Genomic DNA, 113,046 nt, shown 5'->3' on the forward strand with positions numbered 1-113,046 from the left:
TGCGGCCTGCCAGCGGCAGCTGCCCGGAAACCCTGTTGTCCTGCATCAGAGCCAAGGCGGCCGCGAAGATTGCCTCGGGCTCGGGCAGCCTGCCGGGACCGGAGTCGGAGCCGGTGAGCCGGCCGCTGGCGGGTTCGAGGACGGTGACGCCACGGCCGCGCAGCGTTTCCACGTTGGCCCGGGTGGCGGCATGAAGCCACATTTCGGTGTGCATGGCAGGCGCCATCAGTACGGGACCGCTGGCCATCAGCAGGGTGTTGGTCAGGAGGTCGTCGGCGTGGCCGCCGGCGGCACGGGCCAGGAGATCCGCGGTGGCCGGAGCCACGACGATCAGGTCCGCCTCATGCCCCAGGCGTACGTGGTTGACCGACGGAACGTCGTCGAAGACGCTGTTGCTCACGGGGTTCCCGGACAGGGCTTCCCAGGTGGCCGCTCCCACAAAGCGGTTGGCCGCCTCCGTGGGGATCACCGTGACGTTATGTCCGGCTTCAGTAAAAAGCCGGAGGAGCGATGCCACCTTGTAGGCGGCAATCCCTCCCCCGACTCCGAGGACTATGCGCACGTGACCTCCGTCAACAGGCAGTCTTTTAAGCTGCGGAGATCTACTCTGCAGGTTCGATCGGCGTGGAAACGAGCTTGCCTTCGTTGATCTCGCGCAGGGCGATGGAAAGCGACTTCTCGTTCAGCTTGGTGTCAACCAGCGGACCCACGTATTCGAACAGGCCCTCGTGCAGCTGGGCGTAGTATGCGTTGATCTGACGTGCACGCTTGGCACCGAAGATCACCAGGCCGTACTTGGAATCGGCTGCCTTCAGCAGCTCGTCGATCGGCGGGTTGATGATGCCTTCAAGGTTCGTGGACACGAATTCTCCAAATTCTAACGGGCTGATCCGACCCGGCGGCTAGTGCGGGTGCGGGGTCAGCCCCATGAGTGAAACAAGCTCGTCCGCTGCGCGTCGAACGTCATCATTGATGACGGTGTGATCGAACTCCGGCTCAGCGGCAAGTTCTAGTTTAGCGGTTTCCAGTCTCTGCTGCTGTTCCTCGGCTGTTTCGGTGCCGCGGCCCACCAGCCGGCGGACCATTTCCTCCCAGCTGGGCGGCGCGAGGAAGACGAACTGCGCCTCCGGAACGGCCTGTTTGACCTGGCGCGCGCCCTGCAGGTCTATCTCCAGCAGGACAGAACGGCCATCAGCGATCGCGGCGTCCACGGTGCTGCGGAGCGTCCCGTAGCGGTTGCGGCCATGGACCACAGCCCACTCAAGCAGCTCCCCGCCGGCCACCAGGGCATCGAATTCCTCGGCGGACTTGAAGAAGTAATGGACCCCGTCCTGCTCCCCCGGGCGCGGCGCGCGGGTGGTGGCCGAGACGGAAAGCCAGACTTCGGGGTAGTTGTCCCGGATGTAGGTGGACACAGTGCCTTTGCCAACAGCCGTCGGGCCGGCGAGGACTGTCAGTCCCGGTTTCTTGCTCACATATTCCTTTGGGCGTTATTCGGATGGGCGTGTTTCTCGTTCATAAAATCTACCAGCGCCCGGCGCTGGTGAATGCCGAGTCCCCGCAGCCTGCGGGACGCGGCAATGCCCAGCTCGTCCATGATGGCGGCCGCCGTGACGCGGCCGACACCGGGCAACGCCTCCAGCATCTCGGAAACCTTCATCCGGGCGATGGCGGAATCGCCGTCGCCGGCAGCGAGGAGGTCCGCCACGGAAAGCGTTCCGGACTTCAGCTGCTCCTTGGCTTCCGCCCGGGCAGCCCGGGCCGCTGCCGCCTTCCCCAGGGCGTCCGCGCGTTCCTGGTCTGTCAGGGGCCGCAAGCTCACTCAAGTCACCCCCGAATCGTCCCATCTGAACAACGGCAAGGGCCGTTGGAGTCCTCCTGAACCTACCCTTTGCCCGGCGCGGAAATCAATGGATCAGCTGGTCAGCAGGGGTTCCAGCGTACGCAGTGCAGCATCCCGGAGTCCGGCGGCGGAGGGGCCCGCTGAGAGGATGTCGCGGCTTGAGGTGCCCAGGACCTGCGAATAGGCGGCACCGAACGTTGCCCGCAGATCAGCAGCCGTGGCGCCCTGCGCGCCGAGCCCGGGCGCGAGGATGATTCCGCGCACCGCGGCCAGGTCCAGCTGGAGGTCCTGCAATGCAGCGCCTACGGTGGCGCCAACCACCAGGCCCACCGAGCCCAGGGTGCCCGGGTAGCGGGCGTTTTCCCCGGCTGCCGCCTCGGTGATCCGGCGCGCCACGGAATCCGCGCCGCCCACGTGCTGGACGGACGCGCCTTCCGGATTGGACGTCAGTGCCAGGACGAAGACGCCGCGGCCGTACTCTGCCGCAAGGTCCAGCGCCGGCCGCAGCGACTCGAAGCCGAGGTAGGGGCTCAGGGTCACCGAGTCCGCGGCCAGTGAAGAGCCGTCCCGGAGCCAGGCGTCGGCGTAGGCCGCCATGGTGGAGCCGATGTCGCCGCGCTTGGCGTCCGCAATGGTCAGCACGCCGGCTTCGGCAGCAGCTGCGAGCGTACGTTCGAGTACAGCCATGCCCACGGAGCCGTGGCGTTCGTAGAGCGCCACCTGCGGCTTCACGGCGGCAGCGAGCGAACCCACTGCCTCCACGACGGTGAGCGAGAAGCGTTCCAGGCCGGCGGCGTCGTCGTTCAGTCCCCAGGCCTTCAGCAGCGCCGGGTGCGGATCGATCCCCACGCACAGCGGACCGCGGTCCGCCATGGCGCGGCCGAGCCGGGAGCCGAAGGACTGCCGGCCGGCCGTCATTGCTGCCGCTGGCTCAGCCATTCTGCAGGGCCTTCAGGTTCTCGGCGTGTTCCTGCAGGCTGGTCACGGACCATTCGTAGGTGCGCTGCGCTTCGATGGCCTGGACCGCTGCATTGAACTCGGCCACCGTGGTGATGCACGGAATGCCGATGGAGGTTGCCGCGGCGCGCAGTTCGTAGCCGTCGATGCGGGCCTCGCCGCCGGAGGGCGTGTTGAAGACCATGTCGATCTCGCCGGCGATGATGAGGTCCGCAATGGTGCCTTCACCCTCGGCGCTGCTGCCCTCGGCGACCTTGCGGACCGGGGTTGCCTGGATGCCGTTACGGCGCAGGACGTCCGCGGTGCCGCCGGTGGAGACGATCTCGAAACCGAGGTCGGAGAGGCGCTTCACGCCCATGATCACCGAGCGCTTGTCCCGGTTGGCCACGGACACGAAGATCTTCCCTTCGGTGGGCAGCGCGTTGTTGGCGGCGGCCTGGCTCTTGGCGAAGGCGGTGTCGAAGTGCTTGTCGATGCCCATGACTTCGCCGGTGGAGCGCATCTCCGGGCCGAGGAGCGAGTCCACAACCTTGCCCTCCGGCGTGCGGAAGCGGCTGAACGGCAGCACGGCTTCCTTGACCGAGACAGGGGCGTCGAACGGCAGGGTGGAGCCGTCACCCGTTTCCGGCAGCATCTTGTAGGCGCTGCGGAGCTGGTTGATGGTGACGCCGGTGCCGATCAGCGCCGCCGCCTTGGCCATCTGGACGCCCGTGGCCTTGGACACGAAGGGCACCGTGCGGGAAGCGCGCGGGTTGGCTTCGAGGACGTACAGGACGTCCGAAGCCAGGGCGAACTGGATGTTGATGAGGCCGCGGACGCCCACGCCCTCGGCGATGGCCAGGGTGGCCGTCCGGACGCGTTCGATCACGTTGTTGCCCAGCGTGATCGGCGGAAGGACGCACGCGGAGTCGCCGGAGTGGATGCCGGCCTCTTCGATGTGCTCCATGATGCCGCCGAGGTACATATCGGTTCCGTCGTAGAGCGCGTCGACGTCGATTTCGACGGCGTCCTCCAGGAACCGGTCGATCAGCACGGGGTGCTCGGTGGTGATCTCGGTGGCGTTGGCGATGTAGCGGGAGAGGTTGGGCTCGTCATAGACGATCTCCATGCCCCGGCCGCCCAGCACGTAGGACGGGCGCACCAGGACCGGGTAGCCGATTTCGTCGGCGATCTTCTTGGCGTCCTCGAAGGACACGGCGGTGCCGTTCTTGGGCGAGATCAGCCCGGCCTCGTCCAGCACCCGGGAGAAGGCGCCCCGGTGTTCGGCGAGGTCGATCGCTTCAGGTGACGTGCCTAGGATGGGCACGCCGGCGTCGGCAAGCTGCTGCGCGAGCTTGAGGGGGGTCTGGCCGCCGAGCTGGACGAACACTCCCATCACCCCGCCGGTGCGCTCCTCCGCCGCGATGACTTCCAGTACGTCCTCGAGGGTCAGCGGCTCGAAGTAGAGGCGCGTGGAGACGTCGTAGTCGGTGGAGACGGTTTCCGGGTTGCAGTTGACCATGACGGTCTCGTAGCCGGCCTTGCGGAGCGCCATGGAGGCGTGCACGCAGGAGTAGTCGAATTCGATGCCCTGGCCGATGCGGTTGGGCCCGGAGCCCAGGATGATGATGGACGGCTTGGAGTGCAGCGCAACCTCGTCCTCCTCGTCGTAGGACGAGTAGTGGTACGGGGTGTAGGCGGCGAATTCGGCGGCGCAGGTATCCACGGTCTTGTAGACCGGCCGGATGCCCAGGGCCTGGCGGACACCGCGGACCACGGCTTCCGGGTTGTTGGTGAGCGCGCCGATCTGCTCGTCGGAGAAGCCGTGGCGCTTGGCGCGCTGCAGCATTTCCTGCGTCAGGGCGGTTGACTTGCGGATCTCCTGCGAGATCTCGTTGAGCAGCTGGAGCTGGTCAAGGTACCAGGGATCGATCTTGGTGGCCTCGAAGAGCTGCTCCACCGTGGCGCCGCCGAGCAGGGCTCGCTGCACCTGGTGCAGGCGTTCGGTGGTGGGCCGCTTGGCCTTTTCGATCAGCTCCGGGACTTCCCATTCCGGAACGTGGCTGAAGTCCAGCTGCGAACCCTTCTGTTCCAGGGAACGCAGGGCCTTCTGCAGCGCTTCGGTGAAGTTGCGGCCCATGGCCATGGCCTCGCCGACGGACTTCATGGTGGTGGTGAGGGTGGGGTCCGCTGCCGGGAACTTCTCGAAGGCAAAACGGGGAACCTTCACCACTACGTAGTCGAGCGTCGGCTCGAAGGAGGCCGGCGTCTTCTGGGTGATGTCGTTGGGGATCTCGTCCAGCGTGTAGCCCAGGGACAGCTTGGTGGCGATCTTGGCGATCGCGAAGCCGGTGGCCTTGGAGGCCAGCGCCGAGGACCGGGAGACGCGCGGGTTCATTTCAATCACCACGACGCGTCCGGTGTGCGGTTCGACGGCGAACTGGATGTTGCAGCCGCCGGTGTCCACGCCCACTTCGCGGATGACCGCGATGGAGATGTCGCGCAGGCGCTGGTATTCACGGTCCGTGAGGGTCAGCGCGGGAGCCACCGTGATGGAGTCGCCGGTGTGGACGCCCACGGGATCGAAGTTCTCGATGGAACAGACAACAACAACGTTGTCGTTCTTGTCCCGCATCATCTCGAGCTCGTATTCCTTCCAGCCGAGGATGCTCTCTTCGAGCAGGACCTCGCTGGTGGGGCTGTACTGCAGGCCCTGGCCGACGATCCGGCGCAGGTCATCCTCGCTGTAGGCCAGGCCGGAGCCGAGGCCGCCCATGGTGAAGGACGGGCGGACCACCATCGGGTAGCCGAGGTCCTCGGCAGCCTTCAGTGCTTCGTCCATGCTGTGGATGATGTGGCTGCGGGCGGACTCCGCGCCGCAGCGCTCCACAACGCCCTTGAACTTCTCGCGGTCTTCGCCGAGTTCAATCGCCGCGATGTTCGCGCCGATGAGTTCCACGTTGTACTTTTCCAGCACACCGTTCTTGTCCAGCGCAATGGCGGTGTTGAGGGCCGTCTGGCCGCCCAGGGTGGGCAGGATCGCGTCCGGACGTTCCTTGGCGATGATCTTCTCCACCACCTCGGGGGTGATGGGCTCCACGTAGGTGGCATCCGCGAACTCGGGGTCCGTCATGATGGTGGCCGGGTTGGAGTTGACCAGGATTACACGCAGGCCTTCCTCCTTGAGGACGCGGAGAGCCTGGGTGCCGGAGTAGTCGAACTCGGCGGCCTGGCCGATCACGATGGGGCCGGAACCGATGACCAGGACGCTCTTAAGGTCAGTTCTCTTGGGCATTACTTCTTGTCCTCAGTCTTGGATTCGGTGGGAGTCTTTGTGGACGCTGCCTTCTTCGTGTCCGCCATCAGGTCGATGAAGCGGTCGAAGAGGTAGGCGGCGTCGTGCGGTCCCGAGGCTGCTTCCGGGTGGTACTGCACCGAGAAGGCGGGGATGTCGAGGCAGGAGAGGCCCTCGACGACGTCGTCGTTCAGGCTGACGTGGCTGACTTCGACGCGGCCGTACCGCTCCTCGGGAGCCTGGGTGGCGCCGTCGAGCGGTGCGTCCACGGCAAAGCCGTGGTTCTGTGAGGTGATCTCCACCTTGCCGGTGCGGCGGTCCATGACGGGCTGGTTGATGCCGCGGTGTCCGTAGCGGAGCTTGTACGTGCCGAAGCCGAGGGCGCGGCCCAGGATCTGGTTGCCGAAGCAGATGCCGAAGTACGGCAGCTTTTCGTCCAGCACCGAGCGGAGCAGCTTGACCTGGTTGTCCGCCGTGGCGGGGTCGCCGGGGCCGTTGGACATAAAGAAGCCGTCCGGGTTGACCGCCTGGACGTCCGCCAGGGTGGCGGTTGCGGGCAGGACGTGGACGCGGACTCCTCGTTCGGCGAAACGGATGGGGGTCATGCGCTTGATGCCGAGGTCGATTGCGGCGATGGTGAAGCGCGGCTCGCCGTCCCAGCCCCAGTCCTTGGGCTCCACCACGTAGGCCTCGTCAACGCTGACTTCCTCGGCGAGGCGGGAGCCTTCCATGGGGGCGCTGGCCAGTACGGCGTTGAGGAGTTCCTTGTCCGTGGCGCGGGCGGCTTCGCCGGAGAAGATGCCGGCCCGCATGGTCTTGTGCTCGCGCAGGTGGCGGGTGATGGCGCGGGTGTCTACGCCCTGGATGCCCACGATGCCCTGTTCCACAAGCTCGTCGTCCAGGGAGCGCTCCGAGCGCCAGTTGGAGGGCCGGCGCGCCGCATCGCGGACAATGTAGCCGGCCACCCAGATGCGGCGTGATTCGGCGTCGTCCTTGTTGACGCCGGTGTTGCCGATGTGCGGTGCGGTCTGCACCACGAGCTGGCGGGCGTAGGAGGGGTCCGTGATGGTTTCCTGGTAGCCGGTCATGCCGGTGGCGAACACCGCCTCGCCGAGGGCGGTGCCGGTGGCGCCGTAGCTGGTGCCGCGGAACGTGCGGCCGTCCTCGAGCACCAGCACCGCGGGCGCGGAAGCCCCTCGTTCAGGTGCAGTATCTGCGTTTGCTGTTACTTCGGTTTCTGTCACGTTGTTACTTTCCACTATCGGCATCTGCCTGAGGGGCTGCGGAGATCAATTCTTGAAAAGCTGCGAGGACCGCGGGTTTGTCGGCGGCGCGGCGGGTCCGGAATCCGGTATCGAGTTCCCGGCCACCCAGGGTCCAGCTGGCCACCAGGAGTCCGTCTTTCTCGACGAACTTCCCGGCCATGCCGCTGTCCTGGCGGACTCCGGTGAGCCGGTCCGCCGGGATGAAGAGCGGCGCGGCGCCGGAGCGCTCGAACAGGACACCCTCCGGGTGCACGGTGAGTTCGGCGTCGGTGCGGATCCCCAGGCCGTGGACGGCGATGCGGTCCAGCCAGTCGCCGGCCGTGGTGGTGGCAACATACTGGCCGTCGGCGGTGGCCAGCGGCAGGCTCAGCCCGGCCGGGACCGCGGGCAGCTGTTCGACGTCGGACTGGCGCCGCAGGCGGTTCCGCCAGCCAACGCCGAGCAACACGAAGACCACCGCAATGATCGCCAGCATCGCGATTCCGGGGAGTACTTTGTCCATCAGTACCCGCCCGCGGGGGCCGTTGATTCGCCGTGGGGCCCGTGGCGGTACGGGGTGTTGAGCTCGCCGTTCAGGACGGTGGGGTGGCCCTTGAAGAACGTTGCCACCACCCTGCCCGGGAGTTCCCTCCCGGCGAACGGAGAGTTACGGCCCATGGTTGCCATCTTAGAAGGGTCCACGGTCCAGCGCGCAGCCGGGTCCACCAGCGTGACGTTGGCGGGTTCGCCTACTTCCAGGGGACGTCCCTGGTCGGCCACCCGTCCGATCACGGCAGGAGCGGTGGACGTCACCCGGGCGAAATCCTCCCAGCCCATGAGGCCGGTCTCGATCATGGTCTCCTGGACCACTGACAGCGCCGTTTCAAGGCCGGTCATGCCCATGGCCGCCTGCGCCCATTCGCACTCTTTGTGTTCGCTGGGGTGCGGGGCGTGGTCCGTGCCGACGACGTCGATGGTGCCGTCCGCCAGGGCGGCCCGCAGCGCCTGGACGTCAGAGTCCGTGCGCAGCGGCGGGTTGACCTTGTACACGGGATCGTAGCTGCGGACCAGTTCGTCGGTCAGGAGCAGGTGGTGCGGCGTCACTTCGGCTGTCACGTTGATCCCGCGGGCTTTGGCCCAGCGGATGATCTCCACCGAGCCGGCCGTGGAAACGTGGCAGACGTGCAGCCTGGACCCGACGTGCTGGGCCAGCAGGACGTCCCGGGCAATGATGCTTTCCTCTGCCACTGCCGGCCAGCCAGTGAGCCCGAGAACGGCGGAGACGTCGCCTTCGTTCATCTGGGCGCCGGCGGTGAGCCTGGGTTCCTGCGCGTGCTGTGCCACCACGCCGTCGAACGCCTTGACGTATTCAAGCGCACGGCGCATGAGCACGGGGTCGTGGACGCAGATGCCGTCGTCGGAAAAGACGCGGACCTGGGCGCGGGAATCTGCCATGGCACCAAGCTCGGCCAGCTGTTCGCCTGCGAGGCCGACGGTGACCGCGCCCACCGGGCGGACATCCACCCAGCCGGCCGTTCGTCCGAGGGTGTGCACCTGTTCCACCACGCCGGCGGTGTCCGCAACAGGGTTGCTGTTGGCCATGGCATGCACTGCGGTGTAGCCGCCGAGGGCTGCGGCGCGGGTGCCCGTTTCCACCGTTTCGGCGTCCTCCCGGCCGGGCTCGCGGAGGTGGGTGTGGATGTCCACCATGCCGGGCAGCGCCACCAGGCCCGCGGCCTCGATGACGGTGGCTCCGTCAGCTGCGTCTGTGCCTGCCAGGTCGGTGCCCCGTGCGGCGATGATGCCGTCGCGGATCAGGAGGTCTTCGGCTGCGCCGCCGAGAATCGATGCGCCGCGGACGAGGTAGGCCCCGGTGGTGGCTGCATCCTGTTGATCGTGTGCCATCAGTGGCTCTCCTTGGTGGAATAGGCGGCGTTGGTGGTGGCAGCTGGTTCGCGGGTGTCCCCGGAGAGCAGCAGGTACAGTGCGGCCATCCGGACGGACACACCGTTGCGCACCTGTGCCAGCACTGTGGAACGGGGTGAATCCGCGGCTGCAGAGGAAATTTCCAGTCCCCGGTTCATGGGGCCCGGGTGCATGATGATGGTGTCCTTCAGGCCCAGGCTGTCCAGGGCGCGGAGGCGGTTGTCGTCGAATCCCCAGCGGCGGGAGTATTCGCGGGTCGTGGGGAAGAAGGAGGCATTCATCCGCTCCCCCTGGACGCGCAGCATCATCACCGCGTCCACACCCTTCGCCAGGGTTTCGTCCATGTTGTAGCTGACGCTGCACGGCCATTGTCCGACGCCGATGGGCAACAGGGTGGGCGGCGCCACCAGGGTGACCTTTGCTCCGAGCGTGCGCAGCAGCCAGACATTCGAGCGGGCCACGCGCGAGTGCAGGACATCGCCGGCAATCGCGACGCGCATCCCTTTCAGGTCCGCCCCGGCAGACGGCGTCCCGTGCAGCCGGGCCCAGTGCCGGCGCATGGTGAACGCGTCGAGCAGCGCCTGGGTGGGGTGTTCGTGGGTGCCGTCGCCGGCGTTGATGACAGCGGCGTCGATCCAGTCCGTGGCTGCCAGCCGGTGCGGCGCACCGGAGGCCCAGTGGCGGATGACGACGGCGTCCGCGCCCATTGCGGCGAGCGTCTGGGCCGTGTCCTTGAGGGATTCGCCCTTGGAGACGGAGGACCCTTTGGCGGCGAAGTTGATGACGTCCGCGGAGAGCCGCTTCGCTGCGGCTTCGAAGGAGATGCGGGTGCGGGTGGAATCCTCGAAGAAAAGGTTCACCACGGTACGTCCCCGAAGCGCGGGAAGCTTCTTGACTTCCCGGTCACCCACCGCCGCCATTTCCTCTGCGGTGTCCAGGATGCGGATGGCGTTGGCCAGGCTGAGGTCTTCCGTTGAGAGCAGGTGTTTCATGCGCCTGCCTCGATGACCACTTCGTTGACGGGCGTGCCGTCCACGGAATCGGTCTCTTCGAGCCGGACCCGGACCTTTTCGGAGGACGACGTTGGGAGGTTCTTGCCAACGTGGTCCGCGCGGATGGGCAGTTCGCGGTGCCCGCGGTCGATCATGACGGCAAGCCGGACGATGCGCGGACGGCCGAGGTCCACGATGGCGTCGAGCGCTGCGCGGATGGTCCTGCCCGAATAGAGGACGTCATCGATCAGGACAACAACCTTGTTGTCGATGCCGGTGCGGGGAAGTTGCGTGGGGTACGGCGGCCGGGTGGGCTGGTGGGAGAGGTCGTCCCGGAACATGGTGACGTCCAGCTGGCCGACGATTGCGGCGGCATCCACGGTGGAATCGGCGGCGGCGATTTTCCTGGCCAGGCGGACGGCCAGCGGGTAGCCGCGGCGCGGAATGCCCAGCAGCACCAGATCCTGGGAACCTTTGTTGGCCTCGAGGATCTCATGGGCGATACGAGTGAGTGCACGGTCAATGTCCGCAGAGTTGAGCACAACCCTGGCCGGAACCGGTGCTTCTGTGACTGATGTCAACGCTCGTCTCCCCTTTCCCCGCCTCACGGGACGGAATTAAAAAAGGAACATTTGCCCTTCAAAATTACCACACGCTGCATCCCCGGCCCGCTGCCCGCCGGGCGCCGGTAAGGCGTTTAACATCACACCCGGCCGGTGGTGAGGGCTGCCACGTCCCCGCGCCTGTCGCCTTGGTAGCGGCAGTTACAGGGACATAGGCTCAGTTCCATGACATCGAACGCGCCCTGGCCGCAGCACGATCCGTCCGGCGGCCACGGATCCGGGCAGCAGCCCGCCTGGCCCCGGCAGGACCTTCCGCAGCAGACCAACCCCACCTGGATGGGCCAGGTCCGGCCCGATCATTACCATGCGGCGCCTGCCAGCAACTACGCGGCTGCGGTGAACACCATGATGCCTCCGGCCGCCGTGCGCAGCCGCTCCGGTGCAGGAGTGATCGGCCTCGTGGGCGGCGGCGGCTTCCTGGCTTTCGCCAGCCTCTTCCTGGTCCTCCCCTACCTCGTGGGCAACACCGGCGTCACCGGGTTCGTGATCGGTTTCATCGCTTCCCTGATTCCCTTGAGCGCCGTACTCCTGGCCGTCTACATCATTGACCGCTGGGAGCCCGAGCCCAAGCGCCTGTTGCTCTTCGCCTTCGTGTGGGGCGCCGCCGTCTCCATTTCCGTCACGCTGCTGCTCCAGCCCGTCTTTGCGCTGGCGGCGGCGGCGCCGCCTGTCGGCATGGACTACACCACCTTTGCCGTCACCGTGCAGGCTCCGGTGGTGGAGGAATTCGCCAAGTCCCTGGGCCTGTTGCTGCTCCTGGTGCTCGCGCGAAAGCATTTTGACGGTCCCGTGGACGGCGTGGTGTTTGCCTTCACCATTGCCGGCGGCTTCGCCTTCACGGAAAACATCCTCTACTTCGGCCGCGCCATTGCCGAGTCCGCCACACCGGGGACTGACCTGGCGATGGTGTTCTTCCTGCGGGGTGTGATGTCCCCGTTCGCCCACGCCATCTTCACGGGCACCACGGGACTCATCCTCGGTTTCGCTGCGCGCCGCTGGCACCCCGGGTTGTCCGTCGTGGCGTTCGTCGTCGGGCTGGTCCCCGCGATGCTCCTGCACAGCATGTGGAACAGCATGGGACAGGACTTCCTGGTGCAGTACATCGTGGTCCAGGTACCCATTTTCCTGGTGGCAGTCGTCGTTATTGTGCTGCTGCGCGTGGCGGAAAGCCGGCTGACCCGGCAGCGTCTCCTGGAATATGCCGCCGCTGGATGGTTCACGCCGCGGGAAGTGGAGATGCTGGCTACGGCCGGCGGACGCCGTTCCGGGGTCCGCTGGGCGAAGCAGTTCGGCCGGGGGCCGCAGATGAAGGCTTTCCAGCGCTCCGCCACCCGGCTTGCCTTCATCCGGCAACGGATCCTGAGCGGGCGGGACGTTCGGGCCCACCAGTTGGACGAACACCGCCAACTCGCGGAAATCGTGGCCCGCCGGGACGCCGTGCTCCGCTAGCGGGCGTAAAGGAAAGGACCGGCACCCGCCTGTAGCGGATGCCGGTCCTTTGTCTTGTTGCTACGCCAGCAGCGAGGGCTTCAGCTGCTGGAGCCGGCCGAGCAGGCCGTTAATGAACGACGGCGACTCGTCCGTGGACAGCGTCTTGGCCAGGGCGACTGCTTCGCTGACCGCCACGCCGTCGGGAACGTCGTCGTTGTAGAGCAGCTCCCACGTGCCGATGCGCAGGATGATGCGGTCCACCGACGGCATGCGTTCCAGCGTCCAGCCCTGGGAGTAGGTCTCCAGGAATTCGTCGATGGCAGCCTGGTGGGATACCACGCCTTCGACGATCTCAAGGGTGTAGGGGTTGACGATCTGGTCGGTTTGTTCGCGGCGCGACCGCAGCACATCGAAAGCCGAGAGGGAGCGCTGCTCCGCCTCGAAGAGAACATCCAGGGCCCGGTTACGGGCCTTACCGCGGGCGCTCACTAGTCGCTGACCCGGCCAAGGTAGCTGCCGTCGCGGGTGTCGACCTTGACCTTGGTGTTGTTCTCAACGAACAGCGGCACCTGGATCTCGTAGCCGGTTTCCAGCGTGGCCGGCTTGGTGCCGGCAGAGGAGCGGTCGCCCTGCAGGCCCGGCTCGGTGTAGGTGATTTCGAGCACGACGCTCGGCGGAAGTTCGATGTACAGGGGGGTGCCTTCGTGGATGGCGATGTTGACCATCTGGTTTTCGAGCATGAAGTTCGTGGCGTCACCCACGGTGGCGCCGGAGACGGTGATCTGGTCGTAGTCCTGGGTGTCCATGAACACGAAGTCTGCGCCGTCCTGGTACAGGTACTGGTAGTCGCGGCGGTCCACCGTGGCAGTCTCGATCTTGAGGCCGGCGTTGAAGGTCTTGTCAACCACCTTGCCGGACATTACGTTGCGCATCTTGGTGCGGACGAAAGCGCCGCCCTTGCCCGGCTTGACGTGCTGGAACTCGATGATGTTCCAGAGCTGGCCCTCAAGCTTCAGCACGGTTCCGTTCTTGATGTCGTTTGTGGTTGCCACGGGTATCCTCTGGTTTGTATCTGACTGCTTCTAGCCGCCAGCCGGTTATGTCAGGCAGGCACGCCAAAAGGCAGCCAGCGAGTATTTGTCAAAAATCCAAGAACCATTCTACCGGTAATGCCGGCGGGCTGCTGCGACGGCCCCTAGGACGACATTTCCAGGACTTTCCTGGCCCGCTGCAGCGCAACGGTGGACGAGTAGATCAACGCCGCGTCCGCGGCCCCCGCTACGCGCAGGTCCAGGGCCTTGGCGAACTCGTCGACAGCCGCTGCGGTGTTGCCGCCGGCGTAATAGGCACGTCCGAGGTGCTGGTGCGCCATGGCCTCCAGCTCGGTGCCCTGGACCTCTGCCAGCAGTTGGCGGTAGAGATCCACGGCACGGTCATAGCGCTTGGAAACCCGCAGGACCTCGGCTTCGAAGGCACGGAGCCGGAAGGACTCGGGATCGTTGTAGCGTGCTTCGGCCAGGAGCTCCGCGGCATCCCCTGCGTGGCCTTCCGCCAGGAGGACCATGATGCGGTCCGCGGGGTCGGAGGACGCCTGCAGCGCCAGGTTGCAGGCTTCTTCGTTGACGATTCCGGGCATGAGGGTGTCAGGGTTGATCTTGACACCCGGGAACCCGCCGTCCGGCCACTCGCTCGTGCCGCCCATGGCATCAATCATGACGTCGCCCATCATCAAGAGGCAATCTCCTGGTACGCGGCGAACAACAGGGACGTGTCCGGAACGTCCAGGATTCCCGGGCGTGCAACGCCGTCGAGGACCACAAAACGGAGGAGGTCGCCGCGGGACTTCTTGTCCCGGCGCATCCCGTCCAGCAGCCCCTGCCACCGGTCCCGGCGGTAGGTGATCGGGAGTCCGAGCAATTCCAGGATGGTGCGGTGGCGGTCGGCGTCGGCGTCGCTAAGGCGCCCCACGCTGCGGGCGAGTTCAGCCGCGAACATCATCCCCACCGACACGGCCGCGCCGTGGCGCCAGGAATAACGCTCCACCAGTTCGATCGCGTGGCCGAGGGTGTGACCGTAGTTGAGGATCTCGCGCCGGCCCGTTTCCTTGAGGTCCTCAGACACGACGTCGGCCTTCACGGCGATGGCGCGCTCGATCAGTTCGCGGAGGACTGCCGACTGCGGGTCGGTCACGGCGGACGGGTCCTTCTCCACGAGGTCCAGGATGGCGGGGTCGGCGATGAACCCGCACTTGATGACCTCAGCCATGCCCGAAATAAGCTCGTTCTTCGGCAGCGTGGTGAGCGTATCAAGGTCGGCGAGGGCCGCGGCCGGCGGGTGGAATGCACCCACCAGGTTCTTGCCCTCGGCCGTGTTGATGCCGGTCTTGCCGCCGACGGAGGCATCCACCATGCCGAGGAGGCTGGTGGGCATGTGGATGACCTTGACCCCGCGGAGCCAGGTGGCAGCCACGAAACCTGCGAGGTCCGTGACGGCGCCGCCGCCGACGGCGACTACGGCGTCCGAGCGGGTGAAGTCGTTTTGTCCCAGGACCTGCCAGCAGAACGCGGCGACCTGGATGTGCTTGCCTTCTTCGGCGTCCGGGATTTCCGCAGTCAGCGCAGTGAAACCGGCCGACTCCAGTTCGTCGCGGACAGTGTCGCCGGTGAGCCGCAGGGCACGCGGGTGTATGACCAGGACCCGTTTGACCCGCTCCCCCAGCAGCGCCGGAAGGCGTTCAAGCAGGCCGCGGCCCACAACGACGTCGTAGTTCTCAGCCGGCGACTTGCCGGTGACTTTGATGACGGTTGATTCGCTACTCACTTTTCAACTTCCTTTGTTGCGGCCACTGGCTCCGCCGCCGCGGTCTGTACCGCCGCGTACTCACGCAGCGCCTCTTCGAGCCGATGCCCAAGATCCGCGACGGATCCGTGGCGGACATCGAAGACAAGGTCGGCAAGCCGTTCATACACGGGCTGGCGGGTGGCGAAAAGCGCACGCCAGCGTCCCATGGCGTCTCCGGCCAGGAGCGGACGGCCCGAGTTCCGGGCAATCCGCTCGGAAACCGTGTCGGCGTCGCACTCAAGGTAGACAACGGTGCAGCGCCGAAGCAGCTGCTGGGTGCCGGAGTCGAGGACGGCACCGCCGCCGAGGGAAATGACGGTTCCGGTGTTCGCGGCCTCCTCGATGATGCGGGCGACGGTCCGGGCTTCAATTTCCCGGAACGCACGCTCGCCGCGGGCGGCGAAAATGTCCGGAATGGTGCCGTGGTTTTCGACGATCACGACGTCGGTATCCACAAAGGCCGCCCCCAGCTGTTGCGCAAGCTGGTGGCCGATTGCCGATTTGCCGACGGCCATGGGTCCGATAAGCGCAATGGGCCGCCCGGCCGCAGCGCCTTTCCTGCTGCTGGCCGGCACTACTGGCCGATCGAGTCCAGGGACGCCGGAATGTTGTCCAGGTAACCCTTGATATTGCGTGCCGTTTCCGCGACCGAGTCGCCGCCGAACTTCTCCGCCACTGCCTCGGCCAGCACCAGCGCCACCATGGCTTCAGCCACTACGCCGGCGGCCGGAACAGCACAGACATCCGAGCGCTGGTGGTGAGCCTTGGCTGCTTCCCCGGTGCTGACATCGATGGTCTTCAGTGCGCGCGGAACGGTGGCAATGGGCTTCATCGCCGCACGGACGCGGAGGACGTCGCCGATGCTCATCCCGCCTTCGATGCCGCCGGCCCGGTTGCTGGTGCGGATGATCCGGCCGTCGGAGTCCTTGACGATTTCGTCGTGGGCGGCCGAGCCACGGCGGGAGGCGGTCAGGAAGCCGTCGCCCACTTCAACCCCCTTGATGGCCTGGATGCCCATCAGGGCGGCGGCGAGGCGGGAGTCGAGCCGGCGGTCCCAGTGGACGTAGCTGCCGAGGCCGGGCGGAAGGCCGTAGGCCAGCACCTCCACCACTCCGCCGAGGGTTTCGCCTTCCTTGTGGGCGGCGTCCACCTCGGCCACCATGGCGTCCGAGGTTTCCCGGTCAAAGCAGCGGAGGGGATCCGCATCCAGGGCGATCACGTTGGCGGGTACGGGCAGCGGGCGCCCTTCCGGCACGGCGACGCTGGCGATGGACACCGTGTGGCTGACCAGTTCGATGCCCAGTTGCTTGAGGAACTGCGACGCCACGGTGCCCAGTGCGACGCGGGTGGCGGTTTCGCGGGCACTGGCGCGCTCCAGTACCGGGCGTGCTTCATCGAAGCCGTATTTCTGCATTCCCGTGAAGTCCGCGTGGCCGGGACGCGGACGCGTCAGCGGTGCATTGCGCGCCTGGTCGGCGAGGACTTCAGGGGCAACCGGGTCCGCAGACATGATCTGCTCCCACTTGGGCCATTCAGTGTTGCCCACCTGGATGGCCACGGGGCCGCCCTGGGTCATGCCGTGGCGCACACCGCCGAGGACGGTCACCACGTCCTGCTCAAACTTCATCCGGGCACCGCGGCCGTAACCGAGGCGCCGACGGGCCAGGGCATCGGCGATCTGGCTGCTGGTGAGTTCAACACCGGCAGGCACGCCTTCAATAATTCCGACCAGTGCCGGTCCATGGGATTCACCGGCAGTCAACCAACGCAACATAAAATCCATCCTGCCACGTAGGGCGGTTAGAACACTCGTCGGGGTGCCCCGACTGCGTCACACATCACATCTATGACTTCGGCCGTGACGCGGTCGCCGAGGCCGCTGAAGAACCGGACCTGCTCCACCGCCTGGTACAGCAGCATCTCCAGGCCGGGAACGACGGCGCCTCCTCCGTCCTGCCAGACCGAGGCAATCCGGCTGGGCCAGGGATCGTAGGCGACATCCAGCAATACCCCGGGAGTCCGGGTCCCGAGGGCCGCGAGCTCATCGGCCAGGGCGTCCGCCCCGCGGGGCGGGAGCGTGGTAATGACGACGTCGGCGGCGGCCATTGCCGCGGCCGCCCCGGACAGCGGCAGGATGCGGACAGAAAGGCCCACACCTTCGGAGGCGGCGCGGGCTTCCGCCGCCCGGCCCACGTCACGTACGAAAACATCGGCAGACGGGGCGCCGAGATCCTTGAGCGCAGCGATCGCCGCGGCAGCGGTGCCGCCGCCGCCCAGGACAACAGCTGACGGCGCGGACACCACGCCGGCATGCTGCACGGCGTTGACGATGCCTGCGACGTCGGTGTTGTAACCGATCCGTCGCACTGATGCCCCGTCGGCTTCAAACACAACGGTGTTGACCACTCCGAGGATGCCGGCCACGCCGCGCACCTCATCCACCTCGGAAACCATGGCGGTCTTGAGCGGCATGGTGACGGACAGGCCGCGCCAGCCGGGCTCGTCGCGGACCGACGCCATGAACGCGGGAAGGTCCGCGACGGTCACATCGATGGCGGAGTACTCGACGTCCACGCCCAACCGGGCGTAGGCAGCGCGGTGCAGGGCCGGGGACTTTGAATGGCCGATCGGGTGCCCAAGGACGGCAGCCTTCAAGGTCACGTGCAACGTCCTGCGTTGGCGGCGCACCAGGCGTTGTACTGCTCCACATACTGGTTGTGCTCAGCCAGCGTCTTGGAGAACTTCGTCTCCTTGGTGTCCAGGTTGATGGTCACCCAGTACATGTAATCGTTCGTCTTCGGCTTGGCCGCCGCATCGATGGCGTTCTTGCCCGGCGACCCGATGGGGCCCACCGGAAGTCCCTGGTTGGCGTAGGTGTTGTAGGGGTTCGACTTGTCAGCCTTCTGGTCCTCGTCGATGTGGAAGCTCTTGATTCCCAGCCCGTAGGTCACCGTCGCATCGGACTGGATCAGCCCGGCCGTCTCGGTGTTGTTCGGCTTGAGCCGGTTGTAGATGGCGCCGGCCACGTCGCCGTACTCGGCCTGCCCGCCCTCGGCCTGGACGATGCTGGCGACCGTGACCACGTCGTATTGCTTCGCGGGATCGGTGACCCCCTGGGCCTTGAGCTCGTCGGTGGTGGTGGTCACGAGGTTCTGGAGGATCTCCTTGGCCGGCGTCCCCAGCGGGAAGCGGTGCTCGCCGGGTGCCAGATAGCCCTCAAGGTTCTTGGCCTTGGCCGGCAGCCCGAACTGGGCCGGGGAATCGCTGAGCGTCTTGAGCTGGGCGATCGGAATACCCGACCCCTGGGAGATGGCCTGCAGCGATTCGCCGATCCGCAGTCCGGCGCTCAGGGCAAAGTACATGACCTTGCCTTCGCCCTTGCCCAGCAGCACGGCCACGGCGTCGGAATTCTTCATCTCCTGGCGGAACTGGAATTCGCCCGGGGCGATGGTGCCGCCGGAAGCCGTGAGCTCCCGCAGGAACGTGTCCGCGTTCGCGACGACCTTCTGGTCAGCGAGCTTGGTGGCAACGGACCTGGTGCCTTCACCCGGCTCAACGGAAACATTCACCTCGCCGGTGCCCGGCCCCGGGTAATCGGCGATGGTGTCGCCGCCCAGCAGGGGTTTGAGGAACTGGGCTCCTACCACCAATGCGGTGACGAAAACCGCCAGCGTCAGCAAAAGCGCCAGCCAGCGGCGACGGCGGCGGACCTTTTTCGACTTGGCCGGAACGACAGCCACTGACGAACTGCCAGCCATCAGCTGGTGTGCCGGCTCCTCATAGTGCTCGTCGGGGTGCTCCCCCGCCGCGTAGAGGTCGGCGTCGTCGTAGACATGGTGCGCCTCGTCCTCGTGGTGCCCTGCGAAGTCGTGGTGCCCTGCGTCCTCGTGGTGCTCCGCGTAGTCCTGGTGCCCGGCGAAGTCGTGGTGCTCCGCGTAGTCCTGGTGCGCCCCGTCCTCGTGGTGAACGGCGTCTCCGTGCTGCTCAGCCGGCGCCCCATGGGCATGCGGAGCCAACTCCGCGGAGCTTTCGTGGTGCACAGTCCCGTCGTGGCGAAGTTCCGCGTCCTGCTGGACTGTGGGCGGCTCCGCCGGCATGGCGGGCGGGACCTGCGGCGAGTGGCCGGTTTCGAACGCCTGCGGTGGGACCACGTCATTGCCTTCGGTGGTCAGGGATTTCTCCCTGGCACGGACTTCCTTGCGCGTCAGCTGACGTCCGGAGTCACTGAATTCCTCACCTGAGGACTCGCCGCTGTTAACCGGGCTCACTGTTGCCTTCCATTTTCTGAAGATTGCACATTGACTCCGGGGACTGCCCGCTCAGCGTTTTCCGCTGCGGCGTCCCCGGGAAGCCCCGGCTGGGAGACCGCGAACACGCGGCTTCCCACATCCGTTCCCCTGGCTTTTTGCATGTCGATTGCGTGCTGGAGTATTCCTGCTGCCGCAACCTGATCCACTACCTTACGGTGGTTCCGGCTGCTCATGCCAGCTTCGTGCAGGTTGCGGTGGGCCGTCACCGTGCTCAAGCGCTCGTCCACGAGCTGTACCGGAATGTCACAGCCGTTGGCCGCAAGCGCGTCCGCCAGCAACTCCGCGTAGTCCGTCGCCATCCGCGCCGAAGCATGCTCTTCGCCCTTGAGCGTCCGGGGCAGCCCGACGAAGACCTGCACGGCACCAAGCTCGGCGGCCAGGGCCGCAAGGACACGGACATCCGTATTCTTCCTGGCGTTCCGTTCCAGCGTCTTCAACGGTGTGGCCAGGATGCCGTCAAGATCGCAGACGGCGACGCCCACACGGACCGTGCCTACGTCCACCCCCAGTTTGATGCCCCGGGGGTAGGCGTCGGTTGCAGCAGATTGATTCACGGTTCAGCTATCGCCTCGTAATGGCGTCCACGACGGCGGTCAGCGCCGCCGGCACCTTCGACGCATCGGTACCGCCGCCCTGCGCGACGTCGTCCTTGCCACCGCCGCCGCCGCCGAGGATTCCGGCTGCGAGCCGGACAAGGGCTCCGGCCTTCACGCCCGCCGCGCGGGCCGCCTCGTTGGTGGCGACCAGGATTACGGGGCGGTCGTTGCTTACACCGGCCACCGCAACTGCGGCGGCCTCGGAGCCCAGGCGGCTGCGCAGGTCGAGGGCCAGCCCGCGGAGGTCGTCAGCGCCGCTGACCTGTCCGGCGTCATGCGCAATGACCTTCACCCCCGCAGCGTCCTTGGCCGTACCGACCAGCTGCGCAGCGGCAGCGGTCAGCTGCTCCTTGCGGAGGCGCTCCAGTTCCTTTTCCACGGTCTTGAGCTTGGTCAGGGTGGTGGCAATGCGGTCTGCCAGCAGGCCTGAGGGCACCTTCAGCATCTCGGTGAGCTCCGTGACCAGCGCGCGCTCGGCGGCGAGGTGGCGGAACGCCTCCATTCCCACGAAAGCTTCCACGCGGCGGTTGCCCGAGCCCACGGACTGGTCGCCCAGCAGGGACAGGCTGCCGATGAGTGAGGTGTTGGCCACATGGGTGCCGCCGCAAAGCTCGCGGGACCAGGCGCCGTCGATCTCCACGACCCGGACTTCGTTGCCGTAGTTCTCGCCGAACAGCGCCATGGCGCCGAGGGCCTTGGCCTCGGCCAGGGCCATTACCTTGGTCTCCACCTGGAAGTTGTTGCGAATGGCAAGGTTGGAAACTTCTTCGATCTCGGAGCGCGTTGCGGCGCTGAGTCCCTCGCCCCAGGCGAAGTCGAAGCGCAGGTAGCCGGCCTTGTTGTAGGAACCGCGCTGCAGGGCCTCAGGGCCGAGGATCTGGTGCAGGGCCGCATGGACGATGTGCGTGCCCGTGTGGGCCTGCTCTGCGGAGTGGCGCCGCTCGCGGTCCACCGCTGCCTGCACGAGCGAGTCGGCACCGATTTCGCCCTCGCGGACGATCGCCTTGTGCACGCTCAGGCCCTTGACGGGACGCTGGACATCCAGGACCTCGACGACGAATCCGTCACCCGTGATGAGCCCGGTGTCGGCGGCCTGGCCGCCGGCTTCCGCGTAGAACGGGGTCTCTGCAAGGACGAGCTCGATTTCCTCGCCCGTGGAGGCCTGGGACACCTTGCGGCCGCCGGACAGGATGCCGCGGACCTTGGACTCGCCTGCGAGCTCGGTGTAGCCGGTGAAAACCGTCTCACCCTCTGCCAGCAGCTCCTGGAAGGCGCTGAGGTCGGCGTGCGCACCCTTCTTGCCCTTGGCGTCCGCCTGGGCGCGCTGGCGCTGCTCGAGCATCAGCTTGCGGAATTCGGGTTCGTCAACCTTAAGTCCGGCTTCTTCCGCCATTTCCAGCGTCAGGTCGATCGGGAAGCCGTAGGTGTCGTGCAGGGCAAAGGCATCGGCACCTGAGAGCGGCCGGCCGGCTGCCTTGGAATCCTTCACGGCGTCCTCCAGGCGGGCCGTGCCGGACGCGATGGTCCGCAGGAACGCCTTTTCTTCGGCGTAGGCGATGCGGCTGATGCGGTCGAAGTCGGTCTCCACCACCGGGTAGACGCCCTTCATGGCGTCGCGGGAAGCGGGGAGGAGATCCGGCAGGCAGGCCTTTTCGACGCCGAGCAGGCGCATGGAGCGCACGGCACGGCGGATCAGGCGGCGCAGCACGTAGCCGCGGCCTTCGTTGGAGGGGGTGACGCCGTCGGCGATCAGCATCAGGGCGGACCGGATGTGGTCCGCCACCACCCGCATCCGGACATCGTCGGTGTGGTGCGGATCGTCGGCGGACTCGGCCGAGGTGTATTCCCTGCCGGAGAGTTCAGCGGCCTTGTCGATGACGGGACGGACCTGGTCGGTCTCGTACATGTTCTCGACGTCCTGCAGGATCATTGCCAGGCGTTCCATGCCCAGTCCGGTGTCGATGTTCTTCTTGGGCAGTTCACCCGTGATGTCGAAGTCCACCTTCGAGCGGACGTTGTCGATCTGGTACTGCATGAACACGAGGTTCCAGATTTCAACGTAGCGGTTCTCGTCGGCAACGGGGCCGCCCTCGACGCCGTAGGACGGGCCGCGGTCGTAGTAGATCTCGGAGCAGGGGCCGGCCGGGCCGGGCTGGCCGGTGGACCAGTAGTTGTCCGCCTTGCCCATCCGCTGGATCCGTGCGGCGGGCATGCCGGTGTTCTTGAGCCAGAGCTGCTCGGCCTCGTCGTCCTCTTCGTAGACGGTGACCCAGAGCTTCTCGGGCGGCAGTCCGTATCCGCCGTCGTCAACACTGGTGGTGAGCAGTTCCCAGGCGAACTTGATGGCGTCTTCCTTGAAGTAGTCGCCGAAGGAGAAGTTGCCGCACATCTGGAAGAAGGTGCCGTGGCGGGCGGTCTTGCCAACTTCTTCGATGTCGCCCGTGCGGATGCACTTCTGCACGCTGGTGGCGCGGTTGTAGGGCGCCTCTTCGCGGGCCGTCAGGTACGGAATGAACGGAACCATGCCGGCCACCGTGAACAGCAGGGAGGGGTCGCTGGAGACCAGTGATGCGGAAGGCACCGCCGTGTGGCCCTTACTGACAAAAAAGTCGATCCAGCGCTTGGTGATCTCCTGCGACTTCATAACCTGGTTACTTACCCTTCTTGGTGTACTGCGTGTAGTTCTGATGCGTGTGGTTCACGCAATGAAACGCCTGGCTGCCCTGGCACATGCCGGAGCCACCGGTTTAATTCTCCCCTACGCCGGGCATTGCGATGTCCGCGCGGGTACCGGATTGGCTACCGGGCCGCCCTGGGACGGCTTTTGGCGCTGCGGGCTAGCGGCGCACCAGGTCCTGGCTGTCGATGCCCAGCGCTGCCCTCAGGTCCGTCTCCCGTTCCTGCATGCCGTCGCGGACTGCGTCAGCGAAGTCGTAGATGCCGTCGGCCAACCGTCCCACCGCGCGGTTGAGGCCTTCGGGGCCCAGGGTGGACTGGGCCTCGGTGATCTTGCGGAAGGCGATGACGCCAATGGCGACGCCGATTCCCATCCAGAGGATTCTTTTCATTGAGTGCTCCGTCGGGATTAGCGGCTGCGGCGGCCGGTGGCGGGTTTCTTCTTGGCAGAGAGGGCGGAGCGGACTCCGTAGCTGAAGGCTGCCACCTTGATCAGCGGAGATCCCACGGTTGCCGCCACAAGGGACGAGAGTGCGGAGATATTGGCTGAGGCGTCCGAGACATTGGATGAGATGCCGTCAACTTTTTTGAGCTGCTGGTTCGTGGTGGAAACCGTGGCGGTGACTTCGTCCATGAGGGGCGTGGCACCGTCGCTAATGGAACGGATGGACGTCCGGACTTCGTCAAAAACCCGTCCGAGCTTCAGGATCGGCACGGCGAGTAGCAGCACGAGGAGCGCAAACACCCCTGCCGCGATCAGGCCGGCAATATCGCCACCAGACATAGACGTTCATCTCCTTGTATTTCCGTGGACTGCTGCGGGTTCGGCACTGGTCCGTGGCCGCTCTTGCGGAACTCCCCCCAGTACCTTACATACAAAGAAGCCCGCGGCGCTTGCCACGGGCTTCTTTGGATACGCTGCTTTTATTTAGCGTGCGTAGAATTCGACGACGAGCTGCTCTTCGCAGGTTACGGGAACCTCGGAGCGCTTCGGGCGGCGAACCAGGCGTGCCTGCAGGGCGTCAAGCTTGACGTCCAGGTAGGCCGGAACCTGGGGCAGGACGTCGCGGTGAGCGCCGGCTGCTGCAACCTGGAACGGAGGCATGGTTTCGCTGCGGCTGTGGACGTGGACCAGCTGGCCCTCGCCGACGCGGAAGGACGGGCGGTCAACGCGGATTCCGTCAACCAGGATGTGGCGGTGCACAACCAGCTGGCGGGCCTGGGCGATGGTGCGGGCGAAACCGGCACGCAGCACGAGGGCGTCGAGACGCATTTCGAGCAGTTCGATCAGGTTTTCACCGGTCAGGCCCTTGGTGCGACGTGCTTCTTCGAAGGCACGGGTCATCTGGGCTTCGCGGATGCCGTACTGGGCGCGCAGACGCTGCTTTTCGCGCAGACGTACGGCGTAGTCGGAGTCCTGCTTCTTGCGGGCACGGCCATGCTCACCGGGGCCGTACGGGCGGCGCTCCATGTACTTGGCGGCCTTGGGGGTCAGAGCAATGCCGAGTGCACGCGAAAGGCGTGCGGTACGGCGAGCACGAGTGTTGTTAGCCACTTGTGTCCTTCCAATATCTGCGGTGTGTCAGTGTTACTGGCCTCCACGATGGAGAGCATCGGCCAACCGCTGCCTTTTGCTACTGGGCACCGGCCGACAGCCCACCAAAAACATCAAGACAGCATGAAATGCTGAATAATCAGTGGATTGTGCGTCCGTGCCTTGCCAGACAACGAACTATCCTACCATGATGCGGCCGGCCGCCCCGGCCGCCTGCTGTCCGGGCCGCCTTCAGGTCCGCGCGTGGCCGCCGTGGCTGGCCCGGCCGAAGGAAGCGGCGCCCAGGAACTCGACGGCGATGAACGGCTCGCTACCCACCACCCACTCATCATGCCCGGGAGGCAGGGTGTACGTGTCGTTGGCGCGGATGACGGAACGGACGCCGTCGGAGGTTTCCACTTCCAACACTCCGGAAACGCAGAAGCCGAGGTGGTTGTGCTGGCAGAAGTCGGTCTTCTCGAAGGGCTTGATGCTTTCGGACCACCGCCAGCCGGGAGCAAGGATCAGCCGGGCCACCGAATAGTCATTGACGGTGACGAGGTCGAACTCCGCTTTGTCGGGGCAACGCTTTTTGTCCGGGACATCGAAGGACTTCACGGACATTGCTGTGACGAAATTTACGGACATGTGACACGACCTGGGAGATGGGAGGGGGCGCATGAGGGTTGTGCCAAGGCGATTCCGTGCCGGCCGCCGACTTGGGGCCTGGGTGTATGAACAACCGGCATGTGTGCTGATGTCCCCCTCAAGACACGCACGTACAACAGATCCATGCTGACGTAATTCAACGTTAGCCCTCCGCCGCCGGAAGTCAACGGCACATTGTCCCGGCCTGTCCGGACAGGCCGCTCAGCCGCCGCGGATGATCTTCCGGAGCCGCTCCAGCCGGGTGGAAATATCGCGTTCGGCGCCGTTGGCCGTGGGCTGGTAATAGTCCCGGCCAACCAGGTCGTCCGGCGGGTATTGCTGGGTGGCAACCCCGTGCGGGGCGTCGTGCGCGTATTTGTAGCCCTGCCCGTGACCGAGCTGTTTGGATCCGGGGTAGTGCGCGTCCCGCAGGTGGGCGGGGATGCCGTTGCCCAGGCCGGCGCGGACATCGGCGGTGGCTTTATTGATGCCCATGTAGGCGGCGTTGGACTTCGGGGCCGTTGCCAGGTGGACCACGGCCTCAGCCAGCACGATCCGCCCCTCGGGCATGCCGATGAGCTGCACGGCCTGCGCCGCCGCGACGGCGGTCTGCAGGGCCGTGGGGTCCGCCATCCCGACGTCCTCCGCGGCCGAGATCACGATGCGCCGGGCGATGAACCGGGGGTCCTCCCCTGCTTCCAGCATGCGGGCCAGGTAGTGGAGTGCGGCGTCCACGTCGGAACCGCGGATCGATTTGATGAAGGCGCTGGCGACATCGTAGTGCTGGTCCCCTGCGCGGTCGTACCTGACCGCGGCAACATCCAGGGCGCGCTCGGTGTGCCGCAGTTCCACCGTGACGGGACCGTCGTCGGCGTCGTCGGCATCACCAAAGGCCACTCCGGCGGCCGCTTCCAGCGCCGTCAGCGCACGGCGCGCGTCGCCACCGGACAGCCTGACCAGGTGGGCCAATGCCTCCTCGCTAAGCGTCACCGTCCCGTTAAGCCCGCGGGAATCAGCCACGGCCCGCTGGACCAGTCCCTCGATGTCGGCATCTGTCAGGGGGCGGAGCGTCAGCAGCAGCGAGCGGGACAACAGCGGTGACACCACCGAGAAGGACGGATTCTCTGTGGTTGCGGCCACGAGCACCACCCAGCGGTTTTCGACCCCCGGCAGCAGCGCGTCCTGCTGGGCTTTGTTGAATCGGTGGATTTCGTCGAGGAAGAGCACAGTGGTGGTTTTGTACAGGTCCCGCGCCGTGAGGGCTTCGTCCATGACCCGGCGAACATCCTTCACGCCGGCGGTGATGGCGGAGAGTTCGACGAACTTCCGCCCCGGCCCCTTGGCGATCACGTGCGCCAGAGTGGTCTTGCCGGTGCCCGGAGGGCCCCACAGGATGAGCGACGTCGGGCCGGCCGGGCCCGCCGAATCGGCACCGGCGCCGGCGGCCAGTTGGCGCAGCGGGGACCCCTGCCCCAGCAGGTGCTGCTGGCCTACCACGTCATCCAGGGTGCGGGGACGCATCCTGACCGCGAGCGGGCTCCGGGGCTGCGTCCGGCCGGCGGCCGGCCCGGAAACTGCCGACCCGGACGGCGTCACCGTCCCGCCGTCGTCGTCGTTGTCCGGCCCTTGGCCAAAGAGATCATCCACATAGATAGGCTACTTCTAGTTCAGGACGCCCCTAGCAACGGAGAACCACGCGATGCCTACCCCAGAGTCCCGTGTGGCGTTCGTCTCCGGTGAACGGCTGCCGGGGTGGGTGGAGCGGTTTGCCGCAAGTCACGGCCCCCTGGTGGAGGAAGAGCTCGACGGCGGCCTGCAGCTGTCCGCTGCGGACGGTGCCGTGGCGCTGTTGCAGCCGCCGTGGCCGGCGGACGGCCGGCCCGGCCGTGGCGGGGACGCCGTGGCGCGGATTGCTTCGCTGGCGGCGCAGTCCCGGACGCTCGGGCTGGTGCTTGTCCGCCGGGGCGGGTACTCAGTGGCGGTGGTCCGTGACGGCGCAGCCCTGGCCTCGAAGACCGGCACCCGCCACATCCAGTCGAAGACTGCTGCAGGCGGCGGGTCCCAGCAGCGGTTCGCCCGGCGCCGCACCAACCAGGCGGACGCCTTGGTGGAGGCGGTCGCCGGGCACGCCGACCGGATCTTCGCGGAGCACCGGATCGAATATCTGGCGCCGGGCGGCGACCGCGCCCTGGCCGGGCAGGTCCTCGCGGAACCCGTGCTGAAACGCTACGCGGCGCTGTCCAGGCTGCCGTTCCTGGACGTCCCGGACCCGCGCGCTTCTGTGGTGAAGCAGGCTGCGGCCGCCGCGTGCTCGGTCCGGATCCTGGTGACCGACCCGCCGGCTTAGCACCGCATACTCGTTGGCCACTCAAGCAACAGGGGTCTCAGCAGCCTACTCACGTAGATAATGCTCCCTTCGAGTGCATGCCCGAAAAGAACAAGTAGTCACCACTCGTTTCTGCCTTTCATTCCCAAAGTTAGACTCGCTCATCAATTCATCTCGGGTCTGGAATAACTGCGGGGGTAGATCAGTGGATGCCTTTTTGGAATTATTACTGCACGTTCCGCGTAAACTGCGCCGGACTGCTTTTATATTGCTCCCAAAAAGTTTGATAATGGTGGCGGGTGCGGGGCGATGAAGAATTCACCTCGAAAAACCACCATCATTGCCGCGACGCTGACCCTCCTCTTTACCGTGAACTGTTTCGCCGGCGACCCACTGGTCGCGTCTGCGGCCGAACCCGTCAATCTTGTCAAGAATCCTTCCGTTGAGGCAGGCACCGGGTATCCCACCTGCTTCAAGGCCTCCGGCTGGGGCACCCCTGGAAAGTGGTCCTTCGCCGAGGGCCGCAATGGCGGCCGGTCCTATGCGGTGACGATCTCCGGTTATACGCAAGGGGATCGAAAACTACTTCAGACGGAGAGCGCGGATTGCGCCCCGGCGGTCACGCCGGGACAGAGCTACGAGATGGGCATCTGGTACAAGTCCACCGCACCGGTTTCTCTCACGATTTTCCGGCACACAGCCCAGGGCTGGAGCTACTGGGGTGATGTCGAACGGCAGGCACCGGCCGTCGGCTGGACGCTTGCCGCGGCGGTGACGCCGGTAATTCCGGAAGGTACCGACCAGGTTGCCTTTGGCCTTTCGCTCGCGGCCAACGGAACCCTGGTCACCGACGACTATTCCCTCATGCAAAGTGCGGGCACCGGCCCAGTGGGTAACACTGGAGAACTGATTGTTAATGGCAATTTGGCTGCCGGGGCACAATTGCCAACGTGCTTTAGCATCGGCGGTTGGGGGAACCGCCAGCTCACCTCTTCACTTTCCACTGACGTCCCCGTGAATTCACCAGCAGGCACGCGGTCGCAAGATCTGACAATTTCGTCCTATGTTTCCGGCGACGCTAAACTCATTCAATCGGAACAGGCTGGCTGCGCACCCGCGGTAGTGCCCGGAGCCCAGTACGACCTCGAGGTCGACTACAAGACAAATGCCGTTCCCGGCACAAACCTGACTGTCTTCGCTCACCATGCCACCGGGTGGCAATACTGGACCGACTTGAAGACCCTGCCGGCCAGCACGGCCTGGACGACTGCCCAGGCACGGACTCCAGTGATACCCCAAGGCGTTGACCGGATCTCCTTTGGCTTGTCCCTCAGTGCCAACGGGTCCCTCAAGACCACCAACTACTCAATGATGAAGTACGATCCTGCACCGCCGCCGGTTACCGGCGGACCGGACCTCGTCGGCTCCTGGGAGGTGCTGACCACCGAGCTTCCCATCCGTGCGATCCACTCGACTCTGCTTCACGACGGACGCCTGCTGCTCGTGGCGGGTTCGGGCAACGACGGGGCAGCCTTCACCGCGGGTTCGTTCAAGGCCGTGGTCTGGACACCCGGCACCAACACCTTCCAAGACGTCCCCATCCCCTACGACATGTTCTGCGCCGGTCATGTCACCCTGCCTGACGGCAAGGTCCTGCTCGCCGGCGGCACCGAAGCCTTCCCCGCCAACACTGACGGGCCCACCGCCTTCAAGGGCGCGAAAAAGAGCTACTACTTCGATCCCGCCGATAACCAATTTCACCAGATCGGTGACATGACCGGCGCCCACTGGTACCCGTCGCTCACCAAGCTCGGCAACGGGGACGTCTGGTCGGCCGGCGGCATTGACGAGCAGGCCCAGGGAACTGTCCTCACGGAGATGTTCGATACCTCGGCCATGGACTGGCTGCCGCAAAACCAGGTGCCGCAGACCTGGAGCTACTGGGGCACCTACCCGCACATGTTCCTGCTCGACGACGGCAAGATGTTTTACACCGGCGGACATACCTTCGGAAACGGCCTCCCCGGCACAGGAGCCCGGGTGTACGACTGGACTACGGCCAGGATGTGGGACGTTCCCGGGCTTCGGCAAAAAGACATGAGGGACCAGGCAGGTTCCGTCTTTATCGGGCCTGCCCAAGACCAGAAGCTGATGATCGTGGGCGGCGGAAATACCGACGGAAACACTCCAAGCATCAACCTCGTGGACATCATCGACTTCAAGCAGGCGGCCCCCGCTTATGTACCCGGCCCGGATCTCCCCGGCCCCGGCAAGACCTACGTCAACCTCGTCAACCTTCCGGACCGAACGGTCCTGGCAGCGAACGGCGCACAGCTGAACCGTGCAGGAAATGTCCAAACCGCCTCTCTCTACAACCCCGCGACCAACTCGTGGAAGGAGATCGGGGCCGACCCGGTGGGACGCAACTACCACTCGACGTCGATCCTGTTGCCCGACGGCAAGGTGGCCATCATGGGGTCGAATCCGCTGGATAACTCCTTTGAACTGCGGATCTCCGTGTACAGCCCGCCCTACATGTTCAAGGGAATCCGCCCTACGGTCACTGCCATTCCTGGATCAGCAAGTTACGGGCAGACCATCGAGCTGGGGGTCACGGGAAACGTGGCATCAGCTTCCCTCATGTCGCCGATGTCCGCGACCCACCAGACGGACACCAACGCACGGCTCGTCGACCTTCCCATTGCGGGAACGGGCGGCAGCCGCACGGCCCAAATACCGAACAACCCGAATCTCCTTCCGCCGGGGCCCTACATGCTCTCAGTCCTCGACACTAACGGCGTCCCGAGCATCTCCAAGTGGGTGTGGATCTCATGACGACTCTCAAGAAATCAAACCGCGCCAGGCACTGGACCGCTGTGCTTGCCACTTCCGGCCTCGCCGTGGCGGCAGCAGTGACATGGGGCGGCATTTCGGCCGTCTCAACCGTGGCAACGGTTGATGCCGCCACGCACCGGACGGCGGCCCCGGTGCTGCCCGTTCCGGAACCGGCAGCAGTCTCCGGTACCACGGCCGGGTCGCCACACCACGGCCCCACCGCGGCGCCACTCGGCGGACAACCGCAAGAACTGCCGAAGCCTGCCGGGAACGACAGCCCGGCGGCGGCCCGCGCGGACGAAGCCACTGGAATCGGCAGCAGGGCAGAGGTGTCACTGAATGAGGCGGCAAACGCGGAAGTCGGTCCGGCAGCAGGAGCCAGTCGCGATGCCAGGGACCGTTCCTCCGGCCTCGCGGAGCAGGCGGCCGTGGACCCGGCAGCGGTGCTGGGGTCCCGGGAAGTTTCCCTTGGCGGCTGCCTGCCCCAGTACGGCGAGGACGGCCAGTGCCTGCCCGCGGTTCCGCCGAGCCAAAGCCAGCACCTCCAGGATATGAAAAACGCCGGCCTGGATCCCGGTTCAATGGCGCACGACTGGAACTGCGCCGAAGTCCGCGAATACTTCCCGAATGGCATCGCCGTCCGGCAGGTAAGCGTCGACCCCCAGAAGCTGGACCCGAACGACGACGGGATGGCCTGCGGCCCCGCCGACTGACCACCAGCGCTAAACCCCGCGCTGACCGCCTGAACTTCATCCCACGATCCATTCCGAGCCCGCCACCTTTCATTGGAGCTACCCCATGCCTGTTTCCGTGCTGGCCAGCGCCCTGGTCGTCCTGATTGCTTTGGCTCTGTTCGCCATTGCGTTGTCCACCCTGTACCTCAACACGTATGCGTGGTGGGATCCCAAGACCCAAATCCGCACGTCCTACTCTGGCCTGCAGGAGTCGGAAGCGTGCTCTTTCTCCCTGATCATGCCCTGCAGGAACGAGCGTGAGGACGTGATGCGGGCAACCCTTTCAGCGCTACTGGGTCAGACGCATTCCCGTAAGGAAGTGATCATCTCGGTGGGTCATGACGACCCGGAGACCGTTCAGACGGCGCATGCGCTCGCCCGCGAATATCCGGACTTCGTCCGCGTCAGCGTGGACGTCAGCGAGACCAAGAACAAACCGCGGCAGCTCAACAAGGCGCTGTCCATGTGCCGCAACAGCGTGGTGGGTGTGTTCGATGCCGAATCGATAGCGGCGAAAGAGTTGCTCGCACACATCGACAGCGTCTTCGCAACGAAGAACGCAGACGTGGTCCAAGGGGCCGTCCAACTCATCAACTACCGTGACACCTGGTACTCACTGCGTAACTGCCTGGAGTACTTCACCTGGTTCAGGTCCCGGTTGCATGCCCACTCGCGGCAGGGGTTCATACCCTTGGGCGGAAACACGGTGTTCATTAAACGTGAGCTCCTCGACGAAGTCCGCGGCTGGGACGGGAACTGCCTTGCCGAGGACTGCGACCTGGGTGTCCGACTGTCCACCCTCGGGCGGAAGATCATCGTTGCCTACTCCCCCGAACTGGTCACCCGCGAAGAAACTCCGGACACCCTGAAGGCCCTGGTGCGCCAGCGGACCCGCTGGTCGCTGGGCTTTATGCAGGTCTTCGCCAAAGGCGACTGGAAGAACCTGCCCACCCGAAAGATGCGTGCCATTGCCTGGTGGACCCTGATGCAACAGCACTTCATGGCCTTCGCCGGCGTCTGCATTCCCGTGGCAATCTTCGCAGCCGTGTGGGGCGGGTTCCCGCTCGTTGTCACGCTCGTGGCTTTCCTTCCCCTGGTCCCAACCCTGGCGACCATTGCCTTCGACATCTGCATGCTCCAGGAATTCGGCCGGGACCATAAGTTCACCATCACCTGGTACGACTACTTGCGCCTGATTGTTGGCACTCCCCTTTACCAGCTGGTGCTTGCCTTTTCCGCCCTGCGCGCACTGATCAAGTTCATCCGCCGCGACTTCGGCTGGGAAAAGACCGACCATTCCGGCGCGCATCTTTCCTACCTCGAACCCGCAGTGACCGCAGCTGTCCGTCCCTAGATTCGGCACTGTCCGTCAGTGCATCAAGCCAGACTAAGAAGGAAGAAATCATGGCAGTTGCGGAGCTCGAACCGTCCGTCATAGAACGCAAGACCAGCGGTTCACCCCAGCACCGGGGCCCGGGACCCGATGCACCGTTCTCGCTGACGCAGCTTTCCTTCTGGGACCGCGTCACGCTGTGTCTGCTAACTGCAATGGCAGCTGTTCTCAGTCTGTGGAACCTGACCGGCGCTCCCAGCTACCAGGACGACGAGGGGACATATACAGCCCAGGCCTTTGCCGTTCATTCCGGAAGTCTGGCCCCGTACACGTACTGGTACGACCACCCTCCGCTCGGGTGGATACAGATCGCGGCCATTAATTGGCTTCCGACATTGCTGGGCCTCGGCGACGGGACCGCGATCGGTGCAACGCGCTACGTCATCGCTGCATACTTCGTTGCCAGCGCTGTCCTGCTCTACATGGTCGCCAGGCGCATGAAGGTCCGCGTTCCATTTGCCGCCCTGACCACCGTGATTTTTATCCTTTCTCCGCTCTCCCTAGTCCTTGGACGGCAGATCTACCTCGACAACATTGGGGTCCCTTGGCTGTTGCTGGCCTTCTACCTTGCCCTGTCATCCCGCGACGCCCTGTGGCACCACGTGTGCGCGGGCATCTGCTTCGCCGTCGCAGTCCTTTCCAAAGAGACCCTCGCGATTTTCGGACCGGCGCTGCTGATTGCGCTCATGTACCGTCCCCGCTGGAGCAACCGTTCGTTCTCCGTGGTTGGATTCCTCACGGTAGGAGGGCTGATACTCGCCTTCTACCCCCTGTCGGCGCTGCTGCGGAACGAGCTCTTCTCAGGACAGGGCCATGTTTCCCTCCAAGACGCCCTGACGTACCAGTTCCTGGAGCGCTCAGGGTCGGGAACGATTTTCGAAGCCGGTTCCAGCCGTGCGGAACTGTTGGCAGGCTGGCTCTATTTCGACAAATACCTCATTGCAGCCGGTCTCGCCGCAGCCGTCCTCTGCCTGCTGAGAAAACAGTCGCGGGTGTTAACGGTGGCCATCTTTTCTTTCGCCATCCCGATAATCGTGGGCCAAGGTTACCTGCCGGCGATGTACATCATAGGAGTAATCCCCTTCCTTGCCTTAGCGCTCGGCACCGGCGTCGACATTGCGTGGTCCTGGCTGGAGAAGCTCGGCGGGGCCCGACCGGACCTTACGCGACGACTGCGGGCAGTATTTGTGGCGGTCCTTTGCTCCGCTCTGGTCCTCATGTCCGTGCCGCAATGGTTCGAACAGGACAGGGACCTGCTGACGGCCGAAAATAACGCCAACTGGCGGCAGACCCTCTCCTGGGTTCAGGACAACATCTCCCGCGAGGACGTCGTCCTGGCCCCCTACTCCATGTGGTACGACCTCAATTCCAGCGGGTGGAACGATTCCTGGACCATGATCGCCACGGAGAAACCTGACCTTGACAAACAATTTGAAACAGCCCACCCCGACGGCTGGCAGGAGATCGACTGGATCATCGTCGGACCGTCTGTATCGGCCAACATCGACAGTCTGGGCCTGAGCCGGGCAGCTTCCGCCCTGAGCCACTCCACGCCTGTCCGGACGTTTGGCGAGTGGACTATCCGCCGCGTGGAAGTTCCCGTCCCACCGCGAACCAACGAGCGATAGGAACAGCTGCAGTGAGACTTTCGGTGATCGTACCTACCGCCAATGAAGCACCCAACATCGAGCAGCTCGTCAACCGTGTGGCGGGGGCCTGCAAGGACCTGGATGCCGAAATCATTTTTGTTGATGATTCCTCCGACAACACGCCTGAGGTCATTTGCCGTGCCGCAACGGCTGCGTCGCTCCCGGTCCGCTTGATCCACCGGGCAGAGCCCAATGGCACTTTGAGCGGCGCCGTCGTCGGGGGGCTGCAGTCCAGCTCAGCGGACTACTGCCTTGTCATGGCCGGTGATCTCCAGCACCCGCCTGAGATGATCCCGGTCCTGCTTGCGGAGCTCGAAGGCAGCGGCAATGACGTCGCCCTGGCCTCCCGGTATTGCGGTCCGGGAAGTAGCGCCTACGGGCTCGCCAACCTTTACCGGCGGATAGTCTCCGGCAGTGCATCGCTGCTGACACGATGTCTGTTCCCGTCGAAACTGGGCGACTGCTCCGACCCTTTGACCGGTTTCTTCGCGCTGCGCCGCTCGACCGTGGATTATGACCGGCTCCGCCCAGGTGGATTCAAAATCCTTCTTGAGATTCTGGGAAGGCATCGCCTGGCTATCTCGGAAGTTCCCTTCATCTTCGAAAAGCGCGCGGCCGGAACTTCCAAGGCAGGCGTCCGCGCGGGCATGGGCTTCCTCCATCAGCTCTTGCATCTCCGCGTCGGCCGGGCCGGGCTTTTCGCAGGCGTCGGCGCAGTCGGCGCCGTCCTCAACCTCCTGATTATGGGCCTTCTGCTGGCTGCAGGGTCACACTACGTTTTAGCGGCCATTGTCGCTGCGGAACTAACCATCGTTTCGAACTTCCTGATGCAGGAACGACTGGTTTTCGGCGCAACGCTGCACACAGCGAATTCGCGGACGACCCGTTTCCTGTACTCCTTCGGGTTCAATAACGCCGAGGCACTGCTCCGGCTGCCCATCCTGATGTTCGCCGTCGAAACGCATATGATCAACAGCGTCATTGCCCAGGGAATTACTCTTCTGGCCGCGTTCACCTTGAGGTATCTCTACCACTCCAAGGTCGTCTACCGGTCAAGGCAGGCTACACCGGCCGCGGCCACCGCGCTGGGCAGCCGTCGCGAGCCTTTGGTGCCCCGGGCGCAGGGCGACCCTGTCGTGTAAGGAATCCGGCCACGACTGATACCATTTCGACGGTTCCGTGCCCATTCGACCTTGCTGCGACAACAGCTTAAACACCGGCCGGACATCCAGTGCGCAGGGAACCGTCGAACCGGGCGTGCTAGTCCTCGGGTGCCAGGGTGACGGTTACTCCGTTGAGTTCCCGGCTGAAGTCGAGCTGGCAGGAGAGCCTGGAACCGCACTCCTGGTAGCCCTCCGCTTCGACGAGCAGTTCCAGTTCGTCCTCGCTGCGTTCACCCAGCGTGTCGAAGACCTCCTTGTCGAGGAAGACGTGGCACGTCGCGCACGAGGCGGTGCCGCCACAGGAGGCCAGGACGGGCAGGTCGTTGTCACGGAGGGCCTCCATCATCGTCTGGTCCGGCTCCCATTCAAGGCGGTGGGTGGAGCCTTCGCGGTCGATTACGGTGAGTTCGTTGTTGCTCATGCTGGTGGTTCCTTTAGATTCGGGCCGGTGCAAGGTCGGCGTGTGCGGGAGCGGGGTCGTCGAGAATGGTGTCCGCAAGGGGGACGCCGGGGTCCGCCGCGAGCCCTGGGTCTATCAGGGCTCCCTGGGCGATCAGTTTCCGGGCCGGCCGGAAGTCGGCGAGGCCTGCGACGGTGTCCACCGCGGCGAGGCGCCCGTCCCGGGCATAGATCACGGAGAAACTGCCGCCGGCGGGATCGCCCCGCACGATCACGTCGTCTTCCGGACGGCGCACCCCGGCAGTTTGCAGCCGGACGCCGTGCTGGACGGTCCAGAACCAGGGGATTTCCGGCGCTGCTGCCGGCTGGCCGGTGATGTGGGCGGCGACCCGGTCTGCTTGCGCCTGGGCGTTCTGGATGCATTCCAGGCGCTGGCTTGCGCCGTCAATCGGGCTGGTGAACCGGGTGACGTCACCGGTGGCGTAGATCGCCGCATCGGACGTCAGGCAGTCTTCATCCACGAGGATGCCGTCCCGGCACTCGAGACCGGCTTCCGCGGCGAGTTCCTGGTTGGGGATGACGCCGATCCCGGCCAGTACGACGTCGGCGTGGAACACGGCGCCGTCGGCCGTGACCACGCGTTCGGCGCGCTGGCCGCCTTCAATTTCCGTCACCGCTGCGCCGAAGACGAACCGGACACCGTGCCGCTCGTGGAGTTTTTCGAAGTGCCGCGATACCGGCACTGAGGTGACGCGGCTCATCACCCGGTCCTGGAACTCCAGTACCGTGACGTTGCAGCCCTTCGCGGCCGCCGCGGCGGCTACTTCCAGGCCGATGTATCCGGCACCGATGATGGCAACCCGTGTTCCGGCCACCAGGAGCCGCTTGAGCTCCAGGGCGTCGTCCCGCGTTCTCAGCGCCTGCACCCCGGGAAGGCGGGCGCCGGGCACCGTGAGGGGGCGGGCCCGGGAACCCGTAGCGAGGACGAGCCGGTGGTAGGCGTGGCGGCTGCCGTCGGACAGGAGAACTGTCCGGCCCTGCCGGTCAACCGATTCGACGGCGGCGCCGGCAACACGCTGGATGCGCTTGTCCTGGTAGAACTTCTCCTTCCGCAGCACGGCGGACTCGTCGGGCGCGCCGGCCTTCAGGAGTTCCTTGGACAGCGGGGGCCGTTCGTAGGGTGTCTCTTTCTCCGCGTCGAGCAGCAGGATGCCGCCTTTCCAGCCCCGGGCCCGGAGCCCGGCGGCCACTGCGACACCGGAATGGCCGGCCCCCACGATCACCACCGGCGCGGTGGCCGCAGATGCGAAATGGGCCATGTGGTCCTGGATCGCTGTCTGCTCACGCATTGGACTCCTCCAACAGGACGTGGAGGTGTTCAGGACCCGAGTTGGTCAGATTGTTGCCCCGTACGTATTCAATGGGCTTCTCCGGGTCCAATGCCAGGGATCCCAGCCTTTCGGCGAGGAGCTTCACGGTCACCAGGACCTCAAGCCGTGCAAGGGGCGCGCCGAGGCAACTATGGACGCCGTGGCCGAAGCCGAGATGGCCGTCGGTGCTGCGGTCCATATCGAAGCGCTCGCCGTCGGGGTATTTGTTGCTGTCCCGGTTAGCTGCGGCAGGCAGCAGCCGGACGATGGCGCCTGCCGGAATCGTCACCCCGGCAACCTGTACTTCTTCCGTGGTGATCCGGCTGGCCCGCTGCACCGTGCCGCGGTAGCGGGCAAGTTCTTCGACAAAGAGGTTCGCATCCTCCGGATTCCTGCGGATCCGTTCCAGCAGTCCGGGCTGCTCGCTGAAGACGCGGAATGCATTGGCCAACAGGATGGTGGTGGTGTCGTGCCCGGCGACGAAAACAAAGGCGCAGAGTTCCTTGGCTTCCTTCTCGCTGAGCAGGCCGTCCTTCCACATCCGGGCAATGTGGCCGCCCACGGAATCGCTGTCCTCCCGGTAAAGGCGCTCCATGGTGTCCTTCAGATACGCGAAGAACTCGAAGGTGCTTTGTTCGTCGGTGCCCGTGCCCTGCGCGTTGCGGGCAAGCCGGCCGAAGTAGCTGAACGTCTCGTCGGACCAGAACTTCATCTTCTCGAAATCCTCGGCCGGTACATCGAGGAGGGCGCTGATGGTGGACATGCTGAGCGGAATGGCGTAGTCGTCCACGGCATCGCCGCCGCCGGCTGCGAGCATCGGAGCCAGGTACTTTTCGGCGTTTTCGCGGACGCGGTCCTCGAAGCGGGCAATGGCCTTCGGGATGAAGGCCTGCGCCACCACCTGGCGCAGCCGGGTGTGGTTGGGGGCGTCAAAGAGGGTCAGGAAGGTCAGCGGGACCGGGTCCACCACCTGGGAGGAGAAGACCTTCGGGGCACGCATTGCCTTGCGGACATCGTCATAGCGGGAAATGAACCACACATCCGATACGGGCGAGTGGGCACGGAGCACAGGGGCGTTGTCCCGCATCCATTCATAGTGGGCGTACGGGTCACCCTGGGTCCCGTCATCGACCACCTTGAACGGGGCCATGCCCTCAGGCCAGCTCAGTTCGTGCGAATAGGGAGGCAGTTCCGAAGCCTCGGCATGCCGGCTTCCGAACGTATGGGTTGCTGAAATCTCTGTCATGGCGGAAGACATCGTTGTCCTTCTTTCGGAGTTTTCGGACGTGATTTACGTCTCAACCCAACAATGCCGACCGCTTCCCCGCCGGCCCCATAGGACTTCCGTTCATCGGATGTGAAAGACCTGCGAAGGCTAGCGCCGGGGCGGCCGGGCGGTCTTCAAGGCCCGCGAAATCCCGTGCGCGGCGGTCAGCAGCGCGGGCACGGTCAAGGGGACGGCGGCTTCCCGCCGCGGAACGATGGCATTGAGCGCGGCGGCGATGGCATTGTCAGGGCCGAAGACGGGCACAGCGATGCCGGTCCACTCCGTGACGCCAATGCCTGGCAAAGCCACATAGCCGCGCTGCCTGATTTCTGCCAGATGCTTCCGGATGAGCACCGGGTCGGTGATGGTCTCGGCGGTCACCGCCGCCAGGGGGCGGCTGAGCAGCTCGTCCTGGTCGGCAGGCGGCGAGAAGGCCAGCAGCACCAGCCCGGACGAGGCCGCGTGGATGGGCATCCGCTGGGCAATATGGGCCGCATCCAGGCTGGACTCAGGCGACGACAGGCGTTCCACGTAAAGCACGGTGCCGTGGTCAAGGACGGCCAGTGTGGTGTGCTGGTGCACGGCCGCCTGGACATCGCCCATGAAGGGAAGTGCCAGTTCACGAAGATTCAGCGCACGTGATCCCCGGGCGGCGAGTTCCCACATGCGCATGCCCGGACGCAGGTTCCCGTCCGGGAAGCGCTCAATCAGGCCGTGCAGTACCAGGTCATCCACGAGCCGGTGGACCGTGGTCAGGGGCAGGTCTGCGCGGCGGGCGAGGCCGGAGAGCGTCATGGCGGGCAGGTCCCGGTCGAACGCGCTCATGAGCCGCACGACGCGGCTGATGACCGATTCACCCGATGGTGAGTTTGCCATTGACGCCTCCGGCCCGCTGCCCTAGCCGGCTACGACGCTGGCGGCGCGGTCCGCGTCCCGGGCGGCTGCGAGGCTGGCGATGTCGCGGCCCGCCCGGTAACCGAACACGAGGGCCGGCCCGATGTGCGAGCCGTACCCCGGATAGCCACCGCCGAAGACGCTCACGGCGGCCGCACCAACGGCGATCAGCCCGGGAATGGCGGTTCCTTCGCCTGTCACCACCTCGGAGCGTTCGTTGACGCCGATGCCCGCGAAGGTGCCCAGGTCGCCCATCTGGATCTTGGCCGCGTAGTACGGGCCCTTGCCGACCGGGGCGAGGTTCGGGTTCGGCTTGTGCTCAAGGTCCCCGCGGAAGTGGTTGTAGAGAGTGGAGCCCCGCCCGAAGGCCGGATCCTCACCGCCCTCCGCTGCAGGGTTGAATTCAGCCACTGTCGCCTGCAGGCCGGCGGCGTCAATGCCAAGTTTGCCGGCCAGCCCCGCCAGGGTGTTCGCCTTCACGAGGTAGCCGGTCCTGTAGAAGTAGCCGCGCGGCATCGGCCACGGCTTGGCATAGCCGATGCCGTACTTGTGCATCGTCTTCGCGTCGCCGATCACATACCCGAACGTCTTGTCCTCGTCCTTGTTGTGCCCGATCATTGCGCCACCGAAGTCGTGGTAGCTCAGGGCTTCATTTCCGAAGCGCCTGCCGTGGCGGTCGACGGCGATCAGGCCCGGCAGGCCGATGGCCCGCAGGTGCGGAAAGAGCCGCTCCTTGCCGTTGAGGTACTTGAAGACTGTCACCGGGGCCCAGGAGCCCACGCTGAACACCGAGTCATCGATGTGGCCTCCGGCACTGATCGCCAGGGTGGCGGCATCCCCGCCGTGGCCCACCGTCGGCGTGAAGTGGTCGTCGCCGTCGGCGTCGTGCGGGAAGTACTGCTGCCGCAGTTCCCTGTTGCCCGAAAAGCCGCCGGCGGCAAGGACCACGCCGAACCGTGCCGTCACCGTGGTGGCGTGCTCGCCGCCGATGACAGCCCCGGTGATGGTGCCGGAGTCGTCCCGGGTCAGGGAAAGTGCGGGCGAAGACTTCCACAGCCGCACACCGAGGTCATCGGCGCTCTTCACCATGCGGGTCATGAGGGCGTTGCCATTGGACCGCAGGACGGGACGCTTGTAACGCGCGGCGTCGGCCCATGTCCGCAGCAGCTTCTTCGCCACGTATACGAAGGACTTGACCGACTGGTTCACATGGAAGAACTCGTTGATGTCAGGGCCCACCTGCGGCATGTAGCCGAACACTGTGTAGGAGCTCATGTACGGCTGCATCAGGAGCCGCTTGTCCCCCAGGACGCGCGCATCAACGTCCTGCGGCAGGATGGCGCGGCCGAAGAGCTTCGCTCCGGGCAGGTCCATCTGGTAGTCCGGGGACTTTTCCGGGTAGGTGAACTTGACCTCGGTTTCGTTCTCGAAAAAGGAGATCGCCTCGGGCACGGTGTCCAGGAAGTCCCTGACGCCCGCTTCGTTGAACGTCTCCGGGGCCAGGTTCTTCAGGTACGTTTCGGCTTCCTCGCGGGTGTCGCCCTGGGCCACACCCTGCTTGTTGCCGGGGACCCACGCCCAGCCGGCGGAAATGGCCGTGGTTCCGCCAAAGTACTGTTCTTTTTCCGCAACGATCACTGTCAGCCCCTGCGAAGCGGCTTTCAACGCGGCGGCCATCCCGGCCACGCCGGAGCCAATGACGAGGACATCACAGACGGTCTTGCTCGTGGTTGGCGCCTTGCTCATGGTTCCTGCCTTGCTCATAAATCGTGCTCCGTTCAGTCGGCTGCCCGCATCCTCGCGGCAGCCGGGTGGAAGGCTAAACCCCCAGTAGACCGGGTGGTACCGGCGCCGGCGAGGAGGATTACCATTGAGCGGGAATCCGAAGGAGCAAAGTGGCTAATTCCGCATCGGGCGAGTCGATCATCGGCCGCCTCGTGAAAATCGTGAGCGCGTTCGACGACCGCCATACCTCCATGAGCGTCGCCGAACTCGGGCGCAGGACCGGGCTGCCGGTGACCACCACCTACCGGCTGGTCAACGACCTGCTGCAGGAACGGCTCCTCGAACGCGAACCCGGCGGAGACATCCACATCGGCACCCGGATGTGGGAACTCGTCTCCCGCGGGTCCAAGATGCTGGGCCTGAGGGAAGCCGCCCTGCCGTTCATGGAGGACGTCCAGGCAGTGGTGCAGCACTCCACCACCCTGGGCATCCTTGATTCGGACGAGGTTTTGTACATCGAGCGGCTGGGCTCGGACAAGACCATCGTGGACATCACCAAAATCGCCGGCCGGCTTCCGCTGCACGCCACGTCCTCGGGGCTGGTTCTGCTGGCGCACTCCCCGTCGTCCTACCAGGACAGCTTCCTGGCCCGGCCCCTGACGAAGTTCACCGAAACCACTCTCACTGACCCTGCCCAGCTCCGGCGCCACCTGGCCGGGATCAGGCAGCGCGGCTTTGCTGCCATGCCCGGCGTGATCGTCCCCGAATCGAGCGGCATCGCTGTCCCCGTGTTCGGACCGGACAACACCGTCCGCGCCGCACTCAGCGTGGTAGTGCCGCGCAACGAGGAGAACGCAGCCTCCCGGGTCCCCGTCCTGATGGCCGCGGCCCGGGGCATCTCACGGGCCCTCGGCTGGCGGGGCGAGCTGAAGGGCACTCTTCGCCAGAGCCACTGAACGTAGTTTGCCGTTCATCGGCAATCATGTGGTTCCAGTCACACGTGTCCTGCGACTCTGGCTAGGACGCAGCAAAGAGGCTGCAAGAGTCACGAGGAGCACACCACATGAACACCACAGCGAACCGCGTGGCCGGGAAAACCGCAATCGTTACGGGCGGCCGCGGCGACCTGGGCAGCGCCACCGCCGCCCTGCTGGCTGAGCACGGAGCGGTCGTCGCCAGCCTGGACGTCGCCGGCATCCCCGCCGGTGCGGCCCACCCAAACGTCAGCCAGTACGACGTCGACGTCACCAGTGAGGAGAGCGTTGCCGACGCCATCCGCCGGGTACGCGACGATCTGGGCACACCGGACATCCTGGTGAACGCCGCCGGCATTATCGGCCCCGCCGGAGCCTCCCACACCGCCTCGGTGACGGATTTCGACACGATCTTCAACGTCAACGTCAAGGGCGTCTGGCTGATGACCAAGCACGTGGTCCCCGGCATGATCGAAAAAGGCGCCGGCAGCATCGTCAACTTCTCCTCCATCCACGGCATCACCGGCGGACGGAACGTGCCGCTGTACCACGCGACCAAGGGCGCCGTCCGGCTCCTGAGCAAGTCCGATGCGGCGGCGTACGGCGGTCACGGCATCCGGGTGAACTCCATCCACCCCGGCTCCATGGACACCCGGATGAGCCGCCGCTCGGCCGAGCAGTCCGATATCGGCGCGGAGGCCTACTACAAGCAACTCGTTGGCTCCAATCCCCTGCCGCGGCAGGGCAAGCCGGACGAGATCGCGTACGGCGTGCTGTACCTGGCATCCGACGAATCCCGCTTCACCACGGGGTCCGAGCTCGTGATCGACGGCGGATACACCGCCGTCTGACCCGGGCCGCCGCCGTCTCCCACTTCTTTACTCCTGAAAGGCAACACCCATGAAATTCGTCAATGGAACCGCAGCGGAAGGCTACGACGTCGTCGTCGTCGGCTCCGGCGCCGGCGCGCTCACCGCCGCGGCCACGGCCGCCCGTGCCGGCAAGTCCGTCGTCGTCCTCGAGAAAAGCGCCCTGCTGGGCGGGACCTCCGCCGTGTCCGGCGGCATGCTCTGGGTGGCGGACAACCACCACGCCCGGGAGGCCGGCATCGCCGATTCGAAGGAAGCGGCCGCAGAATACGTGCGGGCCGTTGCCCGGGGGCGCGGCCGCGATGAACTGCTCGATGCGGCCCTGACCTACGGGGACCAGATGCTCCGCTTCGTGGAAGAAGAGTGCGGGCTCGCCTTCATCTTCCTCGACAACTTCCCCGACTACCGCCAGGACCTGCCCGGCGCCGTGGAAGGCGGCCGCACCGTGGAGCCGCAGCTGTTCAACAGCCGGGAGGCCCTGGGGGACCTCACAGCACACGTGCGCAGCGACGGCCGCGCCCCCTTCACCATGCAGGAATACGAAAACTGGGGCGCATTCACCAAGTTCCCCTGGGACGATCTCAACCAGCGCCAGGCCGACGGGCTGGTGGCCAAGGGCCAGGCCCTCGTGTCCATGCTGCTCGCCAGCCTGGTCCGCGACGGTGCGGCGCTCGTTACCGGAGCCCGCGGCCACCGGCTGCGGACCGACGGCACCCGGGTGACCGGCGTCGAGCTCGAATCCGGTGAGGTCTTCCACGCAAACGACGGCGTGGTGCTGGCCACCGGCGGCTTCGAATGGGACAAGGCGCTTGCCGACTCGATGCTCGCCTCGCGGCTTTACACCATGTGCTCGCCACCCTCGAACACCGGCGACGGCCTGCGGATGGCCCAGCGGATCGGCGGCCAGACCCGCGGCACCCGCGAAGCCTGGTGGGCCCCGATGTCAGTCACCGGAGACACCCGTGACGGGCAGCCGATCGGAACGCTGCTGCGCTTCGAACGCCAGGGCCCGGGATCGATCATGGTGAACCGCCACGGCCGCCGCTTCGCCAACGAATCGCAGAACTACAACGACCTCGCCCGCAGCCTGCAGTCCTGGGACTCGGCCGCGAACCAGACCCTCAACACCCCGGCCCACGTGATCGTGGACCACGCCTACATGGAGCGCTACGGCATCCTGGCCCACCGCGCCGGCCAGCCCACCCCGGGCTACCTGATCGAAGCCGCAACGCTGGAAGAACTCGCGGCAAAGATCAACGCTCCCGCGGCGAACCTCAGCGCAACGGTGGCACGGTTCAATGAGTTCGCGGTCAAGGGCGAAGACCCCGACTTCGGCCGCGGCGAAAGCGCCTACGACAAGTACTGGGGCGACGACGCCAGCCCGTACCCGAACCCGTCGCTGGGCCCGCTGCAGACCGGGCCGTTCTACGCCATGGAAGTAGTCAACGGCGCCTTCGGCACCAACGGTGGAGTGGCCACCGACGGGCTGGCCCGCGTGCTCGACGTCGACAACCGGCCCATCGAGGGCCTGTTCGCCGCAGGCAACACCACCGAAAACGCCTACGCCGCCGGCTACCCGGGCGCCGGCGCCACTCTTGGACCGATCATGACCATGGGCTACCTCGCCGGCCGCACCCTGGCCGGCCAGTCCGCGGATTACCTCCTGGCTGAACAGACCGAATCGGCACCGGAACTGGTGGGTGCCTGAGATGATTCGCCACACCGTACTCTTCAAGTTCAAACCGGACTTTCCGCCCGCGGACAAGCAGGCCTGGATCGCCGGCCTCAACAGGATGGCCGGAAACATTCCCGGCATGCTCAGCCTGACCCATGGCCCGGACCTGCTCGAGACCGAGCGCTCCTTCGATTACGCCATTGTGGCCGACTTCCAAACGGTCGAGGACATCGCGGTGTACAACACGCATCCGCTGCACGAGCCGCTCAAGTCCTACTCATTCCCCAACAGCCAGCAGATCCTCTCGGTGGACTTCCACCTCGGGGATTCCCAGCCGGCTTCCACTAAGACACCGACGTCTTAAGGAGATCCCCATGCAGTCTGCATCCGCAACGCAAATCCCACCACACAAGACCCAGAGCACGACCCCGCGCAAAACCCCGGGCAAGGCAGCCTTGGCATCATTCCTCGGCAGCACCCTGGAGTATTACGACTTCTTCATCTACGGGACCGCGGCCGCACTCGTGTTCCCGCACCTCTTCTTCCCTGCCGCCGACCCCGCCATCGGCCTGATCGGCGCCTTCGCAACCTTCGGCGTCGCTTACGTGGCACGGCCGGTGGGCGGCCTGGTGATGGGCCATTTCGGCGACAAACTAGGCCGGAAGAAGATCCTGCTGCTGACACTGGGCATCATGGGCCTGGCCTCGCTGGGCATCGGGTTCCTGCCCACCTACGAGCAGGTCGGCGTCTGGGCGCCGATCCTCCTAGTGGCCGGGCGGCTCGCACAGGGCTTCTCCGCCGGCGCCGAGTCCGCGGGCGCCTCCACCCTCACCCTGGAACACTCGCCCGAAGGCAAACGCGGCTTCTTCACCAGCTTCGTGATGACGGGCTACGCCTCGGGCATGGTGCTGGCCACCCTAGTGTTCATTCCGGTCACGGCCCTGCCGCAGGAAGCGATGATGAGCTGGGGCTGGCGCATCCCGTTCTGGCTCTCCATCGTGGTCCTGGCGATCGCCTACTGGGTACGCACGCACCTGGACGAAACACCGGTCTTCGAGGAGGCCCAGGAGCACCGGCAGGTCGCCCCGATGCCGCTCAAGGAGGTGCTCAAGTTCCAGGGCACCGATGTGCTGCGCGTAGTGGGCATGTCGATCATGTCCGTCATGCAGACCATCTTCACTGTCTTCGGACTGGCTTACGCCACCTCCACGGCAGGGTTTGACCGGGCCTCCATCCTGACCGTCAATGCCGTAGCCATCGGACTGTCGATGTTCGCCATGCCGCTGGCCGCGAAGCTCTCGGACCGGATCGGACGGCGCCCCCTGCTGCTGACCGCCGCGTTCGGGTGCTCAGCCACGATCTTCCTGTACTTCCTTGCGCTGTCTTCCGGCAACATCGTGCTGGTCTTCCTGGCCGCTTTCCTGAACATGACAGTGCTGTACTCGGGCTTCAATGGCATCTGGCCCTCGTTCTTCGCCGAGCAGTTCGCCGCACCCGTGCGCTATACCGGCATGGCGATGGGAAACCAGCTGGGACTGGTCCTGGCCGGGTTCGCGCCGATGATCGCCGGCATGCTCCTGACCCCGGGTGTCACCGGCTGGGTTCCCGTGGCTGTCTTCGGCACCGTGTGCATGCTCATCGCTGCGGCCTCGGTGTACTACTCCCGCGAGACGTTCAAAACGCCGATCGAGGAGTTGGGTGCTCCGTACCTGGCCGGTACCGCCGCCCGGCGGGATCTGCAAAGCCGTTGAGTCCGAGCACCAGCCCGAAAGGAACCACCATGCCGCGCCACACCAGCCGCCCCAACCAGTGCCCCGGCCACTGGCGGGTTCACGCTTCCGGGGTGCCCCGAGGCCGGCAGCACCTGCCGCAACCGGGTGCTGCGGCGGCCGTGGAGGCAATCCCCGCAACTGCAGCCCTGGAAACCCGCGAGTTGGCAGCCTCTCCTTGGGTCGGACTGCACTATGAGACCGAAAACTACGCGACCGAGGAAACCTAGCAGCCGGTCAGGTGCCGTTTGGGCCGCTCCTGCCGGTAGTAGTAGCGTCCGGCTTCCGCGAATCCCGAACGGGCATAAAGTGTCTGGGCGCCGGCATTGGCCGCGGTCACGAGCAGCCAATAGCCGTTGAGCCCCCGGGCGTCACCTTCCCGCAGCAGGGACCGCAGAATCCGGGTCGCGTGGCCGCGGCGCCGGGCATCCTGACGGGTGGCCATGGCGTACAGGCCGCCCCGGCTGCCCTCCCCCACGGACGGAAGGGCAAGGCGTCCGACGGCGGCGGGCACGCCGTCGTCGTCCCTCACCAGGGCGTAGAGCGACCGGCAGCCCTCCAGGATTCCGCGGGCGGTGGCGAGGGAATCCTCGCCGCCGCGGCCGTCCACGCTCCACCAGAGCTGCAGCCATTCACCTGACGGCTCGGTGGATAGTTCGACGCCGGCGTCGGGCGTCTCGTCAGCGGACGCTGGCACTGCGCCGGCGTCGCGCACCAGGATCAGGGTTTCGGACTGCCGGGTGAAGCCTTCCTCGTCGAGGATGGCGTTCAGGGCGGCGCTGCGGGAGTCGTCGAAGACCTGGAAGATCACCGGAAGCCGGCGTCTGCGGTACCAGGCCGGGGCGTCCCGGAGGTTAGCCATCCGGTCGTGGCTCGTGCCGGCAGGCTCCGAACGCGGCCAGATCGAGTTCGCACGCTGGGTGACGCCGGCGGCAGCACGCAGCGCCCAGCCGCCCGATTCCTCCCGGTCGGAGGCGGGCCACGCAGCGTCCATCAACGCTTCGAGTCCGGGCATCGTTTGCCGGTCCATCCGGTTCCTCACTTCAGGGTTTGGGGGACAGCAAAGGCTCCCCGGTTTCCGGGGAGCCTTTGCTGGCATTCAGGTCACTCTACTTGGCTGCGTGCACGGCCTTTCGGCCTGCGGCCGCTGCCTATTTCGCTTCGGGCTTGAAGTCCACGCCGGCTTCCTTGCGCTGCTGCGCGGTGATCGGCGCCGGCGCCTGGGTCAGCGGGTCGTAGCCGCCGCCGGACTTCGGGAACGCGATGACGTCGCGGATTGACTCCACTCCTGCCAGCAGTGCTACAACGCGGTCCCAGCCGAAAGCGATGCCGCCGTGCGGCGGAGCGCCGAACTTGAAGCCCTCCAGGAGGAAGCCGAACTTCGTCTCGGCGTCCGCCTTGTCCAGACCCATCAGTTCGAAGACACGCTCCTGGACGTCACGCTCGTGGATACGGATCGAGCCGCCGCCGATTTCGTTGCCATTGCAGACAATGTCGTAGGCGTAGGACAGCGCGGACTCCGGGTCCTGGTCGAACGAATCCATGAACTCCGGCTTGGGCGACGTGAAGGCGTGGTGGACCGCGGTCCACTTGCCTGCACCGACGGCCACGTCACCGGAGGCCACAGCGGCGGCGGCGGGCTCGAACATCGGCGCATCCACGACCCAGCAGAACGCCCAGTCCGCGGCGTTGATCAGCCCGGTGCGGTGTCCGATTTCGACGCGGGCGGCCCCGAGCAGGGCGCGGGAGGGCGTCTTCTCGCCGGCTGCGAAGAAGATGCAGTCCCCGGGCTTGGCACCGACAGCGTCGGCAAGGCCGGCCCGCTCGGTTTCGGTGAGGTTCTTGGCCACGGGACCGGCCAGTTCGCCGTCTTCCTTGAACAGGACGTAGGCGAGGCCCTTGGCGCCGCGCTGCTTGGCCCATTCCTGCCAGGCGTCCAGCGCACGGCGTGCCTGCGAGGCGCCGCCGGGCATGACCACGGCACCGACGTAGGGCGCCTTGAACACGCCGAAGTTGGTGTCCTTGAAGAACTCGGTGAGTTCGGTCAGCTCCAGGCCGAAGCGGAGGTCCGGCTTGTCCGAGCCGTAGCGCGCCATGGCGTCGGCGTAGGTGATGCGCTGGATGGGTGTGGGGATCTCGACGTCGATCAGCTGCCACAGGGCTTTGACGATGCTTTCGCCGAGCGAAATGATGTCGTCCTGCTCCACGAAGCTGGCTTCGATGTCCAGCTGGGTGAACTCCGGCTGGCGGTCCGCGCGGAAGTCTTCATCGCGGTAGCAGCGCGCGATCTGGTAGTACTTCTCGAACCCGCCCACCTGCAGGAGCTGCTTGAAAAGCTGCGGGGACTGCGGCAGTGCGTACCAGGAACCCGGCGCCAGGCGAGCGGGGACCACGAAGTCGCGGGCGCCTTCCGGCGTCGAACGCGTGAGGGTGGGTGTTTCGATCTCCACGTAACCGTCACGGTGGAGCAGTTCGCGCGCCACCCGGTTTGCCTCGGAGCGCAGGCGCATGTTGCGGGCGGGGCCGGGGCGGCGCAGGTCGAGGTAACGGTGCTTGAGCCGGGCTTCCTCGCCCACCTCGACGTGCTCGTCGATTTGGAAGGGCAGCGGATCGGAGGTGTTGAGGATGGTCACCTTCTCGGCGATGACCTCGATCTGGCCGGTGGCCAGCGCGGGGTTCTCGTTGCCCTCCGGACGCTGCGAAACCGTACCGATGACCTGCAGCACGTACTCGTTGCGGAGTCCGTGGAAGACCTCTTCTTCGCGGACCACCACCTGGGAGACGCCCGAGGCATCGCGAAGGTCAACGAATGCCACACCACCGTGATCACGACGCCGGCCCACCCAGCCGGCCAGGGTTACGGTTTGTCCAATGTGCTCGGAGCGAAGGGATCCGAGGTCATGTGTGCGCAGCACAGCACGCCTTTCTTAGGGAGACAGCAGGAATACAGAGATGATATTGAATGGGACCGATACGGGAACGGCCCCGTTCGAGTTTACCCGTTGGAGAGGCTTTCCTTCCGCCATGCAGACCCATCAGCGGCTACAGCGCCGGCTCGGCGTGTTCGACGCCACCGCCATCGGGCTGGGCTCCATGCTCGGTGCCGGAGTGTTCGTTGTCTTCTCCCCCGCCACCGCCCTGGCCGGCCCGCTCATGATCGCCTCCGTGCTGATCGCCGGCGCGATTGCCTACTGCAATGCTGTGGCGTCCGCCCAGCTGGCCACCAAATACCCGGCCAGCGGAGGGACCTATGTGTACGGCCGGAAGCAGCTGGGCGAATGGCCCGGCTTCATTGCCGGCTGGGGTTTTGTCACCGGAAAGACCGCCTCCTGCGCGGCAATGGCCCTGACTTTCGGCCACTACGTGGCGCCGGACTATGCCACGCCTGTGGCTGTTGCCGCCGTGGCTGTACTCACGGGCGTCAACCTCATGGGGATCACCCGGACCGCGCTCCTGACCAGGATCCTGCTCGGCATCGTCCTCGCCACCCTGGTGTTTGTGGCGGTTGCGGGCCTCATGGGCCCCCATCCGGGGCCGGGAGAGTTGGCGGGGAGCCCCGGCAGCGCCTGGGGTGTCCTCCCCGCCGCCGGGCTGATGTTCTTTGCCTTTGCCGGGTACGCCCGGATCGCCACGCTGGGCGAAGAGGTCAAAGATCCCACCCGAACCATTCCGCGGGCAATACTGGCCGCGCTGGCCGCCGCCTTTGTCATCTACCTGGGGCTCGCCGTGCTGCTGCTGTGGCACTTGTCTCCGCGGCGGCTGGCCGGGTCCCTGTCGCCTCTGCTGGACGCGGTGGCCGCCTCCAGCATGAGCGCGGGTGGCCCTTTTGTCCAAGCTGGCGCCGCCGCCGCCTGCCTGGGAGCCCTGCTGGCGCTCATCACCGGAGTGGGCCGCACGGCCCTGGCGATGGCCCGGGAGCGGGATCTCCCGGCTCCGCTTGCCCGGGTGGGCGGACGCCACACCGTTCCGGTTGTCGCCGAGCTGTCTGTTGCCGCCGTCGTTGTGGCACTGCTCGTCACCACGGACGTCCTCACCGTGGTGGGCTTCTCCAGTTTCGGCGTGCTGATCTACTACTCAGTGACGAACGCTGCCGCCTTCACCCTGGCCGACCGGCCGGCTACCGCACCGCGATGGATGAACGCTGCCGGGTTCGCGGGCTGTTTGCTCCTGGCCGCCACCCTGCCGGTCGCGTCGGTGGCGGGCATGGCCGCAGTACTGGCAGGCGGAATCGCCGGCCGGTTCCTGGTGCTGCGGTTCCGGTTGCGCCGAGGTGCAGCCTAGGCCTTGAGGACCCGGACGTGCAGGTCCTCATCCGCCGGAGTCCACGTGGCGGGGTCGGCATCTGACTGTTCGCCTGAGCGGATGTCCTTTACCTGGTGCTTTCCGTCATCGTCGGTGAACCAGACGAAGGGGATGCCCCGACGGTCGGCGAACTTGATCTGCTTTCCGAATTTTTCCGCCTTGGCGGCCACCTCGGTGGAAATTCCACGGCTGCGCAGCTGTGCTGCGACGTCCTGGGCCGCGCCCCAGCTCTCATCGTTGTTCAGGGCAACGAGAACTGCGGTCGGCACCGAACGCGTGGCCTGCGCCAGTTCCTGGCTCAAAATCCGGGAGACGAGGCGGGTGACGCCGATGGACAGGCCAACGCCCGGGAACTTCCGGTTTCCCTTGCTGGCCAGCGCATCGTAGCGCCCGCCGGAGCAGATGGAGCCAAGCTGCTCATGGCCCACCAGGACTGTTTCCACCACGGTGCCGGTGTAGTAGTCCAGGCCGCGGGCGATGCTGAGGTCCGCCACCACCTTGCCCGGCGCCCGCTGCACCGCGGCGGCGATGACCTGCTCCAGCTCGTTCAGGCCCTCCTCCAGCAGCTCGTCCTTCACGCCCAGGGCGCGGACTTTGTCAACGAACGATGTGTCCTCGGTCCGGATGCCGGCCAGGTTCAGCGCCGCCTGGGCCTGTTCCTCGGAGGCTCCCAGCTCGTTCTTTAGCAGATCGGCCACCTTGGCAGGACCGATCTTCTCGAGCTTGTCGATGCTCCGCAGGACTCCGGCTGTATCCGTCAGGCCGATCCCGCGGTAGAAGCCTTCGGCCAGTTTGCGGTTGTTGATGCGCAGGCGGAAATCCGGGATCGGCAGAGCACTCAGGGCCTCGGCGATGACCAGCGCGATTTCGACGTCGTAGCGGAACGGCAGGTCGCCATCGCCCACGATGTCGATATCCGCCTGCGTGAATTCGCGGGCCCGGCCCTCCTGCGGACGCTCACCGCGCCACACTTTCTGTATCTGGTAGCGGCGGAACGGGAACGCCAGGTAGCCGGCGTTCTCCACGACGTACCGGGCGAACGGCACGGTCAGGTCGAAGTGCAGGGCCAGCGAGTGGTGGTCGCCCTTGGCGGCCTTGGCGTCTTCGCCGTCATCGTCCTGCAGGCGGCTGAGTCCGTATACCTCTTTGTCGATTTCACCCTTGCGAAGGAGCTGGCCCACCGTTTCCACGGCGCGTGTCTCGATCGAGGAGAAGCCGTGCAGCTCAAAGACGCGCCGCAGGGTATCCAGCACATGCAGCTCCACCAGCCGCTCCTCGGGAAGCCACTCGGGGAATCCGGACAGGGAGGCGGTGCGTGCCATGGTGGATTTTCTCCTCAGGTAACAGAAGGCTGGAGTCCTTTGCCCGGTATTCCGATTCCGCCATGTGATCAAAAGCGGCGGTTAGGGCGGGAGTCCAGCCAGTCATGCATAAACTATGTGCGGCAGTCAGTTTATGCTTTCGGCGCCGGCAACTCTAATGGAGCACTGCTCCCATGAGGCGGGCGCATGCATCGCCTGCCACTTGCTGCCGGACACCGGACGTCGCCCTTGGCCCGTTCGGCGGGCCGGCCCGACAACCAGGAGGACTTTTGGCGGCCAGTTCACGGAGCGCCCGCGAGGCAAAGCGGCGCATCCAGCAAATGGAAGCGAAGCGCGAGCTGCGGCGGCACCAGGAGAAACGCCGCAAGCGCGACAATATCCTCGTGGTGAGTGCCGGCGCCGGCGCCGTGGTGCTCGCCGTCGTCCTCCAACTTACTGTCTTCGCAAGCAACCCCACCGAACAGGAATACGCTGCCGCGCAGGCCGGGCTGACCAGCCCGTCGGCGTCGCCCACGCCGGCGGCCACGAACGGCCCCAACATCCCCAAACCGGAGACAGCGGCAGGCAAGGTCTTCACCGGCGAGCTCAAGCTCAACAGCGGAGCCCTGGGCGTTGAACTCGACGGAACCAAGGCGCCGCAGGCAGCGGCGGTCTTCAAATCCCTTGCCGACGAGAACTACTACAGCGGAATCAGCTGCCACCGGCTGACCACGGGCGAGAAGTTCGGCGTCCTGCAGTGCGGATCAAAGACCGGCGACGGACAGGGCGACCCCGCATACACCTGGGGGCCCCTGGAAAACACCCCGGCGGACAACACCTACCCGGCCGGCACGATTGCCGTGGCACGGACCGGCGGCAACGCCTACGGCAACGGCACCCAGTTCTTCATCGTCTACAAGGACACGGCCATTCCGGCCGATGAGGCCGGCGGCTACACGGTGGTGGGCAAGGTGACGTCCGGCCTTGACGTGGTGACCAAGATCGCCGCCGGCGGTATTAAGACGGGCGGAAGCGCAACAGACGGCGCTCCTGCGGAACCAGTCACGATAGACTCGTTCTCTCTGAAGTAACCAGCCCCGGCCTCCACGCTGCGGGCGCTGGTATTTCCCTCCAAGCGAAAGACTTTTAGCGGTGACAGACAGTCAGAAATCCGACGAAACAGTAACAGCAGCCTCCGAAGAAGCCGAGACCGTGGCTCAGGTGGTTGACGACGCACAGGCGGCTGGCAACGACGCAGCTGCCGAGGCTCCGGCAGATGCGCAGTCAGCAACCCAGGAAGTTTCCGCACCGGAGGCTGAGGCCGCACCCGCCGACGACGCCCCCGCGGCTGAGACACCCGCCGCTGAAGCAGCCGCACCGGCCGCCGACGACGAAGCTCCCACAGCTGAGGCGCACGCCGCTGAAGCAGCCGCACCGCGTCCGGCAGCCCGTCCGGCGCCTTCACCGGCAGCCTTCGCGGCGCGGCCGAAGGCAGCGTCCTCTCCTGCAGTTCCCGTCCCCGCTCCCGTTTCCTCGGCTGCTTCCCTGGCCGAAGCCGCACGCTGGGGCCGCGTTGAAGGCGACGGCCACGTCTTCCTGACCATCGACGGCGAAGAACACCCCGTGGGTCAGTACCCGGACGTCAGCGACGAGGAAGCCCTCGGCTACTTCGCCCGGAAGTACGACGACGTCGTGGCCCAGATTGTCCTGCTCGAACAGCGGGTGGGCTCCAAGGCCCCCACCACCGACATGCAGAAGACGGTGACGCACCTTCGCGAGCAGCTGGCGGAACGCAACATGGTGGGCGACCTCCGCGCGGCCGAAGCCCGCCTGGATACGCTGTCCACCCAGATCGCGGAACTCGAGAAGGCCGAAAAAGCCGAACACGACGCCGTGCGCGCCGCCGAGCTGGCCGCACGCGAAGCGATCGTTGCAGAGGCGGAAGAAATTTCCGGCCACGATCCTGCACAGATCCAGTGGAAGACCTCCAGCGCCCGCATGAACGAGCTCTTCGAAAGCTGGAAGACAGCGCAGAAGAACGGCGTGCGGCTGGGCCGCAGCAACGAGGACGCCCTCTGGAAGCGGTTCAGGGCAGCGCGGACGGTCTTCGACCGCCACCGCCGTGCCTACTTCTCCCAGCTGGACAGCAACAACTCCGCAGCCAAGGCCGCGAAGGAAAAGCTGATCGCTGAAGCCGAGGCGCTGTCCACGTCCACCGACTGGGGCTTCGCAGCCGGCGAATACCGCCGCCTGATGGATGAGTGGAAGGCCTCACCGCGGGCCAGCCGCAAGGACGACGACGCCCTGTGGGCGCGCTTCCGTGCCGCCCAGGACGTCTTCTTCACCTCCCGGCAGGCAGCCAACGATGAGATCGACCAGGAGTACGGTGCAAACCTGACCGTCAAGGAAGCCCTCCTGGTCGAGGCGAACGCCCTGCTGCCCATCAAGGATCTGGCTGCCGCCAAGAAGGCCCTCCAGTCCATCCGTGACCGCTGGGAGGAAGCCGGCAAGGTTCCCCGTGCGGACATGGGCCGGATCGAAGCCGGGCTCCGGAAGGTGGAGGACGCCGTCCGACACGCCGAGGACGAAAACTGGAAGCGGTCCAACCCGGAGACCAAGGCGCGGACCAACAGCGCACTCTCGCAGCTGGAAGCCGCCATTGCCGGGCTCAAGGAAGACCTTGCCAAAGCGGAGAAGGCTGGCGACCAGCGTAAAATCAAGGCCGCCCAGGAGGCCTTGGAGGCCCGCCAGGCATGGCTGGACCAGATCTCGCGGTCGGCCAGCGAACTTTCGTAGACGCAGCGGCTGAAAATACAGGCCCCGTTCCGGTTATCCACATAACCGGAACGGGGCCTGTACGCGTCTAAGGCAGCAGGAAAAGATAGCTGAATGGCTACCCCGTCCCCCGTCCCCGCAAATGCCGGGCCCGCAGTTACCAGGCGCACCATAACCGGACGCACAACAACCGGGCGCATCGATTCCGGAGCAGCTGAGAACGGGCCGCCGGAGCTTTATTCACCCGGCCGTGTTTTCTCGTGGCCGGAATTGCAGGCCATGGCTGCAGACGGCATCCTGAGCCAGCTGTACCAGCGCGGGTACATGCTCCCCGGGACTGCCGCCACTCCCCAGTTGCGGGCCCGCGCAGCCTCGTTCGCCGTGCCGCCTGCTATCCGGCAGCGGGTCGTTGCGGGCCGGATGACTGCAGCCTGGATTTACGGCTGCGCCGGGGAACCGGACCGGCTTGCCCTGCTCGTGGATGCCAGCCGGCGAGTCTCCAGCCTGAGGTCCACCCGCGGTTGCACCCTGCACGAGGTGAGGCTCGGTCCGTTCGATGTTGTCAGCCTCGGCGGCCTGATGGTTTCCAGCCCGCTGCGGACCGCGTTGGACATCGCCCTCCACGTGGACGCAGAGCGGGCACTGCCTGCCCTCCGAAAAATGCTGGCGAGCCCCGAACTGGACGTGAGGCTGCGGCTGCTGACCCTCGCTGTCGAAGCCACTCCCCGCGTTCCGCACAAGAAGGCGGCCCTCGAAAAACTCTCAGCCCTCCAAGAACAGCCTGGTTAGAAGCGAGCAATGCGCGCGAGTAGCACGGAGCCCGCCTGTACGTTAGCTGCGCCGGCGGTTTCCGGTGGTCCGGTACACGTCGAACACGCCGTCGATCCGGCGCACCGCACTGAGCACGTGGCTGAGGTACTTGGGATCGCCCATTTCGAAGGCGAACTTCGAGATGGCCACCCGGTCGGTGGATGTGTGCACACTGGCAGCCAGGATGTTGACATGGTTTTCGGAGAGGATCCGGGTGACATCGGAGAGAAGTGACTTCCGGTCCAGCGCCTCCACCTGGATCTCCACCAGGAAGACGCTGGACTGGGTGGGCGCCCATTCGACCTCCACGATGCGGTCCGGCTGGTCCTTCAAGTCCGAAACATTGGTGCAGTCCGTGCGGTGCACCGATACTCCGGATCCCCTGGTCACAAAGCCAAGGATGGGATCAGGGGGTACCGGCGTGCAGCAGCGGGCCAGCTTGACCCACACGTCGCCCACGCCACGGACAATCACGCCGGAGTCGGAGTACTTCGTCTTGCTGACCTGCGTGGGGATGCTGACCTCTGTCAGGTCATCCTCCGGCCCCTCATTGCCGCCAAGTGTCTCCACGAGGCGTTCCATCACGGACTGGGCTGACGTGTGTCCGTCGCCCACACCGGCATAGAGGCCGGAGATGTCCACGTACTTGAAGTGCTGGGCCACCTCAGCGAGGGCGTCATGGGTCATCAGGCGCTGCAGGGGAAGGTTCTGCTTGCGCATCGCCTTCGTCAGGAGCTCCTTGCCGCGGTCAATGGCCTCTTCGCGGCGCTCCTTGCTGAACCATTGCCTGATCTTATTGCGCGCGCGGGCGCTCTTGACAAAGTGCTGCCAGTCCTGGCTGGGTCCGGCGCCCTCTGCCTTGGAGGTGAAGATTTCCACCCAGTCGCCATGGTTGAGTTCGCTGTTGAGCGGAACCAGCTTGCCGTTGACCCTGGCGCCGATGGTCCGGTGGCCCACTTCGGTGTGGACGGCGTACGCGAAGTCGACGGGGGTCGACCCGGCCGGCAGTGCCATGACCTCACCCTTGGGCGTGAACACAAACACTTCGCGGGCGTTGATTTCGAACCGCAGGGAGTCCAGGAATTCGCCGGGATCGGACGTTTCCTGCTGCCAGTCAACGAGTGACCGCAGCCAGCCCATGTCGCCGTCGCGCGGGCTTCCGGGGCCGGCGGCCGTCCTGTTCGGCTGGTCCTTGTACTTCCAGTGCGCCGCGACACCGTACTCGGCGCGGCGGTGCATCTCGTGGGTCCGGATCTGGATCTCCACCGGCTTGCCGCCCGGACCGATGACCGTGGTGTGCAGGGACTGGTACATATTGAACTTGGGCATCGCGATGTAGTCCTTGAACCGGCCCGGGAGCGGGTTCCAGCGCGAATGCAGCGTACCGAGGGCTGCGTAACAGTCACGGACAGAGTCCACCAGGACCCGGACGCCCATAAGGTCGTTGATGTCGTCGAAGTCCTTGTCGCGGACAATCATCTTCTGGTAGATCGAGTAGTAGTGTTTGGGCCGGCCCGTGATGGTGGCCTTGATCTTGGCCGTCCGGAGATCTTCGGTGATCTGGTTCCGGATAACGCTCAGGCTCTTTTCACGCTCCGGGGTCCGGTCCCCCACCATCCGCACGATTTCCTCGTACACCTTCGGGTACAGCGCCGCGAATGACAGGTCTTCGAGCTCCCACTTGATGGTGTTCATGCCGAGCCGGTGCGCCAGCGGCGCGAAGATTTCCAGGGTCTCGCGGGCTTTGCGGGCCGAGGACTCAGCCGACACGAAGCGCCAGGTACGGGCATTATGCAGCCGGTCGGCGAGTTTGATCATCAGCACCCGGATGTCCTTGGCCATCGCCACGACCATCTTGCGGACCGTTTCGGACTGGGCGGCTTCACCGAAGCTCACCTTGTCCAGCTTTGTGACCCCGTCAACGAGCATGGCCACTTCGGGGCCGAAGTCCCTCTTGAGGTCCGCCAGCGTGTACGGCGTATCTTCAACGGTGTCGTGCAGGAGGGCGGCTGCCAGCGTGGTGCCGCTCAGCCCCAGTTCGGCCAGGATGGTGGCCACTGCGACAGGGTGGGTGATGTACGGATCGCCGCTCTTGCGCTTCTGCCCCCGGTGGCTCTGTTCGGCCACCACGAACGCACGCTGGATGAGGTCGAAATCCTCTTTGGGGTTGTTGGCCCTGACGGTGCGGAGCAACGGTTCGAGTATGGGTGAATACGTCGCCGTACCGCGGCCTGTCAGCCGGGCCAGCCGGGACCTGGTGCGTTCGCGGCGTCCGGGGAAGGTCGGCCGGAACCCGGAACTGTCAACCGGCACGCCTGCGTCCGGGCGCCCGGACGCAACCAGACCGGTCTGCGGCCCCTGGCCCGGACCTTCACCACCGTCGGCCGTTGGCGCCGACGTCGAACGTTCTTCCAATGAAGCACCCCTCACGACCCGTTAATTATTCCAGTCTATTCCCGCGGCAGGGCACTTCTGTAACCGTAACGCAGATGCGAAGGGCCGGACCCCGTCAGAGTGACGGAGCCCGGCCCTTCAGGCACGGACAGCTCAGGTTGTTGCAGTCTCCGGCGCTGCCGTTTCCTTGGCAGCAGAATCGGCCCGGCGGCGATCAACGCGTTCGGCCTGCTTGACCAGCTGCGGTTCGCCCTGGCGCAACCATGCGTACAGCGGGGCCGCGATGAAGATGGTCGCCGCGGTACCGATCAGGATGCCAACGAAGAGGGCCAGCGAAAGATCGCGCAGGGTACCGGCGCCCAGGAGGCCGGCCCCGATGAACAGGATCGCACCGACGGGAAGGATGGCAACCATCATCGTGTTGATGGACCGGACCAGGGTCTGGTTGACGGCCAGGTTGACCTCCTCCGCAAAGGTGCGGCGGGTGGAGGCCTCGATGTCTGCGGTGTTTTCGCGGATCTTGTCGAACACCACCACTGTGTCGTACAGCGAGTAGCTGAGCACCGTCAGGAACCCGATGATGGCGGACGGCGTGACTTCGAAGTCGCTGAGGGCGTAAACGCCCGCCGTAACGAACATGGTCACGAGCATGCCGACCAAGGCCGAAAGCGACATCTTCCAGGTGCGGAAGTACAGCGCCATCAGGACCGCCGCGATGACAACGAAGATCACCAGACCCAGGAGGGCCTGCTTAGTGACATCCGCGCCCCAGGTGGGACCGACGAACGTGGAGGTCACCTCGTTGTCCGTGACGCCGTAGGCGGTGGTCAGCCCCTCCTTAATCCGGAGGGTTTCGTCATCGGTGAGCTTGTCCGTCTGGATCCGCATGGTGTTGCCGGCAACGTTGGCCACGCGGGGAATGCTGCCCTCCACAACATCCTGGACGGCCTTTTCGCCGAGGGACGCATCCGTGGTCTTCACGTTGGACACGGTGAATTCGGACCCGCCCCGGAACTCGATGCCGAGGTTGAATCCGCCCTTGGCCACCGGGAGGAGGATGGACAACGCCACGGCAACGGCCGCAATCAGGAACCAGATCTTCTTGGCGCCGACGAAGTTGTACGAGCGCTTGCCCGTGTAGAGCTCATTACCGAACGTGGCAAAATTCGTGGTCATTTACTTACCCTCCTTGGACGTGCTCTTGGAGGAACCGGCGAGCTGCTGCTGCTTTTCCGCCAGTCGGCGTTCTGCAATGGTCATCCGGCGCTCCGCTTCGGCGGCTGCTCCGGTGTTCTTGGCGCGCACCACGGCCGGCTTGTCCTCCGGTGTGCGGATCCTGCCGGCACCGCGGTAGAGAGGCACGGCGCCGAGGCGCTTCGGGTCGAGGCCGGAGAACTTGTGGCCCTCGCCGAAGAACTTGGTGCGGGCAAGGAGCTGCAGGGTCGGGTGGGTGAACATGAACACGACGATGAGGTCGGCAATGGCCGTGAGGCCCAGGGTGAATGCGAAGCCGCGTACGTTGCCCACGGCCACGAAGTAGAGAACCAGTGCTGCCAGCAGGTTCACTGCCTTCGACGCCAGGACGGTGCGCTTGGCACGCTTCCAGCCGTTCTCCACGGCGGAGACCAGGCCGCGGCCTTCGCGCAATTCATCACGGATTCGTTCGAAGTAGACGATGAAGGAGTCGGCTGTCTGGCCGATGGCCACGATGAGGCCGGCGACGCCGGCGAGTGACAGCCGGTAGTTTTCGGTCCAGCCCAGGATGGCAATGGCCAAGTAGGTCAGCGCTCCGGCAACCACGAGGGAGAAGATCGTGACAAATCCCAGCGCGCGGTACTGGAAGAGCGAGTAGACCACCACCAGGAGCAGGCCAATCAGGCCCGCGAGCAGACCCATCCGGAGCTGCTCACCGCCCAGCGTTGCGGAAATCTGCTGTTCGCTCTGGATATCGAAGCTGATGGGGAGTGCGCCGAACCGGAGCTGATCGGACAGTGCTTTCGCTGTATCCTCCGTGAAACCGCCCGTGATCTGGGGACGGCCGTCCGTGATCACTGCGAGGGAACGCGGGGCGGAGATGACCTGGTCATCGAGGACAATCGCGAACTGGGCCTTGGGATCGTTACCGGATTCGCCGCCGGCCGCCACGAAGAACTGGTACAGGCGTTCGGTGACTTCCTTGAACTTGGCGGTGCCTGCCTCGTCAAACTGGATGTTCACTGCCCATTCATTGGTGACGGCACCCTGTGCGCCCTGCTGCAGCTGGAAGGAGGAGGACTTGATGTTCGAGCCCTTCACTTCCACCGGACCCAGGATGTACTTGATGGCCGGGGACGTGGCCGTTGCAGGCTCACACGTGACCAGCGGCTTGGCGGGGTCCGAGCGCTCCTGCTTGTCCTGCGACGGGTTGTCGCAGTCCAGGGTCTCGAACTTCTTGTACACGTCCGGCGTCACCCAGTTGACGTCGCTGCTGTTGGTCGGCGCGGCCGTCGGCTTGGGCAGCTTGTCTTCCGGCGTCTGTGATTCCGCGGGCACAGCGGCGCCGGGGCCGGCCTGCAGCACGGGCCGGAAGTTCATGTCGGCGGAGGCCTGGATGAGGGCGCGGGTCTCCTTGGAAGGCGTGCCCGGGAGGCTGACCACCACATTGCGGCCGGACTGCGTACTGATTTCAGCTTCCGCCACGCCTGAGCCGTCCACGCGCTGGCGGATGATCGCAACGGCCTGGTTGAGCTGATCCTCGTTGATGTCCGAACCGCCCTCCACCTTGGGCGCCAGGATCATCTGGGTACCGCCTTCAAGGTCGAGGGCAAGCTTTGGTGCCCAGCTGGCCTGGCCGGACATGGTGCCGCCGGCGAGCACGGCTGTCATGACGGCGAGGATAACGCCGAGCCAGACCAGCACTCTGCGTGCTGAGTTTTTGGGGCCAGTACGTGCCATTGTCGATCTTTCTATTGTTTACGGAGGAGCCGCCGGGGTGAGCTGGGCTCACACACCGGCGGCAGCCCGCGGCCGTCGTTCGTTCTACTTAGCGGGACTTGGCGGGAACGCCAGACTAGCTGTCTTTCTTGCCTTCTTCGTTGAGACGCTTCAGCGATTCTTCCGGCGTCTCATTGATGGGTTCCGGGCGGTTGACGGCGTCGGCGCGGTCAGCTTCCGCAACGGTCAGGGACGAAGCATCGCCCGGAACAACGGTGGGCTCGTCGGCGACGGCGACTGGCTCAACGATCTTAGTGACGGCCTGGCGGTGCACGGTGGCCAGGTTGCCGGGGGAAAGTTCCAGCACAACCTTGTTTTCGGCTTCGTCGATCTCGACGATGCGGCCGAAGAGTCCGAAGCTTGTCATGACGTCAACGCCGACACCGAATTTCGACTGGAGCTCCGCTTGCTGCTGCTGCGTCTTCTTGTTGCGGCGGAACATCATAAAGACGAACACGCCAAGCATGACGAACAGGAGAATTGTCATTGGATCCAAGGGGAAATTCCATTCTTTTGCTTTTGTAGCCGGTATTCAGCAACCTCGGCTTTGCTCCGGCTGCGGCCCGGCGGATGGCCCGGCAACACAACGCGCTCTCCGGCGCAGCGGACATCCCAACCGGTCCAGAGCGGCTGCATGCAGCCGCGCACGGAAACAAAGACCCGAACGTGCCGAGCGTCATCCCAGTCTAAAGGGAAAGTCAGCCGGACGCTGCTATTGGCCGTTGGGGAGCCACTCCGCCACCGGTTCGACGCCGAGGTCTTCAGCTTCGAACAACGCCAGCGCTTCCTGGCCGAATACGCCTTCCGGAACCGCATAGCCAAGGTGTGTCCAGGCCGGCGCCATGGCGATGCGGCCGCGGGGTGTCCGCCCCAGCAGCCCCTCACGGACAAGGTAGGGCTCCGCAACGGTTTCCACTGTCTCCGGTTCCTCGCCCACCGCAATGGCCAGTGTGGAAAGTCCCACCGGGCCGCCGCCAAACTTGGTGATCAGGGCTTCCAGGACGGAACGGTCCAGCCGGTCCAGGCCCCTCTTGTCCACTTCGTACATGTCCAGGGCAGCCGACGCGGCCCGGGCGTCGATTTGTTCGATGCCATGAACCAGCGCCCAGTCGCGGACCCGGCGAAGCAGTCGGTTGGCAATGCGGGGCGTGCCCCGCGACCGGCCGGCGATTTCGCTGAAGCCCGCCGAATTGACCTTGAGGTCCAGAAGCCCGGCCGACCGCCTGAGGACGAGCTCGAGTTCCTCCACGGAATAGAACTCCAAGTGGCCCGTGAATCCGAACCTGTCCCGCAGCGGCCCCGGAAGGAGTCCGGCCCGGGTGGTGGCGCCCACGAGCGTGAAGGGAGGAAGTTCGAGGGGAATTGCGGTGGCGCCCGCGCCTTTACCCACCACGATGTCCACACGGAAATCCTCCATGGCCATGTACAGCATTTCCTCTGCCGGACGTGACATCCGGTGGATCTCATCCAGGAACAGGACTTCCCCTTCCGACAGGGAGGAAAGGATGGCGGCAAGGTCGCCGGCATGCTGGATGGCCGGTCCGCTGCTGATCCGCAGCGGAGCATTCATCTCTGCGGCGATGATCATGGACAGGGTGGTCTTGCCGAGGCCGGGCGGGCCGGAGAGCAGGACGTGGTCGGCACTGCGTCCGCGCATCCGCGACGCTTCCAGGACCAGTGACAACTGCTTGCGGACCCGGTGCTGGCCGACAAAGTCGTGGAGGTTCTTGGGCCGGAGGGCCGCCTCAATGACTCTTTCCTCGGGCTCCTCTCCCCCGCCCACCAGGGAGGAATCAGCCACGGCTGCCTACCCTGTTGCCCGCACGCGCGCCGTCCTGGCCCAGCCAGCGCAGCGTGGCCCGCAGGATTTCGGCCACCTGGCCGGCGGCTTCGAGTTCCGGGGAATCCGACAGTGCTTTGTCGATACTTGCCGTGGCGTCCTTCTCGGACCAGCCAAGACTCGTCATGGCCGCTACCACCTGCGGCTTCCACGGTGCGGGTGCAGATGCTGCCGGAGCCGCCGTTGCACCGGTCCCGTGCGGCACCAGTTTCCCGGCCAGTTCCAGGACGATCCTGCCGGCGACCTTGGGTCCGATTCCGGGGACTTTCGTGAAGGCCTTGCCGTCCCCGGTGTGCGCGGCTACGCGGATCGCCTCGGGATCGTGGACGGCCAGCACGGCCAGGGCAAGGCGCGGCCCTACGCCGCTGACGCTCAGCAGGACATCGAAGACCTCGCGTTCGTCGTCGCTGGCGAAACCAAACAGCGTCAGCGAATCCTCGCGCACAATAAGGGACGTGAAGAGCTTGCCCTCTTCGCCGGTGCGCAGCGCGCTCAGGGTCTGCGGTGTGGCGTTAACGCTCATGCCGGCGCCGTTGAGGTCGATCACGGCGGACGACAACCCGACGTGCGCTACGGTTCCGCGGAGAAAACTGATCAAGGCCGGGCTCCTGGGTCTACAGCAAAATGCAGCCGGCACGAAACCGGCTATCCGAACATATCTACGAATACCCTAGCAAGTGGCGCCGACATTCACCGTGCACGGCGCGCCTTGGCTTCCGCCTCAGCCCACGCACGCTGGGCCGGCGTCAGCGACTGGCTGCCGGGACCGGTAGTGGCTATGGCAGCCCCGCTCCCGGCCCGCCACGCATGCGTGATCGCCAGCGCCAGTGCATCGGCGGCGTCCGCCGGGCGGGGCGGGGCATCCAGCCGGAGGATCTTGGTGACGAGTTTCGTGACGGCGTCCTTGTTGGAGGTACCGCTGCCGGTGACGGCGGCCTTGACTTCCGACGGCGTATGCAGGGCAACGGGGATACCGCGCCGGGCGGCCGCGGCAATCACGACGCCGGACGCCTGCGCGACCCCCATCACCGTGCTGACATTGAGCTGGGAGAACACCCGCTCCACGGCCAGGACGTGGGGTTCGTAGCGGTCCAGCCAGTCGTCGATGGACGTGGCAATAACGAGCAGCCGCTGGTCCAGGCTCTCATCCGGCGACGTGCCCACCACACCGACGGCCACCATGGTGGCGCGCCGGTTCTTCTCGACGTCCACGACGCCGATGCCGCAACGGGTGAGGCCCGGGTCGACTCCCAATACTCGGAGGGTCAAGGCCGGGCCTCAGTTTCACAGCAGGGCTGCAGGATCACTCGGCTTCCAGTGCGGCCTGCACTTCGTCGCTGAGGTCGGCATTGCTGTAGACGTTCTGCACGTCGTCGAGCTCTTCCAGTGCGTCCACGAGCTTCATGAACTTCTTGGCGGCGTCGAGGTCCAGCGGAACCTCCATGGAGGGAACGAACTCCGCTTCGTCGGTGTCGTAGTCGATCCCGGCTTCCTTGAGGGCGTCACGGATGGCCTGGAGATCCTTCGGGTCGGAATGGATCTCGAAGGTTTCGCCGTTGTCCTTGACTTCTTCGGCGCCGGCGTCCAGGACGGCCATCAGGACGTCGTCCTCGCTGAGGCCGTTCTTGGGCAGCGTGACCACGCCCTTGCGGGAGAACAGGTAGCTGACGGAGCCGGGATCGGCGATGGTGCCGCCGTTGCGGGAAATAGCGAGGCGGACCTCGGAGGCAGCACGGTTCTTGTTGTCCGTGAGGCACTCGATCAGCAGCGCCGAACCCTGCGGGCCGCGGCATTCGTACATGATCTCTGTGTAGTCCACCACTTCACCGGTGAGGCCGGCGCCGCGCTTGATGGCGCGGTCGATGTTGTCCGCGGGCACGGACGTCTTCTTTGCCTTCGTGACGGCGAGTTCCAGGCTGGGGTTGCCCGCGAGGTCCGGGCCGCCCATCCGGGCAGCGACTTCGATGTTCTTGATCAGCTTGGCGAACGACTTTGCCCGGCGGCTATCAAGGATGGCCTTCTTGTGCTTGGTCGTCGCCCATTTGGAGTGGCCTGACATGCTTTACGCTTCTCCTCTGATCATTCGAATAAACAGTTGATGCACGCGCTTCTCCCCCGTCACTTCCGGGTGGAAGGAGGTGGCCAGCAGGTGGCCTGAACGCACTGCAACAATTCTAGCCGTCCCCTGCAGGGCGGCCGCATGCGAAGCATGCGCCGGGTCCGCGGGTTCCACCTGGGCCAGGACCTCCACGCCCGGGCCTACACGCTCCACCCAGGGGCCGCGGATGAAGACCGCGTGCACCGGGGCAACGCCGGAACCGGTGTCACTGAAGCCCAGCCCCTGGAACTCCAGATCGGTTTCGAAGGATTCCCGCTGCCGGCCGAACGCGTTGCGGCGGACGGTGATGTCCAGTCCGCCGAACGTCTGCTGCGGGTTCCCTGCCAGGTCAGTGGCGGGGTCTGCGATCTCGTCGGCGAGCAGGATCATGCCGGCGCAGGAGCCGTACACGGGAAGGCCTTCGGCGATGAGCTTCCGCAAGGGGTCGGCAAGGTCAAAGGCGCGTGCGAGCTTGTCGATGGCGGTGGACTCGCCGCCGGGGATGATCAGGCCGTCGATGCCGTCCAGCTCGGACGGGCGCCGGATTCCGATACCCGTGGCGCCGGTCGCCTCTGCAGCGCGCAGGTGCTCGCGGAAGTCACCCTGGAGGGCCAGGACGCCGATTCGCAGGCCTGCACCCGCGCGGGAATAGTCAATGGAAGGGGGGTTGGTCATCCAATCAGCATAGTGGTCCCCGAGTCCCGGGACGTGCCGGAACGGGCCGCCCGGCCCGGTTCCATGCCGTGACTGGGATATATTACTGAGCATGCTTTACATCAGCGTTCCGCTCGGTAAGCTCGTCCGCCGGGTCTCCCGGCTCAGGGGCGGAGGCTCTGCCCTCCCCGGCCTCGTGGTGGAGAAAATCGACCCGGGATTCATGCAGCGGACACTGTCCACCCTCCCGCTGGGCGTCGCCGTCGTCAGCGGAACGAACGGCAAGACCACCACCACCAAAATGGTGGTGGAACTGTTGGAAAGCCAGGGGCTGAAGGTCTTTACAAACCGCACCGGAAGCAACTTCACCCGCGGAGTGGCCGCGGCTTTGCTGGGCGACGTCGACTGGCGGGGCCAGCTGAAGGCGGACATCGCCGTGCTCGAGCTGGATGAGGCGCACGCCGTCCACTTCGTCAACAAGGTACCGCCGCGCTACAGCCTGCTGCTCAACGTGCTCCGCGACCAGCTGGACCGCTTCGGCGAGATCGACAAGACCGCCCAGCTCCTGCAGCACATCGCGTCAAAGACCACCGGGACAGTGGTCTTGAACCGCGAGGACCCCCGCGTCGCCCGGATCGCCGACACCCTGGACGGACCGGAGGTCCGCTACTTCGGCCTCGACGATTCCCTGCTGAGCACGTTCCCGAACGACGACGACCTGCGCGCCGGGCCCGGAAGCCCGGTGCCCGCGGCCCCCGCAAAGCCGCACGCCGACGTCGTGCTTCGCCGGGTGGGGACGGACGACGCCGATTTTGAGTACGACGGCGCCACGGTCACCACCGGGATGAAGCTCCGTGGCGTGTACAACATCTTCAACGCTGCGGCCGCGCTTGTCCTGGCCCGCTGCATCGCCGGAAACGGCGCCACTCCGACGGATCACGACGGTCTCCTTAAGGCCCTTTCACAGGTTGCGCCCGCCTTCGGCCGCGGCGAAAGCCTGGTGGTTGACGGCCTGCCCCTGGACCTGGTGCTCGTCAAGAACCCGAGCGGTTTCCGCCTGGGCCTGAAGTCCTTCCCGGCCGGCGGCTACGCCACCATGGTCGCTATCAACGACAACTACGCGGACGGCCGCGACATGTCCTGGCTGTGGGATGTGGAATTCGATTCACTGCGCGAAGGCGGCGTTGACCAGTTGACCGGTTCCCGGGCCTACGACATGGCCCTTCGCCTGCAGTACGACGACGTCGCCATCGGTGCCGTGAACCCGGAGATCGCGCCCGCCCTCGCGGCGTTTATCCGGGAGGCGAAAGGCAAACCCAAGCGCATCTTCTGCACTTACACCGCAATGCTGGCCATTCGCCGCGAGCTCGCCAAAATCACCACAGTGGAGGTGGTCTCATGAGCAAGGGAACCATTCGGGTCCTGCAGCTGTATCCGCGCGACATGAACATCTACGGCGACTGGGGCAATGCGCTGGTGCTCCAGCAGCGCCTCCGCTGGCACGGCTACACCCCGGAACTCCTCGAATACAACGTCGGCGACGAGTTCCCGTCCGGCGTTGACCTCATCGTGGGCGGCGGCGGGCAGGACAGCGGGCAGCTGGTCATCCAGGACGACCTGCTGTCCCGGGAATCGACCCTGAAGGAACTGGCCGAAGCCGGTACGCCCATGCTGCTGATCTGCGGGCTCTACCAGCTCTTCGGAAAATTCTTCAAAACCCGCACGGGATCAGTCATTCCCGGCATCGGCGTGCTGGATGTCGAAACCCACGGAACCGACGAACGCCTGATCGGGAACGTCACTGTGTCCTCGCCCGAGTTCGGCGACATCCTGGGTTACGAAAACCACAGCGGACAGACCACGCTCGGCCCCGGGGTACAGCCTCTCGGGACCACGCCGAAGGGCACCGGCAACAACAGCAAGGACGGCCAGGAAGGGGCTCGCTACCGGAACATCGTGGCCAGCTACCTCCACGGATCGCTCCTGCCGAAGAACCCGGCCATTGCCGACTTCCTGATCCGTACCGCCGTCGAACGCAAATACGGCAGCTTCAGCCCGGGGGCCCCGGATGACCGTTTTGCGGTATTGGCACGCGAACACGCCGCACGGCGGCCGCGCTAGTACCCGCCGGCTCGGTCGCCTTGCCTTTCCGGCCGCGCGAAGCGCCGGTGACGCTGTGTGACCGGCCGCGCAACGGACCGTGGGAAACTGGACCCATGGACACTGCATCCGCCGGCCTCCCGGAACACCTCCGCAACCCGTCCCGCCCGCGCGATCCAGGCGACGCCTGGGTGGAAGGTGCAGTAGGCAAATTCTGGGGCCGCTTCGGATCGGCCGGGCTCCTGGTACAGGATCCCGCCAAAGGCATCCTGCTGCAGCACCGGGCCACCTGGAGCCACCATGGCGGCACCTGGGGCCTGCCCGGCGGGGCGCTGCACCAGGGCGAAGACGCCATAGCCGGGGCACTGCGCGAAGCCCACGAAGAAGCGGCCGTCCCGCCGGACAACGTCCGCGTCCTCTTTACGTCCGTGTTCGACGTCGGATACTGGTCCTACACCACTGTGGCGGTGCGCGTCGTCGAATCCTTTGAACCGGCCATCAACGATCCGGAGAGCATCGAGCTCAAGTGGGTGCCGGCCGTTTCCGTGGAAGACCGGGAACTCCATCCGGCGTTCGCCACAGCGTGGCCGGAACTATGGCGCCGGCTGCTGCATGACCACCGCTGATTTCCCTCCCTTGATTTCCCTGAGTGTTTCTCTGACGGCGTAGCTTTGCCCGGACTACAGCCGCGAACACAGCCGTTGACATAGGTAGGCACCATGTCAGGAGGCACACCATGGCGGCAGTCAGCAGCGGAGTCAACGGAACCAACGCCACCGAAGACCCGCTGGATTCCTATTCCGCAACCGTCATCCGCGTGGCGGAAACCGTCACGCCTCACGTAGCCGCCGTCGAAATGGCCGGCACGGGACGCAACGGCCGGTACCGGGCGGGCGCAGGCTCGGCCGTTCTTTTTACCTCGGACGGCTACCTGGTGACCAACGCGCATGTGGTGGGCTCGGCGGGAAAGGGTCACGCGGTGTTTGCCGACGGCACCCGGACAGCAGTGGAAGTGGTGGGCGCCGATCCCCTGTCCGACCTCGCCGTCATCCACGGCAAGGCGCCCATGGTCCAGCCGGCCGAGTTCGGCGACGCTGAACTCCTCAAGGTGGGGCAACTGGTCATCGCGGTGGGCAATCCGCTGGGGCTCTCCGGTTCAGTGACCGCCGGAGTGGTCAGCGGCCTGGGCCGCTCCATCCCCGTGTGGTCCGGACGCAACCGCCGGGTGATCGAGGACGTCATCCAGACCGACGCCGCGCTCAACCCCGGCAACTCCGGAGGAGCCCTGGCGGACGCACGGGCCAGGATCGTGGGCATCAACACGGCGGTCGCCGGAGCGGGACTCGGACTGGCGGTTCCCATCAACGCCACCTCGCGCCGGATCATCGCCTCCCTCCTTTCGGACGGAAGGGTACGGCGCGCCTACCTCGGCCTCGTGAACACGCCCGTGCAGCTTCCCGTCAGTTCGGTGGTCCGAACCGGCCACCGTGACGGACTCCTGGTGGTGGAGGTGCTTCCCGGGTCCCCTGCCGAACGTGCAGGCCTGCGCGCCGGGGACGTACTGCTGAGCGTCGGGCGGAAGTCCGTTTCGAATGCGGAGAGTCTCCAGAAACTGCTCTTTTCGGAGGCCATCGGGGCGCCATTGGACATTTCAGCACTCCGGGACGGCAGGGAGTTGCAGGTTGTGGCCGTGCCGGACGAAATGAGCGCGCCGTAACATTCGCGGACTCTTGGGGGCGGAACGATGCCGAACGCCCGAAACGGCGCACATTTCACACAAGCCCGACAGAGGCAGATGATGAGCCTGTCCCGCCACGAGAATACCGCAATCCCGGATGTAATAAAGCCCTGCGCCTATTCTGATTCGGGTCACACCGCTATCGTTGTTAGTGGACATTCCCCTGTTTACAGCAACGTGGCGGACAGGCGATGTTCCGGCATTACAGCCGGGTTACCGGACCACTGTTCCTGGAACCCGGATAATGGGGTATTGGGGTAGGCACCGGGGGGTGCCCTCATATCGATACCGTGCACCGACGCCGCTATTTCGCAGCGCGGGGTGCGGGGGTTCCCAAAAGCGGCAGGACTCTGCATTGCCGCGATGAATCGAGTCGCCAAAAATGGGGCACAAGCTGATTCACGGAACGTATCGCCGTCAAAATTTGGGGCCACAAACCGCAGGCAAGCATTCGAACAGGAATCTTGAGTCCGGCACCGTCCGCACATGGCGCACCGGAAGTCATGCTACTCAGCACCGGGATTCCGCCTGCCCGGATCAGCCTGCTGCCTTCACCAGGAATGAACCACAGTTAGGACGATCTCATGAAGAGGTCAATGGGACTACTCGCATCAACCCTGCTGGCCGCAGGTCTTGGTATCGGGGGGACGGCAATGGCTGCCGGACCCGCCGCAGCGGATACGGGACTGCAGTCCGTCACGATTTCCGCTGAGAACTACCAGAGCTACACGGACCACAAGAGGGACGATGACAAGCGGGACTGGCGTCACGACCGCAGGTGGTGTGAGCGGAACGGCTACTGGCACCACCACAGGGGTGACAGGGACCATCGGGGTGGCTGGCACTTCCACAGCTATTGCGACGACGACCATCGCCGCGGCCACCGCTAGGCCGCCAGCGGCCGCCTGAGCAGCCGGTCTGACCGGCCGGTCCGAGGCGGCACGGGAGGGGCACCGCATCACAGCGATGCCCCTCCCTTGGGGCGCCACGCCCTTCCAGTTCTGGCGATCGAATGCCAGAGTCAATCCATGAACACCTGGGATCCACAAGGTGCCGGCATCGTCAGGTTCCCCTCCGGACGACTCATCCGCGGCCGGGGACTGCGCCGGCCGCTGCCGCCGGGTCCCGACCCCGACTTCGCCGTGTACCTTCTCGGCAGGCGCCCGGCCCACGCGGGGTGGGAGCAACGGTGGGTGCGCTGGCCGGATTTCTGGCTGCCGGTCGACGAAACCGATGCCATGGATGCCCTGCGGGAAGCATGGCTGCGGGCGGAAGCGGAGCGCGTTGAAATCGCCTGCCAGGGCGGTCGAGGCAGGACAGGAACGGCCCTCGCCTGCCTCGCCGTTATGGACGGCATCCCGCCCGGGCAGGCGGCGACGTTCGTACGTGAGCAGTACGGGCGGGCGGTGGAGGCCCCCTGGCAGCACTGGTTCATCAGGCATGTTGCCCGCAAGATCAAGTGACCCGGCAGCACCTGCCGCCGTCTCTACCGCTCCTCGGAAATGATCAGTTCCCGTGCACCCGCGGCGGCGGCACCCATGGATTCCACCACCGTCCTGGTCCTCAACCGCGTGGCAGCGTCAGCTTCGGCGCCGGCACACGGCCCCTGCGGCGCGTCCGCAGCCACGGAACACCACCGGTAGGGGTCACGGACGATCACCGAGGGCACCCATGCCAGATCTGATGCCCGCCAGTTTCCGGATTCGTCCTGGCTGAACTGCGCCCGCACCAGAAGGCCTTCATTGTTCACCACATACCAGGGGGACAGTTCGGTGACGCCGTTGCCCAGCCCGTAGACGATCCACGTCCCTTTGTAGTTCTCAATAGGCAGCACCGAGTGCGTGTGGTGGCCATAGATCATGGTGAACTCGCCGCTGTCCACCAGGGCATGTGCCGTGTCCTGCTGCTGGGCGTTCGGGGCGCTGGCGTATTCGTCACCGGCGTGCATCACTCCGAGCACGATGTCCGCGCCCAGCGCCCTGGCCTTCTTCGCCTTGGCAATCATCGCCGGAGCGTCCAGCATGTCCACCTGCCATGCTTGCTCGGGGTATTGCCCGTTCAGGCCGTAGGCGGCCTCGATCACGGCTATCCGGGCGGCATTGGTTTGCAGGATCAGGATGCCCTGCGAGTCGGCCTCGGTCCGGTAGGAGCCGGTGTGTTTCAGGCCCGCGGCGTCCAGGGCGTCGAGTGTCCGGATGAGGCCGTTGGTTCCCTGGTCGATGGTGTGGTTGCTGGCCGTGGTGCAGGCCTGGTAGCCGACGTCCTTCGACGCCGTGATGATCTGCGGCGGCACGTTGAACGACGGATAAGCCGAGAAGGGACCCTCCGGGTCCGCGACCGGAGTTTCCTGGTGGCAGATGGCGAGGTCGCTTGCCCCGATATACGCCCGCTGGCCTTCGAGCAACGGGGTGAAATCAAGCCCGGGCTTTCCGAGCGCAGCCGCATCGGCACGGGCCTGGTCCCATAACTGGGCATGCACCAGCATGTCCCCGGTGACCAGCACCGACGTGCACCGGACCGCGGCGCAGGCCGGCCCTTTGCCCGGCGTCGGCTCCGGAGAGGGGGCCGGCACCTCCGGTGCAGCTGACGACGGCGGCACCGCGGCCGCCGTCGTGCTTGCCCCATCTGCGGGACGCTGGCCTGCGCCCTGTTCCGCGATGACGCCGCACGCCGACACGATGAGCAGCAGGACGGCAGCGCCAAGTGCCGCGACAGCCCGTCCCGCGGTTGATTTTCGGTAGCACCCTTGCGACTCCCCCATGGCCGCCATCCTACGGCGGAGCATCCCGGAACCCCGAAAAATCACCATTGAGAACCGCCCCGTTACATGAAAGGGTTGCTTCATGACCAACCCCCTCCTGAGTCCCAGCCCTTTGCCGTTCGGGCTCCCCCCGTTTGCCGAGATTGATGAGTCCCACTATTCCGAGGCGGTCCGTGCCGGCCTTGCAGAGCACCTGGCTGAGATCCAGGCAATCGTGGACAACTCCGAACCTGCGACCTTCGAAAACACGGCCTTGGCCATGGAGCGCTCGGGCCAGCTCCTCCAACGCGCCGCGGCTTCGTTCTTCACCTTGGTCTCTGCCGACGCCTCGGACGGAATCCGCGCCCTCGAGACCGAGCTGTCTCCCGAGTTTTCCGCCCATCAGGACGCCGTCTACATGAACCGGGGGCTCTTTGACCGGTTCTCAGCCGTGGACACCGCCGGGCTCGACGAAGAATCCGCGAGGCTCGTGGAGGAGTACCTCAAGGAGTTCCGCCAGTCCGGCATCCAGCTCGATGACGCGGGGCAGGAACGGCTCAGGACGGTTAACGCAGAGCTGTCCAGGCTTGGCACTGAATTCGGCCAGCGCACCAAGGAGGCCATGAAGACCTCCGCCCTGCTTCTGGACGACGCCGCTGAACTGTCCGGGTTACCGGCAGACGACGTCGCCAGCGCCGCAGAAGCAGCCCGAGCGGCGGGGCACGACGGGAAATACCTGCTGACGCTCATCCAGCCAAGCAACCAGCCCGCCATGGCGTCCCTGGAAAACCGCGAGGTCCGGCGCCGCCTCTACCAGGCATCCATCAGCCGCGGAAGCAGCGGAGGCGCCCTCGACGTCCTGGACCTGGTGAAATCGCTGGTGGCGCTCCGCGCAGAGAAGGCCCGGCTGCTGGGCTTCGCCAACTATGCCGAGCTCACCGTGGACCGGCAGACCGCCCCGGATTTCGAAGCCGTGCAGACCATGATGAACCGGCTGGCGCCCGCCGCGGTCCGGAATGCCGACGCCGAGGCGGCAGCCCTCGCCGAGGTGGCGGGCCACCCCCTGGAGGCCTGGGACTGGGCATACTATTCGGCGAAAGTCCGGCGCGAGCGGTACAGCGTGGACGAGCAGGCGTTGCGCCCCTACTTCGAACTGGACAGGGTGCTGCGCGACGGCGTTTTCTTTGCCGCCACCTCCCTGTACGGGGCCACCTTCCACGAACGCACCGACCTCCAGGGCTACCACCCCGACGTCCGGGTCTGGGAAGTCCGCAACGCGGACGGCTCCGAACTGGGCCTGTTCCTGGGCGACTACTACTCGCGTGAATCCAAACGAGGCGGTGCCTGGATGAACTCACTGGTGGACCAGTCCGCGCTACTGGGTACGCAGCCCGTGGTGATCAACAACCTGAACATTTCCAAGCCGCCGGCCGGAGAGCCCACGCTGCTGACCCTGGACGAACTCCGGACCGCCTTCCACGAATTCGGGCATGCCCTGCACGGACTGTTTTCCAACGTGACGTACCCCCGGTTCTCCGGCACCGCCGTTCCGCGGGACTTCGTGGAGTATCCGTCTCAGGTCAATGAAATGTGGATCATGTGGCCGGAAGTGCTGGCCAGCTATGCCCGGCACCACGTTACCGGCGAGCCCCTGTCCCAGGACATCGTTGACCGGCTCAACGAGTCGCAGCTGTGGGGCGAAGGTTTCGGCACCACGGAATACCTGGGCGCTGCGCTCCTGGACCTTGCCTGGCATGTCCTGGACGAATCCGGCGTCCCGGCGGATGTCCTGGCGTTCGAAGCCAAGGCCCTTGCGGCGGCCGGGGTGGCGCACCACCTGATACCGCCGCGGTACCGCACCGGCTATTTCCAGCACATCTTCGCGGGGGACGGCTACGCCGCGGGGTACTACTCCTACATTTGGAGCGAGGTGCTGGATGCCGACACCGTGGACTGGTTCAAGGAAAACGGAGGACTCAACCGGGCCAACGGTGACTTCTTCCGGGCCGAACTGCTCTCCCGCGGCAACAGCCGCGAACCGCTGGATTCGTTCCGGGCCTTCCGCGGCCGGGACGCCCGGCTGGAGCCGCTGCTGAAACGCCGCGGATTGGACTGACCCTTCACCGATTGCTCCGTAGACGCCGTTTTGGGCGCTGATAAGGGCAGTTACGGAGCAATCGACGGGGAAACGAACGACGGCGGCGGGCCACCTTTGAAAGGTGGCCCGCCGCCGTCGTACTGCTTTGGAGCTGTTACCAGCCGCGCTCGGCGAGGCGGTGCGGCTGCGGGATCTCGTCCACGTTGATGCCGACCATGGCCTCGCCCAGGCCGCGGGAGGCCTTGGCGATGACGTCGGGGTCGTCGAAGAAGGTGGTGGCCTTCACGACGGCGGCGGCACGCTGGGCCGGGTTGCCGGACTTGAAGATGCCGGAGCCGACGAACACGCCGTCAGCGCCGAGCTGCATCATCATCGCGGCGTCAGCGGGGGTGGCGATGCCGCCGGCGGTGAACAGGACCACGGGGAGCTTGCCGGCTGCGGCAACTTCCTTGACCAGTTCGTACGGGGCCTGCAGTTCCTTGGCCGCAACGTACAGCTCGTCCTCGGGCAGGGCCGCGAGCTTGGCGATCTCGGAGCGGATCTGGCGCATGTGCCCGGTGGCGTTGGAGACGTCCCCGGTGCCGGCCTCGCCCTTGGAGCGGATCATCGCCGCGCCCTCGTTGATGCGGCGCAGCGCCTCACCGAGGTTGGTGGCACCACAGACGAAGGGAACCTTGAAGTTCCACTTGTCGATGTGGTTGACGTAGTCGGCCGGGGTCAGGACCTCGGACTCGTCAATGTAATCCACGCCGAGGGACTGCAGGACCTGGGCCTCGACGAAGTGGCCGATCCGGGCCTTGGCCATGACCGGCACGGACACAGCGTCGATGATCTTGTCGATCATGTCCGGATCGGACATGCGGGACACGCCGCCCTGGGCCCGGATATCGGCCGGAACGCGTTCCAGCGCCATGACGGCCACGGCACCGGCGTCTTCGGCGATGCGGGCCTGTTCGACGTTGACGACGTCCATGATGACGCCGCCCTTGAGCATCTCTGCCATGCCGCGCTTGACGCGGTTGCTGCCCGTGACGCTGTTGGCGGACGAGCCGGCTTCGCTGCTTACATCAGGTGTAGACACAAAAACCCCTATGGGTAGCTAGATGTTACGTAGATCCGGTCTCTCGGTCCCGGCGCAGGCGGCGGCACAGACGGGAAAAGCCACGCCGCGCACACACCGGATTACCGGATCCAATGACCAGGTACAGCTAATACTAGTCCCACGCCGCGACGCAGCTGAATTCGGGTTACCCCGGCAGCCCGGTCTCTTCAAGCGACTGCCGGTGGACGGTGGCGATCCGCTGGACCATGGTGACCAGGCTGGCGGCGGCCAGGAGGATCAGCGTCACCAGCAGGACCACACTGGGGAGCCCGATCCCGGTGAATCCGGTGACTACCAGCACGGACACCAGCCGCTCGGCGCGCTCGGCAATGCCCACGTTGGCGTGGAAACCCAGGGCTTCCGCCTTGGCCCGCGCATACGACACCACCATGCCAAGCACCAGGCACACGACGGCGGCGACGGCGATCCCGCGGTCCGCGCCTCCCGTGAAGTACCAGATGGCAAGGCCGGCAAAGAGTGCGCCGTCGGCAACCCTGTCCAGGGTGGAATCCAGGAAGTTCCCCCAGCGGCCGCCGCGCTCCTGCATCCGCGCCATGATGCCGTCGAGGACGTCGGAGAAAATGAAGGCCGTAATAAACAGCGTGCCCCACCACAGCTGGCCCAACGGATAGAACACCAGTGCGCCCACCACGACGCCGGCCGTGCCCACGATGGTGATGGCGTCCGGCGAAACGCCGACCTTCAGGAGCCAGCGCGCCAGCGGGGAGAACAGCGCGGTGAAGAACCCGCGGGCATGCCGGTTAAGCATGTTCGTCTTCCGGCCAGGCCTCGGCGACCTGTTGGCGGACCTCGCCGAGCGTCTGCGTGATCGCTTTTGTCTGGGCGATGATGGGGAAGAAGTTTCCGTCCCCTCCCCAGCGCGGGACCACGTGCTGGTGCAGGTGCCCCGCGATACCGGCCCCGCCCACCACGCCCTGGTTCATCCCGAGATTGAAACCACCGGGGTTGGAGACCTTCCGCAGGACCCGCATGGAGGTCTGCGTCAGTGCTGCGAATTCCGCCGTTTCCTCCACGGTCAGGTCCGTGTAATCCGGAATATGGCGGTAGGGGCAGATCAGCATGTGTCCCGGGTTGTACGGAAACAGGTTCAGCACCACGTAGGCGGTGCGCCCGCGGTAAACAATGAGGGAGTCTTCGTCGCTGCGGGCCGGGGCCACACAGAACGGGCAGTCATCCTTGTTCTTGAACTGGTGCTGCCCGCCCTTGATGTAGGCCATGCGGTGCGGGGTCCACAGGCGCTGAAAAGCGTCCGGAACTCCGGCCAGACCGAATTCATCGGTCACGTCGCCGTCGCCCGGATATCCCCCGCCAGCGCCTGTGTTCTCCTGCACGTCGCCTGCCATTCCGCTTCGCTAGCTGGTCCGGTTGCGGACGGCTTCGACAATCCTCTGGACAGCCTCGGACACCGGTACGCCGTTGTCCTGGCTGCCATCGCGGAACCGGAAGGACACCGCTCCCGCCTCGGCATCCTCGCCGCCAGCGATCAGGACGAACGGAATCTTGTCTTTGCTGGCGGTGCGGATCTTCTTGGGGAACCGGTCGGAGGAGATGTCCACTTCGGCCCGGATGCCTGCAGCCTTGAGCTGGTCGACGACGTCGAACATGTAGTCGTTGAAAGCTTCCGCCACGGGAATGCCTACAACCTGTACGGGTGCGAGCCATGCCGGGAAAGCGCCGGCGTAGTGTTCCGTCAGCACGCCCATGAACCGTTCCACCGAACCGAACAGGGCGCGGTGGATCATCACCGGACGCTGGCGGGTGCCGTCGGCGGCCTGGAACTCGAGCTCGAAGCGCTCAGGCAGGTTGAAGTCCAGCTGGATCGTTGACATCTGCCAGGTGCGGCCGAGCGCGTCCTTTGCCTGGACGGAGATCTTGGGGCCGTAGAACGCGGCTCCGCCCGGATCCGGGACGAGCTCCAGGCCGGAGGCTTCGGCCACCTCGGCGAGGGTGCGGGTGGCTTCCTCCCAGGTGGCGTCGTCGCCCACGAACTTGTCTTCGTTCTTGGTGGAGAGCTCCAGGTAGAAGTCGTCCAGGCCATAGTCCTTGAGCAGGCCCAGCACGAAGTTCAGCGTGGTGGTGAGCTCGTCCTTCATCTGTTCGCGGGTGCAGTAGATGTGGGCGTCGTCCTGTGTCATGCCGCGCACACGGGTCAGGCCGTGCACCACGCCGGACTTCTCGTAGCGGTACACCGAACCGAATTCGAAGAGCCTCAACGGCAGCTCCCGGTAGGAGCGTCCCCTCGAGCGGAAGATCAGGTTGTGCATGGGGCAGTTCATCGGCTTCAGGTAGTAGTCCTGGCCGGGCTTGCGCACGGTGCCGTCCTCGTTCAGTTCCGCGTCGATGTGCATCGCCGGGAACATGCCCTCCTTGTACCAGTCCAGGTGGCCTGAGACTTCGTAGAGGTGCCCCTTGGTGATGTGCGGGGTATAGACGAACTCGTACCCGGCGTCGACGTGGCGCTGGCGGGAGTAGTCCTCCATCGCCTTGCGGATGATGCCGCCCTTGGGGTGGAACACCGGCAGGCCGGAGCCCAGCTCGTCCGGGAAGGAGAACAGGTCCAGCTCGGCGCCGAGCTTGCGGTGGTCGCGGCGTTCAGCCTCGGCGATGCGCTCCTGGTAGGCCTTCAGGGCGTCCTTGGTGGGCCAGGCGGTGCCGTAAATGCGCTGCAGCTGCTGGTTGTTCTGGTTGCCCAGCCAGTAGGCGGCCGAGGACCGGGTCAGGGCGAAGGCGTTGGAGATGAGCTTGGTGTTGGGCAGGTGCGGGCCGCGGCACAGGTCGCACCAGACGCTGTCGCCGCTCTTGCGGTCCACGTTGTCGTAGATGGTGATGTCTCCGGCACCCACCTCGACGTTGACGCCTTCACCGGCGTCGGCGGCGTTGTTCTTCTTGCCCAGCAGTTCGAGCTTGTAGGGCTCGTTCTTCATGGCCTCGCGCGCCTCGTCATCGGACACCACGCGGCGGACGAACTTCTGGTTCTGGTTGATGATTTTGAGCATCATCTTTTCGAGGGTCTTCAGATCCTCCGGAGTGAACGGCTCGGCGACGTCGAAGTCGAAGTAGAACCCGTCCGTGATGTAGGGGCCGATGCCGAGCTTGGCGTCAGGGCGAAGCTGCTGGACGGCCTGGGCCATGACGTGGGCAGTCGAGTGCCGGAGGACGTTGAGTCCGTCCGGGGAATCGATGGTGACGCCTTCAATGTCCGCGCCCTCGGGGAGCGGCTGGTCAAGGTCTTTAAGTTCGCCGTTAACTCGGGCCACTACGACGTCGCGACGCTCAAAAAAGAGTTCCGCGCCGGTGGTCCCGGTAGTCACCTTGGTCTCTTCGCCGTCGACGATGAGGGTGATCTGCTGGGCATCTGACACGGGTGTCTCCTATTCAAAGTTAAGGCTTCGTAGCTTGTGGCGTACGGGGACCACAGCCAGCCTCGTCCATGCTATCGGTTGAGAGATGGGGCGACCAAAGCGGCCACGTCGGCGTGCGTGCCTGATGCACCCGGAGTGAAGCTCAGCTGCCCAGCCCGGTGATGGCGAGGTTGCGGCTGATTCCGTCCAAGGGGCCGGGCAGCTCAGGTTCCCGGTGCTCCGGGATCCCGGAAGCCGGGACCGGGTAAGGGAGGGTCTCGGTGCGGCTGAGGTCCCACGCCATGGTTGCGCTGATGCTGATCCCCCGCGGTCCGGTCCGGCGGGTGTTGCCCCGGATCAGCAGAAGCCGGGTGCCGAACAGCAGCGGACCGGCCAGTTCCTGGGCCTCATGGAAGAACACGGAGTCCACGCAGCCGGTGCCGTCATCGATGCTGATGAAAACCACCCGGCGTCCTCCACGCATCGGTGGCGTCTGCGTGGCGACCCGGACCCCGGCCACCAGTACTTCGGTGCCGTTCCTTAGCCCCAGGAGCTTATCCGCCGTGGTGACTCCCAGCTTGTCGAGCAGGGGCCGGTGGCTTGCCATCAGGTGTTCGCTGACATCCACTGCCAGCAGGTCAAGTTCGGCCCTGACGTTCTCCATCATGCTTGGAGCAGGAAGTGACGGTTTCAGGTTCCGCAGTTCAACATCACCCAGGGGCAGCGACAGCTGGCCGTCGATGACCTCGATGCCTTTCTTGCCCGGGCGGTTCTGGAGGGCCTGGAGGTGGTGGACGAGGTCCGCCCGGTTGGCGGCTCCCCCGGATTCGCGGTGCAGGGTGTCGAAGGCTCCCAGCTGGGCAAGCCGCTTGATGCTGGGCCTGCTCAGCCTGGAGCGGGCACGCAGGTCGGCCAGCGAGTCGTAGGGCTGCCCTGCCACGATCCTTTTGAGTTCAGCCCCTGAGAGCCCGTAGATGCCGTTCAGGCTCAGCCGGATGCCCAGCTTGCCCCGGTCCGGTCCGGACGCGACCCGCTCCACGCGGTACTCAGCCTGGCTCCTGTTGATATCCAGGGGCAGGATGGGGATTCCCATCCGCCGCGCTTCGGCCACCAGGAGCCGTTTGGGGTACATCCCGGGATCGTGTTCCCACAGGCCGGCCAGGAACGCCTCCGGGTGGTGGGCCTTCAGCCAGGCAGACTGGTAGGTGGGCACGGCGAAGGCAGCCCCGTGTGCTTTGCAGAAGCCGAAGCTGCCAAAAGCCTTCAGGGTTCCCCACACCTTGTCCACCACGTCGGGGGCGTATTTCCTTTCCCGGGCTTCCTTGCGGAAGAACTTCTCCACTTGCGGCTCCAGGAGTTCGTTCCCCAGGGCGCGGCGGAACTCATCAGCCCTGGCCAGCCCGCAGCCGGTCATAACATCGAAGGTCTTCAGGATCTGTTCATGGAACACCGTCACGCCGTGGGTTTCCTGGAGCACGGGTTTGAGGTCCGGATGCGGATAGACCTCCGGCGCAAAACCGTGGCGGTGCTCCAGGAAGGGCCGCACCATGTCCGATTTCATGGGCCCCGGACGGAACAGCGAAATATCGATGATGAGGTCATTGAATTCACGCGGCGCCAACTTGCCGATCAGCTCCCGCTGCCCCGGGGATTCGATTTGGAAGCAGCCCAGGGTGTGAGTGCTCCGGATCAGCTCGTAGGTTGGTTCGTCGTCCAGGGGTACGGCGTTGAGGTCAATGTGCCCGTCAGCCGCTATGAAATCAGGCCCTGCGCCGTCCGGCCCGGTTGGATGCGCGCCGGCCGCCGCCACTTCCGCTTTGGACGGGTGCAGCCTGACCACTTCCCTGACGGCAAAGGCCATGGCACTTTGCATCCGGACCCCGAGGACATCCAGCTTCAGCATCCCCATCGGGTCCATGTCGTGCTTGTCGAACTGGCTCATGGGCAGGCCGAGGCCGCTGGGCTGGACGGGGGTCCGGTCAAGCAGGGTGGCGTCGCCAAGGATCACACCGCAGGGGTGCATGGAGATGTGCCTCGGCAGGCGGTCCAGCCTCTCGGTCAGGTCGACGAGCAGGTCCAGTTGCTGGTTTTCGGTGAAGTCGCGCTGCTCCACCCGGCCAGCGAACTCTTTCAGCTCGGGTTTCTCCACCAGGGCTTCACGGAAGTTCCGGGCAGAGAATCTCCATAGCTGCTTGGCGATTTCACCGATGTCGCCGTCATCCATGCCAAGCGCCATGCCGGCATCACGGACAGCACCGCGAGCGCGGTAGCCGTTTTGCATGCTCATGAGGGTGACGCGTTCCGCTCCGAAGCGGTCGAAGATCCGCCGGTAGACATTGTGCCGCTCGGCACTTTCGACGTCGATGTCGATGTCCGGAAGTGTTGCCCTGTCGCGGGAGAGGAACCGCTCGAAGATGAGGTCGTGCTGCAGGGGGTTCACCTGGCTGACATCGATGAGGTAGTTCACCAGGCTGGACGCGCCGGAGCCCCGGGCTGCAGCCCTGACCCCCATATCCAGGATCATCCGGGAAACCTCGGCCACGGTCAGGAAGTAGGAGGCGAACCCGAGGTTGGCGATGATCCGCAGTTCGTGGTCCAGCCGACCCCGCATTTCCGCCTCTGCCCGCCCTGATATCCCCGGAAACCGCCGGCCGATCCCCGCTTCGCAGCGCAGGGTCAGTTCAACCAGGGGATCGCCCTCGATGCCGATGACGGATGCTTCAGGAACCACCGGCTGCTTCCATCCCATATCCGTCACGGGATCCATCCGGCAGCGGTCCGCGAGCGCCTCGGTTTGGCCGAACAGCCGTGTTAGGTCAGTTGTGCCGTATCCCGCGGCATGGATGATTTCCCGACCGAGTTCGAGCATTTGGGCGGAAGTTTTCAGCCACCCCCGTCCGTTGGGCTGCAACAACGGCTCCGCCGTCAGTTCGGGCAGCGATTTCAAGGTGCGGGCTGAATCCAGCACGTCCGCCGTGGCCGCGCCGTCCTCCGCGCAGTACCGCACCGCGTTGGTCAGCACTGCCGGAACGCCGTACTCGGCGGCAAGCTTGAGCATGCGCACGGCATGGGCGGTGCTCAGCGGTTCTCCGGGTGCGCTGAGGTGTGACACCACTTCGGCTGCCACGGTTCCTTTCGGCATACCGTCCAGCCATTGTTTGAAGAGTGTGCGGGGGCGAAGGTACCGGCGCCCGCCCATTGCCCGGCCGACGTCTGAATCCGGCCCCACCAGCACGGTCAGCACAGGTTCGAGGGTTTCCGGGTGCAGTGCCCTGGCTGCGATTTCGGCGCGGGTCACCGCGACGGGCACCGCTCCCCCGGCTTTGCCGGAGGTACGGGCATGGGCATCCGAAATCAGCCGGCAAAGGGCGCGGTAGCCGGCACCGTTGTTGTGTCCATGGGCAAGTACGACGACGCGGCCCGCGAGCCGGGTGCGGAGGTCGCCGTCGTCGTCAAAGACCGCCAGGTCAACCCCGACGACGGGGTCCAGACCGGCCGCCATGCAGGCTTTGAGGTGTTTGACGGTGCCGTACAGTCCGTCCCTGTCGGTGCAGGCAAGAGCAGTTGCCCCGTCGGCGGCAGCCGCCTGGGCGAGCTCATCCGGCCAGGAGACACCATAGTGGGCGCTGAAGGCGGTGGAAACGTGAAGATGCGTGAAACTCATGCTGATTGCGGCCTCAGGGCATCGTGGATCTTCAGCAGCCTCCACCGCCCGCTGCCGATGTTCCGAGTCAGGTCCAGGGTGAGGGTTTCCCGGGGTTCCGGTACTGCTTTGGCATCGGCAGGCCGGACCTGGACGCGCCAGATCTCGTGATCCACCAGTCCCGGGCCGGTCCCCAGCGGTGCCCGGGTTTCCTCGACCCACCACTGCCGGCGTTCAAACCAGTGCACGGGCTCTGCGCAGACCGTGTAGTGCCGCCCTGCCCAGGTGAGTGAGGACGGCTGGCCGGCGGGCGTGCAGACGACGTCGACACCCTCGCTGAACAAGCCCATCGGCGCCTCCCGGAACTGCACTCCCCTTCCCGCAACAGGCGATCGCACCGCCGGGAAGTAGAAACCTGAAATGATTAGTTCGAATATATCTTCGAATAAATCAAGTCTACGCCGGAGCCCGGACAAAACCTACCCATACTCCCGGTCCGGCCCGGCTTCAGCGCTGCCAACGATAGGGGATGGGTGTTGACACACGGACAAACTCATGGCGTTCAAGGATGGGCCGTGAGTACTCGGTCGCTTCCGCGTTCTTGACCGACGCCGGACCGCCGAAAACTTCGGGAGTTGCACCTCGACGCTCAAAGCGCTGGCGTTGCCGATCATGATCGATTCCGGTTCATCAGGCTCAAATCCATTCGCCAGCAACGCCTCATGGAGCCCGGGCGCTTGCCCGGAGACGCGCGCCTGCGGATTGAAGCCACTCCGGCAACCCGCCAATATTCGAATGTATATTCGAACTTAGTGAGGCGGCGCTGATGCCACCACAAAACGTGGATCAGGGGTGGACGGACGGGAGCGCAGGGAGCAAGATGAAGCCATGAGCTCCCATAACGCACTCCTGAAGCACGTAGCCATCGCCGCCAAGGACTCCACCTTGGTGGCGACTTTTGATATAGACGGCAACATCCCCGGGTCGGGCGCCTACGTAGTGGGCCTCGTGGCGGCCACACCGGATCATTCCCATCAACGAAGAATGGGAATCGAGTTCATGAACGGCGAAGCTGTGTCCTTCTATTGCTTCAGCCACGACGGCACGGAAGAGAATTTCGACCTCAGCGGCGTGGAGCATTCAGGCAGCACCATCACCGGCAACTTTCCCATGAGTACCGTCCTGGGGCTGGAGAAGGGCCACCTGATGACCGCCTTCAGCGACGCTGACGGCAGGGAGTACCAGGCCAACGTCCCTGTGGAGGAAGCCCTCTGAACAAAGTGTTGCCGGCACAAAGTCCTGCCGGCAGCTAGTTGCTGGCGTTGTGCACTTTCATTTCAAGCTCAGTGAAAGCCGTGATCATTGCCCGGTAGGTCTTCTCCACGATGTCCGGGTCGATGTCCTTTTTCTCGGCGGCGGCACGGACGTGTTCAATGACCTTTTCCACCCGGCCGGGAGCCCGGACCTCCGCGTCGTCGCCTTTCAACGTGCCGGAAATCCTGATCAGGCGTTCACGGCGGGCAATCAGGGTGACAATCTGCTCATCAACTTCATCGACGGCCACGCGGACAGCTGCGAGCTGCTCCCTGTCGGCCTGGGCGTCTTTGTCGTGTCCGTGATTTGTGGGCATGTGCATGACAGTATCTAAGAATGCAGCCTCGAGTCGACTTCATTTCACTGGGCGTCCGCAGTGTTGATGCCTCCCGCGCCTTCTACATCAACGGCCTCGGCTGGCCGGTTCACCGGGAAGTCCCCGGCGAAGTGGTGTTCATCCAGGCAAACCATGGCCTTGTTCTGTCCCTCTGGGACGCCGGCCAGATGCAGGCCGAGGCCTCCGTGGACAGCCCTGCCGGGGTCCCCTGCATCACCCTGAGCCACAACGTGGGCAGCACGGCGGATGTGGACCGGGTCATGGCCGATGCCGAGGCTGCCGGTGCCACCGTGGTGGCTTCGCCGACAACCCAGCCCTGGGGCGGGTACACCGGATACTTCGCCGACCCGGACGGCTTCCGGTGGGAAATTGCCTTCAATCCCACATGGACCGTGGACCCCGCCGGCAACGTCACGGTCTGAAGGGCGGCTAGAACAGGCTTCCGACCGGCTGGATGAGTTCCGGCGAGTCATTTTTTACGTTTCCGACGGCGGTGCCAACCGCATCGATGGTCCAGCCTTCAGCGACGTCGTGCGCACCGGCCCGGACCAGATCCACCAGGCCGGCGGCATCGTCCGCCTGCGGATCCAGCCAAGCCTGCATCGTCTCGCGGTCCATGGGCAGCGGCACCCTGTCGTGCAGGGCGGTGAGTTCGGCCAGCACTCCCCCGGCGTAGCCGTCCGGCGGCGAGTCGGTGGTCATGATGGAAGTGGACAGCATCCAGCGCTGCGGATCCCCCTCGGGCTTGGACGGATCCTTCCACCATTCATACAAGCCGGCGAATACCAGCGGCCGGCCGTCCTTCGGGTGCACGTAGTAGGGCTGTTTGCCGCGCCCTTCACCCTTCCATTCGTAGTAGCCGTCTGCCGGGACCGCGCAGCGCCTGGACCGGGTCGCCTTGCGGAACGCCGGCTTCTCCAGGACGCTCTCGCTGCGCGCATTGATCATTTTCGAGCCGATGGAAGGGTCCTTGGCCCAGGACGGCACCAGCCCCCAGCGGGCCACGTGCAGTTGCCGGACCGGGCTGCCGTCCACCACCCGCTCGAGCAGGATGGGCACGTCAGCGGTCGGGGCAACGTTCCACGACGGCGGAACCACCAGCTCCTCTTCCAGTTCGGCGTCAAACTCTGCCAGCAGGTCCCCGACGGCCCTGGCCATCACGTAGCGTCCACACATGGCACCAGCATGCCACCGCCCGCAGGCGGTGTCACCCGGCGTAACCCGCGCATGGCAGCGGCGTCCGGGCGCCCGGGGAATACCGGCCGCCGGGTTACGGTTGAGGACAAAGACATCTGCTTTGATAACGACGAGCAATTACGAGCTTGAGGAGAACTCCGTGGATTTCACTCCCGAATCCGGCACCATCACCATGTTTTCGACCACCTGGTGCGGCTACTGCAACCGGCTGAAGAAGCAGCTGGACGCGCAGGGCATCGGCTACACCGAGATCAACATCGAAGAAGTCGAAGGCACGGCCGACCTCGTGGAACAGCTCAACGGAGGCAACCGCACCGTCCCCACCGTCCTCTTCCCGGACGGTACCGCCGCCACCAACCCGTCGGCCGCCGAAGTGAAGAGCCGGCTCGCGGCCTAGGCGTTTCGTTTATGGCAGAAGGCCGGGCACCTGGTGCCCGGCCTTCTGTATGCCCCGCCCATGTCGGGGCGGCCCGGCCCCGGAAGACCGGCCCCGGGAGCTAGCCCCGCAGGCTGGTGAAGTCAGCTTGCTCCAGCTGCGCATAGCCGGCGTAGGTGTTGATGACGGCGGCCTCGATGGCCGCGACGTCGAGTCCGGGGACGAGGTCGTCCACCGCGCCGGCAGTTGCCGGGTCCCAGTCGAGCCCCAGGGCGGCGTAGCTCGCTTCCAGGACTTTCCGGATGGGTGCCGAATTTTCCACCACGATGACCGAGCTGAACAGCCAGCCGCCGGACACCACCCGCTGGGCCGTGCCGATCAGTTTCACCCTGTGCTGCGGATCTGCCGGGTCCAGGCCGTGGACACTGAACTCCCCCGGGCAATACTCACCCGGGATTTCGCCGACGGCGGCGTGGACCCCTGCGCTTCGGAGCGCGTCCGCCAGCAGGCCGCCGAAGTAGGCGAAGCGCCCCTTGGCTCCCGCAATGGCATCGGCATGCGGTTCCACATGATCCACGATCAGCGTTCCCTGGTGGTAGGCCGCGGCCCGGCCGCCGGCCTTCCGTACGAGCGGTTCAAAACCGAGGTCCCGGCAGGCCCTGGCAGCAGCCTCAAACCCCGGAAGGTGCGCGTCGCGCTGGCCGAAGGCGACGGTGGGAGCCGGGCGGTAGAGCCTGAGCGTCGGCCCGATCCGCCCGGTCCTGGCCATGCCCAACAGTTCAATGCCGAATTCCAGGTCCCGGGCCGCCCCCAGCGACTCCTCCTGCCGGACAATGGTCAGCGTGGCTGGTGCGCCGGCCGCGTGCTGCATCTTGCTAAGCTCCCTTATGGTCATTCTGCAATTCCTGGTCGTCGCCGCTGCGTTTGCCGTCATTGACGCCATCTGGCTCAAGACGATGAACCCCTTTTACCGCGGACAGATTGGTGAGCTGCTGGCCGACAAGCCCAATCTAGGGTACGCGGTGGTGTTCTACGTGATCTACATTGCCGGCATTGTCTTCTTCGCCCTGCGCCCCGCGCTCGACGGCGGCAGCTGGCTCAGCGCCGTGGGCTACGGTGCCGCCCTGGGCGCCTTCGCCTATGCCACCTACGACCTCACCAACGCCGCGACGCTGAAGACGTGGCCCTTGCAGCTGATTATCGTGGACATTCTGTGGGGCGCAGCGCTGACGGGCCTGGCCACGCTGGCCGGCTGGCTGGTGTTCCACAAGAATTAAGCGCAGCAGGACCAGCACACGAACAACAAAGCAACAATAAAGGGCTTTCCGCGGGCGGCTACGTCTTACGGAGGGTCAGGATCTGTTCTGCCCGGCCGAACGGCCCGGCGAGGTCGTGGAGCACTGTTGACGTCAGCCCGATGCCGTCCGCACCGAAGGAGACGGCGTTGTCCAGGCCAAGCCAGTCGCCGGCGGGTTTCCGGTACATGTGGATCTGCAGGTCAAGGTTGGGGAAGGCGAAGCTGTCCTTGCCCGGAGGTACGCGCGCCGCGATTCCGTTGGCCGTGTCCACCAGGCCCATCAGCCGCGCCAGGTCACCGCTGTCCGCCTTGTCAGTGAGCGGATGCCCGGTACGGAGCCACACCGTTCCGGAGCCCGGCCGGTGTCCGTCCGCTACGCGCATTTCCAGGGAACGGATGTAGCCTCCGGGCCAGACGCTGGCGCCGTCGTACGGAGAGCAGTCTTCCGGGCCGGGAATGCGTCCATCTTCCACAGCGGCGACTGCCGAAGTGTCGGAGGTGATCATCCGCCATGCGGTGGCACGGATGGCCACCCGCCCTGCAGCGACGAGTTCGGCCTGCAGCAGCTCAATGGTGCGGCCGGGCCGGAGCGTGGAGGTGACGACCTCGAAGTCGCCGCCCGGGATCAGCCCCAGGATCTCGTAGCTCAGGCGCGCCATGCGGACGTCGTCCCGCGGCGCATGCCGCTCCAGGCAGTCCGCCATGATTCCCGAGGCCGGCGCCATGTGCTGTTCGTGCTCGTTCCAGGCACCCTGGGCGTGAATCGTGGAACGGAACCGTCCGCCGCCCAGTGACTCGTAATAGAACCCGCCCTCGGCAAGTTCCGGAAGTGCAGCAGTCAACGTCGACCCTTTCGCATGGCTGGTGATGATCCCAGAACACACTATCGCCTGCCGGCCCACGGCTGCCCATATCCTCACAGCTCCCGCATATCAGGGCCTCATGGCCGGCATAAGTCCGAAGCCTGGAAATAATGGCATGACTCCTCTCAAGAACAAACAGCACAAGGGCAGCCGCGTACGGCGCGCCGTCGTGGCCGGGGCCGTTGCCCTCACGCTGTCGGCCGGCGGAGCCACTGCCTGGGCGCTGACCCGACCGCGACGGATCAGGGCACGGGACGACGGCAGTGCCGCGTCGGCCGCCCTGAGCCTTGCCAGCTTTCTCGGGCGTTTTCTGTGCTGTCTTTCTGTGCGCAGCACCCCGCACGGACTAGACTCAGGAGTCGGTTCTCCTAACTACGCTCGGAAGAGGTAATCCCCTGATACGAGTCATCAGCTACAACCTTCGCAAGCACGCGGCACGCGGCGAACTGCTGGATCTGGCCCGCGACTTCGGGATAGATGCCTTGTGCCTGCAGGAATGCGACACCACGGATTTGCCGGACACACTCGGGCCGCTGCATCTGGCCGACTCAACCAAGGGCAACAGGCTGGGGCTCGCCATCTATTACCGGATGGACCGCTTCACGGCCTTCGACACCAACACTTTCGCGTTAAAGAAGTCTTTGCACGACCGAGTCCTGGCCCCCGCGCACGAGCGCCTGATCGGCACCCGGGTGGTGGACAACGAAACAGACCACGAGCTGGTGATCGCTTCCTTCCACGCGGCGCCCCTGACGGCCTCCAATTCGCTGCGACGCAAACAGATCAAGGCGGCACACGCGGAGCTCCTCGGGATGGGCAGCGGGCTGATGACGCTCATGGTGGGTGATTTCAACTACCCGTTCTTCACCAAGAACCTCACCGAACACATGAAGAATTCGGGCTACGAACTCTCCCTCAGCGACCGGAGGACCTACACGAGGTACAAGGTCTTCAAGGGGCATTTCGACTTTGCCACATCCCTCGGCCTGGACATCGAGAGCGTGGAGACCTTGCCGCGAGGTGCCTCGGACCACCTTCCCATCCTGGTATCCGCTGAATACGGCCAGGATTACGGCCCCATCCAGGGAACACCGCAGCCCTGACGCCACCCACCAGCCCGGGAGGCCCCCAGTGCGCCGCGATTGGATCCTGAAAGCCGTTCCCGGCATCCAGCTGGCACGGACGTACCAGCGGTCCTGGCTCAAGGCCGATCTCGCCGCCGGAGCAGCCCTCAGTGCCGTGTTGATTCCCGCTGGCATGGCCTATGCGGAAGCCGCCGGCCTGCCGGCGGTCACCGGCCTGTACGCGTCCGTGGTTCCGATGCTGTTTTACGCAATATTCGGCCCTGCCCGGATCATTATCGTGGGGCCGGATTCGTCACTGGCTCCCATGATCGCTGCCGCAGTGCTCCCGCTGGCGGGACGGGATCCGGCCCACGCCGTGGCGCTCGCAGGCGTCCTGGCAATCCTGATCGGAATCTTCCTGGTTGCCGGCCGGATGTTCAGGCTGGGTTTCGTCACCGGACTGCTGTCCAAGCCGATCCGGGTGGGCTACCTCAATGGCATCGCACTGGCCATCATGGTCAGCCAATTGCCCAGGCTGCTCGGGATCACCGTCTCGGGAGACTCGCTGCCGGCGCGGGCCACTGAGACAGCCGAAGCCGTACTGCGGGGAGGCACCAATCCTCTGGCGTTGTTGTTTGGCGCTGGCACGGTGGCCATCATCGTCGCCGGCCGGCTCCTTCCAGGAAAGGTGCCCGGCGTGCTGCTGGCCGTGGCAGCCTCCATCGCAGCGGCCGCCGCCCTGGACCTCACGGACGACATTTCCATGGTCGGAGCACTCCCGCCGGGCCTTCCGGCACCGGCCCTTGGCGGCATCACCCTGCATGACGTCGCCGGGCTCATAGGGCCAGCGGCGGGTATTGCACTGATCGCCTTTGCCGATACCTCCGCTTTGTCCAAAAGCCTGGCAGGACGACGCGGTATCCACACGAGCGGCAACCAGGAAATGGGGGCGCTGGGCATCGCCAACGTGGCCAGCGGCATGCTGGGCGGCTTCCCGGTGTGCGGCAGTTCGTCCCGGACTCCCATTGCACTCGATGCCGGGGCGCGCACCCCGTTCAGCGGCATCGTGGCCGCGGCGCTGGTGGTCGTCTTTATGGTGGCTGCACCCGGGGTGACAGCCTTCCTCCCCACCACCACACTGGCCGCCGTCGTTATGGTTGCGGCGGCCTCGCTGGTGGATATCAAAACCCTGCTCCGGCTGCTCCGGATGAGCCGGATGGAAACGGCCCTCCTTATCACCACGTTCCTGGGGGTCGCCTTCGTGGGTGTGCTGCAGGGCATCGTCATAGCCGTTGCGCTGTCGCTCATCGCATTTGTCCGGCGGGCGTGGGATCCGTACCGCACCGAGCTGGCAAGCCTGGCGGACGTCCCGGGCTATCACGACCTCAGCCGGCACCCGGAGGGCCAGCGCGTCCCGGGCCTGGTAATCGCCCGCTTCGACGCGCCGCTCTTCTTTGCCAACGGGGCAGTGTTCGCGGAGCACATCCGCAATCTCGTGGCCAAAGCCCCGGGGCCGGTGAACTGGGTCATTGTGGCTGCCGAGGCCATTACGGACCTGGACACCACAGCTTTGGACGACCTCGTGGAACTCGACGACGAACTGGCAGGCCGGGGAATCAGCCTGGTCTTTGCCGAATTAAAGGGACCGGTCAAGGACCGTCTGCTCAGGTTCGGCGTGAGCAGCCGGTTCGGTCCGGACCACTTCTTCCCCACGGTCAACAACGCAGTGCGCACCTACAAGCGGACGTTCGGGATCTAGCCGCTGTTGTTCTCCGGCTCAGTCGGAACCCAGCGGAATCACCTCGATGCGGGATCCCGGGCCCGTGACCACCAATACGCGATCCGCTGCTACGCCCTCCAGCGCCTGGGCCAGCCGTTCGGGCAGGTCGCCCGGGGTCGCCTCCGCAGCGCCGGAGGTCCCGGCGTCGGGGGTCAGGGCTTCCGAGGTCCCGGCGTCGGGGGTCCGGGCTTCGGCCTTCCGGGCTTCGGCCTTCCGCCACACGACGACGCTCGCGCCGGTAACCTCTGCCGCGGCGCGCACCAGTGGCTCCGGGTCACCCGAGGCCACCAGGATCACTTTCCGCACCGTGCGCTTCCGGGGCGCGGCGGCGGCTGTGAGGGAACGGTCATGCCGCCACACCGCGAAGTGGTATCCGGCGGCGAGTCCCGTGGCCACGAGCAGTCCCAGGGGCGCCCGGATGCGGTCCACCAGGCTTCCGCCGCTGACGTCGTCGAGCAGGAATTCGAAGACGCGGTATCCGATGACCAAGAGCGTGATGACAGCGACCACCGCGCTCAGGCCGAATACTGCAATCAGGTACACGCGCCGGCCACGGCGGCCAAGTTCGGTCGGCTCCGGCGGAACCCATGGCTTCCAGGTAAGCCACCACAGCGGCCCGCCAACGGCCAGGGCACTGATGCCGCCCAGCAGGAGCGTACGAATGCCGTCGCCGGCCAGCGGCGTGGCCGCGATGCTGAGGACGGAGTTGACCACAATGCCGATTCCGGAGGCCGCCGCCACCAGGCCGACCCCGGATGTCACAAGCTTTGCCGACTGCCGGGTGGTTTCGGACCGTCCCGTGGAGACGATCCGGTGGTAGGCCCAGACGAGGGAACCCACTGCGCCTGCCGCAATTGCCGCGCCGAGGGGTTCCAGGATTTCGCTCACCGGGTCGGTGCGGTCAAAAGCAAGCCGGAGCAGGACGAGCAGGGCGGTTCCGCTGCCGCCGACGGTCAGGAGGACAGTCCCGAGGATTCCGACCACCACCAGTGCCACGTCGGCGAAATCCGTCTTGAGCCGGCGTCCGCCGTCGTGGATCCAGTGCCACCACCAGATGGCGGCGCCACCGGCGCCCCAGGCCAGCGACTGCAGAACGAACCTCCACCACGGATTTCCGATGGACGCCGACGCGGTAAAGCCCTGGATGGCGGTGTCCAGGAGATTCGCGAGCGCAGTGACGGTGCCGCCCACACCGATGATGAGCCCGAATACTGCCCCAACAACGGTGGGGACGTCCGGAATCAGCGACGGGCTCTTGCGCGGATGGTGCCACATCCAGCGGTGCCATGCCAGCACTCCTGCCCACACCAGTCCATTGGACAGCGCCAGCTGCCAGCCCAGCCGTTCGCCTCCGATCAGGGCTGCCAGTGCGCTGAGTAGCCCCGTGGCCGATGTGATGAGCGAGACCGCATACATGCCGGTCAGGTACAGCCCCCAGCCCGCGGACGACCGCTCAACCGCGTCGTCGAGCCGCCGCCACACGAACCACCAGAGCACCGCAGCCATGGGGCCGCCGATCAGCGTGAACGCAAGCGAACGGGCGAGGCCTGCAACATCGCCGGCGACCAGCACCGTGCCTGCGCCCAGGACCCTGCCCAGCAGGCCGCTCAGGCCGATGGCCGTCACCACGACCAGCGCGAAGAGCAGCGTATACACAATGAGTCGTCGGACCGCCGGCTGGGCGGACCCGGCCGCGGGTGCAGGCACTGTCCGGGCGGCGGTCATTGCTTCACCGTCCTGTTCGTGCAGATCCTGAGCTGCCACGGGGCTGAATCGATCAGCCATTTTCCGTCCGTCTTGACGAGATCGAACACATCCTCCATTTCGTATTCCGAGTTACCGAAGGGTCCGCCCCCGTTCGACACCACAATCAGCACCCGTACGTCGGCGGACGAGGCGCGCTCCGTGGTGGACACGAGTGTGACCCGAAGGTTGTCCGTGGCAGCCCGCTCAAAGTCCACGCACTGCGTCCGCGCGGATTCCGTGAGGTAGGCGGAAGCGGCGGACTCATCGCCGTCGATGACAGCGGCGGAGTAGCGCTGCACCACTCCCTGGGGCGTGGATTCGTCCAGCAGGGCCGGTTCGCCCCGCGAGAAGACCACGGCCAGGGCAGCCACCGCCAGGACGGCAATAACTGCCAGGATGATCACGAGTATCCTGTTCGGTCTTCCCGCCGCTGCTTCCATGTGGTCAGTATGTCGCACTGCCCGGACCCTAGCTACGGTACTTTAGGCCCTATCAGCGGTGGCGGGCATCCACGAGGCTGGAGACAATCGTTGCCCCATGGGAAAAGGAATCATGCGCCGAGCACCGGCTGTCGTGTTGCTTATACTGCTCGGACTGCTCTGCGGTTCAGCCGCCGCCCTGGCGGATCCGCCGGTGGGGATCGTGGTGGAGGACGGCGCCGGAGTACTGGACCGCACCCGGCTGGTCTCCGCGGTGGAAGCCATTGACTTCTACGAACCTACCCGGGTTGCCGTTTTCACGTACAGGGGCTCGGCGGATGCCAACCTCAATGAAGAAGTCCTTCGCTTCGCCCGGGCCGAACATCCGGAATGGATCAGCGGGGACGGCCAGAAATGGGCGGACGGTCTCTTCATCTTCGCGGTGGACCCGGTGGGACGGCACGTGGGCACCTACATGGGTGAGGACCGCAAGGTGTCCCTGGAGCAGCGCGAGGACATCCAGAACGCCTCCAAGGACTTGCTTCGGGATGCCCAGTGGACCGACGGAACCATCGCCGGCATCCGTCGGGGAGCGGAACTGATCAACCAGCCCTGGTACCGGTCCACGGCATTCTTGGTCACGGCATGGAGTTCCCTGGCCGCAGCCGTCCTCGGGGCCGCCACCTGGCTGATTGTGCGCTGGCGGACCAGGGCGGACAGCCGCAGGGAGCTTGCACGCGGGGACACCAGCTATGCCAACGTCAGCATGGATCTGCAGGTCACGGAGCTCAACGCCGGCACTATCCCGGAGTCCTCACGGTACGGCAGCACTGTCCTGGAGAAGCACCGCAGCTTCCTGGCCAAGTACAACGCCGCCACCCAGCTGGCCAACCAGGCGCACGCACTGACGCCACGGGCGCTGAGCCGGCGCCCGAACCTGAAGCTGGTCCGGAATTACGCCGACGCATCGGCTGAACTGGATGCCCTGGATGACGTCATCGCCGACACCAACGCCCTGCTAAACCGGGGGTCAGCATGGGCATCCGCGTGGGACCGGCAACTGGCGCCCTTCCGCAGTGACCTGGCTGCCCTCGAACAGATGCTCAGCAAACGGCACGCCGCGGGCGACTCGGCGACGGCTGCGGCACTCCGATCATTCCGCGACCAGAGCCACCGGGAGATCGAGCGGTGGTCGGCTGAACTCGCCGACGGCACCATATCCCCTGAAACGGCACTGGACCGGCTGCGGGATGCGCGGACGCACCTGACCGAGCTGCTGAAGAACCACGCCGACACGGTAATCCAAGGCTTCGCCAAGACCGAGCGGGAAGCCAAACTGATGCGCGAGGAGATGGAAAGCGCGCAGGCCGGCACCAAGGTCAAGCACGGCCGCACCTACGAGCCCAGCATCCTTGGCACGGTCTATCCGTCGTACTACTTTTTCTCGGTCCCGGCCTTCAACACGGGATTCAGCACCGGGGTGGGCAGCGTCAGCACGGCCCGCGGCGGTGGCAGCACAACCGGCTACGGCGGCAGCGGCGGCAGTTTTTCCGGGTCCGGGAGTTCCTCCAGTTTCTAGGCCCGCTTCCGGATACGGAACTGGCGGCCGGCGGGCAGATGAGACCTGCCGCCGGGTCTCGACAAGGATCCCTGATCGGAGGAAGCTGGGCATCGTAAAGCGATCACTCCATTGGTTCGCCGCGTCGATTAGGACCTGGCAGACCGACTCCGCTGTCCGGTCGCGATTGCGGGCGCGGACAGCCCTATCCGCAACTCCCGATTGATGGAGAGAGCCATGACCACGAACGTTGTCGCTCAACTCGCAGTAAAGTCGCACAATTCACCGGACGAAAAGCGCCGCCCCGACAAGACGGAAGTGGATCTTGTAACCGTCGACGCCTACACCATCGGAAGATTCACCTTCCAACCGGGCTGGCGATGGTCCGACTGCATCAAGCCCGTAGCCAAGACAGATTCATGCCAGCTCAGCCACGTTGGCTTTTGCGTTTCCGGCAGACTCACGGTCCAGACCTCTGAAGGCAACCAGATCAACATCGCCGCTGATGACTCCTACACCATCCCGCCAGGGCATGACGCATGGGTCGAAGGAGACGAACCCTTCACGGGTGTCGAGTTCGTCAGCGCCGCCGTGTTCGCCAAGGCCCCGGAATAGCAGACCGGCTGCGGCGGGGCGCCCGGTTCCCTGCGCGCTCCCGGTTCACTGCGCGCTCCCGGTTCAAGGCGCCGGGTGAATCCTGTCAATGACGAAATCCCCGCCGGGAATGACGGTGGTTTCATGGCCGTCGTCGAACCGCACCACGTAGGGCGGAGCTCCGTCGGCGCCATGAACCTCAATGATCTGGCCGTGCCGCACCGCGGATCCGACCGTCTTGCCCCGGATTGTGATCCGGTCTCCCTGGGTTGCCTTCATGGCAATCACCTCCAAGCACCAGACTACGAGGGTGCGGGCGGCGAAAACAGGGCCGTTGCGCACTGGCAGTTGGCGGGTGCCGGACGGGACGTCACGCGGGATCAACCTGCATCTGGCGCCAGCGGGCGCCTGGCAGGATTATTGGGATACTACGGATGACCTTGGCAGAGGACCCAGGGGGAACGGCTATGGCGGAGGAAAAGCCCACGAGCTGGTGGGCTACGCTGCCCGGTCTGCTGACCGCCGCCGCCGCGGTGATTACCGCCGTGACGGGGCTGCTGCTCGGCCTGGGACAGCTGGGGGTGTTCGACGCCGGCCGGCCCGCCGCATCGACGGCGGGTGCCTCCGCAAGCGGCCCCGCCCGGCCAGGCGGCGTTGTTCCGCCGTCCGTTACCGCATCCGGCACCGGTAACAGCGCGGAGTGGGCCGTTGCCCTGCCGGCCGGGCGCAACTACAGGGCAGCCGACGTCGAATACGAAATTCTCGACGCCCGTGCGCGCCCTGATGTGTCAGGGAAGGTCGCACTGACTTTCACGCTCAGATGCACCAACCACGGCAGGTACGACATCAACTTTTGGGACGCAGCGTTCAGGCTGAACGTGGGTGGAGTCAGCCATTCCCCCGATTCGGGGCTGAACGAAGTGGTGGCAGGCGATTCAAGCACGTCGGGCGAGGTCCGCTTCACTATCCCTGCGGACACGCGCACCGCAGTGCTGCGCATCAAATTCGCGCAGGGCGAGAGCACGGTTCAGGTCGGGATGTCGCCGATCTGAACACCGGCCGCCACTCGGCTACAGGAAGGGCCGGTGACCTGCTGCCCCCAAGGCAGCCGATCACCGGCCCTTCCGCCGGGTCTTCCCTCCCGCCGGGGCGGGCCGGGCGGGAGTGCTAGGCTCCGGCCCGGACGAAGGTAACGCCGCCGGTGGCCGTCAGCCACGACAGCGGGTGCGTCACGGTGGCATTGACGCCGTTCATTCCGCCGCTGATCACCTGGCCGTCGCCGATGTAGATGCCCACGTGGCCGGACTGCACCACCATGTCCCCGGGCTGCGGCTCCCCCACCACCGAGCCGTAGTTCATGAACTGCATAGGTCCCAGGTCGCCGACGGGAATGCCTGCGGAGCCAAGTGCCTTCTCCACCATGGCCGTGCAGTCCTGGGTGATGCCCAGTTGCGCATAAGCAGCAGAAACCATGGCGGCATTGACACCGCCGGCGGCCGGGGCAGCGGCGGGAGCCGGCGCGGCCGCCTGTACCTGGACGGAAACGGCGGGAGCCGCCGGGGCGGCAACAGGAGCCGGAGCTGCCGCGGGAGCGGCCGCCTCTGCCGGAGCGGGCTCTGCGACCGGCACTTCCACGGGAGCGGGCGTGGTGCTGACGTCCGGACGTTCGAAACTGATCCGGACGTGGGAGTCTGCGCTGAGCGGGGCACCCACCTGGGCCTTGGCGTCAAGGGCGGACGCCGGAGCCGAGTCGCGTTCCACGGGGGCTTCGGCAGCCTGGGCCGCCATCCCGCTGGACAGGACCAGGCCTGAAGCGGCTGCAATAACCGCGGCCTGGCGGCCGACCCTGCTCCTACCGCCGGTCGTGGTGAAACCTGAGCGCCCCGCAGGCGCGGTGAAGCGATGATGAGCGGGCAGTTTGCGTGAAGACATGAAGTAACCTCTCCCGATGCCTGCGAGGTTAGCTGTCGGATTCGGATGGGAGACACCCGGCCGCAGGTGCCTTCCGCTTGGCGGAGGGCTTGCGGCTTCACCCCGAAGGCCTGCACAACTCTGCAGGCCAAAAATGGTTTCCCCGTCCCTGCCGGTCAGTTTCGGTTGGATCCCGGGCCGCGGCAGGGTTAGGCAATCCGCCCGGGAGTGCCCCTATCCGGGATAACGGCACTGTCCCACCGTACGCGGGCCGTGCACCCGATGTCACATTCAGGTAACGGCGCCGCGGGGACGGGGACGCGCCAGCAGGTAGCGGCGGTACTCGGGTACTGCGTTGATCAAAGTCGAGTGTTTTGCCTTGGCGCCGCGAGGCGTAGTCTACGTGCATGTTCTTGCGGGGGGACTCACACGCTTGGAGGCATCATGCGTTGGTCGAATCAGCCTGCCCGCAACCCCGCACGTCACGTAGCGGACCCTCCTGAGCCTGAGCCGGGAGGCCGGCACGGCCGGCGCTGGGTGGCCATCCTGGGCGCTTTGCTGCTGGCCGTCAGCACACTGGTGGGCGTGGCCGGCACCTCGAGGGCCGCGGGGCCAACCATCGTCAGCCTGACGTTCGACGACGGCCTTGGCAGCCAGTTGGCGGCCGCGCAGGAGCTGAAGGCCCACGGGCTGGTGGGAACGTTCTTCATCACCACCTCCTTTGTGGGCCAGTCCGGTTTCCTCACCCGGGCAAACCTGGACACTCTCGCGGCCGACGGCAACGAAATCGGCGGCCACAGCGTGACCCACCCGGATATGACAACGCTCAGCGCAGCGGCCGCCAGCGCGGAGGCCTGCAACAGCAAGTCGACCCTCGAAGGCTGGGGCTTCACCGTCCGGAACTTCGCCTACCCGTTCGCGGCCGTGAATGCGACAGCCCAGTCCGCAGTCAGCGGCTGCGGGTACGCCAGTTCCCGGGGCCTCGGAGACATCCGCTCTCCCGCCAGCTGCGCCGGCTGCCCTGTCGCCGAAACGCTACCGCCGCTGGAACCCATGGTCACCAGGGCCCCTGACCAGGTGGCCGCCACCTGGACCCTGGCGGACCTGCAGGCCACCGTCACCAACGCCGAGACGACCGGCGGCTGGCTGCAGCTGACCTTCCACGAGATTGCCAACGGAACGGATCCGTCCCTGTCCATCAGCCCCGCCTTGTTCAAGGAGTTCGTCACGTGGCTGGCTGCGCGGACAGCAAACGGTACGACGTCGGTCCGAACAGTGGCGCAGGCATTGGGCCAGTCCCCCGTGACGTCACCCCCGCCGCCTCCTTCCCCCTCACCGTCTCCCTCCCCGTCCCCGTCGCCTTCACCAACCCCGTCCCCGTCTCCCTCGCCGTCGCCAATCTCGTTTGCTGACGTACCCCCGGGCGCGGCGCTGTACACCGAGGTCAACTGGATGGCCGCCCAAGGCATTTCCGTCGGCTGGCTCGAAAGCGACGGAACACGCACGTTCCGTCCCGGGGTTGCGGCAAGCCGGGACATGATGGCGGCGTTCTTCTACCGGCTGGCCGGGAGCCCGGCATATTCGCCCGGCGCATCGCCGTTTACGGATGTCACGCCGCAGACTCCCTTCTACAAGGAAATTCTCTGGCTTGCGTCCCGGGGTGTGACCACCGGCTGGACCGAGTCCGACGGCTCCAAGACCTTCCGTCCAACACTGGCCGTCAACCGGGACCAGGTCGCCGCGTTTGTGTACCGTTTCGCCGGTAGCCCGACCTACACGCCGGGGGCATCGCCCTTCGCCGACGTTTCCCCGCAAACCGCTTTCTTCAAAGAGATCTCATGGCTGGCGTCACAAGGAATCTCCAACGGCTGGACCGAGGCGGACGGCACGAGGACGTACCGGTCCGCGTTGCCGGTCAACCGTGACCAGGTGGCTGCTTTCCTCTACCGCTACAACAGCGCCTTCCCGGCGTAAGAGCCGGCATGAAGCGGATACGTAGGTGAAACACTATTGCGTGGCCATCTGCCAGCTGAGCGATCAGCCGCAGGAGGATTTTGACGTCAACACGGAGCTCTTGATCCTTGAGGGCAAGGAGCTCCATGTAGCGACGTGGGACGCCGAACCGCGGGACGGCGGCTTTGACATCCTGGTACTCAACGACCGCGTCAGCGCGCTCGGGTTCATGGTGGTCACCGACTGGGAGTTCCTGGAAGGCAGGGCCTACGCGGTGGTGGAGCGCCGGGCCCGCGGCTGAGGGCCGTCCGCCACCGCCAGCACGGCCGCGCGCCTCAGCCAGGGATCAGGATCCCGCGCCCAGCGGTCCAGCACCGCATCCGCCCGCGTCCTTGCCTGCCCTTGCAGCCCCGCAATTAACGGACGGACGACGTCGGCAGCGATCGGGTCCACCAGCTCACCCAGCTGCGCCTCCCGCACAAAGCCCTCGATCCGGGTGAGGTCTGAGTTGTTGAGCAGCGCCACCCGGGACTGCAGCAGCACAACCGCCGCCAGGCGGCGTTCGAAGACTGGCACAGCCCACAGCTCGCTGCTGAGCGCGGTGACGTCGTCGTGAACGAGGTCACGATGGCGGCGCAGCATGTCGCGGACGGTCCCCCGCACCGCACCAACTGATGCTCCGTAGTACTGAAGCCGGTCGCCCAGGCGGGCCTGCGCCTCTTCTGCCCTGAGCCAGGAGCTCTCCCGCTGCAGCGCGGCATCCACAAAGTCGCAGGCGTCTGTCACCCGACTATTCTGTCCCAATATTGCGACCCGCACATGGGCCCCCGCTCACCCACGGCCCGCGAGCGCGTTCCGCGGCAACGTGGGACACTCAATCCCATGCACGAACTGGTTGTCCTCGGAACCGCCTCGCAGGTTCCCACGCGGACCCGCAACCACAACGGGTACTTGCTTCGCTGGGACGGCGAGGGGCTGCTCTTTGATCCGGGCGAAGGCACCCAGCGGCAGATGATCCACGCGGGCGTCTCATCCAGCCGGATTACGCGGATCTGCCTCACCCATGTCCACGGGGACCACTGCTTCGGCCTGCCCGGCGTACTGTCCCGCATGGTCCTCGACGGGGTGCAGCACCCGGTGGACCTGCACTTCCCGGCCTCCGGTAGGGACGTGGTCAGTTCCCTCGTATCCCTCGCCTCCCCCGGCCTGGACCTGCGGCTGCACCCGCACTCAGGTCCCGGCCCGATCGCACCCGGCTTGGAGGTGCGGCCGTTGCGGCACCGCATCGAGACCTTCGGCTACCGGCTTGCGGAGCCGGAGGGCCGCACGCTGCTGCCGGACCGGCTCGCCGCGGCCGGGATTGCCGGTTCGGACATCGCACGGCTGCAGCGGGAGGGAAACCTGGGCAGGGTCCGGCTGGAGGACGTGAGCGTTCCCCGCCCCGGCCGGAGTTTCGCCTTCGTTATGGATACCGCGGAATGCGACGGCGCCGGGGAACTCTCCGACGGCGTGGACCTCCTCGTGGCGGAGTCCACCTTCAGCGACGACGACGCCGGGCTGGCCGCCCGGTATCTTCACCTGACCGCCGGCCAGGCCGGCGCGCTGGCCTCCTCTGCCGGGGCCGGAACCCTGGTCCTCACGCATTTCTCGTCACGGTACGTCGATGTGGGGGTGCTGGCGCACCAGGCCGTTGCCCGCGCAGGCCGGACCGCCGTCGTCGCCGCCCAGGATCTGGACAGCATTCCGTTACCCAAACGGCAGCGGGACTCCTGGTTTGCGGGCGCCCTGCCAACCTCAGTAGACGAAGATGTCGATCCAGGCGCGGTTGTGGGCATGCAGCAGGACAAGGAACAGCACGAAGTCGAACAGCAGGTGGACGGCGACAATGTAGGACAGTGATTTCGTCCGGGTGAAGATGAACGCCTGGAGCATTGCGAAAGGAAAGATAAAAACCGGCGCCCAGGCGTGGAAGCCCAGTTCCCACAGGAACGACGTGAAGAGGACGGCCTGCAGCACGTTGGCCTGCGCAAGCGGCAGGTGCCGGCGCAGGAGCGCAAAGACCGTGCAGATAAAGAAGAGCTCGTCCCAGATGCCCAGCGCATTGGTGCCCAGGAAAAGGCGGAAGATTCCCTCGGGATCCGACACCGCGGGCCAGTTGTTGTAAACGCCGGTATTGACCATGTAGGCCGGCAGCACTGCGTAGCCCATGACCACGACGGCGGCCAGGTACCACTTCTCCGCCCGCGTCCACGGGTGCCCGGTCAGCACGGGAAACCTGACCGCGTGGTCCCTGAAGAGGAACCGCGAAACCGTGTAGGGAACTCCCACTGCGATGACCATCGCCGTACCCATGACCACCATGTGCCCGGTACTGATGTCGGTGGTGATGGGAACAAGGCTGATGGCAACGAGCCCGGCAGCGATGAGGGCCAGGTCGCGCAGGAGCGCCCGGTCGACGAATCCGGCCAGTACCAGGGCCAGCGCCAGCAGGCCGTACCCCGGGATTTTCTGTTCCAGGACGAACAGGACGAACCCGGACAGCGACACGAGTGCCGCGGGAAGCAGCTTCCACGTGAGGCCGTTGCGGACGCTGGTTCCGGCCGCGGGCGCAGGGCTAGACATACTTGCCGAACCAGGCCAGCGTGTCGTTCCAGGCTGCGGTGGCCTGTGTTTCGTTATAGCGCTCGCCGGTGTCGTTGTGGAACGCATGGTCGACGCCGGGATACACCTTCAGCTCGTGCCGGACGTCCGTGGCCGCAAGGGCATCCCGGAGGTCCGGCATCGCGCCGGTGATGCGCTGATCGAGTTCGGCGTAAATGCCAAGGACCGCCGGCTTCATGGCGGGGACCTTGTCCAGGTCGGGGGCAGGCCCGTAGAACGCCGACGTGGCCTTCAGCCCGGACAGCTCCGTAGCCGCCTGCCAGGTGATGCCCCCGCCGAAGCAGAAGCCCGTCATGGCGATCCGCCCGGCGTCGACAAAATCCTGCCGGTCCAGGAAGTCGAAGGCTGTCGCAAAATCCGCGACGTGTCGCTGCACTCCCGCCTGGGTCAGGGCGCCGGGGACGGCGTCCCGGTCCAGGCTCGCCGTTCCGCCCTCCCTGCTCAGCAGGTCCAGTGCGAGAGCCGCGTAGCCGGCCTTGGCGAACCGCCGGGCCACGTCTTCGATGTGCGGGGTCAGCCCACGGTTCTCGTGGCAGATGAGCACGGCCGGGCCTGCTTTGTCCCCCGCCGGCCGGGCAAGGTAGCCGCCGATCTCGATGCCGCCGGCCGGGAACCGCACCCATCCCGTCACTAGTCCGGCCGCACCCTCGGGAACGGACAAGGGGCTCTTGGCGCCCGGCACTGCGCCAGCGGAAGCGGGGCCCGAGGCGGTGCCGGTTGGCGTTGCCGACGGGGTGGGCGTCGGCATCGGGTCGGTGCCGCGCGGAAGTTCCTGCGGCGTGCAGCCGACCAGCGACATGGCGGCCGCCGCGGCGGCCATGCTGCCGGTGATGAACGCCACCCGGCGCGTGAACGTGTGCCGGCTCATGGCACCGGCACGGTAATCGTCGAAGAATTCCTCGATCAGGTACTTCTCAAACTTGCCAAGCTGCTGCCGGGTCATGGAGGCCTCCTGCTGTTTGCCACATATCCTCCCCTGCCGCCCGTCACGGGGCAAGGGGAAAGGTGTTCTGCCGCTGATCCGGCGGGTTAGGCTCATGCCATGCCGCCCGACCGCTACCTCGCTGAACTTGCCGGTTCCCTCGAAAGGCTGACCGCGCTCGCCGGCCAGCCCGGCGAGGTGCTGGCCCGTTCCGTTCCGGCGTGCCCCGGCTGGACGTTGGAACACCTGCTCGGGCATCTGGGTTCCATCGAACGCTGGGCTGCGGCGGTGGTTCAAGGCGGGATATACGTCGAGGAGCCGGAGCCGCCGGCCACTGGTGCCGCCGCGTGGTTCGTCAGTGGCACGGCACCGTTCTTGGAGACGATGGCTGCCGTCGAACCCGGGGCACCGTGCTGGAACTTTGGACCGCCGCCGCGCACGGCGGGCTTCTGGCTTCGACGTCAGTCGCACGAGCACGCCATCCACCTCATCGACGCCAGCCAGGCGTCCGGACTGGCAGCGCCGGTTATCGGCGCGGAATTCATGCTCGACGGTGTCGATGAGGTCCGGGCGATGTTCACCCCGCGACAGCTGCGGCTGAATAGGATGCAGCCGCCGGAGCAGGCCGTCATCTTCCACGTGTCCGGTTTCGACGTGCCCGGGGCGGGCAGCTGGAGCGTCGGCAGCGGCCCCGCGGCGGCGTCTGTCACCGCCCCGCTAACGGACATGTACCTCGGATTGTGGGGCCGGTCCAGCCTCAGGGACACTGCCATCATCGACGGCGACACCGCCCTTGCGCTGCGCGTCCTCCGGGGCCCGCTCACACCGTGAGCGGGCTGACCTCCCTGGCCCGCCGCCCGCCGTCGCCGGTTCAGTGCCGGGGACGCAGGCTTTCGGCCCGGCGAAGCCTGCGAGCGCGCACCGCTCCGCTGATCCGGCCGTGAACCAGCAGCAGCCGCGGAACGGCAAAGTAGACCGCTGTGGGGACGACCACCAGGGTCAGGACGAATGCGCGAAGGCGAGTCGCTGCCCCCAGCGGAGAAGGCAAAGGAGTTAAATACCCCATGGGGTATACTGATGAGACTATCCACGAATACCAAGGGAGCCACCAGATGTGCCGTGCAGTGACATGCAAGAAATGCGGTAAGACAACCTGGGCGGGCTGCGGCCAGCACGTCGAGCAAGTCATGCGCGGGGTCTCCAGCTCCGATCGATGCCGCGGCCACGAGCACCAGAAGCCGACAGGGACCGGCTTCTTCGCCAAACTGTTCGGGCGCTAGGTCGGCCGGCCCGAAGTCCTACGACAACCACAGCCCCGGAACCAGCCCCGGACCTCAGGGGATCAAACGACGGATCGAGAAGCACCCATGAGCAGCGAACCACTCACCGCGGCCTCCGGAAGCACCAACCCCGCTCCTGGCCCTGCAGCCCGCGATGTCCAGCCAGTACACGTCGTGCATCAGGGCGGAGACCGCTTCGACATCAATGTCCGCGGGCACGTCATCCGGACCGACCAGCCAACCAGCGACGGAGGGGAAGACACCGGTCCCACTCCTACAGAGCTGTTTATTGCGAGCCTCGCAGGCTGCGTGGCATTCTATGCCCGCCGCTACCTGGACCGGCACGGACTTCCCACCGAAGGCCTGGCCGTGGAAGCGGACTTCCAGATGGGCTCGCGTCCTGCACGCGTCGCCCGGATCGAGGTGCGACTCACTATCCCCGCCGGCGTGCCCGCCGAGCGACGTGAGCCGCTGCTTGCCGTTGCCTCGCATTGCACCGTTCACAACTCGCTGATGGTGACCCCTGAGATCTCGGTGGCCTTCGCGGGCAACGGGTGACGGCCGGACGATGACCGGGTAGCGCCCTCCCCTCGTTCTTTTCCCGCGTCAGGGATTCATTCCGGCCCGGCGGGCGCAGAATTATAGGGACAGGCAGGGCCTCACGGCCCTGGTTACCGGGGTCGAGGGCAGTAGACCATGAAAGCAATTCAGGCCCGTGCCGCACTTCCACTGACAGCGGCGCTCCTATTGGTGGGGTGCGCTTCCGGCGGCGGAAGCCCCGGAGCGTCCACCGCGCAGGGTACCGCGACGGCGTCCGCGACGGCGACGGAAACGACCACCGCGACGACGGCCGGCGCAGCCATCACCATTAAGGACTTCGACTACGGCGCCCCGCTGACGGTCGCACCGGGCGCCGTCGTCACGGTCACCAACAAGGACACGGCAGGGCATACCGTCACGGTGGACGATGGCTCGGCATTTGACGTGAATGTCCGGGGCAACGGCGGAACTGCTACGTTCACGGCGCCGTCCCTACCGGGCACCTACCCCTACCACTGCACGTACCACCCCAACATGCACGGGACGTTGACCGTCAAATGAAGATTGCCTTGAGGGTACTAACCGCCCTGGCTTTGTTCATCGATGCCGGGGTGCACATTCATCTGGCCCCCGGCTACCAGGGCGCCTCACCCGCCGGGATCGGGCAGGGCAACCTGTTCCTGATCGAGTCGGCCGCGGCTATCCTGGCCGGGCTTTACGTTCTGGTCCGGGGCAGCAGGGCCTCGTATGCGCTGGCCCTGGTAGTGGCTCTCAGCGCTTTCGCCGCCGTGGTGTTGTACCGCTACGTTGATGTTCCGGCGTTCGGTCCGTTCCCGGCGATGTATGACCCGGTGTGGTTTTTTGAGAAGTCCCTCAGCGCGGTCGCGGAAGGAGCCGGGGCGCTGCTGGCCGCAGTGGGCCTCGTCCGCGTCGCCACCGGGGGTCCGGCCGGCGCTCCACGGAGGTCCAGCCGCCGGCGCACAACCTGACTGGATCGGCCAACCGGACCATAACCAGGGGCATTGCGCGGCACTGTGTTGGCCCTGACCACGGCGCTGTGGTTAACATGTGGGCGAGGTGGCTCATGGAAAGCGGGACTGAAGCGCGGGCATCAACCGATGCGATGACGGCAGTTGCAGCGTACTGCGCGGCTGGCATCTGGCTTTCCACGGTGCACTCCCCCTGGTTCGGACTTCAGTCCGTCGGCCTGGGCGCCGGCGCCGTGGTCATCGGAGCCGCTGCCGTCTCCGTCCTGCGGCGCACGCCCCGCTTCTGCACGCCCGCCGACCGGATAACACTGTTGCGGGCCGTCTTAGTCTCCCTGTGCGCCGTGTTGGCTCTTCCGGCGTTGTTCACTGGGCGCCCCGCGGATCCTCTCCTCGTTATCCTGGGTTGCGCCGCTTTCCTTCTCGACGGACTCGACGGTCCCGTCGCCCGGCGGACCGGGACGGCATCCGCGGCGGGAGCACGCCTGGATACCGCTACTGATGCCGCCTTGGTGCTCGTTCTGTCCGCGGCAACGGCGGGGGCTGTCGGGCCTTGGACCCTGTGCATCGGGGCCCTCTACTACTTCTTTGTGGCCGCAGCTCATTTTCGTCCCCATCTTCGGGAGCCGCTCCCGTCGAGCTGGGTGCGTAAGGCCATCGGAGCTTTCCAGCCGATCGCGCTGCTTCTTGCACTGACCCCGGGATCCCACCGGCTATTGCAGCTGCGGCGCCGGGTTTGGCTCTTCCACTACTCGTGTTCTCCTTCGCCCGCGATGTCGTCGAGCTGGAACAGCGCCACCACTCCGGCCGCCGGTTTTCGGACGTGGCAGGACGGTGACGTCGGACGGCCCCGGGCTTCCGCCCGCCGGGTCCGGTCGTCGGGATTGCCGGCCCGGGGTGGAATGGCCCGCCCTGTGCAATGCCCTGAGCCAGAGGCATACTGAGGGGTATGACCGACGCCGACGACTTTTTAGCCTGGGTTAGATCCGCGCTCTACCGGGCGGAAATGGCCCTTCACGACGGCGACGCCGACCCGCGGCGGGCGCTCTGGTCCCGGAATGAGCCGGTGAGCATCCTTGGCGCGTGGCGGAATGCGTATGGGCAGCAGGAGATCGACGAGGCCTTCGCTGTCCTCGAGAGGGCTTTCTCCAACTGCACGTCCTACAGTTTCGAACTGCAGGCATATGACGTGGTCGGCGCCATGGCCTACACCGCGGGCCTGGAACATATTTCAACTTCCGTGGACGGTCAGCCGCGCAGCTACACGCTGCGCGCCACCCAGATCTACCGCCGCGAAGACGGAGAATGGAAGGTGGCGCATCGCCACGCCGACACCGTGGCCGAGTGAGGGCGACGGAGACTCACGGGCTGAACACGGGGGAATAAGACGACTATGACCGAAGCACCGAGGTTTAGCGGACCGCACTGGCGACGGGTGGTGGCAGCCCTCGGCAACGAGGATGCTCGGACGGCTTACGCCCAAGTAGTTCTCGGCGCCAGGCTCCCCGAAGCGATCGCTGACTTGAACGAACGGCGGCGAAACCGGGCCATCGCTGCCCTGCTCGAGTCCGGGCTCGTCGAACCCAACGCTGCCGGCGAACTCGAGGCGTCCGGGGCGATCTTCCGCCTCCTTCTCACGCAACAATCCCGGCGACAGCCGCAGAACGGACACGCCCGCTTTATGCGCTTGGGCCGGATCGAGAGGTATCCGGCCAACAACGCGGAGCGACGGGAACTCCTGGCATGGATTGTCAGCGATGCGGTCGAAATTGGCGAAGACCTATCGGAAAGACAGGTCAATGAACGGCTTCTCAGTTATACGGACGACGTCGTGTTGCTGCGCCGCTACCTCGTCGACTTCGGGCTGTTGGAACGCACCCCCACAGGCTCCTCCTATCACCGGCCGAATGAAACGTAATACCCTGCACGGCAAGGGCTGATGGCGATTCCAGCAGCTGCATCAATAATGTCGGTGCCTCCTGCGATGCTTAGGCGATGGGCAGCAGAACAGCTTGGAGTGCGGAGAGCAGGGCGGCCATGGCGGCCGTCTCTGCCTCCACTGCTGAGCTGGAGTCCCTTATCGAAACCGGCGCAGACCGGGCCGGTTCGCCCTGCGTCGCTCCCCTGCCGGCCACCGATCCGATGCGGAATCTGGCGGATGCATGCCTGGAAGGTCTCGCCGAAATAGCTCGCCAGGAGGCCCGGACCGCCGCGCTGAAGGTGAGGCTGACCGCGGAATATCTGCAGGCAACCCGGGCCTTGGCCTCACCGGCGTCGTCCCCACGCGAACGCGCCGTCCAGGAGATGGCCCTAGTGGCCGAGGTCGCCTGCGTCCTGACCGTCAGCGAACGTTCCGCCGGAGCCCTCCTGTCCGAATGCCAGACGCTGACCACGGTGCTGCCGCTGACCCTGACGGCGCTTCAAGCCGGGACGATCTCCTGGCAGCACGCCCGGATCATCGTCGACGAAACCACCACCCTGGATCCCGACGGCGCGGCCGCACTGGAAGCACACTTCCTGGACACCGATGCGCCAACCCCCGCCCGCGGTTGCCCGGCCGGGGACCTCGTGCCGACCCGGTTCCGGGCCAAAGCACGCTCCTGGCGTGAACGCCACCACCCGGTCAGCATCGAAAAACGCTTCACCAAAAGCGCCGCTGACCGGCGGGTCGAGTACGTCCCGGACCGGGATGGCATGGCCTGGCTCTCCGCCTACCTCCCGGCCCACACTGCCTCGGGCATCTGGGAACGGACCACCGCCGCCGCCCGCTCCATGCAAGGCCCGGACGAGGCCAGGACCCTCACCCAGCTCCGCGCCGACGTCGCCGCCACCTGGCTCCTCACCAACGGCACCGGTGCCGCCAGCGGCACGGCCGACGGCGGCACCGGGTTGGGCGGTGATGTCCCGTCCCCGAGGGCGCAAGTCCTCATCACTGTTCCGGTCTTGTCACTACTGGGCGCTACGGACGAACCATCCCTGCTGGACGGGTACGGCCCGATCCCGGCGTCCATGGCCCGCCGGCTGATCGCCGACGGCGCCGATTCCTTCTACCGCGTCCTGACGGACCCCCGAGACGGGGCACCCTTGGAAATCGGACGGACCAACTACCGGCTCACGAAGGCCCAACGTCAGTGGCTCCGCCTCCGCGACGGCAAATGCCCCTTCCCCGGGTGTAACAACCCCTCCCTCGACAATGAAGCAGACCACCTGCTCGCCTGGGCGGACGGGGGCACCACCGGCATCTCCAACCTGGGCCAGCCGTGCCGCAAGCACCACCGCCTTAAACACAATTCGAAATGGAAGCCAACCGGTGCCAGCATGAACAACCCGCCGGGGTGGACTTCTCCGGCTGGGCGAGACTACCCCAGCGAGCATCAGGACTGGGAGCCACCCCACTGGCCGGACCACATTCTGGCCACCGAAGAGACCGGCCGGGATCCCGACCTCGAACCGCCCGAGGACCCGTTTCCGGAGTGGCACCAATTTACGGCCGCGCACGAATTCCCGGCCGCAGACATGGACGGTCCGGGTTGGCCGGCGCCCTTGGATGACTTCCTCCCCGAGGCGTTCGTACCCCAAGGCGTCTGATCGGCTACTGTCGCCATGCCGGGACTCTTGCCCTTATAGCCGGCTACGCGTATGAGAGAAGCATGGGTTCGCAACGAGACGTCCTCCGTGGACGCGTGGCCGTCATAACTGGCTCGACACGCGGTCTGGGGTTTGCCATGGCCCGGGTGCTGGGGCATCAGGGTGCAACGGTGGTGCTTGCGTCCCGCTCGGGCGTTGACGTCGCGACCGCCGTCGAGCGGCTGCACGCGGAAGGGATCTCGGCGTCCGGACGTTCCTGCGACACCGGCGAACTGGCCGACGTCGAGGCCCTGCGCGACGAAGCCCTCCGCCGCGGAACGCTCGACATCTGGGTCAATAACGCCGGAACCTCCGGTGTTTTTGGGCCCACGGCGTCCACTCCGGTCGACGACTTTACGCGGGTGGTGCACACGAACATCCTCGGAACGTTCCACGGGTCGAGGGTTGCGCTGCCGGTCTTCCTGGGCCAAGGCCGCGGCGACCTCGTCAACGTATACGGCCAAGGCGACCGGGGGCCGGTGGCGCTTCAGAACGCATATGCGTCAAGCAAACGATGGGTCCGCCAATTCACCGAGACGTTGCGGCGGGAGACCCGAGGCACCGGCGCTCGGGTGCATGGCATGAACCCGGGCCTGGTGGTGACGGACCTGCTGACGCACGTCACGTCCCAGCCGGGGTATGAACATCGACTGGGCGGGCTGCAGGTCGTCGTCGGACTGTGGGGTCAGACCCCTGACGAGGCCGCGCGCCCCCTCCTGGGCCTCGTCACCTCGGACAGGGCCGAGTTCCGGTATCTGACCAAAACCACCATGGTGACCCGTGGGGTGCGCAATTTAGTCGCCGGACGCCTCCGCCGCGCCAACCGCATGCCTCTGGAGGTCACCGTTCTCGACACGGATCGCCAGGGCTGACGGAGCGGGAATTTCCCGGCTGTAGCTCCATTTGCCCTTGGCTGCCGCCTTCGGGAGGACCGCTTATCCCGACGGCGGCGTGAACTGGCTGACAGTGAACTCCGCTCCCTGGGGGTCCCGGATCAGCGCCGTGCGCGTCCAAACCGTGTCACCTTGGCCAAGGACCGTGGCGCCGAGTCGTTTGGCCTCAGTCACCGTCCGGTCCCGGTCGGCGACGGTGAACGAGACGGGCCAGTGCGGCGCTTCGTCGGGGGCCGTGGTCCCGACCCAGGCGATCGCATCCTCGAAACCGGGTGGGGCCGCCAGCCCTGACTGCCTCGCCCTGATGCCCGGATCCACTGTCGCCTCAAGGTGGTCGCCATAACCTGGCCTGCGGATCATCTTCGCGAAGCCAAGGTCGTCGACCTGCCAGCCGAACGCATCCTGGTAGAACGCAATGGCCGCGCCGGGGTTGGCCGTGTGGAGGTCGCTGAAGTTCCAAGCCGCCGGCAGGTTGACCACTTGCGCCCCTAAGCGTCGCCTGGCCTGCCAGATGCGGAATTCGGCACCCTCCGGATCGGTCAGCACCGCACTGCGGCCGCCTTCTCCCGCATCCGCGGGCGCCGATCGCACCTTGGCGCCGGCGGCGACCAGGCGCTGCACTGCGGCATCCGCGTCCTCGACGGATATGTAGGTGCTCCACATCGCGGCCCCGCCATGGGTGCTGGCCATGCCGCCGACGTCCTGGCCCTCGAGCTTCGCTATCAAGTAGCGGCCCGGCGCTCCCGGCGGCATGACGTCCTCGAATGTCCAGCCGAAGAGTCCGGAGTAAAACGCTACGGCGGCTTCGACGTCAGGCTGCTCGGTATCGATCCAACATGGGACGCCTTGCGGGTAGGTCCGCTCAGTCATGTCTGGCTCCCGTCCATCATCGCCGGCGGCCTGGTTCGGACTCTCAGTCGTGTTTCATCGCAGGGCTTCGCAGTCCGCTGTAGGCTACCCCGACCCCTGCCAGGAAGATCAGGACAGTGAGGTATACCGGCCCGAGGTGCCCAAGCGTGGCCAGGCCCCACGGGTAATGTGCGGGGAGGGCCACTGCGAGTCCGACGGTCGGAACCACGATGGCTGTGGCGAAGGCCCACCGTTCTCCTCGGCGCACCCCGTACCAGGACAGGCCCGCGATGGCGAGTCCTGTCGCAGCGATGAAGCCGCCGAGTGCAATGTGCAGATGGCTGATGTAGTGATGCAGCTGCGGGCTGAACGCCTCGATCTCCGCCATCCCCTTATCCACTTGATCGGGGCCGATACCAAGCTCGAGGAAGGCGCCCGTAAAGTTGAGTCCCAGGAAGACTACGGCGTACGCAACGAAGGCCAGCCCGGCAAGCGTCATGAGAGCTGCTCCGGTCCGGAGGCGGGCCTTGTTCTCCGGGGTGGTTTGGATGGCAGGCATAGCCGCCTCCCCTTCTCTTATTCATGCAGGTACTCGATGAGAGCCCCCTGATCGTAGGGCTGTCAAGAGAGATTAGGAATGCACGCCCGACACATCGTTGTGCGCGATCCCACAAGAAAGCCGCGCCACAAGATGCGGCGCGGCTTTCAAGGGCGGTCGGCTAAACCTCGACGCCGAGGATGACGACTGTAGATGGGCAGGCCACTTGGTCCCGAGGACCATCCCCCTCCCCTGTGTCGACGCAGCGGCACGAGCCCGGCCGAATCTTCCCGTGGTCAAACTAGTTGGTCCTTTTTGCATCGGACTCGTCCACTGATCGGTTGGGCCTAATTTGCTTAGTCCAGGGAACGGAGGTCAGCGGTCGCGCTGCTGACCGTCGTGCTCATCTTCGGCGAACGGCAACCTCTCATCAGCCCGCGCACGCACCGGATTCCTCGTCTCCGTCGGAGCCGCCGCCCTCGCCGGCCTCGGCGCCACCTGGGTCAAATTCCTGCTCGGCGTCGGCGCGGGCATCTGATCCTGCCTATGGAAGTCAGGAGCGGCGCGCAAGGATTCCGATGGAGCAGTCGTCCTTGGTTGCCTCACGGAGCCTGGTGTCGACCACCCGCCGCAGTCGCTTCTTGTGCTCCGGGCGTTTCACTTGTCGCGTCGGAGCGACCGCGACCGCCTCGATCAACTTCGCGCAGGCAGGGGCCAAGGTTTTCGAGCGGTGGTCGAACAGGCTCGCACTCGTGCCATCGCTCATCAAGATGAAGCCGGACACGCCCTCTGTCGCACCTCGGAACAACCGCGTCGAACTCGCGGCGTCAGGAGACGTGACGAAGGTGGTCTGATTTGCGAACTCGGCGTTGTCGGGTGCTGAGATGACACGCAGTTCGCCATTCTTGACGTAGCCGATTACGCCATCCCCGATGTGCACGACGACGAACCTCTCCGCCGAGACCGCGATAGCGAGGAAGGTCGACGCCAGATCCGCGAACGTGCAACCTAGCCGCCGACCCACACCCGCGAGACGCTCGTGCAGTCGTTCGAGAATCTCCTGCCGTGCTTGCTCTGCATCGGCACTGGTGTCGAACTGCGCGAACTGCTCGATGAGCAGCGCGCAGCCTTCTTCCACTACTGCCTGAGCGCCGAACTCCGATTGAGGGGCCGAGCCCGCGCCGTCAGCGAGACAGAGCACTTGGACACCGCGGCCGGACAGGTAGGCGGTCCTGTCCTGTCCGCGCGTGCCGTCTAGTTCGTGCCCGCGTCCTCGCACTTGATAGTGGAACTCGTTGAACACCTAGAGCTCCGCCCAGCCAGCCAACCCCTCGAGGTCCGGCTTGACCGTGTCGCCCGGCGTCGAACGAGATACCCGAGAGACCGACTTCGACAGCCACTCGAAGAACTCCTTGAAACTCAGCCCGCGCAGCCGCAGCGGCGGGTGGTTCGGGCTGAACTTCGCCAGCACGTCCATGTCGGCGTCAGTACCGATGCCGATCGGGAACACCGTCAGCTTCTTCTGCGCAACGAGGTCGGTCACACGCTGGATCGCCCGCTCCAGTTCGACGGCGCTACCGTTCGGCTGTCCGTCCGTCATGAGCACGAGCCAGGGCTGGTAATAGAGGACGCCCGCGCCTGAATACACCAACTTGCGCTTCTCCAACGTGTCCAGCGCAAGGTTCACCCCTTCCCCGAGTGCCGTGCCGCCCGTGGCGTCAAGCGCATCGGTGCGCTGGAGCCGCTCGACACTGGAAAAGTCCTGTATCAGGCTTGCCTGGGAGTTGAACGCGACGATGCTCACCTCGGCGGCATCGTGTGCGTCATCGTCCTCGTCGATGGCGTCATAGAAGAGGTTAACGCCCTGTACGAGTTCGCGGATCTTGTCGCCCATCATTGACCCGCTGGTATCGAGGCAAAGGGTTACGGGAACCCTTGGCGTCGGGTTCTCTACGAGGTCATCGGCGCCTATTGCGAGTGCCATGTCAATAGTCCTTTTCAATTCGGATGGTTCGTGGGTGCTGTTCGGTTATGACTTCCACCACTCCGCGAGACGCTCCCAGAGGGACTTCCTGGGTGCGGTGCTCTGCGGACTGGCCGACGTCGCGGTTGCGCGCGACGGACGCGGACGCGGACTTGCCGCTGGCCTCGGAGGGCACGTCTTCCTGATCGCGGCATGCGATTTTGGAATGTCGAGCCCCCTGCTCGTGAACCAGCTTGCGTGGTTGAAAGTGATGAAGGGCTGGCGGCAGTCGGCGCAGAGCCTCACAGGGTCGAGCTGTGCCGCCTTCGTTGCACAAGAGGCGCAGCGCCCATACGTCAGCTCAGTCTTAGGAGTAGGCGTTCCGCAGTCCTTGCAGGCGACGAGCTGGCAGTTGGAGCAGCGGCCGTCGATGAGGTATCGGCGTGGCGTGTCCTTCCCGCAGTTGCTACAGGCGGCGAAGTTCCGCTTGCGGTTGCACTCCCAGCAACGC

111 protein-coding genes, 1 pseudogene and 1 riboswitch (2 of these 113 running past the window's edge) are annotated in these 113,046 nt (G+C 65.7%); of the genes and pseudogenes, 46 read left to right on the plus strand and 66 right to left on the minus strand.

All coding sequences use genetic code 11. The features are described from left to right. The 11 genes from coaBC to pyrR form a co-directional block, all read right to left on the minus strand. On the minus strand, nt 1–562 hold the start of the coding sequence (coaBC, locus tag TV39_RS11555; protein ID WP_043481785.1) for a bifunctional phosphopantothenoylcysteine decarboxylase/phosphopantothenate--cysteine ligase CoaBC. The gene continues 674 nt to the left of window position 1, outside the view; the window shows 562 of its 1,236 coding nt (coding positions 1–562); the start codon lies at nt 560–562; its stop codon lies off the left edge, out of view. Nucleotides 563–602: 40 nt separating this feature from the next. Further along, nucleotides 603–863 carry a DNA-directed RNA polymerase subunit omega gene (gene rpoZ, locus TV39_RS11560; protein ID WP_011692102.1) on the minus strand — a complete coding sequence of 87 codons (261 nt, stop codon included), beginning with the start codon at nt 861–863 and terminating at the stop codon, nt 603–605. 39 nt (nt 864–902) lie between these two features. Further along, nucleotides 903–1,475 (minus strand): guanylate kinase, encoded by a 573-nt coding sequence (gmk, locus tag TV39_RS11565; RefSeq protein ID WP_043481788.1) that lies wholly within the window; start codon nt 1,473–1,475, stop codon nt 903–905. Beyond that, complete coding sequence (gene mihF / locus TV39_RS11570) at nt 1,472–1,822, minus strand: integration host factor, actinobacterial type (protein ID WP_043481790.1); 351 nt, start codon at nt 1,820–1,822, stop codon at nt 1,472–1,474. The genes gmk and mihF overlap by 4 nt, the downstream gene beginning before the upstream one ends. A gap of 93 nt (nt 1,823–1,915) precedes the next feature. Further along, complete coding sequence (gene pyrF / locus TV39_RS11575; protein WP_043481793.1) at nt 1,916–2,782, minus strand: orotidine-5'-phosphate decarboxylase; 867 nt, start codon at nt 2,780–2,782, stop codon at nt 1,916–1,918. Next, nucleotides 2,775–6,074, minus strand: a complete 3,300-nt coding sequence (gene carB, locus TV39_RS11580; protein WP_043481795.1) for a carbamoyl-phosphate synthase large subunit — start codon at nt 6,072–6,074, stop codon at nt 2,775–2,777. The genes pyrF and carB overlap by 8 nt, the downstream gene beginning before the upstream one ends. After that, nucleotides 6,074–7,342 carry a glutamine-hydrolyzing carbamoyl-phosphate synthase small subunit gene (gene carA, locus TV39_RS11585; RefSeq protein ID WP_043481797.1) on the minus strand — a complete coding sequence of 423 codons (1,269 nt, stop codon included), beginning with the start codon at nt 7,340–7,342 and terminating at the stop codon, nt 6,074–6,076. Before carA ends, carB begins: the two co-directional genes overlap by 1 nt. Next, a complete protein-coding gene (locus TV39_RS11590; RefSeq protein WP_043481800.1) occupies nt 7,323–7,841 on the minus strand; it encodes a PH-like domain-containing protein in 519 nt (172 codons plus the stop codon). Before TV39_RS11590 ends, carA begins: the two co-directional genes overlap by 20 nt. Beyond that, the gene (locus TV39_RS11595) at nt 7,841–9,223 is read right to left on the minus strand and encodes a dihydroorotase (RefSeq protein ID WP_043481803.1); all 1,383 of its coding nucleotides are present in this window, start codon (nt 9,221–9,223) and stop codon (nt 7,841–7,843) included. Before TV39_RS11595 ends, TV39_RS11590 begins: the two co-directional genes overlap by 1 nt. Further along, nucleotides 9,223–10,236, minus strand: coding sequence for an aspartate carbamoyltransferase catalytic subunit (locus TV39_RS11600; protein WP_043481806.1), 1,014 nt, complete (start codon nt 10,234–10,236; stop codon nt 9,223–9,225). Before TV39_RS11600 ends, TV39_RS11595 begins: the two co-directional genes overlap by 1 nt. Continuing rightward, a complete protein-coding gene (gene pyrR, locus TV39_RS11605; RefSeq protein WP_043481807.1) occupies nt 10,233–10,817 on the minus strand; it encodes a bifunctional pyr operon transcriptional regulator/uracil phosphoribosyltransferase PyrR in 585 nt (194 codons plus the stop codon). Before pyrR ends, TV39_RS11600 begins: the two co-directional genes overlap by 4 nt. 207 nt (nt 10,818–11,024) lie before the next feature. On the opposite strand from pyrR, the gene TV39_RS11610 reads away from it, so the two are divergent. Continuing rightward, the gene (locus tag TV39_RS11610) at nt 11,025–12,308 is read left to right on the plus strand and encodes a PrsW family intramembrane metalloprotease (RefSeq protein ID WP_043481809.1); all 1,284 of its coding nucleotides are present in this window, start codon (nt 11,025–11,027) and stop codon (nt 12,306–12,308) included. A 60-nt stretch (nt 12,309–12,368) separates the two neighbouring features. On the opposite strand, the gene nusB is transcribed toward TV39_RS11610, so the two are convergent. The 15 genes from nusB to TV39_RS11685 form a co-directional block, all read right to left on the minus strand. Next, nucleotides 12,369–12,779 (minus strand): transcription antitermination factor NusB, encoded by a 411-nt coding sequence (nusB, locus tag TV39_RS11615; protein ID WP_043481810.1) that lies wholly within the window; start codon nt 12,777–12,779, stop codon nt 12,369–12,371. Next, on the minus strand, nt 12,779–13,342 hold the full coding sequence (gene efp / locus TV39_RS11620) for an elongation factor P (protein ID WP_043481812.1): 564 nt from the start codon (nt 13,340–13,342) through the stop codon (nt 12,779–12,781). Before efp ends, nusB begins: the two co-directional genes overlap by 1 nt. 143 nt (nt 13,343–13,485) lie before the next feature. After that, nucleotides 13,486–14,019, minus strand: a complete 534-nt coding sequence (locus TV39_RS11625) for a tetratricopeptide repeat protein (RefSeq protein WP_043481814.1) — start codon at nt 14,017–14,019, stop codon at nt 13,486–13,488. Continuing rightward, on the minus strand, nt 14,019–15,110 hold the full coding sequence (gene aroB / locus TV39_RS11630) for a 3-dehydroquinate synthase (RefSeq protein ID WP_043481817.1): 1,092 nt from the start codon (nt 15,108–15,110) through the stop codon (nt 14,019–14,021). The genes TV39_RS11625 and aroB overlap by 1 nt, the downstream gene beginning before the upstream one ends. Then, complete coding sequence (locus TV39_RS11635) at nt 15,107–15,706, minus strand: shikimate kinase (protein ID WP_442853493.1); 600 nt, start codon at nt 15,704–15,706, stop codon at nt 15,107–15,109. The genes aroB and TV39_RS11635 overlap by 4 nt, the downstream gene beginning before the upstream one ends. Continuing rightward, nucleotides 15,706–16,905 carry a chorismate synthase gene (aroC, locus tag TV39_RS11640; protein ID WP_043481820.1) on the minus strand — a complete coding sequence of 400 codons (1,200 nt, stop codon included), beginning with the start codon at nt 16,903–16,905 and terminating at the stop codon, nt 15,706–15,708. The genes TV39_RS11635 and aroC overlap by 1 nt, the downstream gene beginning before the upstream one ends. Before the next feature lie 26 nt (nt 16,906–16,931). Continuing rightward, the gene (locus tag TV39_RS11645; RefSeq protein WP_043481823.1) at nt 16,932–17,792 is read right to left on the minus strand and encodes a shikimate dehydrogenase; all 861 of its coding nucleotides are present in this window, start codon (nt 17,790–17,792) and stop codon (nt 16,932–16,934) included. Beyond that, a complete protein-coding gene (mltG, locus tag TV39_RS11650) occupies nt 17,789–19,399 on the minus strand; it encodes an endolytic transglycosylase MltG (protein WP_043481825.1) in 1,611 nt (536 codons plus the stop codon). The genes TV39_RS11645 and mltG overlap by 4 nt, the downstream gene beginning before the upstream one ends. Beyond that, nucleotides 19,396–19,995, minus strand: a complete 600-nt coding sequence (ruvX, locus tag TV39_RS11655) for a Holliday junction resolvase RuvX (protein WP_043481827.1) — start codon at nt 19,993–19,995, stop codon at nt 19,396–19,398. Before ruvX ends, mltG begins: the two co-directional genes overlap by 4 nt. A 7-nt stretch (nt 19,996–20,002) precedes the next feature. Continuing rightward, nucleotides 20,003–22,681 (minus strand): alanine--tRNA ligase, encoded by a 2,679-nt coding sequence (gene alaS / locus TV39_RS11660; RefSeq protein WP_043481829.1) that lies wholly within the window; start codon nt 22,679–22,681, stop codon nt 20,003–20,005. 193 nt (nt 22,682–22,874) lie between these two features. Continuing rightward, nucleotides 22,875–23,105 (minus strand): DUF6167 family protein, encoded by a 231-nt coding sequence (locus TV39_RS11665; protein ID WP_235347369.1) that lies wholly within the window; start codon nt 23,103–23,105, stop codon nt 22,875–22,877. Nucleotides 23,106–23,122: 17 nt separating this feature from the next. Continuing rightward, nucleotides 23,123–23,497 carry a DUF948 domain-containing protein gene (locus TV39_RS11670; protein ID WP_043481831.1) on the minus strand — a complete coding sequence of 125 codons (375 nt, stop codon included), beginning with the start codon at nt 23,495–23,497 and terminating at the stop codon, nt 23,123–23,125. A 144-nt stretch (nt 23,498–23,641) separates the two neighbouring features. Continuing rightward, nucleotides 23,642–24,268, minus strand: coding sequence for a 30S ribosomal protein S4 (gene rpsD / locus TV39_RS11675; RefSeq protein ID WP_011692125.1), 627 nt, complete (start codon nt 24,266–24,268; stop codon nt 23,642–23,644). Nucleotides 24,269–24,499: 231 nt separating this feature from the next. Further along, complete coding sequence (locus tag TV39_RS11680; RefSeq protein ID WP_043481833.1) at nt 24,500–24,895, minus strand: cupin domain-containing protein; 396 nt, start codon at nt 24,893–24,895, stop codon at nt 24,500–24,502. Between the two features lie 222 nt (nt 24,896–25,117). Further along, on the minus strand, nt 25,118–26,542 hold the full coding sequence (locus TV39_RS11685) for a replication-associated recombination protein A (RefSeq protein WP_043481836.1): 1,425 nt from the start codon (nt 26,540–26,542) through the stop codon (nt 25,118–25,120). A 52-nt stretch (nt 26,543–26,594) separates the two neighbouring features. Between TV39_RS11685 and TV39_RS11690 the strand changes: the two genes are divergently transcribed. The 6 genes from TV39_RS11690 to TV39_RS11715 all read left to right on the plus strand — a co-directional run bounded on the left by TV39_RS11690 (nt 26,595) and on the right by TV39_RS11715 (nt 34,974). Next, the gene (locus TV39_RS11690) at nt 26,595–27,242 is read left to right on the plus strand and encodes an acVLRF1 family peptidyl-tRNA hydrolase (RefSeq protein ID WP_043481838.1); all 648 of its coding nucleotides are present in this window, start codon (nt 26,595–26,597) and stop codon (nt 27,240–27,242) included. Nucleotides 27,243–27,530: 288 nt separating this feature from the next. Further along, on the plus strand, nt 27,531–30,056 hold the full coding sequence (locus TV39_RS11695) for a galactose oxidase early set domain-containing protein (RefSeq protein WP_082049684.1): 2,526 nt from the start codon (nt 27,531–27,533) through the stop codon (nt 30,054–30,056). After that, on the plus strand, nt 30,053–30,769 hold the full coding sequence (locus tag TV39_RS11700) for a hypothetical protein (protein WP_144406394.1): 717 nt from the start codon (nt 30,053–30,055) through the stop codon (nt 30,767–30,769). The genes TV39_RS11695 and TV39_RS11700 overlap by 4 nt, the downstream gene beginning before the upstream one ends. A gap of 85 nt (nt 30,770–30,854) precedes the next feature. After that, nucleotides 30,855–32,144 carry a glycosyltransferase gene (locus TV39_RS11705; protein WP_052500564.1) on the plus strand — a complete coding sequence of 430 codons (1,290 nt, stop codon included), beginning with the start codon at nt 30,855–30,857 and terminating at the stop codon, nt 32,142–32,144. A 50-nt stretch (nt 32,145–32,194) separates the two neighbouring features. Further along, nucleotides 32,195–33,811: an ArnT family glycosyltransferase gene (locus TV39_RS11710; RefSeq protein ID WP_043481845.1), complete on the plus strand. Its 1,617-nt coding sequence runs from the start codon at nt 32,195–32,197 to the stop codon at nt 33,809–33,811. A gap of 11 nt (nt 33,812–33,822) precedes the next feature. Next, the gene (locus TV39_RS11715) at nt 33,823–34,974 is read left to right on the plus strand and encodes a glycosyltransferase (RefSeq protein ID WP_043481847.1); all 1,152 of its coding nucleotides are present in this window, start codon (nt 33,823–33,825) and stop codon (nt 34,972–34,974) included. 118 nt (nt 34,975–35,092) lie between these two features. Here the strand turns inward: TV39_RS11715 and TV39_RS11720 are convergent, their stop codons facing one another. From TV39_RS11720 to TV39_RS11740, 5 genes are all read right to left on the minus strand, one after another. Then, on the minus strand, nt 35,093–35,416 hold the full coding sequence (locus tag TV39_RS11720) for a 2Fe-2S iron-sulfur cluster-binding protein (RefSeq protein ID WP_043481849.1): 324 nt from the start codon (nt 35,414–35,416) through the stop codon (nt 35,093–35,095). Between the two features lie 13 nt (nt 35,417–35,429). Further along, nucleotides 35,430–36,743 (minus strand): NAD(P)/FAD-dependent oxidoreductase, encoded by a 1,314-nt coding sequence (locus TV39_RS11725; protein ID WP_052500565.1) that lies wholly within the window; start codon nt 36,741–36,743, stop codon nt 35,430–35,432. Then, complete coding sequence (locus TV39_RS11730) at nt 36,736–38,010, minus strand: cytochrome P450 (protein ID WP_200891006.1); 1,275 nt, start codon at nt 38,008–38,010, stop codon at nt 36,736–36,738. The genes TV39_RS11725 and TV39_RS11730 overlap by 8 nt, the downstream gene beginning before the upstream one ends. A gap of 129 nt (nt 38,011–38,139) precedes the next feature. Then, entirely contained in the window at nt 38,140–38,907 is a 768-nt protein-coding gene (locus TV39_RS11735; protein ID WP_043481850.1) for an IclR family transcriptional regulator, read from the minus strand. 21 nt (nt 38,908–38,928) lie between these two features. Further along, entirely contained in the window at nt 38,929–40,671 is a 1,743-nt protein-coding gene (locus tag TV39_RS11740; RefSeq protein ID WP_043482220.1) for an FAD-dependent oxidoreductase, read from the minus strand. Between the two features lie 149 nt (nt 40,672–40,820). On the opposite strand from TV39_RS11740, the gene TV39_RS11745 reads away from it, so the two are divergent. The 6 genes from TV39_RS11745 to TV39_RS11770 all read left to right on the plus strand — a co-directional run bounded on the left by TV39_RS11745 (nt 40,821) and on the right by TV39_RS11770 (nt 46,167). Next, complete coding sequence (locus TV39_RS11745; protein ID WP_043481852.1) at nt 40,821–41,606, plus strand: IclR family transcriptional regulator; 786 nt, start codon at nt 40,821–40,823, stop codon at nt 41,604–41,606. Between the two features lie 107 nt (nt 41,607–41,713). Then, complete coding sequence (locus tag TV39_RS11750) at nt 41,714–42,475, plus strand: SDR family NAD(P)-dependent oxidoreductase (protein ID WP_043481854.1); 762 nt, start codon at nt 41,714–41,716, stop codon at nt 42,473–42,475. A gap of 49 nt (nt 42,476–42,524) precedes the next feature. Continuing rightward, nucleotides 42,525–44,201, plus strand: coding sequence for an FAD-dependent oxidoreductase (locus tag TV39_RS11755; protein ID WP_043481857.1), 1,677 nt, complete (start codon nt 42,525–42,527; stop codon nt 44,199–44,201). A gap of 1 nt (nt 44,202) precedes the next feature. After that, complete coding sequence (locus TV39_RS11760) at nt 44,203–44,532, plus strand: Dabb family protein (RefSeq protein ID WP_043481860.1); 330 nt, start codon at nt 44,203–44,205, stop codon at nt 44,530–44,532. A 10-nt stretch (nt 44,533–44,542) separates the two neighbouring features. Then, nucleotides 44,543–45,919, plus strand: a complete 1,377-nt coding sequence (locus tag TV39_RS11765; RefSeq protein WP_043481862.1) for an MFS transporter — start codon at nt 44,543–44,545, stop codon at nt 45,917–45,919. Between the two features lie 29 nt (nt 45,920–45,948). Continuing rightward, complete coding sequence (locus TV39_RS11770) at nt 45,949–46,167, plus strand: hypothetical protein (RefSeq protein WP_043481864.1); 219 nt, start codon at nt 45,949–45,951, stop codon at nt 46,165–46,167. Here TV39_RS11770 and TV39_RS11775 read toward each other — a convergent pair. Next, on the minus strand, nt 46,164–46,967 hold the full coding sequence (locus TV39_RS11775; RefSeq protein ID WP_043481865.1) for a GNAT family N-acetyltransferase: 804 nt from the start codon (nt 46,965–46,967) through the stop codon (nt 46,164–46,166). The genes TV39_RS11770 and TV39_RS11775 overlap by 4 nt on opposite strands. Nucleotides 46,968–47,088: 121 nt before the next feature. After that, nucleotides 47,089–48,852, minus strand: a complete 1,764-nt coding sequence (gene aspS, locus TV39_RS11780) for an aspartate--tRNA ligase (protein WP_043481867.1) — start codon at nt 48,850–48,852, stop codon at nt 47,089–47,091. Nucleotides 48,853–48,961: 109 nt separating this feature from the next. Here aspS and TV39_RS11785 point away from each other — a divergent pair, with 109 nt between their 5' ends. Next, nucleotides 48,962–50,218: an APC family permease gene (locus TV39_RS11785; protein ID WP_043481869.1), complete on the plus strand. Its 1,257-nt coding sequence runs from the start codon at nt 48,962–48,964 to the stop codon at nt 50,216–50,218. Here the strand turns inward: TV39_RS11785 and hisS are convergent. Further along, the gene (hisS, locus tag TV39_RS11790; RefSeq protein ID WP_043481871.1) at nt 50,215–51,561 is read right to left on the minus strand and encodes a histidine--tRNA ligase; all 1,347 of its coding nucleotides are present in this window, start codon (nt 51,559–51,561) and stop codon (nt 50,215–50,217) included. The two genes, TV39_RS11785 and hisS, sit on opposite strands and share 4 nt — an antisense overlap. Nucleotides 51,562–51,830: 269 nt before the next feature. Here hisS and TV39_RS11795 point away from each other — a divergent pair, with 269 nt between their 5' ends. The 3 genes from TV39_RS11795 (at nt 51,831) to TV39_RS11805 (ending at nt 55,104) form a co-directional block, all read left to right on the plus strand. Continuing rightward, nucleotides 51,831–52,631: a peptidylprolyl isomerase gene (locus TV39_RS11795; RefSeq protein ID WP_043481873.1), complete on the plus strand. Its 801-nt coding sequence runs from the start codon at nt 51,831–51,833 to the stop codon at nt 52,629–52,631. 61 nt (nt 52,632–52,692) lie between these two features. Further along, nucleotides 52,693–54,336 carry a DUF349 domain-containing protein gene (locus TV39_RS11800; protein ID WP_043481875.1) on the plus strand — a complete coding sequence of 548 codons (1,644 nt, stop codon included), beginning with the start codon at nt 52,693–52,695 and terminating at the stop codon, nt 54,334–54,336. 258 nt (nt 54,337–54,594) lie between these two features. Further along, on the plus strand, nt 54,595–55,104 hold the full coding sequence (locus tag TV39_RS11805; protein ID WP_235347370.1) for a type IV toxin-antitoxin system AbiEi family antitoxin: 510 nt from the start codon (nt 54,595–54,597) through the stop codon (nt 55,102–55,104). Between the two features lie 42 nt (nt 55,105–55,146). Here the strand turns inward: TV39_RS11805 and TV39_RS11810 are convergent, their stop codons facing one another. From TV39_RS11810 to pdxT, 9 genes are all read right to left on the minus strand, one after another. Further along, the gene (locus TV39_RS11810; protein ID WP_043481877.1) at nt 55,147–57,540 is read right to left on the minus strand and encodes a RelA/SpoT family protein; all 2,394 of its coding nucleotides are present in this window, start codon (nt 57,538–57,540) and stop codon (nt 55,147–55,149) included. 132 nt (nt 57,541–57,672) lie between these two features. Beyond that, complete coding sequence (secF, locus tag TV39_RS11815; RefSeq protein WP_043481880.1) at nt 57,673–58,695, minus strand: protein translocase subunit SecF; 1,023 nt, start codon at nt 58,693–58,695, stop codon at nt 57,673–57,675. Continuing rightward, the gene (gene secD, locus TV39_RS11820; protein WP_043481883.1) at nt 58,696–60,453 is read right to left on the minus strand and encodes a protein translocase subunit SecD; all 1,758 of its coding nucleotides are present in this window, start codon (nt 60,451–60,453) and stop codon (nt 58,696–58,698) included. A 115-nt stretch (nt 60,454–60,568) separates the two neighbouring features. Next, nucleotides 60,569–60,979, minus strand: a complete 411-nt coding sequence (yajC, locus tag TV39_RS11825; RefSeq protein WP_043481886.1) for a preprotein translocase subunit YajC — start codon at nt 60,977–60,979, stop codon at nt 60,569–60,571. 225 nt (nt 60,980–61,204) lie between these two features. After that, nucleotides 61,205–62,293 carry a Holliday junction branch migration DNA helicase RuvB gene (gene ruvB / locus TV39_RS11830; RefSeq protein ID WP_043481890.1) on the minus strand — a complete coding sequence of 363 codons (1,089 nt, stop codon included), beginning with the start codon at nt 62,291–62,293 and terminating at the stop codon, nt 61,205–61,207. Further along, nucleotides 62,286–62,930: a Holliday junction branch migration protein RuvA gene (ruvA, locus tag TV39_RS11835; RefSeq protein ID WP_043481892.1), complete on the minus strand. Its 645-nt coding sequence runs from the start codon at nt 62,928–62,930 to the stop codon at nt 62,286–62,288. The genes ruvB and ruvA overlap by 8 nt, the downstream gene beginning before the upstream one ends. Before the next feature lie 92 nt (nt 62,931–63,022). After that, nucleotides 63,023–63,601, minus strand: coding sequence for a crossover junction endodeoxyribonuclease RuvC (ruvC, locus tag TV39_RS11840; RefSeq protein ID WP_043481895.1), 579 nt, complete (start codon nt 63,599–63,601; stop codon nt 63,023–63,025). A 34-nt stretch (nt 63,602–63,635) separates the two neighbouring features. Next, nucleotides 63,636–64,391, minus strand: a complete 756-nt coding sequence (locus tag TV39_RS11845) for a YebC/PmpR family DNA-binding transcriptional regulator (protein ID WP_043481897.1) — start codon at nt 64,389–64,391, stop codon at nt 63,636–63,638. A gap of 3 nt (nt 64,392–64,394) precedes the next feature. Next, nucleotides 64,395–65,105, minus strand: a complete 711-nt coding sequence (pdxT, locus tag TV39_RS11850; RefSeq protein ID WP_043481899.1) for a pyridoxal 5'-phosphate synthase glutaminase subunit PdxT — start codon at nt 65,103–65,105, stop codon at nt 64,395–64,397. A 91-nt stretch (nt 65,106–65,196) separates the two neighbouring features. On the opposite strand from pdxT, the gene TV39_RS11855 reads away from it, so the two are divergent. The 6 genes from TV39_RS11855 (at nt 65,197) to TV39_RS11880 (ending at nt 70,385) form a co-directional block, all read left to right on the plus strand. Then, a complete protein-coding gene (locus tag TV39_RS11855) occupies nt 65,197–66,486 on the plus strand; it encodes a Mur ligase family protein (protein WP_043481901.1) in 1,290 nt (429 codons plus the stop codon). Then, nucleotides 66,483–67,205 carry a type 1 glutamine amidotransferase gene (locus TV39_RS11860; protein ID WP_043481903.1) on the plus strand — a complete coding sequence of 241 codons (723 nt, stop codon included), beginning with the start codon at nt 66,483–66,485 and terminating at the stop codon, nt 67,203–67,205. Before TV39_RS11855 ends, TV39_RS11860 begins: the two co-directional genes overlap by 4 nt. 95 nt (nt 67,206–67,300) lie before the next feature. Beyond that, entirely contained in the window at nt 67,301–67,810 is a 510-nt protein-coding gene (locus TV39_RS11865; protein ID WP_043481906.1) for an NUDIX domain-containing protein, read from the plus strand. A gap of 110 nt (nt 67,811–67,920) precedes the next feature. Then, nucleotides 67,921–68,901 (plus strand): S1C family serine protease, encoded by a 981-nt coding sequence (locus TV39_RS11870; RefSeq protein ID WP_043481908.1) that lies wholly within the window; start codon nt 67,921–67,923, stop codon nt 68,899–68,901. Between the two features lie 605 nt (nt 68,902–69,506). Beyond that, nucleotides 69,507–69,812, plus strand: coding sequence for a hypothetical protein (locus TV39_RS11875; protein ID WP_043481910.1), 306 nt, complete (start codon nt 69,507–69,509; stop codon nt 69,810–69,812). Between the two features lie 138 nt (nt 69,813–69,950). Then, a complete protein-coding gene (locus TV39_RS11880) occupies nt 69,951–70,385 on the plus strand; it encodes a protein-tyrosine phosphatase family protein (RefSeq protein ID WP_043481912.1) in 435 nt (144 codons plus the stop codon). Between the two features lie 23 nt (nt 70,386–70,408). Here TV39_RS11880 and TV39_RS11885 read toward each other — a convergent pair whose 3' ends face one another. Then, entirely contained in the window at nt 70,409–71,683 is a 1,275-nt protein-coding gene (locus TV39_RS11885; protein WP_235347371.1) for a CapA family protein, read from the minus strand. An 82-nt stretch (nt 71,684–71,765) separates the two neighbouring features. Here TV39_RS11885 and TV39_RS11890 point away from each other — a divergent pair, with 82 nt between their 5' ends. Beyond that, nucleotides 71,766–73,778: a M3 family metallopeptidase gene (locus TV39_RS11890; protein ID WP_043481914.1), complete on the plus strand. Its 2,013-nt coding sequence runs from the start codon at nt 71,766–71,768 to the stop codon at nt 73,776–73,778. A 136-nt stretch (nt 73,779–73,914) separates the two neighbouring features. On the opposite strand, the gene pdxS is transcribed toward TV39_RS11890, so the two are convergent. The 6 genes from pdxS to TV39_RS11920 all read right to left on the minus strand — a co-directional run bounded on the left by pdxS (nt 73,915) and on the right by TV39_RS11920 (nt 82,217). Continuing rightward, nucleotides 73,915–74,841 (minus strand): pyridoxal 5'-phosphate synthase lyase subunit PdxS, encoded by a 927-nt coding sequence (pdxS, locus tag TV39_RS11895; protein ID WP_043481916.1) that lies wholly within the window; start codon nt 74,839–74,841, stop codon nt 73,915–73,917. A 166-nt stretch (nt 74,842–75,007) separates the two neighbouring features. Continuing rightward, complete coding sequence (gene pgsA, locus TV39_RS11900; protein WP_043481918.1) at nt 75,008–75,631, minus strand: phosphatidylinositol phosphate synthase; 624 nt, start codon at nt 75,629–75,631, stop codon at nt 75,008–75,010. Further along, on the minus strand, nt 75,624–76,214 hold the full coding sequence (locus tag TV39_RS11905) for an HIT family protein (protein WP_043482227.1): 591 nt from the start codon (nt 76,212–76,214) through the stop codon (nt 75,624–75,626). Before TV39_RS11905 ends, pgsA begins: the two co-directional genes overlap by 8 nt. Before the next feature lie 21 nt (nt 76,215–76,235). Continuing rightward, nucleotides 76,236–78,245, minus strand: coding sequence for a threonine--tRNA ligase (gene thrS / locus TV39_RS11910; RefSeq protein ID WP_043481920.1), 2,010 nt, complete (start codon nt 78,243–78,245; stop codon nt 76,236–76,238). Nucleotides 78,246–78,387: 142 nt separating this feature from the next. Next, a complete protein-coding gene (locus TV39_RS11915) occupies nt 78,388–81,888 on the minus strand; it encodes a DNA polymerase III subunit alpha (RefSeq protein ID WP_043481922.1) in 3,501 nt (1,166 codons plus the stop codon). Beyond that, nucleotides 81,885–82,217, minus strand: coding sequence for a DUF6504 family protein (locus TV39_RS11920; protein WP_043482230.1), 333 nt, complete (start codon nt 82,215–82,217; stop codon nt 81,885–81,887). The genes TV39_RS11915 and TV39_RS11920 overlap by 4 nt, the downstream gene beginning before the upstream one ends. Nucleotides 82,218–82,755: 538 nt before the next feature. On the opposite strand from TV39_RS11920, the gene TV39_RS11925 reads away from it, so the two are divergent. Then, entirely contained in the window at nt 82,756–83,142 is a 387-nt protein-coding gene (locus tag TV39_RS11925) for a hypothetical protein (RefSeq protein WP_043481924.1), read from the plus strand. A 34-nt stretch (nt 83,143–83,176) separates the two neighbouring features. Here the strand turns inward: TV39_RS11925 and TV39_RS11930 are convergent, their stop codons facing one another. Beyond that, complete coding sequence (locus TV39_RS11930; RefSeq protein WP_011692165.1) at nt 83,177–83,503, minus strand: chorismate mutase; 327 nt, start codon at nt 83,501–83,503, stop codon at nt 83,177–83,179. Nucleotides 83,504–83,517: 14 nt separating this feature from the next. Between TV39_RS11930 and TV39_RS11935 the strand changes: the two genes are divergently transcribed. Continuing rightward, on the plus strand, nt 83,518–83,940 hold the full coding sequence (locus TV39_RS11935; protein ID WP_043481926.1) for a VOC family protein: 423 nt from the start codon (nt 83,518–83,520) through the stop codon (nt 83,938–83,940). Nucleotides 83,941–83,947: 7 nt separating this feature from the next. On the opposite strand, the gene TV39_RS11940 is transcribed toward TV39_RS11935, so the two are convergent. Next, nucleotides 83,948–84,676, minus strand: a complete 729-nt coding sequence (locus tag TV39_RS11940; RefSeq protein ID WP_043481927.1) for an SOS response-associated peptidase — start codon at nt 84,674–84,676, stop codon at nt 83,948–83,950. Nucleotides 84,677–84,854: 178 nt separating this feature from the next. Here TV39_RS11940 and TV39_RS11945 point away from each other — a divergent pair, with 178 nt between their 5' ends. Continuing rightward, a complete protein-coding gene (locus tag TV39_RS11945; RefSeq protein ID WP_011692168.1) occupies nt 84,855–85,112 on the plus strand; it encodes a mycoredoxin in 258 nt (85 codons plus the stop codon). Between the two features lie 100 nt (nt 85,113–85,212). On the opposite strand, the gene TV39_RS11950 is transcribed toward TV39_RS11945, so the two are convergent. Continuing rightward, a complete protein-coding gene (locus TV39_RS11950) occupies nt 85,213–85,962 on the minus strand; it encodes a lipoate--protein ligase family protein (RefSeq protein WP_043481929.1) in 750 nt (249 codons plus the stop codon). A gap of 16 nt (nt 85,963–85,978) precedes the next feature. Between TV39_RS11950 and TV39_RS11955 the strand changes: the two genes are divergently transcribed. Then, nucleotides 85,979–86,368: a DUF2177 family protein gene (locus TV39_RS11955; protein ID WP_043481932.1), complete on the plus strand. Its 390-nt coding sequence runs from the start codon at nt 85,979–85,981 to the stop codon at nt 86,366–86,368. 58 nt (nt 86,369–86,426) lie between these two features. Here the strand turns inward: TV39_RS11955 and TV39_RS11960 are convergent, their stop codons facing one another. Then, nucleotides 86,427–87,230, minus strand: a complete 804-nt coding sequence (locus tag TV39_RS11960) for a thioesterase family protein (RefSeq protein ID WP_043481934.1) — start codon at nt 87,228–87,230, stop codon at nt 86,427–86,429. Between the two features lie 419 nt (nt 87,231–87,649). Here TV39_RS11960 and TV39_RS11965 point away from each other — a divergent pair, with 419 nt between their 5' ends. Both TV39_RS11965 and TV39_RS11970 read left to right on the plus strand, forming a co-directional pair. Beyond that, nucleotides 87,650–88,354: an endonuclease/exonuclease/phosphatase family protein gene (locus TV39_RS11965; RefSeq protein WP_043429816.1), complete on the plus strand. Its 705-nt coding sequence runs from the start codon at nt 87,650–87,652 to the stop codon at nt 88,352–88,354. Between the two features lie 28 nt (nt 88,355–88,382). Then, entirely contained in the window at nt 88,383–90,074 is a 1,692-nt protein-coding gene (locus TV39_RS11970; protein ID WP_043481935.1) for a SulP family inorganic anion transporter, read from the plus strand. An 18-nt stretch (nt 90,075–90,092) separates the two neighbouring features. On the opposite strand, the gene TV39_RS11975 is transcribed toward TV39_RS11970, so the two are convergent. Further along, nucleotides 90,093–91,859 carry a DUF5671 domain-containing protein gene (locus TV39_RS11975; RefSeq protein WP_326942598.1) on the minus strand — a complete coding sequence of 589 codons (1,767 nt, stop codon included), beginning with the start codon at nt 91,857–91,859 and terminating at the stop codon, nt 90,093–90,095. Then, a complete protein-coding gene (locus TV39_RS11980) occupies nt 91,817–92,281 on the minus strand; it encodes a hypothetical protein (protein ID WP_043481940.1) in 465 nt (154 codons plus the stop codon). Before TV39_RS11980 ends, TV39_RS11975 begins: the two co-directional genes overlap by 43 nt. Nucleotides 92,282–92,393: 112 nt before the next feature. On the opposite strand from TV39_RS11980, the gene TV39_RS11985 reads away from it, so the two are divergent. Together TV39_RS11985 and TV39_RS11990 are read left to right on the plus strand one after the other, a co-directional pair. Then, entirely contained in the window at nt 92,394–93,839 is a 1,446-nt protein-coding gene (locus TV39_RS11985) for a DUF5129 domain-containing protein (RefSeq protein ID WP_043481941.1), read from the plus strand. A gap of 216 nt (nt 93,840–94,055) precedes the next feature. Further along, complete coding sequence (locus TV39_RS11990; protein WP_043481943.1) at nt 94,056–94,433, plus strand: cupin domain-containing protein; 378 nt, start codon at nt 94,056–94,058, stop codon at nt 94,431–94,433. Nucleotides 94,434–94,496: 63 nt separating this feature from the next. Here TV39_RS11990 and TV39_RS11995 read toward each other — a convergent pair whose 3' ends face one another. After that, complete coding sequence (locus TV39_RS11995) at nt 94,497–94,691, minus strand: DUF1918 domain-containing protein (RefSeq protein WP_043482232.1); 195 nt, start codon at nt 94,689–94,691, stop codon at nt 94,497–94,499. Between the two features lie 188 nt (nt 94,692–94,879). Here TV39_RS11995 and TV39_RS12000 point away from each other — a divergent pair, with 188 nt between their 5' ends. Continuing rightward, nucleotides 94,880–95,464, plus strand: coding sequence for a hypothetical protein (locus TV39_RS12000; RefSeq protein WP_043481944.1), 585 nt, complete (start codon nt 94,880–94,882; stop codon nt 95,462–95,464). A 115-nt stretch (nt 95,465–95,579) separates the two neighbouring features. Here the strand turns inward: TV39_RS12000 and TV39_RS12005 are convergent, their stop codons facing one another. Continuing rightward, a complete protein-coding gene (locus TV39_RS12005) occupies nt 95,580–96,344 on the minus strand; it encodes an NlpC/P60 family protein (protein WP_043481947.1) in 765 nt (254 codons plus the stop codon). Between the two features lie 3 nt (nt 96,345–96,347). Further along, nucleotides 96,348–96,521, minus strand: a riboswitch (cyclic di-AMP (ydaO/yuaA leader). 246 nt (nt 96,522–96,767) lie between these two features. Between TV39_RS12005 and TV39_RS21420 the strand changes: the two genes are divergently transcribed. Beyond that, nucleotides 96,768–98,297 (plus strand): polysaccharide deacetylase family protein, encoded by a 1,530-nt coding sequence (locus TV39_RS21420; RefSeq protein ID WP_160292502.1) that lies wholly within the window; start codon nt 96,768–96,770, stop codon nt 98,295–98,297. 25 nt (nt 98,298–98,322) lie between these two features. Further along, the gene (locus TV39_RS12020; RefSeq protein WP_235347373.1) at nt 98,323–98,577 is read left to right on the plus strand and encodes a hypothetical protein; all 255 of its coding nucleotides are present in this window, start codon (nt 98,323–98,325) and stop codon (nt 98,575–98,577) included. Here the strand turns inward: TV39_RS12020 and TV39_RS12025 are convergent. After that, nucleotides 98,544–99,062 (minus strand): DNA alkylation repair protein, encoded by a 519-nt coding sequence (locus TV39_RS12025; protein ID WP_043481952.1) that lies wholly within the window; start codon nt 99,060–99,062, stop codon nt 98,544–98,546. The genes TV39_RS12020 and TV39_RS12025 overlap by 34 nt on opposite strands. 96 nt (nt 99,063–99,158) lie before the next feature. Between TV39_RS12025 and TV39_RS12030 the strand changes: the two genes are divergently transcribed. Next, nucleotides 99,159–100,175, plus strand: coding sequence for a ribonuclease Z (locus TV39_RS12030; protein WP_043481954.1), 1,017 nt, complete (start codon nt 99,159–99,161; stop codon nt 100,173–100,175). Here the strand turns inward: TV39_RS12030 and TV39_RS12035 are convergent. Together TV39_RS12035 and TV39_RS12040 are read right to left on the minus strand one after the other, a co-directional pair. After that, nucleotides 100,071–100,898, minus strand: coding sequence for a CPBP family intramembrane glutamic endopeptidase (locus TV39_RS12035; protein ID WP_043481956.1), 828 nt, complete (start codon nt 100,896–100,898; stop codon nt 100,071–100,073). The two genes, TV39_RS12030 and TV39_RS12035, sit on opposite strands and share 105 nt — an antisense overlap. Beyond that, a complete protein-coding gene (locus TV39_RS12040) occupies nt 100,891–101,880 on the minus strand; it encodes a dienelactone hydrolase family protein (protein WP_043481958.1) in 990 nt (329 codons plus the stop codon). Before TV39_RS12040 ends, TV39_RS12035 begins: the two co-directional genes overlap by 8 nt. 99 nt (nt 101,881–101,979) lie before the next feature. On the opposite strand from TV39_RS12040, the gene TV39_RS12045 reads away from it, so the two are divergent. The 9 genes from TV39_RS12045 to TV39_RS12090 all read left to right on the plus strand — a co-directional run bounded on the left by TV39_RS12045 (nt 101,980) and on the right by TV39_RS12090 (nt 109,164). Continuing rightward, nucleotides 101,980–102,690, plus strand: a complete 711-nt coding sequence (locus tag TV39_RS12045) for a maleylpyruvate isomerase family mycothiol-dependent enzyme (protein ID WP_052500567.1) — start codon at nt 101,980–101,982, stop codon at nt 102,688–102,690. A gap of 536 nt (nt 102,691–103,226) precedes the next feature. Next, nucleotides 103,227–103,697, plus strand: a complete 471-nt coding sequence (locus tag TV39_RS12055; RefSeq protein ID WP_082049693.1) for an OsmC family protein — start codon at nt 103,227–103,229, stop codon at nt 103,695–103,697. Between the two features lie 138 nt (nt 103,698–103,835). Then, nucleotides 103,836–104,240: a cupredoxin domain-containing protein gene (locus TV39_RS12060; RefSeq protein WP_043481962.1), complete on the plus strand. Its 405-nt coding sequence runs from the start codon at nt 103,836–103,838 to the stop codon at nt 104,238–104,240. Between the two features lie 8 nt (nt 104,241–104,248). After that, the gene (locus tag TV39_RS12065; RefSeq protein ID WP_235347374.1) at nt 104,249–104,668 is read left to right on the plus strand and encodes a hypothetical protein; all 420 of its coding nucleotides are present in this window, start codon (nt 104,249–104,251) and stop codon (nt 104,666–104,668) included. A gap of 134 nt (nt 104,669–104,802) precedes the next feature. Next, nucleotides 104,803–105,609 carry a CDP-alcohol phosphatidyltransferase family protein gene (locus tag TV39_RS12070; RefSeq protein WP_052500569.1) on the plus strand — a complete coding sequence of 269 codons (807 nt, stop codon included), beginning with the start codon at nt 104,803–104,805 and terminating at the stop codon, nt 105,607–105,609. 5 nt (nt 105,610–105,614) lie between these two features. Further along, a complete protein-coding gene (locus TV39_RS12075) occupies nt 105,615–106,013 on the plus strand; it encodes a YybH family protein (protein ID WP_043481967.1) in 399 nt (132 codons plus the stop codon). Nucleotides 106,014–106,058: 45 nt separating this feature from the next. Beyond that, on the plus strand, nt 106,059–106,583 hold the full coding sequence (locus TV39_RS12080) for a DUF2087 domain-containing protein (protein WP_043481969.1): 525 nt from the start codon (nt 106,059–106,061) through the stop codon (nt 106,581–106,583). A 119-nt stretch (nt 106,584–106,702) separates the two neighbouring features. Further along, the gene (locus tag TV39_RS12085) at nt 106,703–108,253 is read left to right on the plus strand and encodes an HNH endonuclease signature motif containing protein (protein ID WP_200891007.1); all 1,551 of its coding nucleotides are present in this window, start codon (nt 106,703–106,705) and stop codon (nt 108,251–108,253) included. A gap of 62 nt (nt 108,254–108,315) precedes the next feature. Further along, entirely contained in the window at nt 108,316–109,164 is an 849-nt protein-coding gene (locus TV39_RS12090) for an SDR family oxidoreductase (RefSeq protein ID WP_043481971.1), read from the plus strand. A 63-nt stretch (nt 109,165–109,227) separates the two neighbouring features. Here TV39_RS12090 and TV39_RS12095 read toward each other — a convergent pair whose 3' ends face one another. Continuing rightward, nucleotides 109,228–110,055, minus strand: coding sequence for a VOC family protein (locus TV39_RS12095; RefSeq protein ID WP_043481974.1), 828 nt, complete (start codon nt 110,053–110,055; stop codon nt 109,228–109,230). A gap of 43 nt (nt 110,056–110,098) precedes the next feature. After that, nucleotides 110,099–110,593 (minus strand): hypothetical protein, encoded by a 495-nt coding sequence (locus tag TV39_RS12100; RefSeq protein ID WP_043481976.1) that lies wholly within the window; start codon nt 110,591–110,593, stop codon nt 110,099–110,101. Nucleotides 110,594–110,990: 397 nt separating this feature from the next. Here TV39_RS12100 and TV39_RS22850 point away from each other — a divergent pair. Beyond that, nucleotides 110,991–111,110, plus strand: a pseudogene (locus tag TV39_RS22850) (DUF6112 family protein); the annotation flags it as partial. Nucleotides 111,111–111,125: 15 nt separating this feature from the next. On the opposite strand, the gene TV39_RS12110 reads toward TV39_RS22850, so the two are convergent. The 3 genes in view from TV39_RS12110 to TV39_RS21425 are tightly spaced (at most 45 nt apart) and all read right to left on the minus strand, a layout consistent with a single transcriptional unit that may run on beyond the window. Next, nucleotides 111,126–111,875 (minus strand): PP2C family serine/threonine-protein phosphatase, encoded by a 750-nt coding sequence (locus TV39_RS12110; protein ID WP_052500570.1) that lies wholly within the window; start codon nt 111,873–111,875, stop codon nt 111,126–111,128. Beyond that, a complete protein-coding gene (locus tag TV39_RS12115) occupies nt 111,876–112,556 on the minus strand; it encodes a vWA domain-containing protein (protein WP_043481981.1) in 681 nt (226 codons plus the stop codon). It lies immediately after the preceding gene. Between the two features lie 45 nt (nt 112,557–112,601). Further along, nucleotides 112,602–113,046, minus strand: partial view of a protein kinase domain-containing protein gene (locus TV39_RS21425; RefSeq protein WP_144406395.1) — the 3' end only. The gene runs 1,952 nt beyond the window's last position; only the last 445 of its 2,397 coding nucleotides appear in the window; its start codon lies off the right edge, out of view — the gene reads right to left on this strand; it ends in the stop codon at nt 112,602–112,604.

The sequence above is a fragment of the Arthrobacter sp. SPG23 genome, from assembly GCF_000876655.1.
In the GTDB taxonomy this organism is placed as follows: domain Bacteria; phylum Actinomycetota; class Actinomycetes; order Actinomycetales; family Micrococcaceae; genus Arthrobacter.

Excerpts from the sequence above, each read along its gene's own strand:
- TV39_RS11600 (WP_043481806.1), bottom strand. The coding sequence starts at position 10,236 with ATGAAACACCTGCTCTCAACGGAAGACCTCAGCCTGGCCAACGCCATC.
- TV39_RS11855 (WP_043481901.1), top strand. The coding sequence starts at position 65,197 with ATGCTTTACATCAGCGTTCCGCTCGGTAAGCTCGTCCGCCGGGTCTCC.
- TV39_RS11740 (WP_043482220.1), bottom strand. The coding sequence starts at position 40,671 with ATGAGCAAGGCGCCAACCACGAGCAAGACCGTCTGTGATGTCCTCGTC.
- TV39_RS12080 (WP_043481969.1), top strand. The coding sequence starts at position 106,059 with ATGACCGAAGCACCGAGGTTTAGCGGACCGCACTGGCGACGGGTGGTG.
- TV39_RS12070 (WP_052500569.1), top strand. The coding sequence starts at position 104,803 with ATGACGGCAGTTGCAGCGTACTGCGCGGCTGGCATCTGGCTTTCCACG.
- TV39_RS11625 (WP_043481814.1), bottom strand. The coding sequence starts at position 14,019 with ATGATGGGCGACGTCATGATTGATGCCATGGGCGGCACGAGCGAGTGG.
- TV39_RS12035 (WP_043481956.1), bottom strand. The coding sequence starts at position 100,898 with ATGTCTAGCCCTGCGCCCGCGGCCGGAACCAGCGTCCGCAACGGCCTC.
- TV39_RS11940 (WP_043481927.1), bottom strand. The coding sequence starts at position 84,676 with ATGGCCAGGGCCGTCGGGGACCTGCTGGCAGAGTTTGACGCCGAACTG.
- TV39_RS12040 (WP_043481958.1), bottom strand. The coding sequence starts at position 101,880 with ATGACCCGGCAGCAGCTTGGCAAGTTTGAGAAGTACCTGATCGAGGAA.
- TV39_RS12030 (WP_043481954.1), top strand. The coding sequence starts at position 99,159 with ATGCACGAACTGGTTGTCCTCGGAACCGCCTCGCAGGTTCCCACGCGG.
- secF (WP_043481880.1), bottom strand. The coding sequence starts at position 58,695 with ATGACCACGAATTTTGCCACGTTCGGTAATGAGCTCTACACGGGCAAG.
- TV39_RS11860 (WP_043481903.1), top strand. The coding sequence starts at position 66,483 with ATGAGCAAGGGAACCATTCGGGTCCTGCAGCTGTATCCGCGCGACATG.
- TV39_RS12055 (WP_082049693.1), top strand. The coding sequence starts at position 103,227 with ATGAGCAGCGAACCACTCACCGCGGCCTCCGGAAGCACCAACCCCGCT.
- TV39_RS11845 (WP_043481897.1), bottom strand. The coding sequence starts at position 64,391 with ATGTCAGGCCACTCCAAATGGGCGACGACCAAGCACAAGAAGGCCATC.
- TV39_RS12075 (WP_043481967.1), top strand. The coding sequence starts at position 105,615 with ATGACCGACGCCGACGACTTTTTAGCCTGGGTTAGATCCGCGCTCTAC.
- TV39_RS11610 (WP_043481809.1), top strand. The coding sequence starts at position 11,025 with ATGACATCGAACGCGCCCTGGCCGCAGCACGATCCGTCCGGCGGCCAC.
- alaS (WP_043481829.1), bottom strand. The coding sequence starts at position 22,681 with ATGAAGTCGCAGGAGATCACCAAGCGCTGGATCGACTTTTTTGTCAGT.
- TV39_RS11955 (WP_043481932.1), top strand. The coding sequence starts at position 85,979 with ATGGTCATTCTGCAATTCCTGGTCGTCGCCGCTGCGTTTGCCGTCATT.
- TV39_RS11950 (WP_043481929.1), bottom strand. The coding sequence starts at position 85,962 with ATGCAGCACGCGGCCGGCGCACCAGCCACGCTGACCATTGTCCGGCAG.
- TV39_RS12085 (WP_200891007.1), top strand. The coding sequence starts at position 106,703 with ATGGCGGCCGTCTCTGCCTCCACTGCTGAGCTGGAGTCCCTTATCGAA.
- TV39_RS11930 (WP_011692165.1), bottom strand. The coding sequence starts at position 83,503 with ATGCACATGCCCACAAATCACGGACACGACAAAGACGCCCAGGCCGAC.
- TV39_RS11710 (WP_043481845.1), top strand. The coding sequence starts at position 32,195 with ATGGCAGTTGCGGAGCTCGAACCGTCCGTCATAGAACGCAAGACCAGC.
- TV39_RS21420 (WP_160292502.1), top strand. The coding sequence starts at position 96,768 with ATGCGTTGGTCGAATCAGCCTGCCCGCAACCCCGCACGTCACGTAGCG.
- secD (WP_043481883.1), bottom strand. The coding sequence starts at position 60,453 with ATGGCACGTACTGGCCCCAAAAACTCAGCACGCAGAGTGCTGGTCTGG.
- TV39_RS11890 (WP_043481914.1), top strand. The coding sequence starts at position 71,766 with ATGACCAACCCCCTCCTGAGTCCCAGCCCTTTGCCGTTCGGGCTCCCC.
- TV39_RS11760 (WP_043481860.1), top strand. The coding sequence starts at position 44,203 with ATGATTCGCCACACCGTACTCTTCAAGTTCAAACCGGACTTTCCGCCC.
- TV39_RS11995 (WP_043482232.1), bottom strand. The coding sequence starts at position 94,691 with ATGAAGGCAACCCAGGGAGACCGGATCACAATCCGGGGCAAGACGGTC.
- TV39_RS11730 (WP_200891006.1), bottom strand. The coding sequence starts at position 38,010 with ATGACAGAGATTTCAGCAACCCATACGTTCGGAAGCCGGCATGCCGAG.
- TV39_RS11725 (WP_052500565.1), bottom strand. The coding sequence starts at position 36,743 with ATGCGTGAGCAGACAGCGATCCAGGACCACATGGCCCATTTCGCATCT.
- TV39_RS12005 (WP_043481947.1), bottom strand. The coding sequence starts at position 96,344 with ATGTCTTCACGCAAACTGCCCGCTCATCATCGCTTCACCGCGCCTGCG.
- pyrF (WP_043481793.1), bottom strand. The coding sequence starts at position 2,782 with ATGGCTGAGCCAGCGGCAGCAATGACGGCCGGCCGGCAGTCCTTCGGC.
- TV39_RS11990 (WP_043481943.1), top strand. The coding sequence starts at position 94,056 with ATGACCACGAACGTTGTCGCTCAACTCGCAGTAAAGTCGCACAATTCA.
- TV39_RS11865 (WP_043481906.1), top strand. The coding sequence starts at position 67,301 with ATGGACACTGCATCCGCCGGCCTCCCGGAACACCTCCGCAACCCGTCC.
- TV39_RS11705 (WP_052500564.1), top strand. The coding sequence starts at position 30,855 with ATGCCTGTTTCCGTGCTGGCCAGCGCCCTGGTCGTCCTGATTGCTTTG.
- TV39_RS11875 (WP_043481910.1), top strand. The coding sequence starts at position 69,507 with ATGAAGAGGTCAATGGGACTACTCGCATCAACCCTGCTGGCCGCAGGT.
- TV39_RS11935 (WP_043481926.1), top strand. The coding sequence starts at position 83,518 with ATGCAGCCTCGAGTCGACTTCATTTCACTGGGCGTCCGCAGTGTTGAT.
- TV39_RS11750 (WP_043481854.1), top strand. The coding sequence starts at position 41,714 with ATGAACACCACAGCGAACCGCGTGGCCGGGAAAACCGCAATCGTTACG.
- TV39_RS11805 (WP_235347370.1), top strand. The coding sequence starts at position 54,595 with ATGGCTGCAGACGGCATCCTGAGCCAGCTGTACCAGCGCGGGTACATG.
- pgsA (WP_043481918.1), bottom strand. The coding sequence starts at position 75,631 with ATGCTTAACCGGCATGCCCGCGGGTTCTTCACCGCGCTGTTCTCCCCG.
- TV39_RS11595 (WP_043481803.1), bottom strand. The coding sequence starts at position 9,223 with ATGGCACACGATCAACAGGATGCAGCCACCACCGGGGCCTACCTCGTC.
- TV39_RS11765 (WP_043481862.1), top strand. The coding sequence starts at position 44,543 with ATGCAGTCTGCATCCGCAACGCAAATCCCACCACACAAGACCCAGAGC.
- pdxT (WP_043481899.1), bottom strand. The coding sequence starts at position 65,105 with ATGACCAACCCCCCTTCCATTGACTATTCCCGCGCGGGTGCAGGCCTG.
- yajC (WP_043481886.1), bottom strand. The coding sequence starts at position 60,979 with ATGACAATTCTCCTGTTCGTCATGCTTGGCGTGTTCGTCTTTATGATG.
- TV39_RS11775 (WP_043481865.1), bottom strand. The coding sequence starts at position 46,967 with ATGGACCGGCAAACGATGCCCGGACTCGAAGCGTTGATGGACGCTGCG.
- TV39_RS11870 (WP_043481908.1), top strand. The coding sequence starts at position 67,921 with ATGGCGGCAGTCAGCAGCGGAGTCAACGGAACCAACGCCACCGAAGAC.
- TV39_RS12090 (WP_043481971.1), top strand. The coding sequence starts at position 108,316 with ATGGGTTCGCAACGAGACGTCCTCCGTGGACGCGTGGCCGTCATAACT.
- carA (WP_043481797.1), bottom strand. The coding sequence starts at position 7,342 with ATGCCGATAGTGGAAAGTAACAACGTGACAGAAACCGAAGTAACAGCA.
- TV39_RS11915 (WP_043481922.1), bottom strand. The coding sequence starts at position 81,888 with ATGAGTTTCACGCATCTTCACGTTTCCACCGCCTTCAGCGCCCACTAT.
- TV39_RS11735 (WP_043481850.1), bottom strand. The coding sequence starts at position 38,907 with ATGGCAAACTCACCATCGGGTGAATCGGTCATCAGCCGCGTCGTGCGG.
- TV39_RS12115 (WP_043481981.1), bottom strand. The coding sequence starts at position 112,556 with ATGGCACTCGCAATAGGCGCCGATGACCTCGTAGAGAACCCGACGCCA.
- TV39_RS11680 (WP_043481833.1), bottom strand. The coding sequence starts at position 24,895 with ATGTCCGTAAATTTCGTCACAGCAATGTCCGTGAAGTCCTTCGATGTC.
- hisS (WP_043481871.1), bottom strand. The coding sequence starts at position 51,561 with ATGGCACGCACCGCCTCCCTGTCCGGATTCCCCGAGTGGCTTCCCGAG.
- TV39_RS12060 (WP_043481962.1), top strand. The coding sequence starts at position 103,836 with ATGAAAGCAATTCAGGCCCGTGCCGCACTTCCACTGACAGCGGCGCTC.
- TV39_RS11920 (WP_043482230.1), bottom strand. The coding sequence starts at position 82,217 with ATGGGCTTGTTCAGCGAGGGTGTCGACGTCGTCTGCACGCCCGCCGGC.
- TV39_RS11985 (WP_043481941.1), top strand. The coding sequence starts at position 92,394 with ATGCGCCGAGCACCGGCTGTCGTGTTGCTTATACTGCTCGGACTGCTC.
- TV39_RS11720 (WP_043481849.1), bottom strand. The coding sequence starts at position 35,416 with ATGAGCAACAACGAACTCACCGTAATCGACCGCGAAGGCTCCACCCAC.
- TV39_RS11980 (WP_043481940.1), bottom strand. The coding sequence starts at position 92,281 with ATGGAAGCAGCGGCGGGAAGACCGAACAGGATACTCGTGATCATCCTG.
- TV39_RS12045 (WP_052500567.1), top strand. The coding sequence starts at position 101,980 with ATGCCGCCCGACCGCTACCTCGCTGAACTTGCCGGTTCCCTCGAAAGG.
- TV39_RS11785 (WP_043481869.1), top strand. The coding sequence starts at position 48,962 with ATGCAGACCCATCAGCGGCTACAGCGCCGGCTCGGCGTGTTCGACGCC.
- aroC (WP_043481820.1), bottom strand. The coding sequence starts at position 16,905 with ATGTTGCGTTGGTTGACTGCCGGTGAATCCCATGGACCGGCACTGGTC.
- TV39_RS12100 (WP_043481976.1), bottom strand. The coding sequence starts at position 110,593 with ATGCCTGCCATCCAAACCACCCCGGAGAACAAGGCCCGCCTCCGGACC.
- TV39_RS11690 (WP_043481838.1), top strand. The coding sequence starts at position 26,595 with ATGCCTACCCCAGAGTCCCGTGTGGCGTTCGTCTCCGGTGAACGGCTG.
- TV39_RS11755 (WP_043481857.1), top strand. The coding sequence starts at position 42,525 with ATGAAATTCGTCAATGGAACCGCAGCGGAAGGCTACGACGTCGTCGTC.
- TV39_RS11925 (WP_043481924.1), top strand. The coding sequence starts at position 82,756 with ATGAGCTCCCATAACGCACTCCTGAAGCACGTAGCCATCGCCGCCAAG.
- TV39_RS11880 (WP_043481912.1), top strand. The coding sequence starts at position 69,951 with ATGAACACCTGGGATCCACAAGGTGCCGGCATCGTCAGGTTCCCCTCC.
- TV39_RS11770 (WP_043481864.1), top strand. The coding sequence starts at position 45,949 with ATGCCGCGCCACACCAGCCGCCCCAACCAGTGCCCCGGCCACTGGCGG.
- TV39_RS11700 (WP_144406394.1), top strand. The coding sequence starts at position 30,053 with ATGACGACTCTCAAGAAATCAAACCGCGCCAGGCACTGGACCGCTGTG.
- TV39_RS11695 (WP_082049684.1), top strand. The coding sequence starts at position 27,531 with ATGAAGAATTCACCTCGAAAAACCACCATCATTGCCGCGACGCTGACC.
- TV39_RS11885 (WP_235347371.1), bottom strand. The coding sequence starts at position 71,683 with ATGGGGGAGTCGCAAGGGTGCTACCGAAAATCAACCGCGGGACGGGCT.
- TV39_RS12095 (WP_043481974.1), bottom strand. The coding sequence starts at position 110,055 with ATGACTGAGCGGACCTACCCGCAAGGCGTCCCATGTTGGATCGATACC.
- carB (WP_043481795.1), bottom strand. The coding sequence starts at position 6,074 with ATGCCCAAGAGAACTGACCTTAAGAGCGTCCTGGTCATCGGTTCCGGC.
- TV39_RS11670 (WP_043481831.1), bottom strand. The coding sequence starts at position 23,497 with ATGTCTGGTGGCGATATTGCCGGCCTGATCGCGGCAGGGGTGTTTGCG.
- TV39_RS11590 (WP_043481800.1), bottom strand. The coding sequence starts at position 7,841 with ATGGACAAAGTACTCCCCGGAATCGCGATGCTGGCGATCATTGCGGTG.
- TV39_RS12000 (WP_043481944.1), top strand. The coding sequence starts at position 94,880 with ATGGCGGAGGAAAAGCCCACGAGCTGGTGGGCTACGCTGCCCGGTCTG.
- TV39_RS11665 (WP_235347369.1), bottom strand. The coding sequence starts at position 23,105 with ATGAAAAGAATCCTCTGGATGGGAATCGGCGTCGCCATTGGCGTCATC.